Annotated in this window: 98 protein-coding genes, 2 pseudogenes and 1 riboswitch (2 of these 101 only partly in view); of the genes and pseudogenes, 36 read left to right on the top strand and 64 right to left on the bottom strand. The window is 71.4% G+C overall.

Annotated elements, in window-relative coordinates; translation table 11 throughout:
• The 3 genes from ACFY01_RS11140 to ACFY01_RS11130 form a co-directional block, all read right to left on the bottom strand.
• Window positions 1–286: the 5' portion of a DUF6099 family protein gene (locus ACFY01_RS11140; RefSeq protein ID WP_390735409.1), read on the bottom strand. Its footprint begins 185 nt before the window's first position; only the first 286 of its 471 coding nucleotides appear in the window; the start codon lies at window positions 284–286; its stop codon lies off the left edge, out of view.
• A 166-nt stretch (window positions 287–452) separates the two neighbouring features.
• On the bottom strand, window positions 453–797 hold the full coding sequence (locus ACFY01_RS11135; protein ID WP_390735408.1) for a nucleotide pyrophosphohydrolase: 345 nt from the start codon (window positions 795–797) through the stop codon (window positions 453–455).
• Complete coding sequence (locus tag ACFY01_RS11130) at window positions 794–1963, bottom strand: AAA family ATPase (RefSeq protein ID WP_390735407.1); 1170 nt, start codon at window positions 1961–1963, stop codon at window positions 794–796. The genes ACFY01_RS11135 and ACFY01_RS11130 overlap by 4 nt, the downstream gene beginning before the upstream one ends.
• 229 nt (window positions 1964–2192) lie before the next feature.
• Between ACFY01_RS11130 and ACFY01_RS11125 the strand changes: the two genes are divergently transcribed.
• Window positions 2193–2561: a hypothetical protein gene (locus ACFY01_RS11125; RefSeq protein WP_390735406.1), complete on the top strand. Its 369-nt coding sequence runs from the start codon at window positions 2193–2195 to the stop codon at window positions 2559–2561.
• Between the two features lie 66 nt (window positions 2562–2627).
• Here the strand turns inward: ACFY01_RS11125 and ACFY01_RS11120 are convergent, their stop codons facing one another.
• Entirely contained in the window at window positions 2628–3017 is a 390-nt protein-coding gene (locus ACFY01_RS11120; RefSeq protein ID WP_361799995.1) for a cell division protein SepF, read from the bottom strand.
• Between the two features lie 313 nt (window positions 3018–3330).
• Between ACFY01_RS11120 and ACFY01_RS11115 the strand changes: the two genes are divergently transcribed.
• Entirely contained in the window at window positions 3331–5013 is a 1683-nt protein-coding gene (locus tag ACFY01_RS11115; RefSeq protein WP_390735405.1) for a hypothetical protein, read from the top strand.
• Window positions 5014–5015: 2 nt separating this feature from the next.
• Here the strand turns inward: ACFY01_RS11115 and ACFY01_RS11110 are convergent, their stop codons facing one another.
• Window positions 5016–5531: a YceI family protein gene (locus ACFY01_RS11110; protein WP_390735404.1), complete on the bottom strand. Its 516-nt coding sequence runs from the start codon at window positions 5529–5531 to the stop codon at window positions 5016–5018.
• 100 nt (window positions 5532–5631) lie between these two features.
• Here ACFY01_RS11110 and ACFY01_RS11105 point away from each other — a divergent pair, with 100 nt between their 5' ends.
• The 4 genes from ACFY01_RS11105 (at window position 5632) to meaB (ending at window position 11200) form a co-directional block, all read left to right on the top strand.
• The gene (locus tag ACFY01_RS11105; RefSeq protein WP_390735403.1) at window positions 5632–6132 is read left to right on the top strand and encodes a MarR family winged helix-turn-helix transcriptional regulator; all 501 of its coding nucleotides are present in this window, start codon (window positions 5632–5634) and stop codon (window positions 6130–6132) included.
• A gap of 84 nt (window positions 6133–6216) precedes the next feature.
• A complete protein-coding gene (locus tag ACFY01_RS11100) occupies window positions 6217–8025 on the top strand; it encodes a methylmalonyl-CoA mutase family protein (protein WP_390735402.1) in 1809 nt (602 codons plus the stop codon).
• Window positions 8025–10199, top strand: coding sequence for a methylmalonyl-CoA mutase (scpA, locus tag ACFY01_RS11095; protein ID WP_390735401.1), 2175 nt, complete (start codon window positions 8025–8027; stop codon window positions 10197–10199). Before ACFY01_RS11100 ends, scpA begins: the two co-directional genes overlap by 1 nt.
• A 5-nt stretch (window positions 10200–10204) precedes the next feature.
• On the top strand, window positions 10205–11200 hold the full coding sequence (gene meaB, locus ACFY01_RS11090) for a methylmalonyl Co-A mutase-associated GTPase MeaB (RefSeq protein WP_390735400.1): 996 nt from the start codon (window positions 10205–10207) through the stop codon (window positions 11198–11200).
• Between the two features lie 207 nt (window positions 11201–11407).
• Here meaB and ACFY01_RS11085 read toward each other — a convergent pair whose 3' ends face one another.
• Window positions 11408–11848: an Lrp/AsnC family transcriptional regulator gene (locus ACFY01_RS11085; protein ID WP_390735399.1), complete on the bottom strand. Its 441-nt coding sequence runs from the start codon at window positions 11846–11848 to the stop codon at window positions 11408–11410.
• 80 nt (window positions 11849–11928) lie between these two features.
• Between ACFY01_RS11085 and ACFY01_RS11080 the strand changes: the two genes are divergently transcribed.
• From ACFY01_RS11080 to ACFY01_RS11065, 4 genes are all read left to right on the top strand, one after another.
• Window positions 11929–12672, top strand: coding sequence for an AzlC family ABC transporter permease (locus tag ACFY01_RS11080; RefSeq protein WP_390735398.1), 744 nt, complete (start codon window positions 11929–11931; stop codon window positions 12670–12672).
• Complete coding sequence (locus ACFY01_RS11075; protein ID WP_390735397.1) at window positions 12665–12991, top strand: branched-chain amino acid transporter permease; 327 nt, start codon at window positions 12665–12667, stop codon at window positions 12989–12991. The genes ACFY01_RS11080 and ACFY01_RS11075 overlap by 8 nt, the downstream gene beginning before the upstream one ends.
• A gap of 33 nt (window positions 12992–13024) precedes the next feature.
• Window positions 13025–13816, top strand: coding sequence for a thioesterase family protein (locus ACFY01_RS11070; RefSeq protein WP_390735396.1), 792 nt, complete (start codon window positions 13025–13027; stop codon window positions 13814–13816).
• Window positions 13817–13939: 123 nt separating this feature from the next.
• A complete protein-coding gene (locus tag ACFY01_RS11065; RefSeq protein ID WP_390735395.1) occupies window positions 13940–15148 on the top strand; it encodes a phosphatidylserine/phosphatidylglycerophosphate/cardiolipin synthase family protein in 1209 nt (402 codons plus the stop codon).
• A gap of 327 nt (window positions 15149–15475) precedes the next feature.
• Here the strand turns inward: ACFY01_RS11065 and ACFY01_RS11060 are convergent, their stop codons facing one another.
• From ACFY01_RS11060 to ACFY01_RS11050, 3 genes and pseudogenes are all read right to left on the bottom strand, one after another.
• On the bottom strand, window positions 15476–15643 hold the full coding sequence (locus ACFY01_RS11060) for a hypothetical protein (RefSeq protein WP_390735394.1): 168 nt from the start codon (window positions 15641–15643) through the stop codon (window positions 15476–15478).
• A gap of 36 nt (window positions 15644–15679) precedes the next feature.
• Window positions 15680–16189, bottom strand: a pseudogene (locus tag ACFY01_RS11055) (RNase J family beta-CASP ribonuclease); the annotation flags it as partial.
• 384 nt (window positions 16190–16573) lie between these two features.
• Complete coding sequence (locus tag ACFY01_RS11050; RefSeq protein ID WP_030176886.1) at window positions 16574–16918, bottom strand: MerR family transcriptional regulator; 345 nt, start codon at window positions 16916–16918, stop codon at window positions 16574–16576.
• Window positions 16919–18239: 1321 nt separating this feature from the next.
• Here ACFY01_RS11050 and ACFY01_RS11045 point away from each other — a divergent pair.
• Window positions 18240–18599 (top strand): hypothetical protein, encoded by a 360-nt coding sequence (locus tag ACFY01_RS11045; RefSeq protein WP_390735393.1) that lies wholly within the window; start codon window positions 18240–18242, stop codon window positions 18597–18599.
• Window positions 18600–19097: 498 nt separating this feature from the next.
• On the opposite strand, the gene ACFY01_RS11040 is transcribed toward ACFY01_RS11045, so the two are convergent.
• Window positions 19098–20426: a class I SAM-dependent RNA methyltransferase gene (locus tag ACFY01_RS11040; RefSeq protein ID WP_390735392.1), complete on the bottom strand. Its 1329-nt coding sequence runs from the start codon at window positions 20424–20426 to the stop codon at window positions 19098–19100.
• A 102-nt stretch (window positions 20427–20528) separates the two neighbouring features.
• Window positions 20529–22586, bottom strand: a complete 2058-nt coding sequence (locus ACFY01_RS11035) for an APC family permease (protein WP_390735391.1) — start codon at window positions 22584–22586, stop codon at window positions 20529–20531.
• A gap of 523 nt (window positions 22587–23109) precedes the next feature.
• Here ACFY01_RS11035 and ACFY01_RS11030 point away from each other — a divergent pair.
• Complete coding sequence (locus ACFY01_RS11030) at window positions 23110–23781, top strand: potassium channel family protein (RefSeq protein ID WP_390735390.1); 672 nt, start codon at window positions 23110–23112, stop codon at window positions 23779–23781.
• Window positions 23781–24452 carry a TrkA family potassium uptake protein gene (locus ACFY01_RS11025; protein WP_361439548.1) on the top strand — a complete coding sequence of 224 codons (672 nt, stop codon included), beginning with the start codon at window positions 23781–23783 and terminating at the stop codon, window positions 24450–24452. Before ACFY01_RS11030 ends, ACFY01_RS11025 begins: the two co-directional genes overlap by 1 nt.
• A 103-nt stretch (window positions 24453–24555) precedes the next feature.
• On the opposite strand, the gene ACFY01_RS11020 is transcribed toward ACFY01_RS11025, so the two are convergent.
• The 7 genes from ACFY01_RS11020 to ACFY01_RS10990 all read right to left on the bottom strand — a co-directional run bounded on the left by ACFY01_RS11020 (window position 24556) and on the right by ACFY01_RS10990 (window position 31404).
• Window positions 24556–25332: a DUF3159 domain-containing protein gene (locus ACFY01_RS11020; RefSeq protein WP_390735389.1), complete on the bottom strand. Its 777-nt coding sequence runs from the start codon at window positions 25330–25332 to the stop codon at window positions 24556–24558.
• Between the two features lie 3 nt (window positions 25333–25335).
• Window positions 25336–25734, bottom strand: a complete 399-nt coding sequence (locus tag ACFY01_RS11015; protein WP_159536198.1) for an OB-fold nucleic acid binding domain-containing protein — start codon at window positions 25732–25734, stop codon at window positions 25336–25338.
• Window positions 25735–25972: 238 nt separating this feature from the next.
• On the bottom strand, window positions 25973–26659 hold the full coding sequence (locus tag ACFY01_RS11010) for a response regulator (RefSeq protein ID WP_390735388.1): 687 nt from the start codon (window positions 26657–26659) through the stop codon (window positions 25973–25975).
• Window positions 26656–29211, bottom strand: coding sequence for an ATP-binding protein (locus tag ACFY01_RS11005; RefSeq protein ID WP_390735387.1), 2556 nt, complete (start codon window positions 29209–29211; stop codon window positions 26656–26658). Before ACFY01_RS11005 ends, ACFY01_RS11010 begins: the two co-directional genes overlap by 4 nt.
• Before the next feature lie 261 nt (window positions 29212–29472).
• Complete coding sequence (locus ACFY01_RS11000; protein WP_390735386.1) at window positions 29473–30243, bottom strand: DUF3710 domain-containing protein; 771 nt, start codon at window positions 30241–30243, stop codon at window positions 29473–29475.
• Window position 30244: 1 nt separating this feature from the next.
• Window positions 30245–30814 (bottom strand): dUTP diphosphatase, encoded by a 570-nt coding sequence (gene dut / locus ACFY01_RS10995; RefSeq protein ID WP_390735746.1) that lies wholly within the window; start codon window positions 30812–30814, stop codon window positions 30245–30247.
• A 5-nt stretch (window positions 30815–30819) separates the two neighbouring features.
• The gene (locus tag ACFY01_RS10990) at window positions 30820–31404 is read right to left on the bottom strand and encodes a PaaI family thioesterase (RefSeq protein ID WP_390735385.1); all 585 of its coding nucleotides are present in this window, start codon (window positions 31402–31404) and stop codon (window positions 30820–30822) included.
• A gap of 58 nt (window positions 31405–31462) precedes the next feature.
• Here ACFY01_RS10990 and ACFY01_RS10985 point away from each other — a divergent pair, with 58 nt between their 5' ends.
• Entirely contained in the window at window positions 31463–31927 is a 465-nt protein-coding gene (locus tag ACFY01_RS10985; protein ID WP_390735384.1) for a DUF3093 domain-containing protein, read from the top strand.
• 19 nt (window positions 31928–31946) lie between these two features.
• Here the strand turns inward: ACFY01_RS10985 and ACFY01_RS10980 are convergent, their stop codons facing one another.
• From ACFY01_RS10980 to ACFY01_RS10965, 4 genes are all read right to left on the bottom strand, one after another.
• On the bottom strand, window positions 31947–32867 hold the full coding sequence (locus ACFY01_RS10980; RefSeq protein WP_390735383.1) for a hypothetical protein: 921 nt from the start codon (window positions 32865–32867) through the stop codon (window positions 31947–31949).
• Window positions 32868–32880: 13 nt separating this feature from the next.
• On the bottom strand, window positions 32881–33177 hold the full coding sequence (locus ACFY01_RS10975; protein ID WP_003993510.1) for a DUF4193 domain-containing protein: 297 nt from the start codon (window positions 33175–33177) through the stop codon (window positions 32881–32883).
• Between the two features lie 393 nt (window positions 33178–33570).
• The gene (locus ACFY01_RS10970) at window positions 33571–34824 is read right to left on the bottom strand and encodes a sensor histidine kinase (protein ID WP_390735382.1); all 1254 of its coding nucleotides are present in this window, start codon (window positions 34822–34824) and stop codon (window positions 33571–33573) included.
• Window positions 34825–34829: 5 nt separating this feature from the next.
• Window positions 34830–35483, bottom strand: a complete 654-nt coding sequence (locus tag ACFY01_RS10965; protein WP_003993508.1) for a response regulator transcription factor — start codon at window positions 35481–35483, stop codon at window positions 34830–34832.
• Between the two features lie 419 nt (window positions 35484–35902).
• Here ACFY01_RS10965 and ACFY01_RS10960 point away from each other — a divergent pair, with 419 nt between their 5' ends.
• Window positions 35903–36076 carry a hypothetical protein gene (locus ACFY01_RS10960; protein WP_390735381.1) on the top strand — a complete coding sequence of 58 codons (174 nt, stop codon included), beginning with the start codon at window positions 35903–35905 and terminating at the stop codon, window positions 36074–36076.
• Window positions 36077–36181: 105 nt separating this feature from the next.
• Here ACFY01_RS10960 and ACFY01_RS10955 read toward each other — a convergent pair whose 3' ends face one another.
• Complete coding sequence (locus tag ACFY01_RS10955; RefSeq protein ID WP_390735380.1) at window positions 36182–36997, bottom strand: inositol monophosphatase family protein; 816 nt, start codon at window positions 36995–36997, stop codon at window positions 36182–36184.
• 8 nt (window positions 36998–37005) lie between these two features.
• Window positions 37006–38133: a ferrochelatase gene (locus ACFY01_RS10950; protein WP_390735379.1), complete on the bottom strand. Its 1128-nt coding sequence runs from the start codon at window positions 38131–38133 to the stop codon at window positions 37006–37008.
• A gap of 172 nt (window positions 38134–38305) precedes the next feature.
• Between ACFY01_RS10950 and ACFY01_RS10945 the strand changes: the two genes are divergently transcribed.
• The 3 genes from ACFY01_RS10945 (at window position 38306) to sepH (ending at window position 42295) form a co-directional block, all read left to right on the top strand.
• A complete protein-coding gene (locus ACFY01_RS10945) occupies window positions 38306–39544 on the top strand; it encodes an MFS transporter (RefSeq protein ID WP_390735378.1) in 1239 nt (412 codons plus the stop codon).
• On the top strand, window positions 39504–40832 hold the full coding sequence (locus tag ACFY01_RS10940) for a D-arabinono-1,4-lactone oxidase (protein ID WP_390735377.1): 1329 nt from the start codon (window positions 39504–39506) through the stop codon (window positions 40830–40832). Before ACFY01_RS10945 ends, ACFY01_RS10940 begins: the two co-directional genes overlap by 41 nt.
• Window positions 40833–41263: 431 nt before the next feature.
• Entirely contained in the window at window positions 41264–42295 is a 1032-nt protein-coding gene (gene sepH, locus ACFY01_RS10935) for a septation protein SepH (protein WP_390735376.1), read from the top strand.
• An 81-nt stretch (window positions 42296–42376) separates the two neighbouring features.
• On the opposite strand, the gene ACFY01_RS10930 is transcribed toward sepH, so the two are convergent.
• Complete coding sequence (locus tag ACFY01_RS10930) at window positions 42377–43228, bottom strand: sulfurtransferase (RefSeq protein ID WP_390735375.1); 852 nt, start codon at window positions 43226–43228, stop codon at window positions 42377–42379.
• A gap of 254 nt (window positions 43229–43482) precedes the next feature.
• Here ACFY01_RS10930 and ACFY01_RS10925 point away from each other — a divergent pair, with 254 nt between their 5' ends.
• The gene (locus ACFY01_RS10925; RefSeq protein WP_390735374.1) at window positions 43483–44283 is read left to right on the top strand and encodes a VOC family protein; all 801 of its coding nucleotides are present in this window, start codon (window positions 43483–43485) and stop codon (window positions 44281–44283) included.
• A gap of 70 nt (window positions 44284–44353) precedes the next feature.
• Here ACFY01_RS10925 and ACFY01_RS10920 read toward each other — a convergent pair whose 3' ends face one another.
• The 4 genes from ACFY01_RS10920 to ACFY01_RS10905 form a co-directional block, all read right to left on the bottom strand.
• On the bottom strand, window positions 44354–45004 hold the full coding sequence (locus ACFY01_RS10920) for a thymidine kinase (protein ID WP_390735373.1): 651 nt from the start codon (window positions 45002–45004) through the stop codon (window positions 44354–44356).
• 43 nt (window positions 45005–45047) lie between these two features.
• Complete coding sequence (locus ACFY01_RS10915; RefSeq protein ID WP_390735372.1) at window positions 45048–46244, bottom strand: alkaline phosphatase family protein; 1197 nt, start codon at window positions 46242–46244, stop codon at window positions 45048–45050.
• Window positions 46244–46840 (bottom strand): DUF5998 family protein, encoded by a 597-nt coding sequence (locus tag ACFY01_RS10910; protein WP_390735371.1) that lies wholly within the window; start codon window positions 46838–46840, stop codon window positions 46244–46246. The genes ACFY01_RS10915 and ACFY01_RS10910 overlap by 1 nt, the downstream gene beginning before the upstream one ends.
• A gap of 95 nt (window positions 46841–46935) precedes the next feature.
• Window positions 46936–49773, bottom strand: a complete 2838-nt coding sequence (locus ACFY01_RS10905; RefSeq protein ID WP_390735370.1) for a GNAT family N-acetyltransferase — start codon at window positions 49771–49773, stop codon at window positions 46936–46938.
• A gap of 175 nt (window positions 49774–49948) precedes the next feature.
• On the opposite strand from ACFY01_RS10905, the gene ACFY01_RS10900 reads away from it, so the two are divergent.
• Window positions 49949–50230, top strand: a complete 282-nt coding sequence (locus ACFY01_RS10900) for an HPr family phosphocarrier protein (RefSeq protein ID WP_030235221.1) — start codon at window positions 49949–49951, stop codon at window positions 50228–50230.
• Between the two features lie 148 nt (window positions 50231–50378).
• Here ACFY01_RS10900 and ACFY01_RS10895 read toward each other — a convergent pair whose 3' ends face one another.
• From ACFY01_RS10895 to ACFY01_RS10880, 4 genes are all read right to left on the bottom strand, one after another.
• On the bottom strand, window positions 50379–51074 hold the full coding sequence (locus tag ACFY01_RS10895) for a GntR family transcriptional regulator (protein WP_390735369.1): 696 nt from the start codon (window positions 51072–51074) through the stop codon (window positions 50379–50381).
• 244 nt (window positions 51075–51318) lie between these two features.
• A complete protein-coding gene (locus tag ACFY01_RS10890) occupies window positions 51319–52089 on the bottom strand; it encodes a M23 family metallopeptidase (protein WP_390735368.1) in 771 nt (256 codons plus the stop codon).
• Window positions 52090–52102: 13 nt separating this feature from the next.
• A riboswitch (cyclic di-AMP (ydaO/yuaA leader) is annotated at window positions 52103–52264 on the bottom strand.
• A 236-nt stretch (window positions 52265–52500) separates the two neighbouring features.
• Window positions 52501–53889 (bottom strand): M16 family metallopeptidase, encoded by a 1389-nt coding sequence (locus tag ACFY01_RS10885; RefSeq protein WP_390735367.1) that lies wholly within the window; start codon window positions 53887–53889, stop codon window positions 52501–52503.
• Window positions 53886–55298: a M16 family metallopeptidase gene (locus ACFY01_RS10880; protein WP_390735366.1), complete on the bottom strand. Its 1413-nt coding sequence runs from the start codon at window positions 55296–55298 to the stop codon at window positions 53886–53888. Before ACFY01_RS10880 ends, ACFY01_RS10885 begins: the two co-directional genes overlap by 4 nt.
• A 336-nt stretch (window positions 55299–55634) precedes the next feature.
• On the opposite strand from ACFY01_RS10880, the gene ACFY01_RS10875 reads away from it, so the two are divergent.
• Window positions 55635–58094 carry a DNA topoisomerase (ATP-hydrolyzing) subunit A gene (locus ACFY01_RS10875; protein ID WP_390735365.1) on the top strand — a complete coding sequence of 820 codons (2460 nt, stop codon included), beginning with the start codon at window positions 55635–55637 and terminating at the stop codon, window positions 58092–58094.
• 29 nt (window positions 58095–58123) lie between these two features.
• On the opposite strand, the gene ACFY01_RS10870 is transcribed toward ACFY01_RS10875, so the two are convergent.
• Window positions 58124–59221, bottom strand: a complete 1098-nt coding sequence (locus tag ACFY01_RS10870; protein ID WP_390735364.1) for a CobW family GTP-binding protein — start codon at window positions 59219–59221, stop codon at window positions 58124–58126.
• A gap of 336 nt (window positions 59222–59557) precedes the next feature.
• Between ACFY01_RS10870 and ACFY01_RS10865 the strand changes: the two genes are divergently transcribed.
• The 3 genes from ACFY01_RS10865 to ACFY01_RS10855 all read left to right on the top strand — a co-directional run bounded on the left by ACFY01_RS10865 (window position 59558) and on the right by ACFY01_RS10855 (window position 60977).
• Complete coding sequence (locus ACFY01_RS10865) at window positions 59558–60142, top strand: DUF6082 family protein (RefSeq protein ID WP_390735363.1); 585 nt, start codon at window positions 59558–59560, stop codon at window positions 60140–60142.
• Window positions 60143–60365: 223 nt separating this feature from the next.
• Entirely contained in the window at window positions 60366–60602 is a 237-nt protein-coding gene (locus tag ACFY01_RS10860) for a hypothetical protein (RefSeq protein ID WP_390735362.1), read from the top strand.
• A gap of 147 nt (window positions 60603–60749) precedes the next feature.
• A complete protein-coding gene (locus ACFY01_RS10855) occupies window positions 60750–60977 on the top strand; it encodes a hypothetical protein (RefSeq protein ID WP_390735361.1) in 228 nt (75 codons plus the stop codon).
• A 58-nt stretch (window positions 60978–61035) separates the two neighbouring features.
• On the opposite strand, the gene ACFY01_RS10850 is transcribed toward ACFY01_RS10855, so the two are convergent.
• A complete protein-coding gene (locus tag ACFY01_RS10850; RefSeq protein ID WP_390735360.1) occupies window positions 61036–62202 on the bottom strand; it encodes a citrate synthase in 1167 nt (388 codons plus the stop codon).
• 110 nt (window positions 62203–62312) lie between these two features.
• On the opposite strand from ACFY01_RS10850, the gene ACFY01_RS10845 reads away from it, so the two are divergent.
• The 4 genes from ACFY01_RS10845 to ACFY01_RS10830 all read left to right on the top strand — a co-directional run bounded on the left by ACFY01_RS10845 (window position 62313) and on the right by ACFY01_RS10830 (window position 66998).
• A complete protein-coding gene (locus tag ACFY01_RS10845; protein WP_390735359.1) occupies window positions 62313–63569 on the top strand; it encodes a citrate synthase in 1257 nt (418 codons plus the stop codon).
• A gap of 54 nt (window positions 63570–63623) precedes the next feature.
• Entirely contained in the window at window positions 63624–64565 is a 942-nt protein-coding gene (locus ACFY01_RS10840) for a sucrase ferredoxin (protein ID WP_390735358.1), read from the top strand.
• An 88-nt stretch (window positions 64566–64653) separates the two neighbouring features.
• A complete protein-coding gene (locus ACFY01_RS10835; RefSeq protein ID WP_390735357.1) occupies window positions 64654–66321 on the top strand; it encodes an ATP-binding protein in 1668 nt (555 codons plus the stop codon).
• Window positions 66318–66998, top strand: a complete 681-nt coding sequence (locus ACFY01_RS10830) for a response regulator (protein ID WP_390735356.1) — start codon at window positions 66318–66320, stop codon at window positions 66996–66998. Before ACFY01_RS10835 ends, ACFY01_RS10830 begins: the two co-directional genes overlap by 4 nt.
• A 44-nt stretch (window positions 66999–67042) precedes the next feature.
• Here the strand turns inward: ACFY01_RS10830 and ACFY01_RS10825 are convergent, their stop codons facing one another.
• The 3 genes from ACFY01_RS10825 to ACFY01_RS10815 all read right to left on the bottom strand — a co-directional run bounded on the left by ACFY01_RS10825 (window position 67043) and on the right by ACFY01_RS10815 (window position 69862).
• Entirely contained in the window at window positions 67043–68104 is a 1062-nt protein-coding gene (locus ACFY01_RS10825) for an ABC transporter substrate-binding protein (RefSeq protein WP_390735355.1), read from the bottom strand.
• A gap of 89 nt (window positions 68105–68193) precedes the next feature.
• On the bottom strand, window positions 68194–69057 hold the full coding sequence (locus ACFY01_RS10820; RefSeq protein WP_390735354.1) for an ABC transporter permease: 864 nt from the start codon (window positions 69055–69057) through the stop codon (window positions 68194–68196).
• A complete protein-coding gene (locus tag ACFY01_RS10815) occupies window positions 69047–69862 on the bottom strand; it encodes an ABC transporter ATP-binding protein (RefSeq protein ID WP_132850636.1) in 816 nt (271 codons plus the stop codon). Before ACFY01_RS10815 ends, ACFY01_RS10820 begins: the two co-directional genes overlap by 11 nt.
• A 159-nt stretch (window positions 69863–70021) precedes the next feature.
• Between ACFY01_RS10815 and ACFY01_RS10810 the strand changes: the two genes are divergently transcribed.
• Window positions 70022–70717, top strand: coding sequence for a response regulator (locus ACFY01_RS10810; RefSeq protein ID WP_390735353.1), 696 nt, complete (start codon window positions 70022–70024; stop codon window positions 70715–70717).
• A gap of 59 nt (window positions 70718–70776) precedes the next feature.
• On the opposite strand, the gene ACFY01_RS10805 is transcribed toward ACFY01_RS10810, so the two are convergent.
• The 6 genes from ACFY01_RS10805 to ACFY01_RS10780 form a co-directional block, all read right to left on the bottom strand.
• Entirely contained in the window at window positions 70777–72369 is a 1593-nt protein-coding gene (locus ACFY01_RS10805) for a cation acetate symporter (RefSeq protein ID WP_390735352.1), read from the bottom strand.
• Window positions 72366–72917, bottom strand: a complete 552-nt coding sequence (locus tag ACFY01_RS10800; protein WP_390735351.1) for a DUF485 domain-containing protein — start codon at window positions 72915–72917, stop codon at window positions 72366–72368. Before ACFY01_RS10800 ends, ACFY01_RS10805 begins: the two co-directional genes overlap by 4 nt.
• 69 nt (window positions 72918–72986) lie before the next feature.
• Window positions 72987–73667, bottom strand: a complete 681-nt coding sequence (locus tag ACFY01_RS10795) for a response regulator (RefSeq protein WP_390735350.1) — start codon at window positions 73665–73667, stop codon at window positions 72987–72989.
• Window positions 73664–74815, bottom strand: a complete 1152-nt coding sequence (locus ACFY01_RS10790; RefSeq protein ID WP_390735349.1) for a sensor histidine kinase — start codon at window positions 74813–74815, stop codon at window positions 73664–73666. Before ACFY01_RS10790 ends, ACFY01_RS10795 begins: the two co-directional genes overlap by 4 nt.
• On the bottom strand, window positions 74812–75336 hold the full coding sequence (locus tag ACFY01_RS10785; protein ID WP_390735348.1) for a DUF1453 domain-containing protein: 525 nt from the start codon (window positions 75334–75336) through the stop codon (window positions 74812–74814). Before ACFY01_RS10785 ends, ACFY01_RS10790 begins: the two co-directional genes overlap by 4 nt.
• A 495-nt stretch (window positions 75337–75831) precedes the next feature.
• Window positions 75832–77955: a type IIA DNA topoisomerase subunit B gene (locus tag ACFY01_RS10780; protein ID WP_390735347.1), complete on the bottom strand. Its 2124-nt coding sequence runs from the start codon at window positions 77953–77955 to the stop codon at window positions 75832–75834.
• Between the two features lie 450 nt (window positions 77956–78405).
• On the opposite strand from ACFY01_RS10780, the gene ACFY01_RS10775 reads away from it, so the two are divergent.
• Entirely contained in the window at window positions 78406–78636 is a 231-nt protein-coding gene (locus ACFY01_RS10775) for a hypothetical protein (RefSeq protein WP_141357618.1), read from the top strand.
• Between the two features lie 153 nt (window positions 78637–78789).
• Here the strand turns inward: ACFY01_RS10775 and ACFY01_RS10770 are convergent, their stop codons facing one another.
• The 7 genes from ACFY01_RS10770 to ACFY01_RS10740 all read right to left on the bottom strand — a co-directional run bounded on the left by ACFY01_RS10770 (window position 78790) and on the right by ACFY01_RS10740 (window position 90066).
• Window positions 78790–79656: a S1 family peptidase gene (locus tag ACFY01_RS10770; RefSeq protein ID WP_390735346.1), complete on the bottom strand. Its 867-nt coding sequence runs from the start codon at window positions 79654–79656 to the stop codon at window positions 78790–78792.
• 120 nt (window positions 79657–79776) lie between these two features.
• Entirely contained in the window at window positions 79777–81321 is a 1545-nt protein-coding gene (locus ACFY01_RS10765; RefSeq protein ID WP_390735345.1) for an RNA polymerase sigma factor, read from the bottom strand.
• Window positions 81322–81706: 385 nt separating this feature from the next.
• Window positions 81707–82594, bottom strand: a complete 888-nt coding sequence (locus ACFY01_RS10760; RefSeq protein ID WP_390735344.1) for a FadR/GntR family transcriptional regulator — start codon at window positions 82592–82594, stop codon at window positions 81707–81709.
• Between the two features lie 162 nt (window positions 82595–82756).
• Complete coding sequence (locus ACFY01_RS10755; protein ID WP_390735343.1) at window positions 82757–85066, bottom strand: ATP-binding cassette domain-containing protein; 2310 nt, start codon at window positions 85064–85066, stop codon at window positions 82757–82759.
• A 71-nt stretch (window positions 85067–85137) separates the two neighbouring features.
• On the bottom strand, window positions 85138–85896 hold the full coding sequence (locus tag ACFY01_RS10750; protein ID WP_390735342.1) for an NUDIX domain-containing protein: 759 nt from the start codon (window positions 85894–85896) through the stop codon (window positions 85138–85140).
• Between the two features lie 130 nt (window positions 85897–86026).
• Complete coding sequence (locus ACFY01_RS10745) at window positions 86027–88168, bottom strand: glycogen debranching N-terminal domain-containing protein (protein WP_390735341.1); 2142 nt, start codon at window positions 88166–88168, stop codon at window positions 86027–86029.
• Window positions 88169–88572: 404 nt separating this feature from the next.
• Entirely contained in the window at window positions 88573–90066 is a 1494-nt protein-coding gene (locus tag ACFY01_RS10740; RefSeq protein WP_390735340.1) for a DUF4192 domain-containing protein, read from the bottom strand.
• A 140-nt stretch (window positions 90067–90206) separates the two neighbouring features.
• Here ACFY01_RS10740 and ACFY01_RS10735 point away from each other — a divergent pair, with 140 nt between their 5' ends.
• Together ACFY01_RS10735 and ACFY01_RS10730 are read left to right on the top strand one after the other, a co-directional pair.
• Entirely contained in the window at window positions 90207–92372 is a 2166-nt protein-coding gene (locus ACFY01_RS10735; RefSeq protein ID WP_390735339.1) for a RecQ family ATP-dependent DNA helicase, read from the top strand.
• A gap of 232 nt (window positions 92373–92604) precedes the next feature.
• The gene (locus ACFY01_RS10730; RefSeq protein ID WP_390735338.1) at window positions 92605–93225 is read left to right on the top strand and encodes a hypothetical protein; all 621 of its coding nucleotides are present in this window, start codon (window positions 92605–92607) and stop codon (window positions 93223–93225) included.
• A 325-nt stretch (window positions 93226–93550) separates the two neighbouring features.
• Here ACFY01_RS10730 and ACFY01_RS10725 read toward each other — a convergent pair whose 3' ends face one another.
• From ACFY01_RS10725 to ACFY01_RS10715, 3 genes are all read right to left on the bottom strand, one after another.
• Window positions 93551–94189 (bottom strand): hypothetical protein, encoded by a 639-nt coding sequence (locus ACFY01_RS10725; RefSeq protein WP_390735337.1) that lies wholly within the window; start codon window positions 94187–94189, stop codon window positions 93551–93553.
• A 68-nt stretch (window positions 94190–94257) separates the two neighbouring features.
• Window positions 94258–94959, bottom strand: a complete 702-nt coding sequence (locus tag ACFY01_RS10720; RefSeq protein ID WP_390735336.1) for a ribonuclease HII — start codon at window positions 94957–94959, stop codon at window positions 94258–94260.
• 81 nt (window positions 94960–95040) lie between these two features.
• A complete protein-coding gene (locus ACFY01_RS10715) occupies window positions 95041–95664 on the bottom strand; it encodes a TetR/AcrR family transcriptional regulator (RefSeq protein WP_390735335.1) in 624 nt (207 codons plus the stop codon).
• Between the two features lie 184 nt (window positions 95665–95848).
• Between ACFY01_RS10715 and ACFY01_RS10710 the strand changes: the two genes are divergently transcribed.
• A complete protein-coding gene (locus ACFY01_RS10710; protein ID WP_390735334.1) occupies window positions 95849–97396 on the top strand; it encodes an MFS transporter in 1548 nt (515 codons plus the stop codon).
• 327 nt (window positions 97397–97723) lie between these two features.
• Here ACFY01_RS10710 and ACFY01_RS10705 read toward each other — a convergent pair whose 3' ends face one another.
• From ACFY01_RS10705 to ACFY01_RS10695, 3 genes are all read right to left on the bottom strand, one after another.
• Window positions 97724–98629 (bottom strand): ADP-ribosylglycohydrolase family protein, encoded by a 906-nt coding sequence (locus tag ACFY01_RS10705; RefSeq protein ID WP_390735333.1) that lies wholly within the window; start codon window positions 98627–98629, stop codon window positions 97724–97726.
• A gap of 12 nt (window positions 98630–98641) precedes the next feature.
• The gene (locus tag ACFY01_RS10700) at window positions 98642–99301 is read right to left on the bottom strand and encodes a histidine phosphatase family protein (RefSeq protein WP_390735332.1); all 660 of its coding nucleotides are present in this window, start codon (window positions 99299–99301) and stop codon (window positions 98642–98644) included.
• A gap of 119 nt (window positions 99302–99420) precedes the next feature.
• Window positions 99421–100026 (bottom strand): YdbC family protein, encoded by a 606-nt coding sequence (locus tag ACFY01_RS10695; protein ID WP_390735331.1) that lies wholly within the window; start codon window positions 100024–100026, stop codon window positions 99421–99423.
• Between the two features lie 135 nt (window positions 100027–100161).
• On the opposite strand from ACFY01_RS10695, the pseudogene ACFY01_RS10690 reads away from it, so the two are divergent.
• A pseudogene (locus ACFY01_RS10690) lies at window positions 100162–100710 on the top strand (TerD family protein); the annotation flags it as partial.
• 49 nt (window positions 100711–100759) lie between these two features.
• On the opposite strand, the gene ACFY01_RS10685 reads toward ACFY01_RS10690, so the two are convergent.
• Both ACFY01_RS10685 and nrdR read right to left on the bottom strand, forming a co-directional pair.
• Window positions 100760–103654, bottom strand: coding sequence for a vitamin B12-dependent ribonucleotide reductase (locus ACFY01_RS10685; RefSeq protein ID WP_390735330.1), 2895 nt, complete (start codon window positions 103652–103654; stop codon window positions 100760–100762).
• 164 nt (window positions 103655–103818) lie between these two features.
• Window positions 103819–104370 carry a transcriptional regulator NrdR gene (nrdR, locus tag ACFY01_RS10680; RefSeq protein WP_390735329.1) on the bottom strand — a complete coding sequence of 184 codons (552 nt, stop codon included), beginning with the start codon at window positions 104368–104370 and terminating at the stop codon, window positions 103819–103821.
• Window positions 104371–104875: 505 nt separating this feature from the next.
• On the opposite strand from nrdR, the gene lexA reads away from it, so the two are divergent.
• Window positions 104876–105655 (top strand): transcriptional repressor LexA, encoded by a 780-nt coding sequence (gene lexA, locus ACFY01_RS10675; RefSeq protein WP_235460597.1) that lies wholly within the window; start codon window positions 104876–104878, stop codon window positions 105653–105655.
• A gap of 165 nt (window positions 105656–105820) precedes the next feature.
• Here lexA and ACFY01_RS10670 read toward each other — a convergent pair whose 3' ends face one another.
• The 4 genes from ACFY01_RS10670 to ACFY01_RS10655 form a co-directional block, all read right to left on the bottom strand.
• On the bottom strand, window positions 105821–107797 hold the full coding sequence (locus tag ACFY01_RS10670; RefSeq protein ID WP_390735328.1) for an ATP-dependent DNA helicase: 1977 nt from the start codon (window positions 107795–107797) through the stop codon (window positions 105821–105823).
• Window positions 107798–107967: 170 nt separating this feature from the next.
• Complete coding sequence (locus ACFY01_RS10665; RefSeq protein WP_390735327.1) at window positions 107968–108777, bottom strand: GNAT family N-acetyltransferase; 810 nt, start codon at window positions 108775–108777, stop codon at window positions 107968–107970.
• Window positions 108778–108861: 84 nt separating this feature from the next.
• The gene (locus ACFY01_RS10660) at window positions 108862–110850 is read right to left on the bottom strand and encodes an IucA/IucC family protein (RefSeq protein WP_390735326.1); all 1989 of its coding nucleotides are present in this window, start codon (window positions 110848–110850) and stop codon (window positions 108862–108864) included.
• 64 nt (window positions 110851–110914) lie between these two features.
• Window positions 110915–112414, bottom strand: coding sequence for a diaminobutyrate--2-oxoglutarate transaminase family protein (locus ACFY01_RS10655; protein ID WP_390735325.1), 1500 nt, complete (start codon window positions 112412–112414; stop codon window positions 110915–110917).
• A 289-nt stretch (window positions 112415–112703) separates the two neighbouring features.
• Between ACFY01_RS10655 and ACFY01_RS10650 the strand changes: the two genes are divergently transcribed.
• Window positions 112704–113921, top strand: coding sequence for a trypsin-like serine peptidase (locus tag ACFY01_RS10650; protein WP_390735324.1), 1218 nt, complete (start codon window positions 112704–112706; stop codon window positions 113919–113921).
• A 112-nt stretch (window positions 113922–114033) separates the two neighbouring features.
• Here the strand turns inward: ACFY01_RS10650 and hflX are convergent, their stop codons facing one another.
• Window positions 114034–114649 carry the 3' end of a GTPase HflX gene (hflX, locus tag ACFY01_RS10645; RefSeq protein ID WP_390735323.1) on the bottom strand. It continues 875 nt past the right edge of the window, so only the last 616 of its 1491 coding nucleotides appear in the window; its start codon lies beyond the right edge, outside the window; its stop codon occupies window positions 114034–114036.

The raw sequence follows: 114649 nt of genomic DNA, 5'->3' as shown, positions 1-114649 counted from the left end.
CGAGGCAGAGCAGGGCCTGGCGGGCGTCGTCCAGCTCGGTCAGCTGGGCGGCGCGCAGGTCGCCGGGGTCCAGGGCCGGCGTGTCCAGGACGCCGCAGCCCCGACCCGCCAGCTCGGTCAAACCCAGGGCCTCGCCCCGCAGTTCGGGTGGGCCGGAGACCGCGAGACGGCTGCCGATCGCCTGGGCGAGGGCCTGCGCCTGCCACACCTCGGTCAGGGCCTGCGCCACCTCACTGCTGGCCGCCAGGGCACGCCTGCTTGTCACGATGAGTCGCACCGCGTCCATACGCTGCCCCCGTCCGTCCGCCGGAACTCATCTTGTTCACTACCCAGAGTGAGGGCGTGTGAGACGTAAAGCCAGAGGAAGACGGAAATTCCTGGACAACAATTCGGATTCGACGAGCTTTTTGACTCCGTAGAGTAATAGTGGAGAACGATCTTCCGCAGGGGCGTTACGGGTTGCCGTCCTCCTCCCGCACCGGGAACCTCCGCTCGTTCCGGTCGATCTTGGCGTCCAGCGCGGCCAGCGGGTCGATGCCGAGCACCTCGCACAGCTGGAGCAGATAGGCGAGCACGTCGGCGACCTCGTCCGTGACGCGGTGCGCGGTGCCGGGGTCGTCCATGACGCGGGCCGACTCCTCGGGCGTCAGCCACTGGAAGATCTCGACCAGTTCGGAGGCCTCCACGCTGAGGGCGGCCACGAGGTTCTTGGGGGTGTGGTAGGGCTGCCAGTTCCGGGCGGCCGCGAACTCGGCCAGTCGGCGCTGCAGTTTCGCCACGTCCAGGTGTTCCGTCACGGCGTCAGGTGTACCACCGTCACGCCCTCCGCCCCGGCGGCCCACGAGGCGTCCCCGACCGTCCCGAGGAGCCGGATGTGTCCGGCTCCGCAGGTCCACTCCGCCAGCCGCAGCAGCTCCGCCCGTTGCCGGGGGTCCAGCGCCCGGTCCAGGCCGTCGGCGAGGACGGTGAGCGAGCGCAGCGCCGCGGGGACCTCGCCGGGCGGGTCGACGTCCAGGACGCTCGGGCCGGTGAGCAGGACCAACGCCAGCGCCACGTACCTGAGCTCGCCGTCGCCGAGCCGGCCGAGCGCCGTGCGGATGCCGTCGCCCCGGTCGAGCACCGCGCGTACGGTCCCATCGCCCAGCGGTTCGGCCAGCAGGTCGGCGACGGGGCCCGCGCAGCCGGCGCGTACCGAAGCGACGAGCTGCGCGTGCCGCCGGCCGCACTCCGCGCGGGTGCGCCACAGGACGTCGGCGAGGTTGTCGCAGCCGGACAGGAGCCGTCCGGAGCCCAGGGGGACGGCGGCGCGCATCCCGTCGGGCCGGGGATCGCAGGCGAAGACCGAGCGCAGGGCGACGACCATCTGCTCGGCGGCGGCGAGCACCTGGCGCTGCCCGTCCGTCTTGCCGGCCACCCGCAGCGGGAGGAGCGGGGTGCCGAGCCGGTCGTCGGGGAGCGGGGCGCGGGTCACCGGTGCCGAGCCCGCCGTGTGCCAGGCGGCCTGCACCGTCCTGCGGCCCGGGTCGCGCAGGGCCGTCTCGAGCAGCACCAGCCCGCCCGCGGTCAACCGCTCCCCCACGATGCGCAACTCCGGCTCCGCCTGCACCGCGACGTCGAGCCGGACCGGGCCCTCGGCGCCGTCGGCCGTACAGCCGATACGGAAGCCGCGGCGCCGCTGGGCATCGGGCCGGGCCCGCTCCGGCACGCAGGCGACCGGGTCCGGGAACGCCTCCGCGAGCTCGGCGCCGCCCCCGAGCCGGGCCAGCGCCTCGTACGCCTGGAGCGCCGTCGACTTCCCGCTGCCGCTCGGCCCGGCGAACAGGGTCAGCGGCCCGAGCGGAAACCCGGCCCGCCGGTGCCCGGCGAACGCGGAGAGCCGCAACTCGGTGATCCGCGGCCGCTCCCACGCCCCCGCCCTGGCGGCCGGAACAGCCCCCGGCACCGGTACCGGCCGCCCGCTCACGACGCCCGCGAGGGGCTCCGGCGACGATTCACCCCCACCGGCCTCGGCGACGGAACCCGACGGAACGCCCCCGGCACCGGCCCCGACGACAGAACCCGACGGAACGACCCCCGCACCGGCCCCGACGACAGGACCCGACGGAACGGCCCCGGCACCGGCCCTGACAACAGGACCCGACGGAACGGCCCCGGCCCGGTCAACGACCGACGCTCCCCGCGACCGGACCCCGGTGGCCAGGAGACCCTCGGCCCGTGGTTCAGGAGCGGCGCTCCCGGACGGCGGGACCGAGGCGGGCGGCACGGAGGCCGACGACGCGGGCGACGACCCCGCCCCGGCGGCGCCCACCGACCCCGTCGGTGACTCGCGACGGCCGGGCTCGGCGGGCCAGGCCGCCCCGGCCCGAGGTGTGGGAGCGGCGCTCCCGGACGGCGGGGCCGAGGCGGGCGGCACGGAGGCCGACGACGCGGGCGACGACCCCGCACCGGTGGGCCGGGGCGTCCCGGTCCGGGGTTCGGGGGCGGCGGTCCCGGTGTGCGGGACGGAGGGGGGTGGCGGTGATGCGGACGGCGGCTGCGAGAGGGGCATGTCCGGACCGTAGGGCTCCGCGGGTACGGCGAACCGTTCCCTCCCGCGGACCTTCCTACGATCGGGGGACCGGCCGGGCTCACGTGCCCGACACGCCCGCGCCCTCCATGAGCCCGCTGACCTCGGTGCCGGGCGGGGTGAGCAGGAAGACGTTCCGGTCGACGCGGTGCATCCCGCTGCCCAGACCGAAGACGACCCCGGTGCTGAAGTCCAGGACGCGCTTGGCGACCTCGGTCTCGGCGCCCGACAGGTCGAGCAGCACGGGCGCGCCCGCCATGATCGTCTCGGCCACGTCGCGGGCGTCGGCGAACACGTTGACCCGGAGCACCACAAACCGGCGGCGGGTCTCGGTCTCCGCGTCCGGCAGCGAGCGGTGGTTCACCGCGGACGGCCAGGCGTCCCGGCCCCGCAGCGGCACGACCTGGGCGAGCCCTTCCCACTGTTCATCGGTGACGTCGTATCGGTTCACCGGCTCCCCCCGACCTGACTCGCACTCATTGCCTGCACCGGTCAATTCTTACGCCAAGTCACCCGTTCGGCCCAACAACGACACGAAGCGCGACCGCCCCGTCTGTTTCTGCGTGCTCGAAAACAAGATATGTACGACATCACCGGTCAGCGCCGAACTCCACCGATTCCTGCCGGATCAGGGCTTCTTACCGCCCTCACACCGGACTCTTCACCTCCACCCGCGCCCCGCTCACCGCCCCGGATTAGCGTCCGGTCTCGTGCACTTGGCAGAAACCCAACGAGTGACACCCAGCCGGCGGACACTGTCGGCGGTGTCCGCCGCCCTGGACCCACCCGCGCAATGGCACCGCGTACTCACCGTCCTGGCCAATGTGAGCCTCTTCATCGGCACCCGGACGGTGTGGACGCAGGCGGCCACGCACCGCCTGGTCCTCGCGGCCGTCATCTCCGTCTGCTACGCGTCGATCCTGGCGACCGGCGTGCTCGCGCTGACGGTCCGCCGGGCCCGCTCACTGGCCCGCCTGGACCTGCTGGTGCTGGTGACGGCGGTGACGCTCACCCTGTGCACCTGGGCGCTGAACCACAGCGGCGGCGACGAGGCGGCCCTGACCACGCAGGCCGCGAAGGAACTGGTCCACGGCCACCAGGTCTACGACCACCCCTGGCCCTGGCTCTTCGACCACGGCGTCGCCCGGACCCCGACCATAGACGGCGGCTACGACTACACGTACGGCTATCCGCCGCTGGCCCCGCTGCTGGCCGCGCCGCTGCTGTGGCTGGGGCACGCCGGTTCCGCCGCGACGGCCGCGAGCACCGGCGCACTGATCGCCGGCGCGGTCGTGCTGTGGCGCATGCTGCCGGTGCCGTGGCGGTCGGCGGCGACGATGGCCTGCCTGGGCTTCGGCTTCCTGCCGACGTACGCCCGGCTCGGCTATCCCGCGATCATGGGCCTGGCCCTGCTCATCCCGGTCGCGGTGCGCTGGCCCCGGATCGGGCGGGGCGGGCGGCTCGGCCCGGCGGGGATCGCGCGGGCCGCGTGCCTGGGGGCGGCCTGCGCGGCGCAGCAGTTGCCCTGGTTCGTCGCGCCGTTCCTGCTGGCCGGGATCTACGCGGTGCGCCGCGGCGAACTGGGCGGCCGGGCGGCGACGCTGGTGCTGCTGCGCATCGCCGGGATCGCGGCCACGGCCTGGCTGCTGATCAACACGTACTTCATCGTGAGCGAGCCGGGCCCGTGGCTGGCCGGGATCGCGCTGCCGCTGACCCAGGGCGCGGTGCTGCACGGGCAGGGCCTGGTGGACGTCTCGCTGTACTTCACCGACGGCAGCGACCGGCTGGACTGGTACGGCTACGCGAGCATGCTGCTGGCGGCGGCCTTGCTCACGCTGTTCGTGCTGTTCATCAGGCGGCTCGGCCCGGCGGCGACGGTCCTGCCCTGGTGCGCGTTCTACCTGGCGACCCGTTCGCAGGACGGCTACTACCTGATGATGACCCCGCTGTGGCTGGCGGCGGCGGTCACCGTGCCCCTCTCGGACTTCGGCCGTGCCTGGCAGCCCTGGCCCGGGGCGCTGTCCGGGCTGCGGCGGCGCCCCGCCCGGATCGCCGCGGCCGCGCTGCTGCTCACCCCGGCGCTGGCGAGCGCGGCCATGGCGGTGACCGGCGCGCCGCCGCTGCGGATGGAGCTCGCCTCGGTGCAGCGGGGCTCGGGGCGCGCGGTGTCGGGGGTGACCGTGCGGGTGACCAACACGGCGGACGCCGCCCTCACCCCGCACTTCATGTTCACCACGGGCCAGGGGATGAGCAAGTACTGGTCGCAGGTGGGAGGCCCGGCCACGATCCCCGCGCACTCCACGGCGACGGTGAAACTCCGGGCACCCGACGGGCGGTTCCCTCTGCCCCGCCCGAACGTCCGGATCCGGCTGCGCGCGTTCACAGCCGTACCGCAGACCCTGACCAGCCAGGACGTGCGGCTGACCGGGGTCCGCCGCACGGGCTGAGGTCAGGCCCCGGCGCGGGTGAACCGGAGCGTGGCGGTCACCGTGGTCAGACCGCGCATCATGCCCAGCTGGTTCCAGCCCATGCCGAACTGGTCGCGGTCCACGGTGAACTCCGCCTCCAGCGTGAGCGCGTCGGCGGCCACGCCCGTCAGGCGGGCGGTGAGGGTCTGCGGCCGGCTGATGCCGCGGACGGTCAGCTGACCGGTGACGTGCGCGGTGTCGTCGGCGCGGAGTTCGGCGCCGCGCACGGCGAAGGTGACCTCCGGGTGGTGGTCGGCGTCGAAGAAGTCGGAGCCGCGCAGGTGGGTGTCGCGCTTGGCGTTCCCGGTGTCGAGGGAGGCGGCGTCCAGGGTGACGGTCCCGGTGGCGGAGCCGTCGGCCGCGACCTCACCCCGGCCGGCGACGGCGGCGAAGGTGCCCTTGACGGTGACCAGGCCCCAGAAGGTCTTGTGCCGTACGGCCACGGCGGAGGCGGTCGGGTCGAGCTGCCAGAGGCCTGTTTCCACGGCGACGGTCATGGTCGTACTCCCAATGAGTGATCAGGGCGAGGTGGTTCAAATTTGGATGACACCACGCTAGCCCCTCATCCAAATTTGAACAACAGGTAGACTCAAAACCATGGCAGCCTCCGCCGAGCACCCCGCCGACCAGCCCGAATGCCCGTCCATGAACGGCACCGGTCTCCTCCCGCCGGAGCTGCGCGCCTGGATGGTCCTGCTGGCCGCGACCGGCGCGGTGGAACAGCGCCTGCGGACCGTCGTGAAGGACACCCTCGACGTCTCCCACGACGAGTTCCTGATCCTGTGCCTGCTGGCCGAACAGCCCGGCGGCCTGCGCATGACCCGGATGGCCGACCTCCTGGGCCGCCCGAAGACCCGGCTCACCTACCAGATCGCCTGCCTCCAGCACGCCGGCCTGGTCACCCGCAAGTCCGTCTGCGGCGACAAACGCGGCATCGAGGTCGCCCTCACCGAGAAGGCCCGCGAACGGCTGAGGGAGACCTCCGTCCTGCTGGCCGGGACCGTGAAACAGGCCCTCGCCGACTCCATGGGCGCCGACCAGCGGGCGGCCATGTGCGCGCTGGTCCCGGACCTCGAGGACGACCCTTCCGGGGGCTGAGAGGCGCAGGTCACAGCCAGCGCGAGGGAAACGTCACAGCCCCCGCTCTGCTACCACTTGAGCGCCCTGCCCTAGCATCCGAGCATGACGGTCCTGCCTGACGACGGGCTCCCACTGGCCGCCGAGTTCCCTGACGCGACACACGAGCAGTGGCAACGCCTGGTCGAGGGTGTGCTGCGCAAGTCGGGCAAGGAAGTCTCGGGCGCGGCAGCTGAGGACGCTCTGTCCACGACGCTGGAGGACGGGCTGCGCACCCGGCCCCTGTACACGGCGCGCGATGCCGCGCCCGATCCCGGCCTGCCCGGTTTCGCCCCGTTCGTACGCGGCGGCCGCCCCGAAGGCAACACGGGGGGCGGCTGGGACGTGCGCCAGCGGCACTCGGTGGCCGAGGACGGCGCGGTCCTGACCGACCTGGAGAACGGCGTGACCTCGCTCTGGCTCGTGCTGGGCGAGGGCGGTATCCCGGTGGCCTCGCTCGGCCGCGTGCTCGACGGCGTCTACCTCGACCTGGCGCCGGTCGTGCTCGACGCGGGCCGGGACGTCCAGGCCACGGCCGAGGCACTGCTGCGACTGTACGAGGAGCGGGGCGTGGACCCCAAGGCGGTGCGCGGCAGCCTCGGCGCCGACCCGCTCGGGTACCGGGCCCGCACCGGCTCGTCCCTGGACTTCGCGCCGGTCGCCGCGCTCGCCGCGCGCTGCGCCGAGTCGTACCCGGGACTGCGCGCGCTGACCGTGGACGCGCTGCCGTACCACGAGGCGGGCGGTTCGGCCGCGCAGGAGTTGGGCCTGTCGCTGGCCACCGGCGTGGCCTACCTGCGGGAGCTGACCGAGGCCGGCCTCACCGTGGAACAGGCCGCGGGACAGCTGGAGTTCCGGTACGCGGCCACCGCCGACCAGTTCCTGACGATCGCCAAGCTGCGGGCGGCGCGCCGGCTGTGGGCGCGGGTGGCCGAGGTGTGCGGGGCACCGGGCGCGGGCGCACAGGTGCAGCACGCCGTGACCTCGCCGGTGATGATGACCCGCCGCGACCCGTGGGTGAACATGCTGCGCACGACGGTGGCCACGCTGGCCGCCGGGGTCGGCGGCGCGGACGCCGTCACCGTGCTGCCGTTCGACCACGACCTCGGCCTGCCCGACGCGTTCGCCCGCCGTATCGCGCGCAACACCTCCACGATCCTGGTCGAGGAGTCGCACCTGGCCCGGGTGATCGACCCGGCGGGCGGCTCCTGGTACGTGGAACGGCTGACCGACGAACTCGCCGAGGCGAGCTGGAAGTACTTCCGTTCGATCGAGGGCGACGGCGGCCCGGCGGCCGCCCTGCGCTCCGGCCGGATCCGCACGGACCTGGCGACGACCTGGGCGGAGCGCTCGAAGAGGCTCGCCAAGCGGCGTGAACCCATCACGGGTGTCAGCGAGTTCCCGCTCCTCGCGGAGAAGCCGGTGGAGCGCGAGCCCGCCCCCGAGCCGCCGTCCGGCGGGCTGCCTCGGGTGCGCCGCGACGAGGCGTACGAAACCCTGCGCGCCCGCTCGGACGCCCACCTCGCGGCGACCGGCGCCCGCCCCCGGGTCTTCCTCGCCACGATCGGACCGGCCGCCGCGTACACGGCGCGCTCGACCTTCGCCGCCAACCTCTTCCAGGCGGGCGGCATCGAGCCGGTCACCGAGGGCCGTTTCGAGGACAGCGGCGCCACCGAGGCCGTGCTGTGCTCCAGTGACGCGCTGTACGGGGAGCAGGCCGAACAGACCGCCGAGTTCCTCAAGGCCTCCGGTGCCCGCCACGTGTTCCTCGCGGGCCGCCCCGCCGAGTACGCGGGCGTCGACAGTTACGTCTTCGCGGGCTGCGACGCCGTCGACGTCCTGTCCGCGACCCTGGACCGCATGGGAGTGTCCTGATGGGAATCCCCGACTTCTCCGGCATCGAGCTGGGGACACCCGTCGCCGACGGCAGTGCCGAGGAGTGGCGCACGGCCGTCAAGCGGGCGACCGGGAGCGAAGAGCCGCTGTGGGAGACCCCGGAGGGCATCGGCGTCAAGCCGCTGTACACCGGGCGTGACCTGGAGGGCCTGGACTTCCTGGGGACGTACCCGGGCGTCGCCCCTTACCTGCGCGGCCCGTACCCGACGATGTACGTCAACCAGCCCTGGACGATCCGCCAGTACGCGGGCTTCTCCACCGCCGAGGAGTCCAACGCGTTCTACCGGCGCAACCTGGCGGCCGGTCAGAAGGGCCTGTCGGTCGCCTTCGACCTGCCCACGCACCGGGGTTACGACAGCGACCACCCGCGGGTGACCGGCGACGTCGGCATGGCGGGCGTGGCGATCGACTCGATCTACGACATGCGGCAGCTGTTCGACGGCATCCCGCTGGACAAGATGACCGTGTCGATGACGATGAACGGCGCCGTGCTGCCGATCCTGGCGCTGTACATCGTGGCCGCGGAGGAACAGGGCGTACCGCCCGAGAAGCTGGCCGGGACCATCCAGAACGACATCCTCAAGGAGTTCATGGTCCGCAACACCTACATCTATCCGCCGAAGCCGTCGATGCGGATCATCTCCGACATCTTCGCGTACACCTCGCAGCGGATGCCCCGCTACAACTCGATCTCCATCTCCGGCTACCACATCCAGGAGGCGGGCGCGACGGCCGACCTGGAGCTGGCGTACACCCTCGCCGACGGCGTGGAGTACATCCGGGCCGGGCGGGAGGCGGGCCTGGACGTGGACGCGTTCGCGCCGCGGCTGTCGTTCTTCTGGGCGATCGGCATGAACTTCTTCATGGAGATCGCGAAGCTCAGGGCGGCCCGGCTGCTGTGGGCCAAGCTGGTCTCGCAGTTCGAGCCGAAGAACTCCAAGTCCCTCTCCCTGCGCACCCATTCGCAGACCTCCGGCTGGTCGCTGACCGCGCAGGACGTGTTCAACAACGTCACGCGCACCTGCGTGGAGGCGATGGCGGCGACCCAGGGCCACACCCAGTCGCTGCACACCAACGCCCTGGACGAGGCCCTCGCGCTGCCCACCGACTTCTCGGCGCGCATCGCCCGCAACACCCAGCTGCTGATCCAGCAGGAGTCCGGCACCACCCGGGTCATCGACCCGTGGGGCGGCAGCGCGTACGTGGAGAAGCTCACGTACGACCTCGCCCGCAAGGCCTGGCAGCACATCCAGGAGGTCGAGCAGGCGGGCGGCATGGCGCAGGCCATCGACGCCGGCATCCCGAAGCTGCGCGTGGAGGAGGCCGCGGCCCGCACCCAGGCCCGGATCGACTCGGGGCGCCAGCCGGTGATCGGCGTGAACAAGTACCGCGTCGAGAGTGACGAGGCGATCGAGGTCCTCAAGGTCGACAACTCCTCCGTGCGCGCCCAGCAGATCGAGAAGCTGCGGCGGCTGCGCGCGGAGCGGGACGAGACCGCCTGCCGGGACGCGCTGGACGCGCTCACCCGGGCCGCCGACGGCAAGGACAACCTGCTGGAGCTGGCCGTGCACGCGGCCCGCGCCAAGGCGACCGTGGGCGAGATCTCCGACGCCCTGGAGAAGGTGTACGGCCGGCACGCGAGCCAGATCCGTACGATCTCCGGGGTGTACCGCAACGAAGCAGGGGAGTCCCCGAACGTGGACCGCACCCGTGCCCTGGTGGACGCCTTCGAGGAGGCCGAGGGACGCCGGCCACGCATCCTGGTCGCCAAGATGGGCCAGGACGGCCACGACCGCGGCCAGAAGGTGATCGCGACCGGCTTCGCCGACCTGGGCTTCGACGTCGACGTCGGCCCGCTGTTCCAGACGCCGGAGGAGGTCGCCCGCCAGGCGGTCGAGGCGGACGTGCACGTGGTCGGCGTGTCCTCGCTGGCCGCCGGTCACCTCACCCTCGTACCGGCGCTGCGCGAGAAGCTCGCCGAGGAGGGCCGTGAGGACATCACGATCGTCGTCGGCGGGGTGATCCCGCCGCAGGACGTGCCGGTGCTGCTGGAGATGGGCGCGGCGGCCGTGTTCCTGCCCGGGACGGTGATCCCGGACGCGGCGTACGACCTGGTGAAGCGGCTGGCGGCCGACCTCGGCCACGACCTGTAGCCCCCATGGCAGCGATCGATCTCGACACGTATGTGAAGGGTGTGCTCGACGGGAAGCGGGCGATCGTGGCCCGCGCGATCACGCTCGTCGAGTCCACCCGTCCGCAGCACCGGGCGCTGGCGCAGGAGCTGCTCACCGAGCTGCTCCCGCACAGCGGCCGGGCGCGGCGGATCGGCATCAGCGGAGTGCCGGGCGTGGGCAAGTCGACGTTCATCGACGCGTTCGGCACGATGCTGACCTCGCTGGGGCACCGGGTGGCGGTGCTGGCCGTGGACCCGTCCTCGACCCGCACCGGGGGCTCGATCCTGGGCGACAAGACCCGGATGGACCGGCTGGCGGTGGACCCGGCGGCGTTCGTGCGGCCCTCCCCCAGCGCGGGCACGCTGGGCGGGGTGGCGAAGGCGACCCGTGAGTCCATGGTCGTGATGGAGGCGGCGGGCTACGACGTGATCCTGGTGGAGACCGTCGGCGTGGGCCAGTCGGAGACCGCGGTGGCCGACATGGTCGACTCCTTCCTCCTGCTGACCCTGGCCCGTACCGGCGACCAGTTGCAGGGCATCAAGAAGGGCGTCCTGGAGCTGGCCGACGTGATCGCCGTCAACAAGGCGGACGGCCCGCACGAGCGCGACGCCCGCGCCGCCGCCCGTGAACTGGCGGGCGCGCTCAGGCTGATGCACGGCAAGGACGCCTTCTGGACGCCGCCCGTGCTCAGTTGCAGCGCGCGTGAGTCGGCCGGCCTGGACACCGTCTGGGAGCGGCTCGAACAGCACCGCACGCTGCTGGACTCCACCGGACGGCTCACCGCCAAACGCCGTGACCAGCAGGTCGACTGGGCCTGGGCGATGGTCCGCGACGAACTCCTCGGCCGGCTGCACGCGGATCCGGCGGTGCGCGAGATCGCGCCCGGTCTGGAACAGGCGGTCAGGGACGGCTCCTTGACGGCGACGCTGGCGGCCGAACGGATCCTGGGGGCGTTCGAGGGGACGGCCGGCGAGTCCTGACGACGACGGGATCCCGGTGGTGCCACGCCCGCACGACGGCCGCGTGCCGGTCAGCCCCGCTCGGCCCGTACCGGCGTGCCGGCCGGGGCGCGGTGGCCGGTGAGCTGCTTGAGGGCGGCCGCGGAGGCGGAGCCGGGTTCGGCGGTGTACAGGCAGATGATCTGGTCGGGGTGTACCCACCCTGATGGCGCGGGTGGCGCCGGCCCGCTACGGGCGCGGCTTCACGGTCTTCATCGTGAAGTGCGAGGTGACGTTCTTGATCCGGGGGATCGTCATGACCCGTCGGCTGAGGAACGTCTCGTACGCGGGCAGATCGGCGACGGCCACACGGACGAAGTAGTCGGGGCTGCCGAACAGCCGCCGCAGCTCCAGCACCTCCTCGGCCCGCGCCAGGGTCTCCTCGAAGCGCTCGACCGTCTCCGCGTCCTGCGCCTCGAGACTGAGGTCGATCAGGACCTCGAAGGAACGGCCCACGGAAGCGGGGTCGATCACGGCCCGGTAGCCCTGGATGACACCGTCCGCCTCCAGCCGCTGCACCCGGCGCAGACACGGCCCGGTGGTCAGCCCGACCCGCTGGGCCAGCTCCACGTTGGTCAGCCGCCCGTCCCGCTCCAGCTCGGCAATGATTGCTTTGTCGATCGCGTCCACAGAGAAAATATTGCACGCCAGTCGCGCGGCGGGGCAATATTCGCAACCACATGTCACGGCTTCTGCGGGACGATGGACCTGTGCAACAAGACGTGCTCCCCCGCTCGACGGCACCGGAGGCCACGGCCACCCGCCGGACACGGATATCCGAGGGCGTCCGCGACTCCTTCTCGGCGGGCCTCGGCATCTTCCCCCTGGGCATCGCCCTCGGCCTGCTGATCATCCAGGCCGGACTGCCCTGGTGGCTCGCCCCCGCCCTGTCCCTGGCCGCGTTCGCCGGCTCTCTGGAGCTGCTGCTGGTGGGCATGATGGCCACCGTCACGCCGCTCGCCGCGGTCGCGCTGACCGTGCTCGTGGTCAACTTCCGGCACGTCTTCTACGCCTTCTCCTTCCCGCTCCACCTGGTCAGGCATCCGGTGGCCAAGGCGTACGCCGTCTACGGGATGATCGACGAGGCGTACGCCGTCAGCACCGCCCTGCCCGAGTCGGAACGCTCCGCACCCCGCCTGCTGGCCATGCAGATCGCCTGCGAGGCCTACTGGGTCGGCGGCGGGCTGGTCGGCGTCGCCCTGGGCTCGGCCCTGCCGACGCCCGTCAAGGGCCTGGAGTTCGCGCTGTGCGCCCTGTTCACCGTGCTCACCCTGGACGCGTTCCGCTCCCGCGCGGAGCTTCCCTCGCTGCTGCTCGCGGGCGCGAGCGTCACCGTCGCGCTCGTCCTCACCCCGGGCACGGCCATGTTCACCGCGCTGTTGCTGTTCGCCGGCCTGCTCCTGGCCCGCCACTTCACCACGCACACCGCGGACCGGAACGTCGCCGATGCCTAGCACCTCGTACCTGATCTCCGTCCTGGCGATCGTGTTCACCATCACCCTCGCCCTGCGCGCGGTGCCCTTCGCCCTGCTCGGCAGGCTGCGCGACTCGGCGATCGTGCGACGGCTGGCCGTGTGGATGCCGGTGGGCATCCTCGCGATCCTCGCGGTGACCGCGCTGCACGGCACGATCACGACCGACCGGCACGGCACCTGGTACGCGCTGCTCGCCATCGCCGTCACGATCGCCGTCCACCTGTCCTTCGGCCGGCGCACCATCCTCAGCGTCGGGGCCGGCACGGCCCTGTACGTCGTACTGCTCAACGCCCTCTGACCCGCACGCTCTGAACCACCAGGAGAAGCGCCGTTGCACCCCGGAAGCTACTTCGAGCCCATCGACGAGCACCGCTACAAGCCGACGCCGCACGCGGGCGGTGCCTGGGACCCGGACGAGCAGCACTTCAGCCCGCTGGGCGGACTCGTCGTCCACGCCATCGACCGCCACCGCGCCGCCGGTCCGGACGACGGCCTGCTCCTCTCCCGGATCAGCTACGACATCCTCGGCCGGCTCGCCCTCGACGAGTGCGAGATCGAGGTGGACACCATCCGCCCCGGACGGACCATCGAGCTCCTCGAAGCGGTCGTCCGGATCGCCGGCCGGCCGGTCGTCCGGGCCCGCGCCTGGTTCCTGGCCGGCCTGGACACCGCCGCCGTCGCGGGCGGCCCGGACAACCGACTCCCCGCGCCGGAGTCGCTCGCCTCCTGGCCGATGTCCGAGGTCTGGCCCGGCGGCTACATCGCCTCCCTGGACGTCCGCCCGGTCCAACCGCCCAGGCCGGGCCGTACGACCGCCTGGGTCTCCACGCCCCTCGACCTGGTCACCGGCGTCCCGGCCGGCCCGCTCGCGTCGTACCTCGCCCTCGTCGACACCGCCAACGGCATAGCCGTCCGCCAGCCACCCACCGCGTGGATGTTCCCCAACGTCGACCTGACGGTCCACCTCCACCGCCGACCACGGGGCCCCTGGACGGGCCTGGACACCACGGTCACCTTCGGCCCCACCGGCCAGGGCCTCACCAGCACGGTCCTGCACGACGTCGACGGCCCGGTCGGGCAGGCGCAGCAGATCCCCACGGTCCGGCCCGCGCCGGGGTCCTGACGAGCCCGGCGGGCCGCCACAGCGGAGGACTGGAGTAAGACGGTGCCCGCCGGGCATCTGCTTGTTCGGGCTCGTCCGGCAGCCCGAGGCGTTCTGCTCCTGGTCGCAGTGGGGGGATTCGGCTTGATACTCGACGGTGTACCGGCACCCCCTGCTGACGGCGCCACCCCTGACACGGCAGCACGCAAGCAGCGCCTGCGCCGCCGCCTGGAGCGACTGATAGGCGTGGCCGCCACCGAAGGCAATGACCTGGTGCCGTTGCGCAACGGTGACGAGATCTTTCCCGCGATGCTCGGGGCGATCGGTTCGGCCCGGCACACCATCGACTTGATGACGTTCGTGTACTGGCGGGGCCAGATCGCCCACGACTTCGCCGTCGCCCTGGCCGACCGCGCCCGCGCGGGGGTGCGCGTGCGACTGCTGCTCGACGGCTTCGGCGCCAAGGAGATAGAGCGGCGGTTGCTCGATCTCATGAGCGCCGCGGGCGTACACGTGGCCTGGTTCCGCAAACCCGTGTGGCTGTCACCGTTCAAACAGAACCACCGCTGCCACCGAAAGGCCCTCATCGTCGATGAGGAGACCGCTTTCACCGGGGGCGTCGGCATCGCGGAGGAATGGTGCGGCGACGCCCGCAACCCCGCCGAGTGGCGCGACACCCACGTCCAGGTGCGCGGTCCGGCCGTGGACGGCATCGCAGCGGCGTTCGCCCAGAACTGGGCCGAGTGCCACGACGAACTCTTCGACGACCGTGACCGCTTCACGGAACACCCGCAGGCAGGCTCGTCGGTGGTGCAGGTCGTCCGCGGCTCCGCGAGCCTCGGCTGGCAGGACATGCAGACGCTCATCCGCGTCATGCTCACTTCCGCCGAGGAACGCTTCCGGCTGGCCACCGCGTACTTCGCTCCCGACACCTATTTCATCGACCTGCTGTGCGAGACCGCTCGGCGCGGCGTGCGGGTCGAGATCCTCCTGCCCGGCCCCCACACCGACCAGCGCGCCTGCCAACTGGCCGGTCAGCACCACTACACGCGTCTGCTGCGGGCGGGTGTGCACATCCGTCAGTACCAGCCGACCATGATGCACGCCAAGATCATCACCGTGGACTCGGTCGCGTCCCTCATCGGATCCACCAACTTCAACCGCCGGTCCATGGACCACGACGAGGAGGTCATGCTCGCCGTCCTGGACGAGACGTTCACCGCCACACTCGACCGCGACTACGAAGCGGACCTGAAGCACAGCGTGGACATCGACCTCACTCGGTGGAGACGACGGGCACTCCTGCAACGCGCCGGAGAAACGGCAGTCGCACCGCTCCGCCGCTTCCTGTGAGCCGATTGGCGCGCCCGGCGCGAAGGAGTCGGGTGCCGCGGTCGGGACCCGCCGACGCTCTTGCCGAATCGCGGGTCAAGCCCCCTTTACGGCCGGCTCCGGAATCGCCACGCACTCCACATGATGCGTCATCGGAAACACGTCACAAGGTGTGTGGACGGGAGAATCTGCGGGTCACATGGGCCTGCCTTGGGCGCGGGCTGTGAGGCGGCCGGAGCGTCAAATGAGCGTCATCTCTGACGAACTTTTTCTCCTCCTTTGGCGGGTACACCGGGCTGTCCGCGTTTCTGATGCCCGTGGCCGTCATGTTGCTGCTCGGGCGGCAGGTCAGCTGCTGGAGGCGCTGCGGGATGCCCGGCGCAGCGCTCGCCACCGGGCCGCCCGGGCCGACCCGGTGGGCCGGTGGGCCGGTGGGCCGGTGGGCCGGTGGGCCGGTGGGCCGGTGATGGGGCTGGACATCAGGACCGACTCGTAGACGAGTTTCACCTCGTGCACATCGGCGTCCGCCCCGGACGCCTGCCCGGGTGTGGCTCAGGCGTCGATGATGACCGGGATGATGAGGGGCTTGCGGCGGTGGGTGCGGAACGCCCAGTTCGCCACGGCCCGGGCGAGGAGCTGTTCGAGTTGGCGCGCGTCCCCGACGCCTTCCTCGGCCGCGGTGGCCAGGGTCTTCTCGATGACGGGGACGACCGGCTCGAAGGTGGCGTCGTCGTGGACGAAGCCCCGGGCCAGGAAGTCGGGGGCCTCGGCGAGCGCGCCGGTGTCCGCGTCGACGATCGCCACCACCGTCACCACGCCTTCGGAGGCGAGGGTGAGGCGGTCCTTGAGGGAGGCTTCGGTGGCGCCGCCGACCTCCATGCCGTCTACGTAGACGTTGCCGGCGGGGACCTTGCCGGTGATGGACGCGCGTCCGTCGACCAGGTCGACGACGACGCCGTCCTCGGCGATGACGACCCGGTCGGGGCCGACACCGGTGCGGATGGCGAGGTCGGCGTTGGCCCGCAGGTGGCGCCATTCGCCGTGCACGGGCATGACGTGGCGACGAAGACGGCGTCCTGCTCCTTGGCCTGCCGGTACGCCACTTTGAAGGCCGCCATGCCCGTCGCGTCGGGAATGAGGCCGACGGGGTAGGGAGCCGGCAGCGGCTGCATGAGAACCATCGTGCCAAGCGCGGGACGGCACGGACGTCGACACGGCAGGCGTGTGCCTCACTGGGCCTGGCGGGCCGCCGATGGGCAACCGGCGCGCTGGCAGGGCTCCGGCCCGGGACTGGTGGAACCGTTTCGGACAGAGAAGGACCCCAGCGTGGTGATCGCCGGGGTCCTTGCCCTGTGGGAGTCAGGGGCGCTCGTTTCAGGGACCGATGGTGGGGTCCAGTCGGTGGCGGGCCGGGAGCGTCGTCCGTGTCTTTGTGCCGGCTTCCGGTCAGGCTGAGGTTTTCGACTGCGGCTCGGGGCCTTGTGTGCGCATTTGCTCGTTGATGCGCTGCGCTTCTTCGAGTTGGTCTTCGAGGACGATGATGCGGCAGGCAGCTTCGATGGGGGTGCCCTGGTCGACGAGTTCGCGGGCACGGGCAGCGATGCGCAGCTGGTAGCGGGAGTAGCGGCGGTGGCCGCCTTCGGAGCGCAGAGGTGTGATCAGGCGGTGTTCGCCGAGGGCGCGCAGGAAGGCGGGGGTGGTGCCGAGCATGTCGGCGGCCCGGCCCATGGTGTAGGCGGGGTAGTCGTCGTCATCGAGAGGGGTGACGGCGCGGGAACTGCCAGGGGGCATAGACCTCTTCTTCCGGGGGACACGTCGGGGGGCCCGGGCGCCGTACTGGCACCCGGGCCCCGAGCTTTCAACACCATCTACCGGCGAACTGCGCCGGCCTTGTATGTCCGCAGGGTCCGCCTGGGAGGGCTGGACTGCGGGGATCGCGGATGCGTGACCGGGGACCACCTTCCAATCCGGGGCCTGCGGTACCCGGGCGGACTGCTTCCTCGCCCGGGCGATCCTGATGGCGTCTCGCTCCTTACCTTCGGTTACTCGGTGATACTGCTGGATACCGCGGGTACTGCTCACGACCCTCTTGGGCCGTGTCCTGCTTGACCTGCCGGCATGGCAGTTCGTGTCTGCCGTGCCCACTTCGACTTCCTGGGGTACGACAAAGACAATACCCCCGCGACGGGCCAACGTCTACTGTCGTCACGACAGGTTTTCTCCATGGTCAGTGCCTGGACTTCTTGCGTAGTCACACTCGGAAGAGTGCTGTCCCGGGTTGCCTCCCGGTTCGGCGATCACATGCTGAGCCTGGAGGCACAAAACCGGTCCAGGGTGGGGTGACAGCGCATGACCGCCATGGAGACCGGCCTTTACATCGGTACAGCCGTTGGCGCTGAGATTGCTCATGGCCCTGAGTTGAGGGCTGCCGCCGCCCCTGGCCGCCGAGGTACGCGTCAAACGGGCCATGGGATGTTCTTGTCCCGTGAATGATCCGCGGGGTTCCGGTGTGCGCGGAGGCTGGCTGGCCCGCTTCCATGAACGACGGCGGGAGCTCGTCGCAGCATGGGGCCGCGGCGGCGGTCGTTGGAGGAGGCTGCTCAGCGGGCGGCCGACTACCTGGAGGGAAGGTAGACACCTGCGCCAGGTTCCGGCGCCCAGGGACGGTCACAGCAGGCGGCCGGCCGGATCTCCGCCGGGGTCGTCGGCCAGCACGATGGCGGCCCTGACTCGCTTGCCCACCGGCTCCCCAGCCCCCTCCGGCGAGCACGGTGGCTCGGGCGGGTTGGCGGGCGGGGCGCAGGGTCGGGTAGGCAAGGGCCGGGCATGAACGATCCGCAGAGGAGGGTGACCCTGATGAACACAATGTTCGCAAACGCCACATCTGCCCAGTCCCACGCGGCCGTTGCCGACGCACGCGACACCGCACAAGCGTTCATCGAAGACCTGCGGCAGTCGACCAATGCCTCGAAGCACGCCCCTGGCTCGCAGCCGCCGCACATGCGCACCCCCGGCCTGCAGTGCGGCACTAGGGGAGCCGTATGCGCCCGTCTCGCCCGGTTGCGCCATCGTCCAAGCCGCCCGTGCGGGCCGGTGCATAGAATCCGATCCCATGTCGAAGCCTGACGAGCTGCTCGTTGCGATAGCCGCCCTTGTGGAGTCCGGGCAGAGCAATCAGATGTCCCTGACCGTGGTCACCAGTGGTGCTGTCATCACCGGTCGGCTGGCTCCGGAAGCCATGTGGAGTCAGAGGGTGTCGGAGGTGCTGACGGACTCCGCCGACCTGGGCGAGTTCTCCGCCGTCTTCGACAACCCCGCGAGGAAGGACGGACCGCCCACGCATCTGCATTTCCACGTCGCCCGGATCCTGCAGGGTACGGTGGGGATCCCGGAGACAGGCGGGATGTACCGCGTCGCGATCGAGGACGTCGGTGCCTGGACCGTGGGCGACTTCAGCTACTCCGACCATTGACTCACCGACCCACGGCACACAGAGGCCCCACCGACACGCTTCCGTTCTAGTGGTCGTCGCAGCACCCCGGTCCAAGGGGTGCTGCGATGGACTTCGAGATCCGGAAGGATCGGCGGCCTCAGGGGCTCAGGAGGTCGGACCCTGAGCGGGAGCTCTGATCGGAGAGCACCGCCTCGGCGATGCCGCACTCGGAGGCCCGGAGTCTCTGATCAGCGTGGCCAGCCATGTCCGGTCGCCGCCCGACTCGACGCACGGACCGCACAGTCCACCCCTCACCCACAACCTGACGCACCATCAGAGCGAGCGTCACATGAGCGTCAGAACTGCCTGGCGCGGACCCTGCGAAGACCGGGAGCACCACGCGCCCACCTCCCCCGTCACTGATCGAAGCCGCGGTCAGGGGCGTACGTCCGGCACGCGACCTGCTCCACGTCATGTACTTCGGAAAACAGGTCGAGCAGCACCGTCCACGCCTGAGAAACCCAAGAAAACCGCAGCTCAGAGCCTCTTCGTGGCCGGTTCCAAAATCGCCACGCACTCCACGTGCGACGTCATCGGGAACAGGTCGAACGCCCGCAGCGTCCGCACCCGGTATCCGCCCTCCCGGAAGTACGCGATGTCCCGGGCCAGCGCGGCCGGATCGCAGGCCACGTACGCGATCCTCCGCGCGCCCAGCGAGGCCAGATGGGCCACCGTTCCGCGGCCCGCGCCCGCGCGTGGGGGGTCGAGGACGATCAGGTCGACCTCCGTGATGCCCGTACGCGGGAGGACCGACTCGACCTTGCCCTGTTCGATGCGGACGCGGGGGAAGTCGGCGAGGTTGTGGCGGGCGTCCTCGACCGCGCGCTTGCCGGACTCGATGCCGAGGACCGCGCCCGTCTCGCCGAGGCGGTCGGCGAGGGCGCCGGCGAAGAGGCCGACGCCGCAGTAGAGGTCGAGGGCCATCTCGCCCTTGCGGGGCAGCAGGCCCTGCATGACCGCCGTGACCAGGGTGTCCGCGGCCTTGGGGTGGACCTGCCAGAAGCCGCCGGCTCCGACGCGGTGGGTACGGCCGTCCGCGCGTTCGCGGACGAAGGGGCGTCCGTGGACGCGGTGGACGCCGCCGGACCTCTCGTCGACCCGGAGGACGGAGACGGGCTTGTCGAGTTCGACCAGTGGGAGGCGGGCGCCGGGGCGCGGGGTGAGGACCACCTGGCGGTCCTGGGAGCCGGTCGCCGCGATCGCCTCGACCACGTCCATGCCGGTCCAGTCGCGCTTCTCGATGCCCAGCTCGCTGACGCCTGCCGCGGCGATCATGCAGTGGTCGATCCGCTCGACCTCGTGCGAGCGGTGGCGGCGCAGACCGGCGTGGCCGTCGGGGGCCACCGCGTACTGCACCCGCGTCCGCCACTGCGGCACCTCGCCGGCGGGCAGCTTGTCGCCCTCGGCGGGTACGACGGTGCCGTCCCAGCCGGCCTCCTGAGGGGTGAGTCCGGCCAGCCGCTGGAGCTGTTCGGCGATCACCTCGCCCTTGAGACGGCGCTGGGCGCCCGGCTTGGCGTGCTGCCAGTCGCAGCCGCCGCAGCGGCCGGGGCCGGCGTAGGGGCAGGGGGCGTCGATGCGGTCCTTGGAGGCCTCGATGACCTCGACGGCATCCGCGCGGAGGAAGCGTGCGCCCTCCTCGCCCTCCGTCACCCGGGCCACGACGCGCTCGCCGGGCAGCGCGTGCCGGACGAACAGGACCTGGCCCTCGGCGGTGCGGGCGATGCAGTGACCGCCGTGGGCGACGGGGCCGATCTCGACCTCGTACTCCTCCCCCACCAGCGACTTCTTCGGTTCTGCCTGCATGGTGGGGTGACTCCAGATCGGGGAGGGGCGGGGCGGCCCGCGGCGGGGGCCTGACAACAGCCCACCAGTCTACGTGCCGCCGCCCGGTCCCCGGCGCCCGCGTCAGTCCCTCGCGCTGGGCTGCTTCTCCGCGTGCGCCCGCTGCTCGGCCGGACCGCGGCGCACCGCACCCGGCGCGTTCCAGTCCTGCCGCCTGCGGGCCCGGAGCTTCGCCGCCTCGGAGGACTGCAACTGGTACGGGACCGAGGTCACCATGATGCCCGGCGTGAACAGCAGGCGGCCCTTGAGGCGCAGCGCGCTCTGGTTGTGCAGCAGGTGCTCGTACCAGTGGCCGACCACGTACTCGGGGATGATCACCGAGACCGCGTCGCGCGGGGACTCCTTCCGCAGCCCCTTGACGTACTCGATGATCGGGCGGGTGATCTCGCGGTAGGGCGAGTCCAGCACCTTCAGCGGTACGTCGATGCCGCGCCGCTCCCACTCCTCGCGCAGCGCCTTCGTCTCCGCCGGGTCGACGTTGACGGTGAGCGCCTCCAGGGAGTCCGAGCGCATCAGCTTGGCGTAGGCGAGGGCACGCAGCGCCGGGCGGTGAATCTTCGAGATCAGCACGACCGAGTGGACACGGGACGGCCTCAGGCTGTCGTCGCTCGGGCCCTCGGGAGCCGCGAGCTCCTCGGACACCCGGTCGTAGTGCTTACGGATCGCCGTCATCGTCACGTAGAAGATGCACATGCCGAGCAGCGCCACCCAGGCGCCGTGCGTGAACTTCGTGACGAGGACGACGACCAGCACCAGGCCGGTGAAGAAGGCGCCGAAGGCGTTGATCGCGCGGGAGCGCATCATGTGGCGGCGCTTGTTCGGGTCCTGCTCGGTGGTCAGGTGGCGGTTCCAGTGCCGGACCATGCCGGTCTGGCTGAGCGTGAAGGACACGAACACGCCGACGATGTAGAGCTGGATCAGGCGGGTGGAGTCGGCGCCGTAGATGACGACGAGCAGGGCCGCCGCGCCGGCGAGCAGGACGATGCCGTTGGAGAAGGCCAGGCGGTCGCCGCGGGTGTGCAGCTGGCGCGGGAGGTAGCGGTCCTGAGCGAGGATCGAGCCGAGGAGCGGGAAGCCGTTGTAGGCCGTGTTCGCGGCCAGGAACAGCACCAGTGCGGTGGCGGCGGCGAGCACGATGAACAGGAAGCTGCCCTTGCCGAACACCGCCTCGGCGACCTGGGAGATCACCGGGTTCTGGACGTAGCCGGAGCCGAGGGCGACGCCGTTGTGGATCAGGTCGGTGGCCGGGTTCTCGGCCATGCGGACGTTGGTCGCCATGGCCAGGGCGATGATGCCGCAGAACATGGTGACCGCGAGCAGGCCCATCATGGCCAGCGTGGTCGCCGCGTTCTTCGACTTGGGCTTGCGGAAGGCCGGTACGCCGTTGGAGATCGCCTCGACGCCGGTGAGCGCGGCACAGCCGGAGGAGAAGGCGCGCAGCAGCAGGAAGACGAGGGCGAAGCCCGCCAGCCCCTGGTGCTCGGCCTTGATGTGGTAGTCGGCGGTGGGGGCGCGCATGGTGTCGCCGAGGACCAGGCCGCGGAAGGCGCCCCACGCGATCATGATGAAGACGCCGCCGACGAAGACGTACGTCGGGATCGCGAAGAGCTTCCCGGACTCCTTCACGCCGCGCAGGTTCATCAGGGTCAGCAGCACGATCACCGCGGTCGCGCAGAACACCTTGTGCTCGACGACGAAGGGGACCGCGGAGCCGAGGTTCTCGATGCCGGAGGCGATGGAGACGGCGACGGTGAGGACGTAGTCGACGAGGAGCGCGCTGGCGACGGTGAGGCCGGCCTTGGGACCGAGGTTGGTGGTGGCCACCTCGTAGTCGCCGCCGCCGCTGGGGTAGGCGTGCACGTTCTGCCGGTAGGAGGCGACCACGGTGAACATCAGCACGACGACCGCGACCGCGATCCAGGGGCTGAAGTGGTACGCCGACACGCCCGCGATGGAGAGGACCAGCAGCACCTCGCCGGGGGCGTACGCCACGGAGGACAGCGGGTCGGAGGCGAAGACGGGGAGTGCGATGCGCTTCGGCAGGAGTGTTTCGCCCAGCCGGTCACTGCGCAGTGCGCGCCCGATCAGGATCCGTTTGGGCACGTCGGTCAGTTTGGACACGAGAGAGGATCGTAAGCCTTCGAACTGGCTGTCGCCCACCCGCCGTCTCGGTTATTCCCGACGAGTGAACTCACAGACGGTTGGAACTGCGGATTCCGTGGTCCGGTTGCCCACCGTGTCCGGATGGCAAACCCCCGCCTGCTCGCCGACCCTCGGAGGTTCAATGCCCGCGACCGCAGAGCTGATCGGTGCCGTGACCGCCCTCGCCGGCCTCGGAATCCTGACGCTGTGGAGCGTGCGCAGCATCACGCGACGGTGAGCGACACCTTGGCCGTTCCTTGGGTCAATTCTTGGGACGCCTTTGCCGAACGGCCTACTGTCGGCGCCTGCGGCTACGGTGGATGCGGGCACTGGAGAGTCGCGATCGGTACCCACGGGGGATCACCGGCGGGAATCCCCGGCATGATGTTGCCCGGCGGACCCGGCACGGGTCCCCCACCCGTTGCCCGGCGAGCCCGAGAGAAGGATATGAGCACGACGTTCACGCAAGTCAGCGGCCTAGCGAGGAGTGCGGAGTAGAACCGTGCACATCGTCATCATGGGCTGCGGGAGAGTGGGCTCCGCTCTTGCCCAGACCCTGGAGCAACAGGGCCATACGGTCGCCGTGATCGACCAGGACCCCACCGCCTTCCGCCGGCTCGGCCCGGGATTCGGCGGGCGCCGGGTCACCGGGGTCGGATTCGACCAGGACACGCTGCGCGAGGCGGGCATCGAGGAGGCCGGCGCCTTCGCCGCCGTCTCCAGCGGTGACAACTCGAACATCATCTCCGCGCGGGTGGCCCGCGAGATGTTCGGCGTGGAGAACGTGGCGGCCCGCATCTACGACCCCCGCCGCGCGGAGGTCTACCAGCGCCTGGGCATCCCCACCGTGGCCACGGTCCGCTGGACCGCCGACCAGATGCTGCGCCGCCTGCTGCCCTCGGGCGCGGAGCCGCTGTGGCGCGACCCCACCGGCGGGGTGCAGCTCGCCGAGGTGCACGCCTCGCCGAAGTGGGTCGGGCACAAGATCAGCAAGATGCAGGAGGAGACGGGCGTCCGCGTGGCGTTCCTGACCCGCCTGGGCGAGGCCATCCTGCCCACCTCGCAGACGGTGCTCCAGGAGGGCGACCTGGTGCACGTGATGATGCGGTCGGACGACGTCGAGAAGGTCGAGGCGGCGTTCGCCGAGGGCCCGGAAGAGGAGGGCGGTCACTGATGAGGGTCGCCATTGCCGGTGCCGGCGCGGTCGGCCGCTCGATCGCGGGCGAGCTGCTGGAGAACGGCCACGAGGTCCTGCTGATCGACAAGGCCCCGACCGCCATCTCGGTGGAGCGGGTGCCACAGGCGGAGTGGCTGCTCGCCGACGCCTGTGAGATCACGTCCCTGGACGAGGCGGCGCTCCAGCGCTGCAACGTCGTCATCGCCGCGACCGGCGACGACAAGGTCAACCTGGTCGTGTCGCTGCTCGCGAAGACGGAGTACGGCGTTCCGCGCGTCGTGGCCCGGGTGAACAACCCCAAGAACGAGTGGCTGTTCAACGAGTCCTGGGGCGTCGACGTCGCCGTCTCCACCCCGCGCCTGATGTCCGCCCTGGTCGAGGAGGCGGTGAGCGTCGGCGACCTGGTCCGGCTGCTCCGCTTCAGCCACGGTGACGCCAACCTCGTCGAGCTCACCCTGCCCGAGGAGTCGGCCCTGGCCGGCACCCAGGTCGGCGATGTCGAGTGGCCGCAGGACACCTCCCTGGTCACCATCATCCGCGGCAACCGTGTCCTCACCCCGTCCAAGGAGGACTCCCTGGAGCCGGGCGACGAGCTGCTGTTCGTGGCCGCGCAGGCCCGGGAGGAGCAGCTGGAGGACCTGCTGTCGGTGCGGCGGGAGGACGGCTGACGGTCTCGGGGAGAACCTCGAGCGACACGACGGTGGGGGCGCCCGGAGATTCCGGGCGCCCCCACCGTCGTGTCGCAGCCGTCCAGGGCCCGGCGTACCGCCGTCAGGCCTCGCGCCGGTGCCGGCCTCCGCTCGCCGCCTCGCCGCGCTCCGCGGCCGCCGCGGCCTGCCGCTCCTTCTCGGCCTGCTCCTCGGCCTCCATCTCCGCGAACACGTCGATCGGCGCGGGCGCCTTCGCGAGGAAGACCCAGGTGAGCCAGACGGCCAGCAGGAAGGGCGGGATCTTCAGGGCGATCAGCACCCAGCCGAGCTGCGCCGTGTTGGCCCACCAGTACAGCGGGAAGAGGATCGCGCACTTGGCCAGCAGGATCAGGCCCCAGGCCCAGCTGGCCTTGGCGTAGGCCCTCTTGCGGCCGGGATTGCGGGTACGCCAGGAGAGGTTCTCCTTGAAGACCGGGCCGAGGATCAGGCCGATCAGGGGCACTCCGGCGAGGGTCGTGACGATGTACGCCAGGGCCAGGCCCAGGGTGTACAGCATGCCGGGGAGGTAGAAGTCCTTGGCGTTGCCCGTGAACATCGCGAAGACGACACCGAAGGCGACGCCGAAGACACCGCTGAAGGCGTGCTTCACGGTGTCCTTCATGGCCAGCCGGACCACGACCAGGACCAGGGACACGGCCAGCGCGGCGATCGCGGACCAGTGCAGGTCCTTGTTGATCGTGAAGATGGTGACGAAGAGGAGACCGGGCAGGACGGTCTCGACCATGCCCCGGACACCGCCGAACGCCTCGAACAGCGCGGCCTCGGTCACCGCCCGCGCGTCGTCCGTCCGAGCCTCGTCCGCCTGTGTGTCTTCGGTCGGCTTGTCGAGTGACGTCACCGGCTACTCCCGTCCGAGGGGTCGCAGTTCGTACTTCGGGTTGAACAGCACGCGGCGGCCCCGGCTCATCGAGATCCGGCCCGACGCGATGAGCCTGCGCCCCGGTTCTATGCCCACGATGGAGCGCCTGCCCAGCCACACCACGTCCAGCGCGGCGGAGCCGTCGAACAGTTCGGCCTCCAGGGCCGGGACTCCGGCGCGCGGCCGCAGGGTGACCGTGCGCAACGTACCAGTTACGGTGACGATCTGCCGGTCCTGGCAGTCACCGATCCGGGTGCAGCCCGCGGTCTCGGCGTCCTCCCTGAGCTCCTCGGACTCCAGGTCCTCCTGGGACGAGGAAAGCCGGTCGAGCATGCGCCGGAACCGGCCGGCCGGCTTTTCGGAACGAGGAACAGCACTCATGCCAGAAAGCGTACCGGGGCCCACTGACGCCCACGTAATCCCGGCGGCGCCGCACCTCCCGCCGCACTTCTCGAAGCGGTGGCCCATCCCGGCCCGGTGATACCGCCTCCCCTGGGGGCGACCCCCGGGCCCCCGGCAGCGCGCGCCGCGACCGCGCCGCACCTCGCGAAGCGGCAGCCCGTCCCAGCCCCCTCACACCCCCCGGGCACCCCCAGCCCAGCAGCACCGCTGCCGCGCCTCACTTCTCGAAGCGGTAGCCCATCCCCGGCTCCGTTATGAAGTGCTTCGGGTGGGAGGGGTCCGCCTCGAGTTTCCGGCGGAGTTGGGCCATGTAGACGCGCAGGTAGTTCGTCTCCGTCCCGTAGGACGGGCCCCAGACCTCCTGGAGCAGCTGCTTCTGGCCGACCAGCCGGCCGGTGTTGCGGACCAGCACCTCCAGCAGGTGCCACTCGGTGGGCGTGAGACGGACGTCCTTGCCGCCGCGGTTGACCTTCTTCGCGGCCAGGTCGACGGTGAACTGCCCGGTCTCCACGGTGGTCACGTCGTCCTCGCCGGAGCCGACCGGCTCGGCCCGGCGGACGGCGGCCCGCAGCCGGGCGAGCAGCTCGTCCATCCCGAACGGCTTGGTGACGTAGTCGTCGGCACCCGCGTCCAGCGCCTCGACCTTCTCGTCGGAGGAGTGCCGGGCGGACAGCACCAGGATCGGCACCCGGGTCCAGCCCCGCAGGCCCCTGATGACCTCGACGCCGTCCATGTCGGGCAGGCCAAGATCCAGGACGACCACGTCGGGGTGGCGGGAGGCGGCGAGGTCGAGCGCGGTCCGGCCGTCGGGGGCGGCGTCGACCTCGTACTTGCGCGCCTTGAGGTTGATCACGAGCGCGCGTGTGATCTGCGGCTCGTCGTCGACCACCAGGACACGGGTCATGAAATCCGCCTTTCGCGGTGTGTGGTGCCTTCCCCCGCGGGGAGGAGCTCGGGACGCGGTCCTGCCGCGCGGAGGGTGAGGACCATGGTGAGGCCGCCGCCGGGTGTGTCCTCGGCGTTCAGGACGCCGCCCATCGCCTCGGCGAAGCCGCGCGCGACCGCGAGGCCGAGGCCGACGCCGGCGCCGCGCGGAGCGTCTCCGTACCGCTGGAAGGGTTCGAAGATGCGGTCCTTGGCCTCGTCGGGGACCCCGGGCCCGCGGTCCACCACCCGTACCTCCACCCGGTCGGCGATGGCACTGGCGGCGACCAGGACGGGCCGCTCCGGGGGGCTGTACTTGACGGCGTTCTCCACCAGGTTCGCCACCGCCCGCTCCAGCAGCCCGGGGTCGACGGCGACCATGGGCAGGGTCTCGGGGACGTCCAGCTCGGCGCTGCCCTCCGGGACGCCGCCCAGCGCCACCGGGACCACCTCGTCGAGGTCGATCTCGCGGATGAGCGGGGTGACCGTGCCGGTCTGGAGGCGGGACATGTCGAGCAGGTTGCCCACCAGATGGTCGAGCCGGTCGGCGCCCTCCTCGATGCCCGCGAGCAGCTCCGCCCGGTCCTCCTCGGACCACGCCACGTCGTCCGACCGCAGCGAGGAGACCGCCGCCTTGATGCCGGCCAGCGGGGTGCGCAGGTCGTGGCTGACGGCGGCCAGCAGCGCGGTGCGGATGCGGTTGCCCTCCGCCAGTTCCTTGGCCTGGTCGGCCTCCTCCTTCAGGCGCCTGCGGTCCAGCACGACGGCGGCCTGCGCGGCGAAGGCGGCCAGCACCCGGCGGTCCTCGGCGGGCAGCACCCGGCCGGTCAGCGCGAGCGCCATGTGGTCCCCGACCGGCATGTCCACGTCCGCCTCGTCCGGCCGCGCCACGGGCCGCCCGGCGCCCACCCGGCCCGCGCACGTCCACGGGTCGACGTCGCCGGCCCGTTCCAGCAGGGCCGCAGACTCCATCCCGAAGGTCTCCCGGACCCGCTCCAGCAGCTCCTCCAGGCCCGTCTCGCCGCGCAGCACGTTGCCCGCGAGGAAGGAGAGGATCTCCGACTCGGCGCGCAGCCGCGCCGCCTGGTGGGTGCGCCGGGCCGCGAGGTCCACGACGGAGGCCACGGAGACGCCGACGGACACGAAGATCACGATGGCGACGATGTTCTTCGGGTCGGCGATCGTCCAGCGGTGCAGCGGCGGCGTGTAGAAGTAGTTCAGCAGCAGGGAGCCCACCGCCGCCGAGGCCAGGGCGGGGAAGAGGCCGCCGAGCAGGGCCGCGGCCACCGTCACCGTCAGGAACAGCAGCATGTCGTTGGCGAGGCCCAGGTGGACGGTGTTGAGCAGTACCGCGAGGACCGCCGGGCCGACCACGCCGACCAGCCAGCCCCACACCAGCCGGGAGCGGCCGAGGCGGGCACCGCGGGCCACGGGCAGCCCGCGTCCCCTGGCGACCTCCTCGTGGGTGACGATGTGCACGTCGAGGTCGGGGCCGGAGTCCCGGGCGACCGTGGTGCCGACACCGGGTCCGAAGACGTACTGCCAGGTCTTGCGCCGGGAGGAGCCGAGCACGATCTGGGTGGCGTTGACCCCGCGCGCGAAGTCCAGCAGGGCGGCGGGGATGTCGTCGCCGACGACGTGGTGGAAGGTGCCGCCGAGGTCCTCGACGAGGGTGCGCTGGACGGCAAGTTCCTTGGGGGAGGCGGAGGTGAGCCCGTCGCTGCGGGAGATGTAGACGGCGAGCACCTCGCCGCCGGCGCCCTTCTCGGCCAGCCGTGCGGCGCGCCGGATCAGGGTCCGGCCCTCGGGGCCGCCGGTCAGGCCGACCACGATCCGCTCCCGCGAGCCCCATATCGCCGAGACCCGGTGCTCGCTGCGGTACTGCTTCAGGTACTCGTCGACCCGGTCGGCCACCCACAGCAGCGCCAGTTCGCGCAGGGCGGTCAGGTTGCCCGGCCGGAAGTAGTTGGAGAGTGCGGCGTCCACCTTGTCGGACTTGTAGATGTTGCCGTGCGCCATGCGGCGGCGCAGCGCCTCCGGGGACATGTCGACCAGCTCGATCTGGGCCGCCCGCCGTACCACCTCGTCCGGTACGGTCTCCTGCTGCCGTACGCCCGTTATGGACTCCACGACGTCGCCGAGCGACTCCAGGTGCTGGATGTTGACCGTCGAGACCACGTCGATCCCGGCGGCGAGCAGTTCCTCCACGTCCTGCCAGCGTTTGGCGTTGCGGGAGCCGGGGACGTTCGTGTGGGCCAGCTCGTCGACCAGGGCGACGGCGGGGGCCCGTCGCAGGACGGCGTCCACGTCCATCTCGGTGAAGCGGCCGCCCCGGTACTCCAGCTCCTGGCGCGGCACCCGTTCGAGCCCGTGCAGCATCACCTCGGTGCGCGGCCGCTCGTGGTGCTCGACGAAGCCCACCACGCAGTCGGTGCCCCGCTCGATCCGGCGGTGCGCCTCGGACAGCATGGCGTACGTCTTGCCCACGCCCGGCGCCGCGCCGAGATAGATCCGAAGCTTGCCGCGTGCCATGGCCCCATTGTCTTCCGGTGACTACCGCCTACGCAGCGTCGACCCTACGGCCATCGGTCCGGCGAACGGCGGGAGAACCGGTACGGGTGAGCATCCTTGACGCAACCCTGATGGGTGAACCGGCGCGTTCACCGTGCCCGGCGCACCGGTACGTGCGAGGGGCCGCACCCCGACCGGGATGCGGCCCCTCGCATGTCCGTACAGGGGCACCGCGGACGCGGGGCAAGGCCTGCCCTCTTCGCGCTGTCCCGCCGGAAGGCCCTAGCGGACCTCGGTGATCTCCGGCCCGCGCTGCAACTGCCCCATGCCGCCGGAGAAGCGGGAGCCGCCCTCGTCCTGCTGGAGGCCCTCGGGCACCATCTGGGCGTCGTTCGGCAGCTTCAGGACGATCGGGTCGCGAGGCGCCATCGGGCCCTCGCCACGCACCACGACGGTGTCCCGGAAGATCTGCTCGAGCAGCCCGGCCGCCTGCGGCTGCACCGCGCCCTGGCCCGAGATCACGCCGCGCAGGAACCAGCGGGGGCCGTCCACGCCGACGAAGCGGACGACCTGGAAACCGCCCGTGCCGTCCGGCAGCTGCACCGGCACCTGGGCGCGCAGCTCCCAGCCGAGCGGCCCCTCGACCTCGTCGATGATGCCACCCTGCTGGGTGATACCGGTCCCGATCTCCTCGCGTACCTCGCCCCAGATGCCCTCGCGCTTGGGCGCGGCGAAGGCCTGGAGCTGGATGGCGCTGTCGCGCAGTACGACGGTCGCCGCGACGATCGCGTCGCCCGCGACCTCGACCCTGAGCTCCATGCCGTCGACGCCCGGTACGAACAGGCCGCCCAGGTCCACCCGGCCCTCGGCCGGGTCGCGCACCTCGGAGCTGTCCCAGGGCCCGTCGGGCCGCGGCTCCGGCTCGAGCCGGACGCGCTCGCGCTCGGCCTCTTCGACTTCCTCGTCCGCCTCGGTGTCGACGTTGTCGACGACCTGCTCGGTCTCGCCGGCCGCGTCCTCGGCGGCACCCTTCTTCTTGCGACGTCCGAACACGTCACTGTCCTTCCCGGTCGGATACGACCGAAGCGTATCGATTCCCACCCGTCCGGCCGCCCTCGGCGGCCCGACCGTTTGTGCCGCTCACGTCGCCCACCGCGGCATGACCGCCGGTGGACCCGAAGCCCCCCTCGGCCCGCGCCGAGTCGGGAAGCTCCGCCACTTCCTGGAAGCGGACCCTCTCGACCTGCTGGACGACCAGTTGGGCGATCCGGTCGAAGCGCTCGAACCGTACGCTCTCGCGCGGGTCGAGATTCACCACGATCACCTTGATCTCCCCACGGTACCCGGCATCAACCGTCCCCGGGGCATTCACGAGGGCGACACCGCAGCGGGCGGCGAGACCGGATCGCGGGTGCACGAAGGCCGCGTACCCCTCCGGGAGGGCGATGGACACTCCCGTGGGCAGGACGGCGCGTTCACCGGGAGCCAGTTCGCACGCCTCGGTGGTGCGCAGATCGGCTCCCGCATCCCCGGGGTGCGCGTACGTCGGGAGCGGTACGTCGGGGTCGACGCGGCGGATCAACACGTGGACGGGGTCGCGGCCGGCGGGGGGCTCGGGGCTCACGGGGGTCACGGGTTCACCTCGAAGGCGCGGGCGCGCCGGATCCGGTCGGGGTCGTCCATGGCGGCCCGGATCTCCTCGGGCCGGCCGTTGTCGACGAAGTGCTGGACCTCGACCTCGATGAAGAGCGCGTCGGCGCGGACGGCGACGGGGCCGTCGGGGCCGTCGATCCGGCCGGTGGCGGTGGAGTAGATCTTCCGCCCGGCGACGGCGGTCACCTCGGCCTCCAGGTGGAGCGTGGTCCCCACGGGCACGGGCCGTACGAAGTCCGTCTCCAGCCGTCCGGTCACGGCGATGGTGCGCAGCAGCCAGTTCAGCGAGCCGAGGGTCTCGTCGAGGGCGGTGGCGAGTACCCCGCCGTGCGCGAGGCCCGGGGCGCCCTGGTGGGCCGGCTGCACGGTGAACTCGGCGGTCAGGGACACGCCCTCGCCCGCGCGGGCCGCCAGGCGCAGCCCGTGCGGCTGCTCGCCGCCGCAGCCGAAGCACTGGCCGTAGTGGGCACCGAGGAGCTCGCCGGGTGCGGGAGCCTCGGGGTGCCGGACGGGTTTCACGGCGTCGGCCGGGGGCTGAAGGACTGCGGAACCACCACTCACAGCCGCAGACCTTACCCGCGCGTCGGGGGTGTCCGTTCACCGTGCCAAGCTTGGCTCCATGCAGCTCTCCGCCGCCCCGTACGACGAACGTCTCACCGCTCCCCGCTCCTGGTGGCTGATCAGCTTCCTGGTGGGCGTCTCCTTCGCCCTGATCCTGCTGCCCTTCGGGCCCCTGCCGCTGCTCGGCGGCCTGGTCGGCGGCACGGCCGCGGCGGCCGTCGTCGCGAGCTCCTACGGCTCGGTCCGGATCCGTGTCGTGGGTGACTCGCTGATCGCGGGCGAGGCGAAGATCCCGGTGACGGCGCTGGGCGACGCGGAGGTCCTGGACCCGGAGGAGGCCCGGGCCTGGCGCACCTACAAGGCCGACACCCGCGCCTTCCTGCTGCTGCGCGCCTACATCCCCCGGGCCCTGCGCGTCGAGGTCACCGACCCGGCGGACCCGACGCCTTACCTGTACCTGTCGACCCGGGACCCGGAAGGGCTCGCGGCCGCGATCGCGGCCGCGCGGGAGGCCGTGGCGTAGGTCGCCCGGTCAGGCCCGGTCAGTCTTCGAGTTCCTTGGCGATGTCCCCGATCGCCAGCGGTTCCGCGGGCGGCTCGAGCGGGGGCAGCGCGGTCAGCTCGTCCCACGGCACCTGGATCTTGCGCAGGTCGGTCCGGATCCGTGCCGCCAGTCTCCTGGTGTCGCGGCGGTTCATGACCGCCCCGACGGCGGCGCCGACCATGAAGGGCATCAGGTTGGGCAGGTCGCGCACCGTCCGCTTCATGACCTGCTGGCGCAGGCGGCGTTTCATCGGGCCCCCGAGGGCCGTGTTGATCGTCGACGGCTTCATCACGTCGATGCCGCGCTCGTCCGACCAGGAGGCCAGATACGCGGTGCTGCGGGTCTTGAGACCGCCCGCCGGTCGTACGCCGTAGACGTCGTGGAGTTCGGCGATGAGCTTGAGCTCGATCGCCGCGACCCCGGTGATCTCCGCGGCCAGTTCGGTGGGCATCGCGGGCGGCACCGGCAGCATCGCCGCCGCACCGATCCCGGCCCCGACCGTGGAGGTCGCGTTCGCGGCGCCCGCCACGAGCTTGTCGGCGAGCTGCTCGGGCCCGAGGCCCGGGAATTGCCGGCGCAGCGTCGCGAGGTCCCGCACGGGGATCCGCGGGGCGATCTCGATGATCCGGTCGGTGACGTAGGCAAGCCCCGCTCTGGCGCGGCTGCCGCCCTTGCGGGTGCCTTCCCGGGCCCTTTCCCGGGCCTTCTCCCGGATCGCCGCGGCCCGTCGCAGAGCGACGGCCGCGGTTCGCCGTGCGGACGCCGGGAGGTCACTCCGGTCGGCCACCGGTTCGAGCGAGGCTCCCGTTCCGGGCGAGCCCCGCTCGTCGTCACGCGCGTCGTGCGGGCCGTCGGACGGCCCCTGGTCCGCTCCCGGCAGGCGGAAACGGCGCTTCCGAGGTGGGGTCGAGCCAGTCACGGCCGACCCCGCCTCAGTCGCAGTCGCGGCAGATCGGCTGACCGTTCTTCTCGCGGGCCAGCTGGCTGCGGTGATGCACCAGGAAGCAGCTCATGCACGTGAACTCGTCCTGCTGCTTGGGCAGGACCCGGACGGCCAGCTCCTCGTTGGAGAGGTCTGCGCCGGGCAGCTCCAGGCCTTCCGCGGCCTCGAACTCGTCGACGTCCACGGCCGACGCGCTCTTGTCGTTGCGCCGGGCCTTCAGTTCTTCGAGGCTGTCCGAATCGACGTCGTCGTCGGTCTTGCGTGGGGTGTCGTAGTCGGTTGCCATGTCGCTCTCCCCCTCTGGGTGTCTGCGGTGTCTCCAGCGCACGTAACGCGTGAGAGGCCGGACTTGTGCCCGACCCGAGGCGGAGATTTTGCCTCACATCAAGGTCTGTTACTCAATCGACACCCAACCGGACCCCTCAAGAGTGATCGGCTGGGATGGCGATGGGGACCGTACACGGTCCGGGTGCCGCACCTCAAAGGCATCTCACCGTGTACTTCCCGTGATCAGGACCCCCGAAAACCCGGATTTTCCCGGCTTTCCGCCAAGGTTCTTGATCACGGAGAGTAGATGGCCGGAATGTGGCCCATGTGATCGATCACACACGGTGATGTGCGCGGGGCTGTCGGAAAATTCAGCGCAAAGCGAACATCACCGGGTGTGTCACGAGCCCGGTCAGATCGGCAGCGTGACCCGCATCACGAGACCACCGCCCTCCCTCGGTGTCGCCGCGATGTGGCCGCCGTGCGCGCGGGCCACGGACCGGGCGATCGACAGGCCGAGGCCCACGCCCTTGTCGCTGCCCGTGCGCTCCGTACGCAGCCGTCTGAAGGGCTCGAAGAGGTTGTCGATCTCGTACGCGGGCACGACCGGCCCGGTGTTCGAGACGGTCAGCACCGCCTGCCCGTGCTGCACCTCGGTGACGACCTCGACCCAGCCGTCCTCGGGGATGTTGTACCGCACGGCGTTCTGCACCAGGTTCAGCGCGATCCGTTCCAGCAGGACGCCGTTGCCCTGGACGACGGCCGGTTTGCACCCGCCCCGGATCCCGACGCCCTTGGCCTCGGCCTCGGCGTGCACCTGGTCGATGGCCTGCGAGGCGACCTCGGCCAGGTCCACGGGCTTGCGCTCGATGATCTGGTTGTCGCTGCGGGCGAGCAGCAGCAGGCCCTCCACGAGCTGCTCGCTGCGCTCGTTGGTGGCCAACAGTGTCTTGCCCAGCTGTTGCAGCTCCACGGGCGCGCCCGGGTCCGAGAGGTGCACCTCCAGGAGCGTGCGGTTGATCGCCAGGGGCGTGCGCAGCTCGTGCGAGGCGTTGCCGACGAAGCGCTGCTGCGCCGTGAAGGCCCGCTGGAGCCGCTCCAGCATGTCGTCGAAGGTGTCCGCGAGCTCCTTGAGCTCGTCGTCCGGGCCGTCCAGCTCGATCCGGCGGGACAGGTCGGAGCCGGCCACCGCGCGCGCGGTACGGGTGATCCGGCCGAGCGGCGACAGCACGCGGCCGGCCATGGCGTAGCCGAACGCGAAGGCGATCACTGCGAGGCCCAGCAGGGCCAGCAGCGAGCGGCTGAGCAGGTTGTCCAGGGCGGCCTGGCGCGAGTGGTCGATGCAGTCGCTGACCGCCGAGTTGAACTGGGTGAGCGTCAGGCCGGAGGCGTTGTTGACCGCGGGGCAGTCGGGGCTGGTGACCTTGATCTCGTTGCTGGCGCTGACGATCTTGAAGGGCGGCTGGTTGCCCGTGCTGATGGCCTGCGCGGCCAGCAGGTAGATGATCGACAGTAGCAGGATGCCGGCGATCAGGAACATGCCGCCGTACAGCAGCGTCAGCCGTATCCGGATGGTCGGGCGCAGCCAGGGGAACGGGGGCTCCGGCCGCCTGGGGTCCCAGGTGGGCTTCGGGGGCGCCTGTGTGGTCGCGGGCGTGGTGGCCACGGCCATCAGATCCGGTAGCCGGAGCCGGGGACGGTGACGATGACGGGCGGCTCGCCCAGCTTGCGCCGCAGCGTCATCACGGTCACACGCACCACGTTGGTGAACGGGTCGGTGTTCTCGTCCCAGGCCTTCTCCAGCAGCTGCTCGGCGGAGACGACGGCACCCTCGCTGCGCATCAGCACCTCCAGGACGGCGAACTCCTTCGGCGCGAGCTGGACCTCCTTGCCGTCGCGGAAGACCTCGCGGCGGTTGGGGTCCAGCTTGATGCCGGCGCGCTCCAGGACCGGCGGCAGCGGCACGCTGGTGCGCCGGCCGAGGGCGCGCACGCGCGCGATGAGCTCGCTGAACGCGAACGGCTTGGGCAGGTAGTCGTCGGCGCCGATCTCCAGGCCCTCGACGCGGTCGCTGACGTCACCGGAGGCGGTGAGCATCAGCACACGGGTGGGCATGCCGAGCTCGACGATCTTCCGGCAGACGTCGTCGCCGTGCACCAGCGGAAGGTCGCGGTCGAGGACGACCACGTCGTAGTCGTTGACGCCGATGCGTTCCAGGGCCGCCGCACCGTCGTACACGACGTCGACGGCCATGGCCTCCCGGCGCAGTCCGGTGGCCACCGCATCGGCGAGCAGCTGCTCGTCCTCGACGACGAGTACGCGCACGTCGCTTGTCCTTCCTGTGTCCACCCGCGTAGCGCGCCTGAGCGCGCGCGGGCAGGGGTCTTGACGGGATTGTGTGACCTCCATCCTGCCCTTTTCCGCCATAAGTCGGCTGTAAGACAGCGGTGGTCCCGGTGGACCACGGGCTCCGGACGGGAATGCGAGATTTTCTCCTCCGGTTGAGGTTTCCACGGAAGGGAGTGGGGGGAGGACGGCTTTACACCCCGCGATCACGCTCTGCATGTGCCGCAGCACCATGTGGTACGCCGCTGTCCGCTCATCAGCAGAGTGGGCGTGGGTGTCCGGCACCGTCGCCGCCCAGCCCGGGCAGCGCTGGGCACCCGCAGGAGACGTGATCGCCCCTTCCTCAACGGCACACCCCCGTGCCACCGACCCACGACCCAGGACGAGGGGGCCGCAGCATGGACGCTTTCACCGCAGGACTTCTGCAGCGCATAAAGACGACCGAGTCCGACCTGACGCGGGCTCGCGACGAGGGCGACGACTTCCTCGTCGAGGTGGAGCTGGCAGAGCTCGACGACCTGCGCCGCCTCGCCGCCGAACACGGTGTGGAGGTCGGCGCGCCCAGCGTCTGATCGGCCTGTGACACCCGTACGGCCACACTGACCCGTACGACAGCGGGGCCCCGGCGAATCCAGCGCCGGGGCCCTGCCGCGTCTGCCGGTCGGTCCGGCGGGCGGTCAGTCGTGCCACGCCCCGAAGTCCTCCAGCAGCCGCTGGAGGGGCTCGAAGACCCCCGGGGTGCCGGCGACGGTCAGGTCGCGTGACGGGCGCTCTCCGGGCCGTCCACCGGTCAGCGCGCCCGCCTCCCGGGCGACCAGGTCACCCGCGGCGACGTCCCAGGCGTTGAGCCCGCGCTCGTAGTACCCGTCCAGCCGGCCGCAGGCCACGTCGCACAGGTCCACCGCCGCCGAGCCGCCGCGCCGGATGTCGCGGAGCCGCGGGATCAGCCTCGCGGCCACCTCGGCCTGGTGGGCGCGGACCTCGGCGACGTAGTTGAAGCCGGTGGAGACGAGCGCCTGGTCCAGGGGCGGCGCGGGCCGGCAGGCCAGCCGGCGCTCACCGTCCCAGGCGCCGGTGGCCCAGGCCCCGCCGCCGCGTACCGCGTGGTACGTCTCGCCGCGCATCGGGGCGGCCACGACGCCGGCCACGGTCTCGCCGTCCTGTTCGGCCGCGATGGACACCGACCAGGTGGGCAGCCCGTAGAGGTAGTTGACCGTGCCGTCGAGCGGGTCGATCACCCAGCGGATGCCACTCGTGCCCTCGGTGGCGGCGCCCTCCTCGCCGAGGAAGCCGTCGTCGGGGCGGTGGGCCGAGATCAGGTCGGTGATCAGCTTCTCCGCCGCGATGTCCATCTCGGTGACGACGTCGATCGGGCTCGACTTGGTCGCGGCGACCGCGAGGTCCGCGGGACGGCCGTCCCGCAGCAGCTCCCCCGCCCGGCGAGCGGCATCCTGGGCGAGTGCCAGCAGGTCCGTGTGCAGGCTGTCGGTCACGGGGCTCCTCATGCGTAGGGGCTGTCGGCGCCCGCGGCTGCCGGGCGGGCGGCGCGGGCCGGGCAGCAGCCGACCGGGCAGACGTCGTGGCTCGCCCCGAGGGCGCCCAGGGCGCAGGGCGCGGTCTCCTGGCCGCGCTCGGCGGCGGCGCGCTCCACGATCAGGTCGCGGACCGCGGCGGCGAACCGCGGGTCGGCGCCGACGGTGGCCGAGCGGCGCACCGGCAGGCCCAGCTCCTCGGCCTTGGCCCTGGCCTCCGTGTCGAGGTCGTAGAGGACCTCCATGTGGTCGGAGACGAAGCCGATGGGCGCCATGACGACGGCCGGGACCCCCGACCCGTGCAGCTCCTCGAGGTGGTCGCAGATGTCCGGCTCCAGCCAGGGGATGTGGGGGGCACCGGAGCGGGACTGGTAGACGAGCCGCCAGGGGTGGTCGACGCCGGTGCGCTCGCGGACCGCGTCCGCGATCAGCTGGGCCACGTCCAGATGCTGCTCGACGTACGCGCCGCCCTCGCCGTGGGCCTCGACGGGGCCCGAGGTGTCGGCGGCCGCGGTCGGGATGGAGTGGGTGGTGAAGGCGAGGTGGGCGCCGGCCCGGACGTCCTCGGGGAGGTCGGCGAGGGATTCGAGCACCCCGTCGATCATGGGCTGGAGGAAGCCCGGGTGGTTGAAGTAGTGGCGCAGCTTGTCGATCTTCGGCAGCTCCAGGCCCTCGGCCTCCAGCGCGGCCAGGGAGTCGGCGAGGTTCTCGCGGTACTGGCGGCAGCCCGAGTACGAGGCGTAGGCGCTGGTGGCGAGCACCAGGATGCGGCGGCGGCCGTCGGCGACCATCTCGCGCAGGGTGTCCGTCAGGTACGGGGCCCAGTTGCGGTTGCCCCAGTAGACCGGCAGGTCCAGGCCGTGCTCGGCGAAGTCCTTGCGCAGGGCGTCCAGCAGGGCGCGGTTCTGGCCGTTGATGGGGCTGACCCCGCCGAACAGGAAGTAGTGCTGCCCGACTTCCTTGAGGCGTTCCTTGGGGATGCCGCGCCCGCGGGTCACGTTCTCCAGGAAGGGGACCACGTCGTCCGGGCCCTCGGGGCCTCCGAACGAGAGCAGGAGCAGGGCGTCGTAGGGGGTGGCATCGAGCACGTCTGGCATGGCTCGATCCTGCCACCCGGCACCGACAGCCCGGAAACAGCGGAGTGAAGAGTCGGGTTCCGGCCGGTTTTCGGCTGGTTTCACCTCGCGAATTCCCGGGTGCGTTAGGGTCACCTAACTCGTAAGCTGTATCAGCCGCATTGGCGCCTTACGTCCGAGACCGGAGACCCGCGTGCCCAGCCCCTACCGCGCCCTGTTCGCCGTCCCCGGCACCAAGGGCTTCTCCGCCGCGGGCTTCCTCGGCCGGATGCCGCTGTCGATGATGGGCATCGGCGTGGTCACGATGATCTCGCAGCTCACCGGGCGGTACGGGCTCGCGGGCGCCCTGTCGGCCGCCATCGCGCTGTCCGCCGCCGCGATAGGGCCGCAGATATCCCGGCTGGTGGACCAGTACGGCCAGCGCAGGGTGTTGCGCCCGGCGACGCTGGGAGCGCTCGCCTCGACCGCCGGGCTGCTGCTGGCGGCGCACCTGGGGTGGCCGGACCCGGTGCTGTTCGTCTGCGCGGCCGGCATCGGCTGTGTGCCGAGCCTGGGCGCGATGATCCGGGCCCGCTGGGCCGCTCTGTACCGGGGCACTCCCCAGCTGCACACGGCGTACTCGTTCGAGTCCGTGGTGGACGAGGTCTGCTTCATCTTCGGGCCGATCGTCTCCATCGGCCTGTCCTCGGCATGGTTCCCGGAGGCGGGCCCGCTGCTGGCCGGCTGTTTCCTGGCGGCCGGGGTCTTCTGGCTGACCGCCCAGCGCGCCACCGAGCCCGAGCCGCACCCGCGTGCGCACCAGGGCGGCGGCAGCGCCCTGCGCTCGCCGGGCCTGCGGGTGCTGGTGGCCACCTTCGTCGCCACGGGAGCGATCTTCGGGGCGGTCGACGTGGTCACCGTCGCCTTCGCCGACGAGCGCGGTCACAAGGCCGCGGCCAGCGTGGTCCTGGCGCTGTACGCGGCGGGTTCCTGCGCGGCCGGAGTGGTGTTCGGGCTGCTGCGCTTCGCGGGGGCGCCGGAACGCAGGTGGCTGCTGGGCATATGCGCGATGGCCGTGAGTATGATCCCCCTCCTACTGGTCGGAAACTTGTCGCTTCTGGCCGTGGCGCTGTTCGTTGCGGGCCTGTCCATCGCGCCGACGATGATCACGACGATGTCCCTCATCGAAGAGCACGTACCTCGCGCGCAGCTCACCGAGGGGATGACCTGGGTGAGCACCGGCCTGGCGGTCGGGGTCGCGCTCGGCTCGTCCGCGGCCGGCTGGGTGATCGACGCAGCCGGCGCGCACGCCGGGTACGGGGTTCCGGCGGTGTCCGGGGCCGTCGCGGTCGCGGTCGGTTTCCTCGGGTACCGCCGGCTCAGCAGGCCGGCTCCGGGTCGGGGAGGCACCCTTGAGCACCACAGCGAGCGGGAAGAACGGCACGTGGCGTAACTGGGGAGGCAACGTCGTCGCCCGTCCCGCGCGGGAGGTGACTCCCGCCTCCGTTGAGGAGCTGGCCGCGGCGGTGCGCCGGGCCGCCGAGGACGGTCTGAAGGTGAAGGCCGTCGGTACCGGGCACTCCTTCACCGCCATCGCGGCCACCGACGGGGTGTTGATCCGCCCTCAACTGTTGACCGGCATCCGCGACATCGACCGCGAGGCCATGACGGTCACCGTCGAGGCGGGCACCCCGCTCAAGAGACTCAACGTCGCCCTGGCCCGTGAGGGCCTGTCGCTGACCAACATGGGCGACATCATGGAGCAGACGGTCTCGGGCGCCACCAGCACCGGGACGCACGGCACCGGCCGGGAGTCGGCCTCCATAGCCGCCCAGATCAAGGGACTCGAACTGGTCACGGCGGACGGGTCGGTGCTCACCTGTTCCGAGAAGGGGACCGAGGAAGAACGCGCGGTGTTCGCGGCCGCCCGCATCGGTCTGGGCGCCCTGGGCATCGTCACCGCGATCACCTTCGCCGTGGAGCCGATCTTCCTGCTCACGGCCCGCGAGGAACCGATGTCCTTCGACCGGGTGTTGGCCGAGTTCGACCAACACTGGGCGGAGAACGAACACTTCGAGTTCTACTGGTTCCCGCACACCGGGAACACCAACACCAAGCGCAACAACCGCAGCGCCGGACCGGAGAAGCCGATCGGGCAGCTGTCGGGCTGGTTCGAGGACGAGTTCCTCTCCAACGGCGTCTTCCAGGCGGCCAACTGGGTGGGCCGCGCGGTGCCCGCGACCGTCCCGGCCATCGCCCGGATATCCAGCCGGGCGCTGTCGGCGCGGACGTACACCGACATCCCCTACAAGGTCTACACCTCGCCCCGCCGGGTGCGGTTCGTGGAGATGGAGTACGCCGTCCCGCGCGCGGCCCTGGTCGACACGCTGCGCGAACTCAAGGCGATGGTCGACCGTTCGAACCTCAGGATCAGCTTCCCGGTCGAGGTGCGCACCGCCCCGGCCGACGACATCACCCTGTCCACCGCCTCCGGACGGGACAGCGCCTACGTCGCCGTCCACATGTTCAAGGGCACCCCCTATCAGGCGTACTTCACCGCCGCCGAGCGCATCTTCACCGCGCACGAGGGGCGGCCGCACTGGGGCAAGGTGCACACGCGGGACGCCGCGTACTTCGCCGAGGTCTACCCCCGCTTCGGCGAGTTCACCACCCTGCGGGACCGGCTGGACCCGGATCGGCGGTTCCAGAACGACTACCTGCGGCGGGTGCTGGGGGCGTAGGCGTACGCCGGCAGGGGCGCACGTCGGAATCACCGGTTCCACTTCCGGGGATCATGTGAAACATGCCACTCTCATGATCGCGAAAACCGCTTGCGGACGGCGGACTCCTGCCCCTTGCCTGAAGTTGGGCGGCGCGCCCATCCACGCACATGGTCCAAATGGAGTACTGTTGCGAGCCCTGGGACCGGTCTCCCGCCAGGGTGTCCGGGGCCTTGCAGGACCGCCGGGAGGGGGGCTAGTTGCACAGGGTGACGGAGTTGGTCACTTAGCGTTGCGAACAGGTAACCGTGCCATAACGGCGTTCGCGGGCCCGTGCCCGACACGCCGGGCAACTCGGCAAGGTTGTGGCAGGCTGCACCCGGGCAGGCCACACTCGACTAGCGGAAGCAGCGACGCACGTGACGTCGGCAGGCACCACCCGGGAGGTCCCCATGCCCGAACTGCGTGTCGTGGCCGTCTCGAATGACGGCACACGGCTGGTGCTGAAGGCTGCCGACTCTACGGAGTACACGCTTCCGATCGACGAACGCCTGCGCGCCGCCGTGCGCGGCGACCGGCCCCGCCTCGGCCAGATCGAGATCGAGGTGGAGAGCCATCTCCGCCCCCGTGACATCCAGGCGCGGATACGTGCGGGCGCGACCGCGGAAGAGGTCGCGCAGCTCGCCGGCATCCCCGTCGACCGGGTGCGGCGCTTCGAGGGTCCGGTACTGGCCGAACGCGCCTTCATGGCCGAGCGGGCCCGCAAGACCCCGGTCCGCCGGCCCGGCGAGAACTCCGGTCCGCTGCTCGGCGAGGCCGTCCAGGAGCGCCTGTTGCTGCGCGGTGCCGAGAAGGACACCGTGCAGTGGGACTCCTGGCGCCGCGACGACGGCACCTGGGAGGTCCTGCTGGTCTACCGGGTCGCGGGCGAGCCGCACTCGGCGAGCTGGACGTACGACCCGCCCCGGCGGCTCGTCCAGGCCTTCGACGACGAGGCGCGCTCCCTGATCGGGGAGTCCGACGACCTCGGCTCGCCCGAGCCGAGCTTCCCCTTCGTGCCGCGCATCGCCCGGCTGCCGCGTGACCGCCCGCTGGACCGCGCCCTGGAGCGGGGACCCAGCCTGCCGTCGCAGGCGCCCGAGCCGGCCGAGGAGAGCACGGGCGAGCGCGACTCGCTGACCAGCCTCCTGGAGGCGGTGCCCAGCTTCCGGGGCGACCTGGTGGTCCCGGAGCGGCCCGCGGAGTCCACCGAGGAGCCGCCGGAGACCGAACCGGAGGCGGAGGAACCGCCCGCCCCGGCGGCCTCGGCCGGTTCCGCCTACGCGGACGTCCTCATGCCCCGCTCGGTCGCCAGCCACCGCGACCGCCTGGTCGGCGCCACCGACCGCCAGGCCGAGGCCGACGGGGTCCGCCCCGGACGCCGGGCCGCCGTTCCCAGCTGGGACGAGATCGTGTTCGGGACCCGGCGCAAGAAGCAGGAGTAGCGGACCGTACGGCCGTACAGGAGGGGGCTTCCGCACCGGAAGCCCCCTCCGTCCGCCGGCCGCTCCGCCCGCGGCCTCCCGTTACTGCGGGTCGGGCCCCGTCGCCACCGGCCGGGACGGGTCCGAGGACCACTCCGACCAGGAACCCACGTACAGCGCCGCCGGGATGCCCGCGACCGCGAGGGCCAGTGCCTCATGGGCCGCGGAGACACCGGAGCCGCAGTAGACACCGACCTCGGCATCCTGCGTCGCGCCGAGGTTCTTGAAACGGGCCCGCAGCTCCTCGGCGGGCAGGAACCGGCCGTCCGCCGTCACGTTCTCGGTCGTCGGCGCGGACACGGCACCCGGGATGTGCCCGCCGACCCGGTCGATGGGCTCCACGTCCCCCCGGTACCGCTCCGCCGCCCGGGCGTCGAGCAGCACGCCGGAGCGGGCCAGCGCGGCGGCGGCGTCCGCGTCGAGGAGCCCCCCGGGACCCGGCACCGGCTCGAAGTCACCCTGGGCCGGGGCGGGTACGTCCGTCGAAAGCGTGCCCTCCCAGGCCGGCAACCCGCCGTCGAGGACCCGCACGTCCGGGTGACCCGTCCAGCGCAGCAGCCACCACGCACGCGCGGCCGCCCAGCCCTGTCCCCCGTCGTACACGACCACCGGCCGGCCCGGCGACACGCCCGCCCGGCGCATCGCGGCGCCGAACTCCTTCAGATCCGGCAGGGGATGACGGCCGCGCTCCCCCGGCGCAGAGGCGAGTTCCGCGTCCAGGTCGACGAACACGGCACCGGGCAGGTGCCCGGCCGCGTACTCGGCCCGCCCGTCGAAGGCCGGCGCCCCGGCCGCCTTGGCCATGCTGAGCTGCCAGCGGACGTCCAGCAGCACGGGCGGATTGGCCCCGGTCAAGTCGTGCGCGAGTTCCGTTGCGGTGATGATGGCTTTCATGGCGTCCATCCATACGTCAGGGGTGGCCGCGTCGTCCAGGTCCGACTACTCTGCTCCGCCGGACAGGCTCGATCACCAGGCGTACGGGATCGGGCACATGCTGTACATCCGATGAACACCTGGCGGCGCCGCCGTGGCTCCGGGGGGCCACGCACGGGGCGGGCATCGGCACGGGGCGTGCGCGCGGTCTGTGCACGTGGATGCGGGAAGCGGAAGCGACACGGCCACCGCGAGGGGCCGGGGAGAGAGTGACGATGACCGAGGCACGGGGGTCGGCCGGCCCGAACGGCGGCACGCACGGTCGGCGCGCGCCCGGCACACCCTGCTGGGTGAGTCTCATGGTGCACGGGCTGACGACGACCGAGGAGTTCTACGGGGAGCTCTTCGGCTGGGAGTTCGAGCCCGGTCCCGAGCAGCTCGGCCCGTGTGTGCGGGCCCTGCTCGACGGGCGTTGGGTGGCAGGCATCGGCGAGCTGGCGCCGGGCCTCGCGCTGCCCATCGCCTGGACGCCGTACTTCGCCTCGGACGACGTGGGCCTGACGGCCGAAACGGTACGGCTGTGCGGCGGCACCGTGGGCGTGGGCCCCCTGGACGCGGCCGACGAAGGACGGCTTCTCCTCGCCTCCGACACCTCGGGCGCCGTGTTCGGCGTCTGGCAGGGAATGCCGGGTCACCCCGTCACCGGCGTCCACGGCACACCGGCCTGGAACAAACTGCTGACCTTCGAGACCGAGAGCGTCTCCAAGTTCTACAAGACGGTGTTCGGCTACGAGGAGGAGCCGGTGGTCACCGCCGACTTCGACGACTATGTGACCCTGTGCCTGGCGGACGGTCCGGTCGCCGGCATCCACGGTGTCGGCCAATCCCTGCCCCGGGGCCGGGGCTCGCACTGGCTGACGTACTTCCAGGTCGACGACGCCGACGGCGCGCTGCGGCGGGTGGCCGAGCTGGGCGGCCGGGTCCTCGAACCGGCCCACGACACCGCGCACGGCCGGGTCGCGACGGTGACGGATCCGGAGGGGGCGCCGTTCTCGGTGGTCCAGGATCCTCGCTAGCGCGGGCCGTCCAGCGGTCCGGTCGGGTGTCCGGGCAGATGTCGGGGCAGCGGTCCGGTCAGTGGTGTGTTCAGGGGGAGGAGACGGGCAGGACGTCCGGGGACAGGGCCGCCGCGCGGGACGTCGCCGCGGTCATGCGACGGCGGTGGTGGCGGCGGCAGAGCACCTCGTAGCCGATCTCGTCCGCGGAGCCGGTGACATCGCCGATGACGACCTGGGCGCCCTCGACGACCATGACGCCGCCCACCGTGCGGGCGTTGTGCGTGGCGCGGGCGCCGCACCAGCACAGGGCCTCGACCTGGAGGACCTCGACGCGGTCGGCGAGCTCCACCAGCCGCTGGGAGCCGGGGAACAGCTTGGAGCGGAAGTCGGTGGTGATGCCGAAGGCGTACACGTCCAGGCCCAGGTCGTCGACGACACGGGCGAGCTGGTCTATCTGCTCGGGCGCCAGGAACTGCGCCTCGTCCGCGATGACGTAGTCGGCGCGGCGGCCCTGGGAGAGGTGGTCGACGAGGTACGCGTACAGGTCCTGTCCGTCCTCCACCTCGACGGCGTCGGTGACCAGGCCGAGGCGGCTGGACAGCTTGCCCTCGCCCGCGCGGTCGTCGCGGGTGAAGATCATGCCGACGAGGCCGCGCGCGGAGCGGTTGTGCTCGATCTGCAGAGCCAGCGTCGACTTCCCGCAGTCCATGGTTCCGGAGAAGAACACCAGCTCGGGCATGGCGAGTTGAACACCTTTCGGTGAAGGGGTAAGGGGCGGGACGTCAGGAGCGTACTTCGAGCAGGGGAACGAGCTGCTCGGCAGGGGTCATGGAACCGTGGTTGCCGACCATCGACGACTCCTTCGGCTCCCGCTCGGAGGCGATGAGCAGCACGTCGTCGTGCGCGGCCGCGACCACGTCACCGATGCGCGGGTACACGCGGTCGTCGATCCGCGGACCGAACCAGCCCGCCGCGACCGCCTCGTCCCGCGAGGCCACCCAGAACTGCTCGCCGAGCACCTCGCGCCAGACGGTCAGGACGTCGTTCTCGGCGCCCGGCACCGCGTACACGTGGCGGGCCCGTCCCTCGCCGCCCAGCAGGGCGACCCCGGCGCGCAGTTCCCAGTCCTCGTCGAAGTCGATGCGGTGCTGCTCGTCGAACGGGATGTCGACCATGCCGTGGTCGGCGGTGATGTAAAGCGCGCTCCGCGGGGGCAGTTGCTCGGCCAGGCGCTGGGCCAGCCGGTCGACGCACATCAGCTGGCCGCGCCAGGTGTCGGACGCGATGCCGTAGCGGTGCCCGGCGCCGTCCAGTTCGGCGTAGTACGTGTAGACCAGGGAGCGGTCGCCGGCCGCCAGTTGCTCGGCCGCGAGGTCCATGCGCTCCTCGCCGGTCAGCCGCCCGAGGAACGTCCCGCCGCTGAGCGCGACCTTGGTCAGCGGGGTGTTCTCGAAGGTCGGGGAGGACACCTGGGCGGCGTGCACACCCGCCTTCTGGGCCAGCTGGAAGACGGTGGGGTACGGCTGCCACGGGCCGGGCGGTGTCCAAGGGTTCCAGCGGAGCTGGTTCATCAGCTCGCCGGTCGCCGGATTGCGGACCGTGTAGCCGGGCAGACCGTGCGCGCCCGGCGGCAGGCCGGTGCCGACGGAGGCCAGGGAGGTCGCGGTGGTCGCCGGGTATCCGGCGGTGAGCGGGCGGCCCGTGCCCCCGCGCGAGCTGCCGAGCAGCGAGGTCAGGAAGGGGGCCTCGTCGGGATGGGCCTTGATCTGCTCCCAGCCGAGACCGTCGATCAGGAAGACGCAGTTGCGGTCCGCCGGGGTCAGCTCCGTGATCGCGGCGGTCATGTCGGGTACGGCCATCCCGGCGGCCAGGGTGGGCAGCAGGTCGGCGAGCGACCCCGTGCCGTACTCGGGCAGCGGTGCCGAGTCGAGGGAGAGCGGTTCCGGGTGGTCCCAGGCTGCGGCTGTGGACTGGGACATCAGCGGGTGACGTCCGCGGTCGCCTCGGAGATGGCCTGCGCGAAGGCGAGCGCCTGGCGCACCGTCTCCGGGCCGTCCCCGGCCTCGCTCACCCGCAGGCTGAGGTCGTCGGCCGTCGAGCTGCCGGTGTAGCCGTGGTCGGCCTCGCAGTTGGGGTCGCCGCAGGCGGCGGGCTCCAGGTCGAGGCGGGAGACGGCGCCCCAGCCGATGGTCAGCACGACCTCGCGGGGCAGGGTGCCCGGGGTGTACTGCTCCGGGTTGGCGACCACGCGGCTGACGACCACCGACGAGATCCGGCCGAGCTTCACCGACTCGGTGGACGTCGTGGCGTACGGCGTCGGAGAGGTGCTGTCGGCGGCCTGCTCGTCGGTGTGGCTGACGATGAACCGGTTGTCGGTGAGGACCAGCACGGTCACGTGCCGCCGCACTTCGTTCTGGTCGAACGTGGTCTCCTGGTGGACCAGGTACGACCGGATGGGCTCGCCGCCCACAGCGGCCTCCACCGCCTCGGCCACGAGGGCCGGGTAGTAGCCGCTGCGCTCGATCGCCGCGCGCAGCCCCTGGGACGTCGTACTGGTCTTGGCCATGGCGTCCATCCTAATCCGTGGGCGGGGGCGGTCCGGGCCAGTCAGGGGCACGCGGGCGGGGCCCCCGCGGCCGTACGCGGGTGTGCGGAACGCCCCTCCCCGGCTCAGTAGACCGGCAGGGTGCGCGGGCCGAGGTCGTCGCGGGCCGGCGGGGGTGCGAGGCGCACGGAGGCGCCGAGGACGCTCAGGCCCTGCGGGGCGACCACGACGGGCTCCATGGTGACCGCGACGACCTCGGGGTGGTCGTCGACCAGCCGGGACACCCGCAGCAGCAGCTCCTCCAGGGCCGCGGTGTCCACGGGGGTCGAGCCGCGCCAGCCGAACAGCAGCGGCGCCGTCCGGATCGACCGCACCAGGGAGGTCGCCTCCCGGTCGGTCACCGGAACCAGCCGGTGACCGATGTCGCCGAGCAGTTGCGAGGCCGCTCCGGCGAGTCCGAAGGAGAGCACCGCCCCGGCCGCCGGGTCGATCACGGCCCGTACGACGGTGTCGACGCCGCGCGGTGCCATCCCCTGCACCACCGGCCGCAGCTCCTCGGGCCGGCCGAACAGCTCGGTCAACTCCGCGTATGTCCGGCGCAGTTGCTCCTCGTCCGCGAGGTCGAGGCGTACGCCGCCCAGGTCGGCGCGGTGCCGCAGGTGCGGGGCGGTCGCCTTGAGGGCCACGGGGTAACCGAGGGAGCGGGCGGCTTCGGCGGCGGCGTCCGGGGTGGGGGCGGGCAGCGCGCGGTGCACCCGGATGCCGTACTTCCCGAGCAGCTCGCAGGTCTCCTGCGTCCCGAGCGTCAGGCCCTGCCCGCGCGCGAGCATCCCGTCGATCAGCCGGGCGGCTCCCTTCTCGTCGATGTCCTCGTACTCGGGCACCTTCCCCGGGTCGGCGGCCTCCCTGCGCCACTGCGCGTACTTCACGGCCTCCCCGAGAGCCCGTACGGCCCGCTCGGCGGCGGGGTAGGCGGGGATGAGCCGCGAGCCGGTCCGGGAGGTGTCGGGAGGCGCGGTCTCCCGCGCCTGTGGCGCGGTGGGCAGTCGTTCCGCCGGGCGATGGGCATCCCCCCGCTCGACGGACGCCGGCGCCGTACTGGCCGCGGCCGACAACGCCTCCGCGAGCCCCCCGAGCTCCACGTGCACGACGAGCACCGGCTTCCCCGGCACCCCGGCGGCAGCCGACCGCAGCGCCTCCGCCAGCTCCGCGTCCCCCGGCGACGACTCGCCGATCGCCGGTATGGCGGTCACCACCACCGCGTCACACGTGTCGTCGGCCAGCGCCCGGGACAGCGCCGCGTGGAAGTCCTCCGCCGAAGCCCCCGTCGTGAGGTCCAGGGGACGCATCGGCCGCAGTCCCTCCGCGAGGCACTGGTCGTACGTCAGCAGCCCCAGCGACTCCGAGTTCCCGAGGATCGCCACCCGCGGCCCGGCGGGCAGCGGCTGCCGGGCGAGCAGCAGTCCCGCGTCGACCAGTTCGGTGATCGTGTCCACCCGGATCACCCCGGCCTGCCTGAGCAGCGCGGACACGGTGGCATGGGGCAACCGCGTGGCCCGTACCGCGTGCCCTTGTGGCGCGGACCCGGCCCCCTGCACCACCACCAGCGGTTTCGCCGCGGCGGTCCGCCGGGCGAGCCGGGTGAACTTGCGGGGGTTGCCGATGGATTCCAGGTACATGAGGACGACGTCGGTGTCCGGATCGTCGTACCAGTACTGGAGGACGTCGTTGCCGGAGACGTCCGCCCTGTTGCCGGACGACACGAAGGTGGAGACACCCGTGACGCCGGTGACCCCTCCCCCGCGCCGGTGCAGCCGGGACAGCAGCGCGATGCCGATGGCGCCGGACTGGGCGAACAGCCCGATGCGGCCGGGGCGGGGCATCTCGGGTGCCAGGGAGGCGTTGAGCCGCACCTCCTCGGAGGTGTTGATGACCCCGAAGGCGTTCGGCCCGATGATCCGCATGCCGTAGGTGCGCGCCTGCCGGACGAGTGCGCGCTGCCGCTCGCGCCCGTCGGGCCCGGCCTCCGCGTAGCCGGCGGCGAGCACGACGAGCCCCTGTACGCCGTGCTCGCCGCACTCGGCGACCACTTCGGGCACGTGCTCGGCGGGCACGGCCACGACGGCCAGGTCCACGGGGCCGTCGATCTCCCGCACCGAACGGTGCGCGGGCACCCCGCCGGCCTCCTTCAGGTCCTCGGGGTAGGCCTTGTTGACGGCGTACAGGCTTCCGGTGAAGCCGGCGTCCCTGAGGTTGCCGAGGACGCCGCGCCCCACGCCCCCGGGCGTGCGGCCGACGCCGACCACGGCGACCGACCGCGGCACCAGCAGGCGCTGCACCGACCGCGCCTCGGCGCGCTGTTCCCGCGCGCGCTGGACGGCGAGCGAGCGGTCGGTGGGTTCGAGGTCGAACTCCAGGCGTACGACGCCGTCCTCGAAGCTGCGCTTCTGGGTGTACCCGGCGTCCGTGAACACCTTGATCATCTTGGTGTTGGCGGGGAGGACCTCGGCGGCGAAGCGGCGGATGCCCCGCTCGCGCGCGACGGCGGCGACGTGTTCGAGGAGGGCGGAGGCCACTCCGCGGCCCTGGTGGGCGTCCTGCACCAGGAAGGCGACCTCGGCTTCGTCGGAGGGCGCGGAGGCGGGCATGCCGTCGGCGCCGATGCGGTCATAGCGTACGGTGGCGATGAACTCGCCGCCGACCGTGGCCGCGAGTCCCACCCGGTCCACAAAGTCGTGGTGCGTGAAGCGGTGGACGTCCTTGGCGGACAGGCGCGGGTAGGGCGCGAAGAAGCGGTAGTACTTCGACTCGTCCGACACCTGTTCGTAGAAGCTGACCAGCCGGTCGGCGTCATCAACGGTGATGGGCCGGATGCGCGCGGTACCGCCGTCGCGCAGCACCACGTCCGCCTCCCAGTGGGCGGGGTACTCGTGCCGGTCCTGCCGGTCCGCCGGGGTCTGCATGGGCCCCAGAGTACGGCTCGCGTCCGACAACGGCGCGAGGCAGTCTGTGGAGGACGACATCGGATCGAGGCCGCGATCCGACCACACATCCGGACGGGACGAAGGACCGTCCGGGCATGCTTCACGATATGGGAAACTGGTCTAGACAACCCTGAGAACCGAAGGGCAGCAACACATGGCTGAGCGCCGCGTCAACGTCGGCTGGGCCGAGGGCCTCCACGCCCGCCCCGCTTCCATCTTCGTCCGAGCCGCCACGGCCGCAGGCGTGCCGGTGACGATCGCCAAGGCCGGCGGCACTCCGGTCAACGCGGCCTCCATGCTGGCCGTCCTCGGCCTCGGCGCCCAGGGCGGCGAGGAGATCGTCCTCGCCTCCGACGCCGAGGGTGCGGACGCCGCCCTGGACCGGCTGGCGAAGCTGGTCTCCGAGGGGCTCGAGGAGCTGCCCGAGACCGTCTGAGCACACACCGCGCAGAACGCCGGAGCCGCGTCGCCCCTTTCGGGCGGCGCGGCTCCGCCGTTTTACCGGGAATTCCGGTGGCACCAAGAATTCAGGCAGGGGAAAACAGCCCTCGCCGAATTGCTCTTCTTTGTATACGGTGCCCGTGTTAATGCCGCAGGCTCGGAATGTTTACGGCTTGTTGCGAGGTCCTCACACGTTCCGAACGGTCGGTGCCGCCGGTGAAACGCAGCCGGTGCGCGGCCGTCGCGCGCTCGGTGTGCAGCGCCGTGATCGCCCTGGCGCGCTCGCCGTCGCCGCGCGCCACCGCGTCCACGATGGCGCCGTGCTCGGTCCAGGACCCCACGGGGTCGGCGGGCGCCTCCACCGTGTACATCCAGGTGATCTTGTGCCGCAGCTGGGTCAGTACGGAGGTCAGGGCGTGGCTGCCGGAGGCCTGGGCGAGCGTCTCGTGGAACCAGCCGCCCAGGGAGCGCAGGTCGTCGCTGTTGCCCCGGCGGGCCCGCTCCTGGCCCAGCCGCACCAGGCCGCGCAGCACCTTGAGATGGGCCTCGGTGCGCCGCTGGGCGGCCCGGGCGGCGCCGAGCGGCTCCATCAGCATGCGCATCTCCAGCAGGTCGGCGGCCTCCTGCTCGGTCGGTTCGGCGACGCACGCGCCCGCGTGCCGCCGGGTCACCACGAAGCCCTCGGCCTCCAGGGTGCGCAGGGCCTCGCGGACGGGGACGCGCGAGACGCCGTAGCGGCGGGCGAGGAGTTCCTCCGTGAGGCGGCTGCCGCGCTCGTGGACGCCGGCGATGATGTCGTCCCGGATCGCCGTGCATACCGAGTGCGCCGGAATACGCATGACCGACCTCCGTATTCATCTCCGTGAAACGTCACCGATGGACGCGCGTTCCGTGACTCTATTGCAATGCGCGGGAATTTCCGACGGCGGGTCGGAATCCATGGATATTTTTTGGACAGCGGAAGTCGGCGGAGCAGGCCGACGGAGCGTACGGAAACCACGAAAGCCCCGGCTCGTGGGCCGGGGCTTCGGGTGGGGGGTGGGTCTTGTGGCCGGGTGGCCTTCGGACCGGGGTGGGCCTTCGTCAGACGTTCACGCCGTGCTTGCGGAGGTAGGCGACGGGGTCGACGTCGGAGCCGTAGTCGGGGCCGGTGCGGGCTTCGAAGTGGAGGTGCGGCCCGGTGGTGTTGCCGGTCGAGCCGGACAGACCGATCTGCTGGCCCGGGGTGACCTTCTGGCCCACCGAGACGCCGATGGACGACAGGTGGCCGTACTGGGTGTACATGCCGTCGGCCATCTTGATCACGATCTGGTTGCCGTACGCCCCGCCCCAGCCGGTGGACACCACGGTGCCGGAGCCGACCGCGTGGACCGCGGTGCCGCTCGCGGCGTGGAAGTCGATGCCGGTGTGCGAACCGGAGGACCACAGGGAGCTGCTCGCCTGGTAGCCGGTGGAGACGTAGGACCCGGTGATCGGCGCCACGAACGCGTTGAGCCGCTTGCGCTCGGCCTCGCGGGCCGCCCGCGCCTTGGCCTCGCGTGCCTTCTCCGCCTGCGCACGGGCCTGCTCGGCGGCCTTCTTCCGCGCCGCCTCCTCGGCCGCCTTCAGGTCGGCGGCCTCCTGCTGGGCGGCCGCCTGGGCGTCGATGTGCTCGGGGACCGACTCGCTGATGGTGATGACCGGGGTGAGGGCGGTCTGCTCCGGCGCGGGCGCGGGCTCGGCGGCGAGCGCCGGGGCGGCGAGGCTGCCGACGGCGCCGGTGGTGGCGAGGGCCGCGACACCCGCCGCGCGGGCGGTGGTGCGGTGCATCCGGCTGGGACGGCGGTGCTTCCCGGTGGCGCGGGTGAACGCCATGAAGTGGCTGGTCCTTTCCTTCCTTCTCGCCTACCGGGTTAGCTGACGGGTTCGGAGCAGGAAGGTCTCCTACGGACCCCCTCGCGGTGTGCGCGGGCGTCCGATTCACCCCAAGGGACGGTGGGTCCCCGGCTCCCCTGGCTCGCGCCGTACGGGGACTCGGCGATCGCTGTCCGGTGCCGCGGGTGCGGCGCACTGCCTGACGAACAGCCTCGACGACGCTAAGGGCCGCGACTTTCAATCCTCAAACGCAACAGGGTTTTTGTAGTGCACGCCACAGGTCAGACAGGAAACCTCCGCCCCAATTCGGACATCTGGCGAGGCACATGGGAGACGGACCGGGGGAACACCGTGGGGCCCCGGTGTTCCATCGTCACCGGGGCCCCACGCGCGCGTACCGCTGTCGCTCGGCTACTCGGCCGGCACGACGGACACCTCGCCGATGCCGAGGGCCTCGACCGGCTCCTTGATCTGTGCCGCGTCCCCGACCAGGACCGTCACCAGACGGTCCACCGGGAAGGCGTTGACGACCGCCGCGGTGGCCTCCACCGTGCCGGTCGCGGCGAGCTGCCGGTACAGCGTCGCCTGGAAGTCGTCGGGCAGGTGCTGCTCCACCTGGTCGGCCAGCGTGCTCGCCACGGCCGCCGCCGTCTCGTACTTCAGCGGCGCCACCCCGACGAGGTTCTGCACGGCCACGTCGCGCTCGGCGTCGGTGAGACCCTCCGCGGCGAGCGTGCGCAGCACCGTCCACAGGTCCTGGAGAGCCGGGCCGGTGTTCGGGGTGTCCACGGAGCCGCTGATGGCCAGCATCGAGGCGCCGTTGCCCTCGGGGCCGGACCTGAGGACCTGCCCGAACGCGCGGACGCCGTAGGTGTAGCCCTTCTCCTCGCGCAGGACGCGGTCCAGGCGGGAGGTCAGGGTGCCGCCGAGGCAGTAGGTGCCGAGCACCTGGGCGGGCCACACCCGGTCGTGCCGGTCGGCGCCGACGCGGCCGATGAGCAGCTGGGTCTGGACGGCGCCGGGGCGGTCGACGATGACGACGCGTCCGGTGTCGTCGGCGGTCACCGGCGGCACCGGGCGCGGCTCGGCCGCGGAGCCGCCCCACGCGCCCAGGGTCTCGCCGAGCAGCTCGTCGAGGTCGATGCCCGTGAGGTCGCCGACCACGACGGCGGTGGCGGTGGCGGGCCGCACGTGCCGCTCGTAGAACGCGCGGACGGCCGGCGAGTCGATCTTGGCGACGGTCTCCTCGGTGCCCTGGCGGGGCCGGGACATCCGGGAGGCCGACGGGAAGAGCTGCCGGGACAGCTCCTTGGCGGCGCGGCGGGAGGGGTTGGCCAGCTCGTGCGGGATCTCGTCGAGGCGGTTGCGCACCAGCCGCTCGACCTCGCTGTCGGCGAACGCGGGCGCTCTGAGGGCGTCGGCCAGCAGCCCGAGCCCCTTGGCCAGGCGGGAGGCCGGGACCTCCAGGCTGAGGCGGACGCCGGGGTGGTCGGCGTGCATGTCGAGCGTGGCGCCCGCACGCTCCAGCTCGGCGGCGAACTCCTCGGCCGAGTGCTTGTCGGTGCCCTCGGAGAAGGCCCGCGCCATGATCGTGGCGACGCCGTCCAGGCCGGCCGGCTCGGCGTCCAGCGGCGCGTCAAGCAGCACCTCTACGGCGACGACCTGCTGGCCGGGGCGGTGGCAGCGCAGGACGGTCAGGCCGTTGTCGAGCGCGCCGCGCTCGGGGGCCGGGAACGCCCACGGCCTGGCCTCGCCCGCCTGGGGCTGCGGGTGGAACTCCATCGCGGCGAGCTCGCTCACTTGGCTGCCTCCTCGTTCTCGCTGTGGTCGGCGCGCGTCTCCACGGTGGCCTCGGCCTCCGGGTCCTCGGGAACGTCCACGTCCTCGGTCTGCTCGGCGGCCTCCGCGGAGACCGGCTCGTAGACGAGCACCGCGCGGTTGTCGGGGCGCAGCCGGGCCTTGGCGACCTCCTGGACCTCCTCGGGGGTCACCTCCAGTACGCGCTGGACGGCGGTGAGGGCGAGCTGCGGGTCGCCGAACAGCACCGCGAACCGGCACAGTTCGTCGGCGCGGCCCGCGACCGTGCCGAGCCGGTCCAGCCACTCGCGCTCCAACTGGGCCTGGGCGCGCTCCATCTCCTCGGGCGTGGGCCCCTCCTCGGCGAACCGGGCGAGCTCCTCGTCGATCGCGCTCTCGATGACCGGCACCTCGACGTCACCGGAGGTCTTCACGTCCAGCCAGCCCAGGGAGGGCGCCCCGGCCAGCCGCAGCAGCCCGAACCCGGCCGTGACCGCCGTACGGTCCCGTCGTACCAGCCGGTTGTAGAGGCGGGAGGACTCGCCGCCGCCGAGGACGGTGAGCGCCAGGTCAGCCGCGTCCGCCGCGCGCGTGCCGTCGTGCGGGAGCCGGTAGGCGGCCATCAGGGCGCGCGCCGGAACCTCCTCCACGACGACCTCGCGCAGCTGCTCGCCGATGGTCTCGGGCAGCGTGCCGTCGCGCGGCTCGGGCTTGCCGTCGTGGCCGGGGATCGAACCGAAGTACTTCTCGATCCAGGCGAGGGTCTGCTGGGGGTCGATGTCGCCGACGACGGAGAGGACGGCGTTGTTCGGCGCGTAGTAGGTGCGGAAGAACGCGCGCGCGTCCTCCAGCGTCGCCGCGTCCAGGTCCGCCATGGAGCCGATCGGCGTGTGGTGGTAGGGGTGGCCGTCCGGGTAGGCCAGGGCGGTCAGCTTCTCGAAGGCGGTGCCGTAGGGGACGTTGTCGTAGCGCTGCCGGCGCTCGTTCTTGACGACGTCCCGCTGGTTCTCCATGGACTCGTCGTCGAGGGCGGTCAGCAGCGAGCCCATGCGGTCGGCCTCCAGCCAGAGGGCGAGCTCCAGCTGGTGGGCGGGCATGGTCTCGAAGTAGTTGGTGCGCTCGAAGCTGGTGGTGCCGTTGAGCGAGCCGCCGGCGCCCTGCACCAGTTCGAAGTGACCGTTGCCCTTCACCTGACCGGAGCCCTGGAACATCAGGTGCTCGAAGAGGTGAGCCAGACCGGTACGTCCCTTGACTTCGTGGCGGGAGCCTACGTCGTACCAGAGGCAGACCGCCGCGACCGGGGTCAGGTGGTCCTCGGAGAGCACCACGCGCAGACCGTTGGCCAGCCGGTGCTCGGTCGCTGTCAGGCCCCCGGAGCCTGCCTCGGCCGTGGTCGTGTGACCCATGGGCATGTACGTCCCTTCGATCGCGGAGGCGGTCGTGAAACCGCGGTCTTCCTGCCGGTCCTGCCACTGTATGCAAGCCTGCGCATCCCGGGCGAAGTTCCCGCACGACGTACGCCCACAGCGGATCGCGTAGCCTGCGGGCAGCCCTGCCGCGGGCGGGGCCTGTCCGACACGTCCGTGTCGTCCGCGAGGAGTCCCGTGGGCGCCCGTGCCGGGGCCTGGCCCGCGCTGTCAGTGCCGCGGTCCACAATGGTCCGCGTCAGATCCGTCAATCGCTTCAGCACGAGCGAGCCGACGTGGGCGACCCGTAGGCGAGCGACCAGAAAAGAGGAGCCGGCAGCGATGGCCCGCCGCAGCACGAAGACCCCGCCGCCCGACGACTCGTACGAGGAGAGGATCCTCGACATCGACGTCGTGGACGAGATGCGTGGCTCCTACCTCGAGTACGCGTACTCGGTCATCTACTCGCGCGCCCTGCCGGACGCCCGCGACGGCCTCAAGCCCGTGCACCGCCGCATCGTCTACCAGATGAACGAGATGGGCCTGCGCCCGGAGCGGGGCTACGTGAAGTGCGCCCGCGTCGTCGGCGACGTCATGGGCAAGCTGCACCCGCACGGCGACGCGTCGATCTACGACGCGTTGGTGCGCATGGCGCAGCCCTTCTCGATGCGCGTGCCCCTGGTGGACGGCCACGGCAACTTCGGCTCGCTGGGCAACGACGACCCGCCGGCGGCCATGCGGTACACCGAGTGCCGGATGGCCGAGGCGACGAGCCTGATGACCGAGTCGATCGACGAGGACACGGTCGACTTCGTCCCCAACTACGACGGCCAGGAGCGGGAGCCGCTCGCCCTGCCCGCCGCCTTCCCGAACCTGCTGGTCAACGGCGCTTCCGGGATCGCGGTCGGCATGGCCACCAACATGCCGCCGCACAACCTGCGCGAGGTCGTCGCGGCCGCCCGCCACCTGATCAGGCACCCGAACGCCGACCTCGACGCCCTGATGCGGCACGTCCCGGGCCCCGACCTGCCCACCGGCGGCCGGATCGTCGGCCTCTCCGGCATCCGGGACGCCTACGAGTCGGGCCGCGGCACCTTCAAGATCCGCGCCACGGTCACGGTGGAGACCGTCACCGCGCGCCGCAAGGGCCTGGTCGTCACGGAGCTGCCCTTCACCGTCGGCCCGGAGAAGGTGATCGCCAAGATCAAGGACCTGGTCGGCTCGAAGAAGCTCCAGGGCATCGCCGACGTCAAGGACCTCACCGACCGCGAGCACGGGCTGCGCCTGGTCATCGAGATCAAGAACGGCTTCGTCCCGGAGGCCGTCCTGGAGCAGCTGTACAAGCTGACGCCGATGGAGGAGTCCTTCGGCATCAACAACGTCTGCCTGGTCGACGGCCAGCCGCTCACCCTGGGCCTGAAGGAACTGCTCGAGGTCTACCTCGACCACCGCTTCGACGTCGTCCGGCGCCGCAGCGAGTTCCGCCGCGGAAAGCGCCGCGACCGCCTGCACCTGGTCGAGGGCCTGCTCACGGCCCTGGTGGACATCGACGAGGTCATCCGGCTGATCCGGTCCAGCGAGAACTCCGCGGAGGCCAAGCAGCGCCTGATGGAGCGCTTCTCGCTGAGCGAGATCCAGACGCAGTACATCCTCGACACGCCGCTGCGGCGCCTGACCAGGTTCGACCGCATCGAGCTGGAGGCGGAGAAGGACCGGCTGAACGCGGAGATCGAGGAGCTGACCCGGATCCTGGACTCGGACACCGAGCTGCGCAAGCTGGTCTCGGCCGAACTGGCCGCGGTGGCCAAGAAGTTCGGCAGCGACCGGCGCACGGTGCTGCTGGAGTCGGGGGGCGCCCCGGTGGCGGCGGTCCCGCTCCAGGTGGCGGACGATCCGTGCCGGGTGCTGCTGTCGTCGACGGGGCTGCTGGCCCGTACTGCGAACAACGAGCCGTTCACGGAGGACGCCGACGCCCGGCGCGTCAAGCACGACGTGATCGTCTCGGCGGTGCCGGCGACGGCGCGTGGCGAGGTGGGTGCGGTGACATCGGCCGGCCGGCTGCTGCGGATCAACGTGGTCGACCTGCCGCAGCTGCCCGACACGGCGACGGCGCCGAACCTGGCCGGTGGCGCGCCGCTGGCGGAGTTCGTCTCCCTCGAGGACGACGAGACGGTGGTCTGCCTGACCACGCTGGACGAGTCGTCCCCGGGTCTGGCCCTGGGCACGGAGCAGGGCGTGGTCAAGCGCGTGGTCCCCGACTACCCGTCCAACAAGGACGAGCTGGAGGTCATCACGCTCAAGGAGGGCGACCGGATCGTCGGCGCAGTGGAGCTGCGTACCGGCGACGAGGACCTGGTGTTCATCACCGACGACGCCCAGTTGCTGCGCTTCCAGGCGTCCATCGTCCGCCCGCAGGGACGTCCGGCGGGCGGCATGGCGGGCATCAAGCCGGCCGAGGGCGCGAAGGTGATCTCCTTCACCGCCGTCGACCCGGCGGTGGACGCGGTGGTCTTCACGGTGGCGGGCTCGCGCGGGACGCTGGACGACTCCGTGCAGACGACGGCCAAGCTGACCCCGTTCGACCCGTACCCGCGCAAGGGCCGGGCCACCGGCGGCGTGCGCTGCCAGCGGTTCCTGAAGGGCGAGGACTGCCTGTCCTTCGCGTGGGCGGGTCCGGCACCCGCGCGTGCGGCGCAGAAGGACGGCACCCCGGTCGAGCTTCCCGAGCCGGACCCGCGCCGGGACGGTTCGGGCACCTCGCTGTCGAAGACGGTGTGGGTGGTGGCGGGGCCGGTGCTCTAGACCTGCTCTAGACCTGCTCTAGACCTGCTCTAGACCGGCGGGTCCTCGGGGTCGTACTCCTGGGGAACCCCGGGGTCGCGTACGTAGCGCAGGACGCCCCACATGCCGTGCTCGTCGGCGTGTGGGGCGTCGTCCTCGCACTCCTCGAGTTCCTTGCCGAGGGTGGGCGCGTCGATGCCGGTGCCGATGAGGACGAGCTGGGTCAGGCGGGGGTCGGCGGGGCCCCAGGGCTCCGGGTAGAAGCGCAGGAAACGGCCGACGGCGTGCACGGCGTACCGGTTCCGGGGGTCGTACGGGCCGAAGTCGACGTACCCCTTGATCCGGTACAGCCCCTCGGCCCGGCCGTCGAGGAAGGCCATCAGGCGGCGCGGCTCCAGGGGGACCTCGGAGACGAAGGACAGGCTGTCGTACGCGGTGTGCAGATGCCCGGCGTGGCCGGTGCCGGCCTCGTGCTGGTCGTGCTCGTGCTGGTCGTGCTCGTGCAGGTCGTCGAAGGACAGCTGGCCGATCCGCTCCTCGCTCGGCCGGCAGTCGAAGAGGAACTCGGGGTCGATGCGGCCGTAGGTGGCGGGGGCCACCGCGGCACGGTCGGTGAGCGACCGGACCAGGCCCAGCACGCGTTCGCCGTCCGCGGCCCGGTCGAGCTTGTTGACCACCACCAGGTCGGCGAGGGCGAGGTGCCGGTCGATCTCGGGGTGCTTCGCGCGCGTGTCGTCGAACTCGGCGGCGTCGACGACCTCGACCAGCCCGCCGTAGACGATCCCGGGATGCTCGCTGGCCAGCACCATGCGGACGAGTTCCTGGGGTTCGGCGAGGCCGCTGGCCTCGATGACGATGACGTCGATGCCGGTGGCCGGGTCGGCGAGCCGTTCCAGGTAGAGGTCGAGTTCGCTCGCGTCGACCGCGCAGCACAGGCATCCGTTGCCGAGCGAGACGGTGGAGTCGCCGAGCGCCCCGGCGACCGCCATGGCGTCGATCTCGATGGCCCCGAAGTCGTTGACGATCGCCCCGATGCGGCTGCCTCCGCTGCGGTGCAGCAGGTGGTTGAGAAGCGTGGTCTTCCCGGAGCCGAGGAAACCGGCGAGTACGACGACCGGGATCTGCTGCGGACTGCGGCTGTGCCCCAACGTGCGACCTCTCTCACGCGGAAGCGCGCACCGGCTCACGGCCCGGCGCACGGACGAGGATGGAATGCCGCCCCAGGATACGAGCGGGGCGAAACCCCGCGAAGTGAACGCTTGTCAGCAGGCCTCGCGGGGCAGACGTTGGGCATGGCGCCTGGCGTGCGACCCTTGCTTCCCTCCGTGCGCCGCCTCTCCGCCTCCCCGCCGATCAGAGCCGCTCGGCACTCTGGGAGACGGCAAGCGCCGCCCACCGCTCGCCGGTCCCTCCAGTCGACCCACGTCCCACAGTCGACCCGCGTCCCGACGACCGGCGAACGGCCGCCTGATTCGGGGGTTGACATGGCCACACGGAAAACTGGGATACGGGGGCTGGGCTCCGTCGCCGCGGCGGCCCTCACGCTTTCGGTGGCCGGGACCATGGCTTCCTTACTGGCGCACCGCCGTGCGGTCGAGGCGCTGACCCGCATGCACACCGAGGTGCTGCGGCGCCTGGACGCGCTCGAGGAACAGCACCGGCATGCCGCCCGGCGCGCGGACCTCATCGAGTACCAGCGCGATCACCGGCAACTCCTGCTCGCGGCGATGGAGGACCAGGACCTGCTGCCCGTGCTGGACACCTACGAGGGCGATGTGCCGCCGCAGCTCCAGAAGCAGTACCTGTTCGCCAACGTCCTGTATGTGCACGCCTTGAACGGATACCGGATCGGGCTGCTCAGCCGCGGTGAGCTGCGCGGTCACATCCGCATGCTCTTCCAGAGCCCCACGGCGCGCGCCTACTGGGAGGCTACCCGGCCGCACCGGGCCAGCCTGCGGGACGACACCGACGAGGCGGAGATCGGCCGGATGACCGACGAGCTGCTGCTCGAACTGGACGAGGCGGACACGGACGAATGGTGGGTCGTGGGCGACGGCACCGACGACTGACCCGCACCGTGGCACGGCACGCAAGGACTTTCCTTATCGTCACTCGCTCAGACGAAACAACTCTGGCCCCACGAGCGATCACTGCGGGTAGGTTATGCCCGCCTGCCCTGGAGCACACCAGCCGTCGCAGCAGGCCCAACCCCTGTCGGCCCAGGAGCCACCCACTTCCTGGCGGCCGGCACGAGGACAGCCACTGACCAACCAAGCAAGGACCGGGATCCACTTGAAGATCGTGCGCCGTATTGGTGCCTCACCTCGCCAGAGGGGGAGCGTGACCGGGCAGTCCTGCCCGGACATCTTTGAACTGCAGGACGGGAACTTCGCTGTGATCGGCACCGACAGCACGGAAGCGCTGGACGCGGAACTGCCGGCCGACGCGGCTCGCGCCGACTACGAACGAATCGTGGTGATCAGCCGCGAGACACTCGTCCGCGCGAAAGCAGACATCCCAGACGCGTAGCGCCGGCTGAAGCGTCAACCCCGGCAGACGGCACCGGGGAGCCCTTCCCCCAGCGACACCCCGTGACTTTGGCGAGCAACGGGTGCCGTGGGCAGACTCCCCGGCGGTCGGGCCGCATCCAAGAACTCCAGGCTGAGGAGAGCCGACATGTCCAACCCGACGTCGCACGACGGTACACGACTGACCGAACAGCCTCCCACCAGGCGCGTCTTCCACGTGTTGCCCAGTGTGGTGGCCCTGCTGACGGCAGTCGCGATGGTGCTGCTGATCGTCACGCGGCAGACGGAACACCTCACGACGGTGGCGAGTTTCGGCGGCAGCGTCTTCCTCGGGGACGCCGCAGCCAACGTCACGGTCAACGTCATGCGCCGCTAGACCGCGTCGCTCCGGCGTCCGGCCCGCTCGCCGAGAGGCGCCGGGCCGGTCTTCCGACTCAGGCCACCGCCGGCGCCGCCACCCGCGGTTCCGGGCCCACGTACCGGGCCACCGGGCGGATGATCTTCGGGTCCTCCGCCTGCTCCAGGATGTTGGCGCTCCAGCCCACCACACGCCCCGCCGCGAAGGTGGGCGTGAACATCTCGCGCGGCAGTCCGCACAGTTCCATGACCACGCCCGCGTAGAACTCGACGTTGGTGTGGAGTTCACGCCCGGGCTTCAGCTCGGCGAGGATCGCCTCGACCCGGCGCTCGACCTCGACGGCGAAGTCGACACGCGGCCCGCCGAAGCCGCGGGCGATGTCGCGGAGCATCCGCGAACGAGGGTCCTCCGTACGGTAGACCGCGTGTCCGAAGCCCATGACGCGGTCGCCCGCGAGAACGCGTTCCCGGATCCAGGAGTCGATCCGCTCCGGCGTTCCGATCGCGTCCAGGGTGTCGAGGGCACGACTCGGCGCACCCCCGTGCAGCGGCCCGGACAGCGCACCGACGGCACCCACCAGGCAGGCCGCCACGTCCGCGCCGGTCGACGCGATGACCCTGGCCGTGAACGTTGACGCGTTGAAGCCGTGATCAATGGTTGAGATCAAGTACTGCTCGATCGCCCGGGCCCGCCGCACGTCCGGCTCCGAACCCGTGAGCATGTACAGATAGTTGGCCGCGTACGACAGGTCCTCGCGCGGCTCCACCGGCTCCAGCCCCTGCCCGAGGCGGTGGAGGGCCGCGAGCAGGGTGGGTACGGCCGCACAGGCGGCGACGGTGTCCGCGCGGCGCCGGTCGGCGTCGATGTCGTACACCGGCCGGAACCCCCTCGCCGCGCCCAGCAGCGACAGCGCCGAGCGCATCCCGGCCAGCGGACCGGAGGCACGGCTCGCCGCCGCGAGGACGGGCAGGGCGGCCCGCACCTCCTCGGGCAGCCGTCGCAGCGCCGCGGTCTCGGCGGTGAACGCGGCGCTGCGCCGGGCATCCGGCAGTTCGCCGTGGACCAGCAGATGCCAGACGTCCTCGAAACCGCGGGTCCGGGCGAGGTCGACGGCGGAGTACTGGCGGTAGTGGTAGAAGCCCTCGAGTCCGCGCACGTCACCGATCCGGGTGTCGGTGACGACGACGCCCGCGAGTCCTCGCGGCACGTCGACGAGGCCGGCCGCGGTCCTGTTGATGGACATGTTTTTCCTCCCTGAACTTGATTCGACCATCCATTATTGACTTTATGGATGTCAATATTGATTAAATCAACATGCTGTCAATGCACCGGGAGGCCGATACCGTGGCCCCCATGCGCGATCAAGACCCCGCTTCCGGCCGTCCGGGACGCAGGCTGAGCACCAAGGAGACCGCCGAGCTGCTCGGGGTGAAACCCGAGACCGTGTACGCGTATGTCAGCCGCGGTCAGCTCAGCAGCAGGCGGGAGCCGGGCGGCCGGGGCAGCACCTTCGACGCCGAGGAGGTGGCGGCCCTCGCCCGGCGCAACAGGCGCGAGGGCGGCGCGAGTCCGGGCGCCGGTGGGGAGCTGTCCGTCCGGACGCGCATCACGCTCATCGACAAGGACCGGTACTTCTTCCGGGGTGTCGACGCCACCGAACTCGCCGCCCGCCACTCCTACGAGGAGGTCGCCGAGTGGCTGTGGACGGGCCGGATGCGACCGGGCATCACGTTCACCGCGCCCGAGCCGACCGTCGCCGTCGCCCGCCGCGCGGTGGGGGCCCTGCCCGAGCACACCTCCCCCACCGACCGCCTCCGGGTCGCGGCCATCGCCGCCGCCGCGGAGGACCCGCTGCGCTTCGACCTGTCGGAGGAGGCCGTGCTCAGCACCGCGCGCGTCCTCATCCCGACACTCGTCGCCGCGCTGCCACCACAGCCGTTCGCCCATCTCACCGACGGCCCGCTCGCCCACCGGCTGTGGGGCAGGCTGACCGGGCGCGAGGCCGACGAGGACACACTGCGTGTCCTGGACACGGCGCTCGCCCTGCTCGCCGACCACGACCTGGCCGCCTCGACGCTCGCCGTGCGCGTGGCCGCCTCGGCCCGCGCGCACGCCTACGCGGCCGTCTCGGCCGGACTCGGGGTGATCGAGGGCCCGTTGCACGGCGCGGCCAGCGGCCTCGCCCACCGGCTGCTGCTCGACGTACTGGACCAGGGCACCGCCGCGCCCGTGATCGCGGACGAACTCCGCGCCGGCCGCCGCATTCCCGGCCTCGGCCACCGGCTCTACACCGGCGAGGACCCTCGCGCGCGCGTCCTGTTCGACCTCCTGGAGCAGGTCCCGCGCGCCGAACCCGCCCTCCTCGCGGCCCGGGACATCGTCGCCACGACCGCCCGGCACGCCCCGCTGCACGCCAACGTGGACCTGGCCCTCGCCGTGTTCACCGTGGCCACCGGCATGCCCGCCACCGCGGGCGAGACGGTCTTCGCCGTCGCCCGCACCGCGGGCTGGATCGCCCACGCCCTGGAGGAGTACGGGGAGCGCCCGCTGCGCATGCGCCCCAGCGGGCACTACGTCGGTCCGCGGCCCCCTCAGCCCATGCCGGAGTAGGACACGAGGACGGCTGGAAGTCGCTTCGAGAAAAGGCAGGTTAGGCTTACCTGTGTGAGTAGGTGCGCGACCGTCTCCCGGAGCCTCGACGAGCCCGTTTCCGGTACCGCGGCCACGGCGACGACGTGGCTGCTGCTGGAGCAGCCCGGGCCGTGGGGCGCCAAGGCGCTCACTTCGAGCCATCTGGACCGCACGCTGGGCCGCGCCCTGGAGATCGCCGCCGAGGGCACGGGCGTGCGGATCGCGCTCATCCGCCGCCCCGGCCGGCACGCCGACCCCGGGACACCCGCCGTGCGCCAGGTGTACGTGGCGCACACCGTCCCGGGGAGAAGCTGGCTGCATCACGCCACCACCCGCGATCCGCGACAGCTGCTCGGCCTCGACTTCACCGCTCTGGGCGCCGGTGATCACCGCAGCTTCGGTTCGGCGCTCAAGGGGCGGCCGCACGAGGGCGGCCCGCTCGCCCTCATCTGCACCAACGGCAAGCGCGACCGCTGCTGCGCCCTCCTCGGCCGTCCCCTCGCGGCCGAACTCGCGGCCTCCGGCGTGCGGGGCGTGTGGGAGGTCACTCATCTGGGTGGACATCGCTTCTCACCGACGGTGCTCGTGCTGCCGTACGGATACGCGTACGGCCGGGCCGAGGCCCACGCCGTCAAGGAGGTCCTGCACGGCGTCCAGGAGGGTCGTGTCGTCGTCGAGGGGTGCCGCGGGCGGTCCGCCTGGGCACGGCCCGGGCAGGCGGCCGAGCTGGCCGTGCGTTCCTCGGCGGGCGAGTACGCGGCGGAGACGCTGAGCGTCGTACGGACGGACGGCGCGGCGCCGCACTGGGAGGTGACCGTCGCCCACGCCGACGGCCGTCACTGGCGGGTGACCGTGGCCCAGACTGCCTCGCTGCCGCCCCGCCCGGAGAGCTGCGGCGCCGCCGTACTCGGTTCGCCGGCCCGGATGGACGTGGTGGCGGTACGGGAACTGACCGGGGCGGGACTGGCGGGCTGAGCCCGCACACCGTTCTCCCAAGAATTGGTCAAGAGATCCACGCCACACCCCTTCGGCAGCGCCCGGCGTCCCACGTACCGTCTTGGGTATGAGCCCCACCTCCCCCGCACGCCGTCGGCGCCTGGGCCTGCCACGACGGATGTTCTCGCAGGTCCTGCTGATGCAGCTGGCGATCGCCGCGGGAGTCGCGGTGCTCGCGACCGGGCTGTTCCTGGCACCGCTGAGCAAGCAGCTCGACCAGGAGGCGATGCGCCGCGCGCTCGCGATCGCGCAGACCACCGCGCAGAACCCGAAGATCGCCGAGGATGTCCTGACCACCCCGCCCAGCGTCGACGGTCCGGTGCAGAAGGAGGCGGAGCGGATCCGCCTCAGCACGCACGCCGAGTACGTCGTGGTGATGGACCGGCGGGGGTTCCGCTGGTCGCACACCGACCCGAAGCAGATTGGCGAACACGTCTCGACCAGCGCCAAAGAGGCGCTGGAGGGCAAGGAGGTCATGGAGATCGACACCGGCACCCTCGGCCGCTCCGCCCGGGGCAAGGTGCCGCTGTACGACGCTCACCACCGGATCATCGGCGCGGTCTCGGTCGGCATCGAGTACAGCAGCGTGCGTGCCGGCCTGATCGGCGCGATCCCTGAGCTGTTGGCCTACGCGGGCGGCGCCCTCGCGGTCGGCGCGCTGGCCGCCTGGCTGATCTCCCGCAGGGTGCAGCGGCAGACCCGGGACCTGGCCTTCTCCGACATATCGGCGCTGCTCGCCGAGCGTGAGGCGATGCTGCACGGGATCCGGGAAGGCGTCGTCGCCCTCGACCGCGCGGGCCGTGTCCGCCTGCTCAACGACGAGGCCCGGCGGCTGCTGGGCATCGGCGACGAGGCCGTCGGCCAGTCGCCGGACGAGGCGCTCGGCGCGGGCCGTACGACCGACGTCCTGGCCGGCCGGGTCACCGGCACCGACCTGCTCACCGTGCGCGGCCAGCGGGTCCTGGTCACCAACCGCATGCCCACCGACGACGGCGGCGCGGTGGCCACCCTGCGCGACCGTACCGAGCTGGAGCAGCTCGGCCGCGAACTCGACTCCACGCGGGGTCTCATAGACGCCCTGCGCGCCCAGGACCACGAGCACGCCAACCGCATGCACACGCTGCTGGGACTGCTCGAACTGGAGATGTACGACGACGCCGTGGAGTTCGTCGGAGAGGTGGTCGGCGACCACCGGGCCACCGCGGAGCAGGTCACCGAGAAGGTCCAGGACCCGCTGCTGGCCGCCCTGCTGGTCGGCAAGGCGACCGTCGCGGCCGAGCGCGGGGTGGCCCTGTGGGTCTCCGACGGGTCCCGGCTGCCGGACCGGCTGATCGATCCCAGGGGGCTGGTGACGGTCGTGGGCAACCTGGTCGACAACGCGCTCGACGCCGTCGCGGGCACCCCGCACGCGCGCGTGGAGGTCGAACTGCGCGCCGAGGCGCGTACGGTCGTCCTCAGCGTGCGTGACACGGGGCCCGGGATCCCGGTGGAGCAACGGGAGTTGATCTTCACGGACGGCTGGTCCACGAAGAAGCCGCCCGCGCACGGCAAGCGCGGCCTCGGGCTCTCCCTGGTGCGCCGGTTCGCCGAGCGGCAGGGCGGGAGCGCGACGGTGGCCGAAGCGGAGGGCGGGGGCGCCCGGTTCACGGTCGTACTGCCGGAGGCGCTGACCGAGCCGGGCCTCGAGCCGGCCCTCACCGCGTCCGCCCCGGCCGACGGGGAGGAGGCCCGATGATCGAGGTCCTGGTCGTGGACGACGACGTCCGGGTGGCCCGGGTCAACGCCGCCTACGTGGAGAAGGTACCGGGCTTCCACGTGGCCGCGGAGGCGCACAGCGCGGCGGAGGCGCTGCACCGGCTGGAGACGCTGTCACGCCTCGACCTGATCCTGATGGACCATTACCTGCCCGACGAGACGGGCCTGGCGGTCGTGCAGGAGATGCGCCGCCGGGGCCTCCAGACCGACGTGATCATGGTGACGGCGGCCCGGGACGTCTCGACGGTCCAGGCCGCCATGCGGCAGGGCGCCCTCCAGTACCTGGTCAAGCCGTTCGCCTTCGCCGGTCTGCGGGCGAAGCTCGAGGCGTACGCGCAGTTGCGCCGCACCCTCGACGGCGGCGGCGAGGCCGAACAGGCGGAGGTGGACCGCATCTTCGGCGCGCTGTCCGCGCCGTCGGAGCCCGGGCTGCCGAAGGGGCACTCCCCCACCACCGCCGAGTTGGTGCGCCAGTCCCTGATGAACGCCGAAGGCCCGCTGTCGGCGCAGGAGATCGCCGAGCGGACCGGGGTGAGCCGGCAGACCGCCCAGCGCTATCTGAAGCTGCTGGAGCGCACCGGCCGGGCGAGGCTGACCCTCAAGTACGGCGATGCGGGCCGCCCGGAACACCGTTACGTGTGGGCGACCCGCATCTGACCGCTGCCGACGGGGACGTAAGGCCGACGGGGGCTCCACCCCGCCTACTTCGCGGCCTTGTCGACGAACTCGGTCGTGTAGGTCTTGCTCAGGTCCACCTTGGCGTTCTTGATGTTGGGGTTGAACGCCTTGAGGACCTTCTCGACGGTCTCGGGGCCGTTCGCGGGCATCACTCCGTCGTCGGTGAACATCGGCAGGGTGCTCTTGATGGCCTCGGCGTACAGCGTCTTGTTGCCCTGGGAGTAGTCGGCGGGCATCTTGGCCGCGATCTCGGAGGCGCTGTGGTTCGACATCCACTTGAGCGTCTTGACGAACGCGTTGGCCAGCTTCTGGACGGTGTCCTTGTGGCTGTTCACCCAGTCCGTCTGCATGTACAGACTGGACGACGGGTACGGGCCGCCGAGCGCCTCCTTGGAGCCCTCGGGCGTCCGCATGTCGAGGAGGACCTTGCCCGCCTTCTTGTCCAGGATCGTGGCGACGGTCGGGTCGGTCGTCATACCGGCGTCGATCGAGCCCTGCTGAAGCGCCGAGATGAACGTCGGTCCCGCCCCCACGGCGACCGGGCTGAAGTCGCTGACCTTCACCCCGTTCTTGACGGCGAGGTACTTGGTGAGGAAGTCGGTGGAGGAACCGAGACCGGTGATGCCGAGCTTCTTGCCCTTGAAGTCCTTCGGCGAGGTGATGTCGCCCGCCTTCTTGGTGGAGACGACCTCCACCTCGCCGGGGGCGTGCGAGAACTGCACGACGGACTCCACGGACTTGCCCTTCGTCTGAAGGTCGAGGGTGTGGTCGTAGAAGCCGACGGCGCCCTGGACCTGGCCGGAGACGAGCGCTGTCTCGGCCTGGACACCTGCGGGCTCACTGAGGAGTTCCACGTCGAGGCCCTCGGAGTCGAAGTAGCCGAGCCGCTGGGTCAGCATCGCCGGCAGGTAGATGACCTTGTCCAGACCACCGACCATGATCTTGACCTTCGTGCCCTTGCCGTCGCCCTTGCTGCCGGCGTCGGCGGAGGTGCTGCTCGCCGCGTCGTTGGCGCAGGCGGTGAGCGAGGAGAGGGCGAGCAGGCCGGAGGCGGCGAGCGAGGCGTATCTGGCGGTCTTGCGCATGGCGGTTCACGTCCTTGTGAGAGGGCGGTGCGGGAGAAGGGGGGTGTCTTGGAGCGCCCGGCTCCGGGGCGGCGCCGGGCGGGCCGGGCTCAGTGGCCGGAGTTCGCCGGCTTCCACCGGAAGATGCGGTGCTCGGCGAAGGTCAGCAGGCCCTCGGCGACGAGTGCGACGGCCGCGAGGATGACCATCGCGGCGTAGACGCCGGCGGCGTTGAAAGTGCCCTGGGACTGGGCGACGAGCAGACCGATGCCCTTGGTGGCACCGATGTACTCGCCCACGATGGCGCCGATGAGGGCGAAGCCGAAGCTGACGTGCAGGCTGGTGAAGATCCAGGAGGTCGCCGACGGGATGACCACCTGAAGCGTCACCCGGCGGTCGCTCGCGCCGAGGATCCGGGCGTTGGACACCAGGTTGCGGTCGACCTCACGGGCACCCTGGAAGGCGTTGAAGAACACCGGGAAGAAGACCAGCACCACGGCCGACGCGACCTTGGAGGCGGGGCCCAGCCCGAACCAGATCACGAAGATCGGGGCCAGGACGATCCTGGGGATGGAGTTGAGCACCTTGATGTAAGGACCAAGGACATCGGCGAGGAAGGCGATCCGCCCCAGAGCGATACCGAAGACCACACCGGCGACGACACCGATGATCCAGCCGAGCAGCGCCTCCTGGAGCGTGGCCCAGATCTGCTCACCCAGTGAGCCCTGTGCCGTTCCGTGCATCACCCAGGTGCTGATCTGGTCCCAGATCTGCGAGGGCATCGAGAAGTTGAACGGATCGATGACCTTGGCCCGGGACAGCCCTTCCCACAGGCCGAGCACGGCCACCAGGAGGAGCGCCCGTGCGGCGGCGACGAGCATCTTGCGTCTGCGGGCGGCCGCGGCGCGCGTCTGGGCGCGGCCCGGAGTCTTCACCGTGTCGACGACCGGCGTGCTGATGACCTCAGGCGACATTGGCGGCACCCCTCTCACGGGTGATGCGGACCTCTTCGCCGAGGGACTCCCAGATCTCGCGGTAGATCTCGATGAACCGCGGCTCCAGACGTACCTGCTCGACCTTGCGCGGCCGCGGCAGGTCGATGTCGAAGACCTGCTTGACGGTCGCGGGCCCGGCGGTCATCACGACGACCTTGTCGGCCAGCGCGATGGACTCCTCCAGGTCGTGGGTGACGAAGACGACGGAGGCGCCGGTGCCCTCCCACAGCTCCAGCAGCTCGTCCGACATCAGCGCCCGGGTCTGCACGTCGAGCGCCGAGAAGGGCTCGTCCATCAGCAGGATCTCGGGGTCGTTGACGAAGGTGGCGGCGAGGGCGACACGCTTGCGCTGACCACCGGAGAGCTGGTGCGGGTAGCGGTCCTCGAAAGCGGCGAGCCCCACCCGGGCCAGCCACTCACGGGCCTTCTGCTTGGCCTCCGGCTTCGGTACGCCACGGAAACGGGGGCCCGCCATGACGTTGGACAGGACCGTCCGCCAGGGAAAGGTGGCGTCCTGCTGGAAGACGAAGCCGACCTTGTCGCCGACCCCGTTCACCGGCTCCCCGGCAACCAGCACATCGCCCTCGGTGGGCTCCTCCAGGCCGCTGACCAGGGTCAGCGTGGTGGACTTGCCGCAGCCGGTGGGACCGACGACGGCCACGAACTCGCCACGCCCGACGGTCAGGTCCAGGTCCCGGACAGCCGTGTGCAAACCCCCCGACGGGGTCCTGAAGGTCTTGCTCGCGCCCCGTAGCTCGATGGCGGGGCTGGTGTCTGCGCTCATGGCCCGGGACGGTAGGTGTGGCCCGGGCCACAGCATCAGTCTTCTGAGCGCAAGCCATTCTTTTGCTCGCAAGAGCCTGTTGTGCTCATTTTGCTCGCGTTACAACTGCGGAGCACGAAACACGGGCTTAACGCTCGCCGGCCTTGAAGGAGAGGCCCGATGATTGACGTCCTGGTCGTGGACGACGACTTCCGTGTCGCCGAGATCAACGCCAAGTACGTGGGAAAGGTTCCCGGCTTCCGGGTGGCCGCCCGCGCGCACTCCGCCGCCCAGGCGCTGTCCGCCGTGGAACGCGGAGCCATCGACCTGGTGCTGCTCGACCACTACCTGCCGGACCAGACCGGCCTCGAACTGGTGCACCGCATGCGGGAACACGGGCACGGCACCGACGTCATCATGATCACGGCGGCCAGCGATGTGACGACGGTGCAGAAGGCCATGCGTCTGGGCGCCCTGCACTATCTGGTCAAGCCGTTCACCTTCGCGGCGCTGCGCACCCGCCTGGACTCGTACGCGGCGCTCCGCCGCACCGTCGACCGGGTCGGAGGCAGGGGCCTGGCGGGCCAGGAGCAGGTCGACCGGATCTTCGGCGCCCTGCGAACCGCGCCCGCGCCCTCCTCCTCCCCCGGTCTGCCCAGCGGCCAGTCGGAGCCCACCACGGATCTCATCTGCGGGGTCCTGCACCGCGCCGACCACCCGCTCTCCGCCCACGAGGTCGCCACCGAAACCGGCCTCAGCCGCTCCACCGCCCAGCGCTACCTGCGGCACCTGGAACAGGCCGGCCGGCTCCGCCTCTCCCTGAAGTACGGCGACACCGGCCGGCCGGAGCACCGGTACGCGTGGGTGGCGCCGTGACAGCTCACCGTCCGGGGGCGTGCTCCACCCCGTCCGCGCCCCCGCGATAAGGTCCCCCGCTACACGGCCCCCGCTCCGGTCAGCGACCGCACCTCGGTCTCCGCGTACCCGGCCTCGTCCGGGGCGTCGTCCGAGGTGACCGTGCCCAGCCAGCCCGCCAGGAAGCCCATCGGGATCGAGACGATGCCCGGGTTCTCCAGCGGGAAGTACTGGAAGTCGACGTCCGGGAACAGCGCGCCCGGGCTGCCCGACACCACCGGGGACAGCACCACGAGCCCCAGGGCCGGGAGCAGCCCGCCGTACACGGCCCAGACCGCGCCGCGCGTCGTGAAGCCGCGCCAGAACAGCGAGTAGAGCAGCACGGGCAGGTTGGCGGACGCGGCCACGGCGAAGGCGAGTCCCACCAGGAAGGCGACGTTGAGGTTCCGGGCCAGCAGACCGAGCGCGATGGCGACCACGCCGATGCCCACCGCCGCGACCCGTGCCACGGCCACCTCGCTGCGCGGCGCCCCACGCCCGCGCCGCAGGGACGTGTACAGGTCGTGGGCCACGGACGCCGAGGAGGCGAGTGTGATCCCGGCGACCACCGCGAGGATGGTCGCGAAGGCCACGGCTGCCACGACCGCGAACAGAACCGTTCCGCCGGTGGAGTCCGGCCCGCCACCCAGATCGAGCGCGAGCAGCGGAACCGCCGTGTTCCCGGCCGCGTTCGACCTGCGTACCTCCTCCGGCCCGACGATGGCGGCCGCGCCGAACCCGAGGACGATCGTCATCAGGTAGAACCCGCCGATCAGCCCGATCGACCAGACCACCGAACGACGCGCGGCCGGTGCGGTCGGCACCGTGTAGAAGCGCGACAGGATGTGCGGCAGCCCCGCCGTACCGAGCACCAGCGCGAGGCCCAGGCTGATGAAGTCCAGGCGCGCCGTCCAGTCCCCGCCGTATTTCAGGCCCGGCGCCAGGAAGGCCCGCCCGTGGCCGCTGCGCTCGGCGGCCGTGAGCAGCAACCGGTCGACGTCGCCGTGGAACCTCAACAGGACGAGAACGGTCAGCACGACGGTACCGCTGAGCATCAGGACCGCCTTCACGATCTGAATCCATGTGGTGGCCCGCATCCCTCCCAACGACACATAGATCACCATGAGCGCGCCGACACCGATGACGGCCCAGACCTGCGCCGCCTCGCCGGTCCGCCCGAGCAGCAGCGCGACCAGGCTGCCCGCGCCCACCATTTGCGCCACCAGATACAGAACGGACACGGTGACCGAGGAAGTGCCCGCGGCGAGCCGGACCGGCCGCTCGCTCATCCGCGCGGCGATCACGTCGGCGAGAGTGAAGCGCCCGCAGTTGCGCACCAGTTCGGCGACCAGGTACAGCACCACGAGCCAGGCGACGAGGAAGCCCACCCCGTACAGCAGTCCGTCGTAGCCGAACAGCGCGATCAGCCCGGTCACACCCAGGAACGAGGCTGCCGACAGGTAGTCACCCGCGAGGGCGAAACCGTTCTCCATCGGGGAGAAGAGCCGCCCGCCCGCGTAGAACTCCTCCGCCGAGCCACGCCGGTGGCGACCCGCCCAGGTCGTGATCGCCAGGGTGACGGCCACGAACGCGCTGAACAGCCCGAACGCCAGTGTCTGATGCTGACCCGTCACAGCGCACCGCCCCTGCCGCCGCGCGCCAGTTCCTGCGTGTCCCAGCGCAGGTCCAGGGCCGCCCGGTCCCTGCGCAGACGCGCGTGCCGGGCATAGGCCCAGGTGAACAGGAAGGTGGTGAGGAACTGTCCGAGCCCCGCGAGCATCGCCACGTTCACCGCGCCCGCAACCGGCCTCGCCATCAGCCTGGGTGCGACCGTCGCAGTCACCACATACCCCACGTACCAGCTGAGGAAGAGGACGACCCCGGGCACCACGAACCTCCGGTACCGGCTGCGCACCTCCTGGAAGGCCGCACTCCGCTGCACCTCGACGTACACGTCGCGGGCGTGAACCTCCGGCCCCCGCCGGCCGGCCCGCGCGACCGGCACGGCGGCGGGAGCGGGGGCACCCGTGCCGTCCAGTTCGCCCCATCCCGAGGGAACCGCGTCGTGCCAGGGGTCCTCGTGCCTCACGTGGTGGGGAGCCGGGCCGCGGCTGTCCTGGTTCTCGGCCGTACTGTCCGGACCGCCCCCGTCTGGGCGGTAACCACCGTTGTTTGACTGCATGCCCAAGGATGGACAGACCGGGGAGATCCCCGGCTCTCCTTCGCCGGGCTCTTCACCCCATCAGGTGACTCAACCCGCTGGTGGCCGCGCCAGTCCCTTCGCGTACGCGTAACGCACGGCCTGGGCGCGGTCCTTGAGACCTGTCTTGGCGAAGAGGTTGTTGATGTGTGTCTTCACGGTCGCCGTGGAGACACACAGCTTGCGGGCGATCTCCTGGTTGGTGAACCCCTCGGCGATCAGCACCAGTACCTCGGTCTCCCGGGCGGTCAGTCCGTCCGGGGCCTCCTCGGGCGCCGGGGGCGGCTCGGGCTGCGACAGCCGTTCCAGCAGCCGGCGTTGCACGCTCGGCGACAGCCCCGCGTGCCCCGACAGCACGCTCTGCACGGCCCGGACGATCTCCTCACCGCCTGCGTCCTTGGTGAGGTAACCGCGCGCTCCCGCTCTCAGCGCGGGGAACAGCGAATCGTCGTCCGCGAAGGTGGTGAGCACCACGACCTGGGTCCCGGGGTGGTCGGCCCGGATCCGCCGGGTCGCCTCCACACCGTCGCAGCGGGGCATCCGCAGGTCCATCAGAACGACGTCGGGTGCGAGCTCGGCGACGAGCCGCACCGCCTCCTCCCCGTCGCCCGCGGCCCCGACGACCTCGATGCCCGGCAGCAGCCCGAGCAGCATCACGATGCCCTCCCGGACCACGGTCTGGTCGTCCACGACGATCACCCGCGCGGGCTTCTTCCCTGCCTCCTCCGTCATACGGGCACCTTCAGCGTCACCACGAACCCCTCCTCCTCAGGCCCCGCCTCGAGCGAACCACCCAGCAGTTCGGCACGCTCCCGCATGCCCAGCAGACCGTATCCCGCGCCCGCACCGGTCAGTTCCCCCGGCGTTCCGCCAGAGTCCCGCACGTTGAGCGTCACATCGTGCTCGCCGTACTCGAGCCGTATCCGGACCTTGGCGCCGTGGGCGTGCTTGCGCACGTTCGTCAGCGCTTCCTGCGCGACCCTGCGCACGGCCTGGGACGCCTCGGCGGACAGCGGTCTGCGATCACCCGTGACGGTGACCTCGGCTCCTACCGCCTCGCTGACGAGCTCGGCCAGGAACTCCTCCAGCGGGGTCAGCTCGCCCCGCAGCGCGGAGAGGGCCTGCCGGGTCTCGGCGAGACCGTCGCGAGCCATTCCGCGTGCCGCCACCACCCGCTCCAGGATCTGCTCCCGGTCCGCCCCCCGCTCTATCAGCAGCCGGGCGGCTTCCAGGTGCACGAGCTGGGCGGAGAGACTGTGGGCCAGGACGTCGTGGATCTCCCGCGCGATCCTGGCCCGCTCCGCCAGCGCCACGGACTCGGCCTCGGCGGACCGGGCGGCCCGCTCCTGGGCGAGCAGTCGCTGGGCGCTGCCCCGGGCTTCGGCGTCGAGCCGGAGGACGTAGCCGGCGAGGGCCATGCCCGTGACCGTGGCGGCGGTGGTCAGCCATACGTCGTTGTTGACCGCGGAGAAGGCGGCGAGGGCGACAGCGGCGACGGGGAGGGCCGCGCCGAGCGGCATCCGCTCCAGCGCGGAGATCGCGCAGCCGCACCACAGGACGATGGCCGGCCCGCGGAACCCCGTCGACTGGGCCACCGTCGCCAGGCACAGCAGCAGCGTGACGACCGCCAGCGATGCCGGCAGACGGTGCTGGTAGGTGGTCCGGTAGAAGGCCCAGGCGAGAGCCCCGGCCAGGATGATGCCGCCCACCGCCACGACCGTCCCCCAGCCGTGCACGTGCCGGTCTTCGAAGGCGCTCCACAGCAGCAGGGTGAGTACGACCAGGCGCACGACCCAGGCGATCGCGCGTCTCGGCCGGGAGACGCCCTCCCGGCCGAGCGCCTCCCGGGAGGGCCAGCGTGTCCAGGCGTTGTCCGTCACACACGTTCCTTCCACGCGGGCCGCGGCATGGCGTCACCGTACGCCGCGGCCGGAGCGCCCGCGGTGGGGAGGGACTGGGCGCGCCAGAGCAGGATTCCGGAGCGGACGAGCAGGGTGCCGGCGAGCGCGAGGAGCAGGGCGGAGCTGTCCTGGTGGACGCCGAACAGCACGCCGAGGCCGAAGAGGCCCGCGCGCAGGGCGATACCGAGGACCCAGACGGCCACGCTCGCCTTGGTGCTCCTGCTCCACACGGTCCCGTCGGACTCCCGCCACATGCGGCTCGTCCATGCCCAGCCGGCACCAGTGGCCAGGCCTATGAGCAGCTCGGCGGCGAGCAGCAGGACGGACGAGGTGCGGTGGTGGGCGTCGATCATCCCGGGCTCGCGCAGCGCCAGGACCGCGAGGACGACGGGCACGAGCCACCACCGCCGGTCGGTGCTGATGGTTTGGGCGCGGAACTGGCGCACGATCACCAGCACGACGACGGCCACGATCAGCAAGGCGTTGACTAGCCCGGACATCGGAGCCTCCGTGAGCGGAAGAGAGCACCGGCAGCGAGCGCTGCCGACGTCTTCGACGCTACGGAAATTCGCAGGTCAGCAGATCGGAGCGGGGGTGGATCGTGGGTGGATCCGCAGCTCGTGCACCCTCCACCCACGGGTGGAGAAGCACCGGAGCGGTCACCGACGCGGCGAGGCACGGCCGACCGGTGGGGTGCCCGGCGTCGTAAGCCACGGACAACGACGGGGACGGCCACGGCCACGGCGACGGCGACGGACGAGGCCACGGGCGCCGCCGAGGCCTCGCAGCCTCGGTCGTCGAGCGTCGGAGCCGCGGTCGGACCGCCGCACAGCCCGGCAGCGTGCCGCTCCGCACCGGCTCAGCGGGCACCGCGCCGGCCGTGCCCGCCGCGCAGCCCGGCAGCGTGCCGCTCCGCACCGGCTCAGCGGGCACCGCGCCGGCCGTGCCCGCCGCGCAGCGGGCTGCGACACCCACCCGGAGGCCGAGCGCAGTGCCTACGTGTCGATCCGGGAGCGGTCCAGCGTCGCCGCCGAGCTGGAGATGAACTCCTTGCGGGGCGCCACCTCGTTACCCATCAGCAGATCGAAGACCTGCTCGGCGGCTTCGAGGTCGGAGAGATTGATCCGGCGCAGGGTGCGGTGGCGCGGGTCCATCGTCGTCTCGGCCAGCTGGTCGGCGTCCATCTCGCCCAGACCCTTGTAGCGCTGGATGGAGTCCTTGTACCGGATGCCCTTGCTCTGGAACTCCATGAGCTTGTCGCGCAGCTCGCGGTCCGAGTACGTGTAGACGTACTTGTCCTGGCCCTTCTTCGGCTGGACGAGCTCGATGCGGTGCAGCGGCGGCACCGCGGCGAACACCCGGCCGGCCTCGACCATGGGCCGCATGTAGCGCTGGAAGAGCGTCAGCAGCAGACAGCGGATGTGGGAGCCGTCCACGTCGGCGTCGGTCATCATGATGATCTTGCCGTAGCGGGCCGCGTCGAGATCGAACGTCCGGCCCGAGCCCGCTCCTATGACCTGGATGATCGCGCCGCACTCGGCGTTCTTCAGCATGTCGGTCACGGATGACTTCTGGACGTTGAGGATCTTGCCGCGGATCGGCAGCAGCGCCTGGAACTCGGAGTTCCGGGCGAGCTTCGCCGTGCCGAGCGCGGAGTCTCCCTCGACGATGAACAGCTCGCTGCGGTCCACGTCGTCGCTGCGGCAGTCGGCGAGCTTGGCGGGCAGCGAGGAGGACTCCAGGGCCGTCTTCCGGCGCTGTGCGTCCTTGTGCTGGCGGGCCGCGATGCGCGTGCGGGCGGCGGCGACCGCCTTCTCCAGGACCACCCGGGCCTGTGCGGCGGCGTCGCGCTTGGTGGAGGTCAGGAACGCCTTGAGTTCCTTGGTGACCACGTTGTTCACGATGCGACGGGCCGCCGAGGTGCCGAGGACCTCCTTGGTCTGGCCCTCGAACTGCGGCTCGGCCAGCCGCACGGTGACGACCGCGGTGAGTCCCTCCAGGGCGTCGTCCTTGACGATGTCGTCCTCGGCGACGCGCAGCAGTTTCTTGGCGCGCAGCACCTCGTTCATCGTCTTGGTGACGGCCTGCTCGAAGCCGGCGACATGGGTGCCGCCCTTGGGGGTGGCGATGATGTTGACGAACGACCTGAGCGTCGTGTCGTAGCCGGTGCCCCAGCGCAGCGCGACGTCGACACCGAGCTCCCGGGTGACCTCGGTGGGGGTCATCTGGCCGTGGTCGTCCAGGACCGGGACCGTCTCCTTGAAGATGCCCTGACCGGTGAGGCGGAGGACGTCACAGACCGGCTTGTCGGTGGCCAGGTACTCGCAGAACTCGCTGATGCCCCCGTCGAAGCGGAACGACTCCTCGCCCTTGCTGCCCCCCTCGCCCAGTCCGTACTCGTCACGGACGACGATGGTCAGGCCGGGCACCAGGAACGCGGTCTGGCGCGCGCGCTGGTGCAGCGTCTCCAGCGCGAGCTTGGCGTCCTTGAGGAAGATCTGCCGGTCGGCCCAGTACCGAACCCGGGTGCCGGTGCGGGTCTTGGCGATCTTCTTGGCCTTGCGCAGGCCGCTCTTGGCCTCGAACTTCGCGTCCGCGCCGTTGCCCGCGAAGGCACCCGGGACGCCGCGCCGGAAGCTGATCGCGTGGGTGTGACCGGCGCGGTCGACCTCGACGTCCAGGCGGGCGGAGAGCGCGTTCACCACGGAGGCTCCGACACCGTGCAGACCGCCGGAGGCCGCGTACGAGCCCCCGCCGAACTTGCCGCCGGCGTGCAGCTTGGTCATGACGACCTCGACGCCCGAGAGACCCGTCTTGGGCTCGACGTCCACGGGGATGCCACGGCCGTCGTCCCGGACCTCCACGGAGCCGTCGTCGTGGAGGATCACCTCGATGTGGTCGCAGTACCCACCGAGGGCCTCGTCCACGGAGTTGTCGATGATCTCCCACAGGCAGTGCATCAGGCCACGACTGTCGGTCGAGCCGATGTACATGCCAGGGCGCTTGCGCACGGCTTCGAGGCCCTCGAGGACGAGCAGGTGCCGCGCGGTGTAGTTGGAACCGTCCCGGTCTGCTCCTGCCAGCAGCGCTGTGGACGGCACGGACGTCTCGGCGGTCACGCGGTTCGCTCCTCGCTGAATTTCAGGTGGACCCCACTTGGGTAAGGGCCCGGCTTCGGTCGCCGCTCAGAGGGTACCGAGGCCTGGTAGAGCCGTTGTACCGCCACCCTCGTCATGAACTCACACTATTCCAGACTCGCATACGCGTTCGATCCCTCGTTGGAGTGAAGCACACATCACGTTCCCTTCGAGGCATGAACCATTTAGGCTCCGGGCACGTCCTCATGAACAACCGGCAAGCCAGCCGGGAGGACGGACACCTACCGAACACTGACAGCGCGAACCCGTAAAGCACACAAGACACGCACTACGGCACATTCGCCGCCAACCGGCAGCAGACAGCCGCCCCGGGAAAGATTTTTTCGAGGAAAAGCCACGAGCGGGAACGTTTTCGGGCTGGTTGGATGTTGACCCTGGTACGACAGCTCGTCGAGCTAGAGAAGAGGCGACGTGACTACTGTTCTGACCCCCGCGAGCCCCCTGACGGCCGCCGATCGCTGCGACCGCTGCGGCGCCCAGGCATACCTGCGCGTCGTGCTGCTCAGCGGCGGAGAACTGCTCTTCTGCGCCCACCACGGCCGCAAGTTCGAGCCGGAACTCAAGAAGATCGCCGCTGAGATACAGGACGAGACGGAGCGGCTGACGTCCGTTCCCGCAAACGCGTCCGAAGAAGAGCGCTGACATCTCGCACATACGACGAGCCAGCCCCGGCACAGGCCGGTGAACGGGCGGCCGCTCCCCACCGACGGGAGCGGTCGCCCGACTGGTTCACCCATCGGCCGGGCCCCGCCGTCGAAGCGGGCCGGCCCGACAACCACAGGGCCCACGGAGCCCTCAGACGCCCCCCTGCGGCTCCCGGACGCCGCTCCCCCGGTTTACCCACCCCAGTGCCCGCACGATGTCGGACACCCGCGTATAGACGCCGGGGCTGCCCGGCCTCCCGCAGCCGTTCCCCCAGGACACCAGTCCGATCAGTCGCCCCTGGGCGACCAGAGGGCCTCCGCTGTCCCCCTGACAGGCATCAGGGCCGCCCGCGGCATCCCCGGCGCACACCATGGAGTCCGCCCGGTACTCGCCGTCGGGCCCACCGGGATAGGCCCGGCCACACAGGGCATCGGCCAGCACGCGCACGCGTGCGGCGCGCAAGCGCCGGGGGTAGTCACCGGCCCCGGTCGTGTCACCCCACCCGTAGACCAAGGCGTCGGTCTCCGGCGCGTACGCCGGGTCACTGTCGGCCGCCATGGGCACGACGGAACTCTGCGGCAAGGGCTCGGCAAGGGTGAGTACGGCGAAGTCCCCCGCGTTGCTGACCTTGTCGTAACCGGGATTGACCCACGTGTCACGCACGGCGATCTCCTCCCCCGCGCTCGACAGCAGGTCCGTGCGACCGGCGATGACCTTGAGGTCGCGCGCCTCGTCGGGCGGTGCCCCCAGAACCTCCTCGGCCAGGCAATGGGCCGCGGTCAGCACCGTGGTCCGCCCGACCACCGCCCCTCCGCAGAACTGGCCCGCCCGCGTACCCCCGAACCGGTCACGGCTGGACAGTGCCACCGTCCAGGGGCTCTCGGACACATCCACGGGAAAGCCGCCCACGACAACGCTGTCGGCCGCCACGGGCGCCGCGTCGGCCAACGGTATGGCGGCGGTGACGGCCGCCAGGAACAGCGGCCGGATCAGGACTCGGACACGAGGTCGGCGCATAGGGGCTCCTCACTCTGGGTGGGATCAGGACACCCAGAGTCATCCAGAGCGCCACAGCGCGCAGCACGAAGGCCCGGTCTCCCCGCGCGGGGAGACCGGGCCTTCGACGGAGCGTGTGACCTAGTCGAGGTAGTCGCGCAGCACCTGCGAACGCGACGGGTGACGCAGCTTCGACATGGTCTTGGACTCGATCTGGCGGATGCGCTCGCGCGTCACGCCGTACACCTTGCCGATCTCGTCGAGGGTCTTCGGCTGACCGTCGGTGAGACCGAAGCGCATCGAGACGACGCCGGCCTCGCGCTCGGACAGGGTGTCGAGCACCGAGTGCAGCTGCTCCTGGAGGAGCGTGAAGCTGACCGCGTCGGCCGGGACGACGGCCTCGGAGTCCTCGATGAGGTCACCGAACTCGCTGTCGCCGTCCTCGCCCAGCGGGGTGTGCAGCGAGATGGGCTCACGGCCGTACTTCTGGACCTCGATGACCTTCTCAGGGGTCATGTCGAGCTCCTTGGCCAGCTCCTCCGGGGTGGGCTCACGGCCCAGGTCCTGGAGCATCTGGCGCTGGACGCGCGCGAGCTTGTTGATGACCTCGACCATGTGCACCGGGATACGGATGGTGCGGGCCTGGTCGGCCATCGCGCGGGTGATCGCCTGACGGATCCACCAGGTGGCGTACGTGGAGAACTTGTAGCCCTTGGTGTAGTCGAACTTCTCGACGGCACGGATCAGACCGAGGTTGCCCTCCTGGATGAGGTCCAGGAAGAGCATGCCGCGACCGGTGTAACGCTTGGCCAGGGAGACCACCAGACGGAGGTTGGCCTCCAGGAGGTGGTTCTTGGCGCGGCGGCCGTCCTCGGCGATGATCTCCAGCTCGCGCTTGAGCTTCGGCGCCAGCTTGTCGGCGTTGGCGAGCTTGTCCTCGGCGAAGAGGCCGGCCTCGATGCGCTTGGCCAGCTCGACCTCCTGCTCGGCGTTGAGCAGGGGGACCTTGCCGATCTGCTTGAGGTAGTCCTTGACCGGGTCGGCGGTGGCGCCGGCCGCGGCGACCTGCTGGGCGGGCGCGTCGTCCTCGTCCTCGTCGGAGAGGACGAAGCCCGCGCTCTCGGCGCCCTCGGGCTCGTCGGCGACCTTGGTGTCCTCGAGAACCTCTTCTTCGAGGATCTCGGCGTCGTCCTTCTTCGCGGTCGTCTTCTTGGCCACCGTCTTCTTGGCGGCGACGGTCTTCTTCGCGGCCGCCTTCTTGGCGGTCGTCTTCTTGGCTGCGGCCTTCTTGGCGGGTGCGGCTTCCTCGGCGGGATCGACGGCGGACGGGTCGGCGGGCGCGGCCGGAGCGGCCGTGGCGGCGGTGGCCTTCCGCGTGGTCACCGTCTTCGCCGCGACCGTCTTGGTGGCGGTGCGCTTGGCCGGACTCTTCGCTGCGACGCTCTTCCGGGTCCGCTTGGGTTCCGCGGCACTGACCATCAGCGTCACACCCTCTTCCTCGAGGATCTGGTTGAGGCTGCGCAGTACGTTCTTCCACTGAGTGGCCGGGATCTGGTCAGCTTCGAAGGCCCGACGCACATCGTCGCCGGCGATCTGCCCCTCAGCCTTTCCCCGCTCAATGAGCGCCATGACAGAGACGGACTCGGCGATCTCCGGCGGGAGCGTACGGGATGTGCTGGCCGACACGAACAACCTCTCGGAACGTTGGAAAACGGCTTCCGGCCCCGTCCAAGACGGACAGGAGCCGACCGCCGGCTTGGGGATGGGCCGACGGCGCGGGCGGGGGCCGGGAAGATGCACAGCGCCTTGCATGGCGTCCGTATTCCCTCCGCGGCTGTCACCTCTTAGGTCATCGCGTTGTTCCCACAAGCGTTACGCCCAATCTACGTGGCCCGAGTCACACCCCGTAAACACGCAAAAACGGCCAGACACGGACAGACAAGGTCGCAGATGTTCACGCCGCCGGACCCGCGGGTTCCCAAAGGATCCGACGCGGTCCGGCGGCTGACGGTTCCCGGGCCCGGCCACACCACGAGAACGCGGTACTCCGACCCCACCGCCGACGGTGCGGTCAGTGCTCGCGCGGGGCGGGCACCACGCGCTCGACCTCGGGATGGACGGTGAGCAGCTGACGCATGGCCGCCTCGGCCGCCACGCCGTCCCCGGTACCGAGTGCGTCGACGATGCGCGCGTGCTGGGCCACCGAGGCCTCGTTCGGCCGCTCGCAGCCGGTGACCGGGCCGCCGGAAACCTGCAAGGCGGCCGACACGATGCCGTAGAGGTGCTCCAGCATGCGGTTGCCCGCGAGCTGGATGAGCAGCGTGTGGAACTCGGCATCGGCGCGGGAGAAGGTGAGCGTGTCGCCCTGCGTCATGGCGTGGCTCATGATCTCGACCATGTCGGAGAGGCGCTGCTGGACGTCCTCGCGCCCGTGTCCGGCGGCCAGGCGCGCCGCGAGCGGCTCGATCGTCCAGCGCAGCTCGCTCAGCTCCCGGCGCTGGTCGTCCCGCTGCGGCCCGAAGGCGCGCCACTCGATGACGTCGGGGTCGAGGAGGTTCCAGTCGCTGACGGGGCGCACGCGCGTGCCGACGTTCGGGCGGGCGCTGACCAGCCCCTTGGCCTCCAGGACGCGGAGGGACTCACGGACGACGGTGCGGGAGACCTCGAAGCGCTGGCCGATCTCCTCGGGCACCAGTGGGCGGTCCGCGCCCAGATCGCCCGAGACGATCATCTGACCCAGCTGCTGCACGAGCTGGCCGTGCAGTCCGCGGCCGCGGCTGCCCGCGGCACGTCGGCCCACACGTCCCAGTTCGGGGTCCGCGCCCTCCCAGACGGGCGCTCCCACGCGGTCGACGGCGGAGGCCTCGGCGTAGGGGTAGCGGTCGAGTTCGCCCGGCCCGGACAGACCTGAGTCGGCGGAGCGGGCGGCGGTCATCATGGTGTGCGCAAGGGTACTCACGGATCCTTTGTCGGCGTCGTGTCCAACTCCCTTGAGGGCTTTGGTGAAAAGCACACGAAAGGGTGATCGCTTACCCCGTCGCACTTGACGCCTTATCGGAAAGAAATGGGCTTTCTGCGGGGAGTTGTGCGCATGTCGAGGTCAGGCGAGCACGCACAGTAGTCAGCGCAGTCTGCTCCTCAGGGTTGTGACCAGATACGCGCAGAGCAGGGCGGTCAGCGACAACGCCATTGCGCCGCCGACGGGTTGGGCGATGACCCGGGCCGCGGCGACCAGGTAGCGCTCACCTCCGAAGGGCCACTGCAGCAGGAGGACCTGATGCATGCGCAGCGGGAAATCCGCCGCCATCCGCACGGCCGGCCCCTCCAGCGCCTTCTCCACCACGGGGACGACGACCACCGGTACGGCGACCACCGTGGCGAGCCCTCCCGTGGTGGACCGGAAGACTCCCGCGGCCAGCACTCCCGCCCAGGCGCACCCGACCACGAGCCCGAACCAACTGGCGCCGAGGGAGAGCCAGTCGGCGGGAACCTTCGCGAGCTCCTGTCCGTAGACGACGTAGAGCACCTCGGCGTCGCAGCCCACGGCGAGGAAGGCCAGCATCCCCGCCGTGGCACCGGAGACGAGGAGTTTCGCGGTGAGCAGCCCCAGCCTGCGGGGCACGGTGCCGCGATCGGCCGCCAGGGCGGGATGGCGGAACTCGTCACCGAAGGCCAGCGCGCCGAGCAGTGCCGCGCCGAGCGCCGCCGGCGGCAGGGGCAGCTCCAGCGGCCATGCGGCGAACAGGCGCGCCTGCGGGGTGTGGCCGAGGCGTGCGAGCAGCACGGCGGTGAGCGCGGACACCACGAGCACGGCGCCGCACGTGACGAATCCCGTGCCGATACCGCAGGCGCGGCGGAGTTCGTAGCGCAGCGGGCGGAGAGGACTGGGGGCCGAGCGTACGGAGATGGGGGGTGGGAGCGGGGACAGGACGTCGGGGACGGGGGCGGGGAGGGCGTGCGCGGCGGTGCGCCCGGAGCCGCTCGGGACGGCCCGGTCGCCGGCCGGGGCATGCTCGTCGTGCGGCGCGTACGTTTCGGCGAGGGACGAACGACCGGCCGCCGCGTCGGTGGAGGCGTCCGTCGGCGCCTGGACGGTCTGGGCCGTGGCGGAGTCCTGGGCGGAGTGCGTGGCGGAGGCGGTCACGACCGCCATCACGGCAGAGGGGGCGGGGATCGACGGTGCCGCGTCCGCGGCGGGCGAGTCACCGTCGGGCCGCGGCTGCCCTCGCGTCCACAGCGCACCACCGGCCGGGGCTCGGTCCGCCGCCGGCCGTTCCTGGGCGGCCTGCGCTCGATCCACGGCCGGGAACTCATGGGTGTCCTCCGCTCGCTCCACGACCGGCAACTCGTGAGCGTCCTCCACTCGCTCCACGACCGGCAGCTCCTGGGTGTCCCCCGCTCGCTCCACCGCGGACACCTCGTCCGCGCCGGAGCGTTCGCCTTTACGCGGCTGCCCGACGACGGGGTACCCGTCCGCGGTTTTCCACCGGCCGGCCGGCGCCGCTTCGTCCGCGTCGCGGGGTCCGTTGCCTGCCGACGCCGATGCTCCCGCGCCGGGTCCCATGTCCCCTACCTCGTCCGCGAGTTGGTGGACGAGGATGCCGTGGCGGAACGCGGTTTCGCCGACCTCGGCGGTCGTACTGCCGTACACGGACAGATGGTTGCCACCCTCCGGTACGACCTCGACGGAGCGTCGGTGCGTGCGGGCCTCCTTGGCGAGGAGGGCGGCGAGGCGTGGGGCGTGCGGGCTGCGGACGGCGACGCGGGGGCGCAGGCGGGTGCGACCGAACTCCGAGGCGTCCTGGTCGGCGAGCAGCCTGCCCCGCTCCAGGGTGACGACGCGGTCGGCGGTGCGAGCGGCCTCCTTGGGGTCGGCCGTGGTGAGCAGAACCGTGCCGCCCTGCTCCGCATGCGCGCGCAGCATGCCGTGCAGCCAGCGGGCCTCCCGGACGGACAACCCGTCGGCGGGGTCGTCCAGCACGAGCGTGTGTGGGTCGGACAGCAGGGCGCAGGCCAGGCCGAGCCGACGGTCCACGGCGCGCGAGAGCGTGCCCAGGCGTTCCTCGCGCAGGCTGACGAGTCCGACCGTCTCGAGCACCTCGTCGGCGCGCCGGACGGGCACTCCCGCCGCGGCGCAGAGCATGCGCAGGTGGCCGCGGACCGAGCGTGCCGGGTGTCCGGGTACGTCCCCCAGGAGCACGCCGACCTCACGCGACGGGTGAGCGACGCGGTGCAGGGGCAGCCCCCTGAAGTAGGTGATCCCGCGCCCCGGTTCGAGTTCCAGCATCAGTCTGAGCGCCGTCGTCTTGCCCGCGCCCGGTGTCCCCAGGAGCGCGGTGACACAGCCCGGCCGCGCCTCGAAGGAGACGTCGTCGACGGCAGGCGGGCATCCCTTGCGGGCGTTGCTGGTCAGTCCGATGGCCTGGATCACCCGCAGCAAGATAGCGCGATATGTCCGGATTTTCGGGTACCACTTCGCTGTCGTCGCTCGGCGCCGGAGCGTCAGACCTCGGGGCGCAGCATCGGCGGGTTGAGCAGCGTGGCGCCGCCGGCCCGGAAAAGCTGGGCCGGGCGGCCTCCTTGGCGGGTGGTCGTGCCGCCGGTTGGCACGAGGAACCCCGGGGTGCCGGTGACCTTGCGGTGGAAGTTGCGGGGGTCGAGTGCGACGGCCCACACCGCCTCGTAGACCCGGCGCAGCTCTCCGACGGTGAACTCGGGCGGGCAGAACGCGGTGGCCAGTGACGAGTACTCGATCTTGGACCGCGCCCGTTCCACCCCGTCGGAAAGAATCTGGGCGTGGTCGAAGGCCAGGGGTGCCACCGGCTCGCCGTCGCGGCCGTACCCGCCCTGTTGCAGCAGTTCCTCGACGGGCGCCCAGCGCGCGTTGCTGGCGTCGCCGCCCGCGCGGGGTGCGGGCAGGTCCGGGGCGAGCGCGAGGTGCGCAACGCTGACCACACGCATCCGCGGGTCGCGCTTGGGGTCGCCGTAGGTCGCCAGCTGCTCCAGATGCGCACCGTTGTCCTGGGTCGGCGCGTCCGGGTCGTGGGCGCGCAGCCCCGTCTCCTCGGCGAGTTCGCGCGCCGCGGCCTGGGCCAGGTCCTCGTCCTCCCGCACGAAGCCGCCGGGCAGCGCCCAGCGCCCCTGGAACGGCGGCTCGCCCCTGCGCACCGCCAGCGCACACAGGGCGTGGCGGCGCACGGTCAGCACGACCAGGTCCACGGTGACGGCGAAGGGCGGGAACGCTGACGGGTCGTAGGGCATGCCGCGATCATAGTCGTCTGCCTGACGATAAACACGCCCTTCGCCGGTCGCATCGGCCTCTGATCCACTTCGGCCCGTGATGCGGCCCGTGATCGGCCCCAGCTGGTGTCATCCTTCGCATCGCCCGAGGTCACATTCCCAGTTGCAGGGCGTCCGCCGCCTCCTCGACCATGGCCAGGCCGAGTCTGCTGACCCGTACGGAGAAGGGCGCCCCCGCGACCCGCAGTCCGGTCAGGCCGATCTCGCCCAGGGGCGCGCTGTGCATGGGGCGCAGGGTGACCGTGCGGGCGGGCGCGTCGGGGCGGATGCCCACGAGTGCGGCGAGGACCAGCACCCCGGCGGCCGCCGCCGTGGCCGCCGGGCGGCAGGCCGCCGGATGCGGTACGGGCGCGCTGCCATCGGCGCGCAGTTCCCCGGCGTACATCTCGGGCAGCCGGTGCCCGAAGTGCTCGGCCGCGGCGAGCAGCCCCTTCAGCAGCCCGCCGGCCTCCTTCTCGTAGCCCGCCGCGGCCAGCCCGGCGACGGCGAGGGCGGTCTCCTGGACGCGGACGGCTCCGGTCCGGTGGCCGAACGGATTGTGGCCGGCCTCCTTGGTGCCCAGCCCGCGCAGGCCCCAGCCGGAGTCCATGGCCGGGCCGCCGAGCAGCCGGGCGAGCTGTTCGGTCCGCACATCATCGAGCAGACCGGGCGCGAGCTCTCCGGCGCCCAGCAGGCCCGTGTCCAAAAGATGGACGGCGGCGGAGCCGAGGTGCGCGACGAGGCGGCCGTCCGGACCGCGGGCCGCGACCGGACGGCCGCCGCCCGGATCCTCCACCCAGAAGTCCCGGCGGAACGCCTTCCGCAGCTCCTGCGCCCACTGCCGCAGCCCGTCGCCGCCCGGTCTGCCGTGCGCGTCGAGCAGATCGGCGCCGAGCAGCGCGGCGCGATGCGCGTGGGCCTGCGTCTCGGAGCGTATGGGCCCGCCCGGCTGTGGGTCGGGGAGGTAGGGGCCCTCGCCCGCGGTGGTCCGCAGCCACGTCAGGCAGCGCTCCGCCGCGGGCAGCAGTTCCTCCGTCTCCTGCTCCGCCAGCCCCCAGCGGCGGGCCTCCGCCAGCAGGGCCGGGAACAGCAGTGTGGCCTCGGTGCCTGTGCAGCCCGGTGGCAGGTGGGCGCCCGTGTCACGGCGCGGTCCCGGGATCATGCCTGTCCGTGGCCCTGGGCCGGTGAGCTGGGTGCGCGCGAGGGCGCGCAGGGTGCCCGCGGCGAGGCGGGTGCCGAGCGGCAGCGTCATCCGCGCGGCGGCGAGCGCCTCGGCCGGGGCCGGGCCACAACGCCAGGGCGCCCCTGCCGCGAGGCAGGTGTCGGAGGGCCGCGCGGGGTCGCGCAGCAGCAGTGCCTGTAGGTCCTCGATGCTCGTGCGCAGGAGCGCCGGGACCCGCGGGTCGTCGCCCGCCGCCCGGGCGGACGCCAGGGGGCTCGTGGCGGCTCGGCCCACGGCCCTGACCGGTCCGGCACCCTCGGCTCGTACGCGTAGCTCCACGGTGGCCGTCCCGCCGGGCGGCAGTTCGAACTCCCAGCGCAGGAGCCCCGCGGAGGCCAGCGCGTCGGCGGGCGGTGGATGGGCCGTGACCGTGGAGTTCCCGGTGGCGCGGGTCCAGCGCAGGCCGGAGTCGTGGACGGTGGCGGGTAGTTCGGGACCCGCGTTGCCTGCGGCGATGGCGCTCAGGTCCGCGAGGTCCGTGGCGAGGGCCACCTCGACCGGCAGGCGCAGTGGGCGTGGGGCGGCGCTGTGGAGCGTGATGCGCTCGGTGCCGTCGGCGTGGCGGATCCGCTCGACGACCACGTCGGGGTCCGGGCCCACGGCCGGGTAGGCGCGCAGTGTCCCCACGAAGCGGGCCCGGTCGGCTCCGGTCATCCTGGCCTGCACGGGCAGCGGCTCGCTGCCGGCCACCGTGAGCCGGCAGCGTGAGAGAAGGCGGCGGCCCGCCCGGTAGAAGCCCTCCAGGCCCCGGCCGGTCAGCTGTCCCTGTTCCGTGGAGATGGCCAGGCCAGGGAGCGCGACACAGATCAGGGCGGTGTGGGTGGGGGGCAGGTCGGCCGGACGGCGTACGGTCGGCAGCGGTGCGCGTGCGGGGTCCGCGCGGGGCGCAGTGGCGGCCCGCGTCGGTGGTCGGGGCGGAACACCCGTGCTGTCCGGGGAGGGCGGGCCGAGGCCGGCGCCCTGCGGCGACGGCGCGGCTCGGCGGGGGGCGAGGCGGCCGTCGGCCGCGACGTGCGGAGTCGGCTGGTGCATGGCGGGCTTCTTCTGCGCTCTCTGCGCCGGGGACGTGTCCGGCGCCGGGTGGGCGAGGGTTCTGGAGGGACAGGGGGCGTGCGGCGGCACGGTCCGTCCAGGCGTTCCGCCACTCAGGTGAACGGAACGGGGCTCCTCCGGGTCACGCCTCCCCTCGGGTGAGCCGAGCGGAGGGCGGCGCGTCCGGAGGGCCGGCATGGGGTTCGGGCCGCCGCGCCGGCGCCGGCCGAAGAGTGCCGGACCGCCGGAGCCGGCCCCGCGCTCCCGGGCCGTGCGATCCTCGCGTCGGCTGGACGGCAGCGGGCGTTCGGAGCCGTCACGGGCCGGCCCCACCGAGCGACGCCTGATCCGGATCCGGGCGAAGGAGAGGAGACGGGCCGCCGGCAGTCGGATCCAGTCGTTGTTCACATGTCCCCCTCCGTGGCATTGCCCGCGGATCGCGTGGCCTCCGGCGCGGTGGCGTCGCGTCGGCCGCGGCTCTTCCCTGCCGCACGCGTTTGCGTGCCGCCCGGCTTCGGGGTACCCGGGCGGGCGCGGTCCGGGGCCGTGGGACGGGCTCGCCTGCCCTCCGCCGCTCGTGCCGGGCGCGGGGGTGCGTCGAGGCGCTCGGCGGAGCGGGCCCGGTGGCGTCGTCGGCCGCCGGTCTCCGGCACGTCCTGGCCGGTCGCGGCGGCGTCCGCCTGCGTGATGTCCTCGGCCGTGTCGTCCGGCCGGGCACGCCCCGCGCGTTCCGCGCGCAGGCAGCGGCGGATCGACTCCGGGTCCAGGCCCTCGTTGCATGCCTGGTGCAGGAGGCGGGCGAAGAGGTAGTCGGGGTCCGCGCCCAGCGCCATGGCCAGGGCTTCACGGGCCTCGAGGTCGTCGCCGGTGGACCATGCGACCCAGCCGGCCAGGGTGAGGGGTGCGGCGGCGTGTTCCCCGTAGGGTCCGACGCAGCGGCGGGCCAGGGCGCGCCACAGACGCAGGGCCGGTCCGGCCTCCTCACCCTCCATCCACGCGGCGGCGCGGTCGCGGGTCGTGCGGTCCTGGAGGCCGAGGATGAGCGTCGCGGCCTCGTCGTGACCGAGCAGTTCGTCGTCGCGGCGGTCCGCCTGGAGTGCGCCGGACACGGAAGGCGCCGCCGCGAACCGGCCGATGACGCGCTCGGCCAGGCCGAGGGTTTCCATCGCCACGTCGGCACGGCTCGCGTCGTCGAGGATCCTGGGCACCAGATCCATGCCGGCGGCGTCCAGGACGATCTCCTGTTCCAGGGCGGCGGCGGTCTCCCAGGGCAGCAGCCTGGCATGCAGCTCGCGGAGTGTGCCGCGTACCTGGAGGCCGGCATAGGTGGCCGCGGCCGCCAGCACGGAGGTGCCGGGCAGGCCCATCGGCGTTCCCTCGGCCGGGCAGCATCCCTCGTGCGGGCAGCAGTACGACCAGAAGCGCCCGCCGGAGATGCACAGCGCCTCGATCACCGGTACGTCGAGGCGGCCGCATTCGGTGCGCAGCAGTTGGGCGAGCGGACGCAGACGCCGCATGACGTCGCCGCCCGACTCGCCCCTCGGGGGCTCCTGGCAGACGTAGGCCACCATCTGCTCCGGGCGGGCGCCCCTGCGTTCGCTGCCGGTCACCAGGCCGTGGGCCAACTGCCGGGCGGCCGCGGGCCAGTCGTCCGGGTTCGCCGGGATGCCGAGCCGGGCCCGCCCGCCGAACCGGCCGCGGCCGTCGCGGTCGTGGAGGGCGACCAGGACGATGCTGTCCTCGGGACGGTACCCGAGCAGGTAGGGCAGGGCGTCGGCCAGCTCGGCCGGGGTGCGCAGGGTGACCTGGCCGTCGTGTCCGATGGGTTCGTTCAGCGCGCCGCGTGCGGTGATGTCACCGTTTTCGGCGGGTCCAGTCGTTTCGCTGTGGTTCGTCATGCGCCGACGATCTCGCGGATCCCAACATTCCGCTTGAGCCTGTGGATAACTCCGAGCATGGACGCGTCAAGCCTCGGCGCTTTCCGCTCCGGGCGCCGTGGCGTGCCCGACTGTCAGTGCCGTCCTGTTGTATGGAACACATGGAGCACACGAGCAACGCGGATCTCCGGACGCAGGCCGACGCCGTCCTCGCCCGCCTCGTCGGGGACACCACCGGCACCGCCAGACTCCGCGAGGACCAGTGGCGGGCGATCGAGGCACTGGTCGCCGACCGGCGCCGGGCCCTGGTCGTCCAGCGCACCGGGTGGGGCAAGTCCGCGGTGTACTTCGTGGCGACCTCGCTGCTGCGGGCCCACGGCAGCGGGCCCACCGTGATCGTTTCGCCGTTGCTGGCGCTGATGCGGAACCAGGTCGACGCGGCGGCCCGCGCCGGCATCCACGCCCGGACGATCAATTCCTCCAACACCGAGGACTGGGACGCCATCCAGGCCGAGATCGCCGCGGGCGAGGTCGACGTCCTGCTGGTCAGCCCGGAGCGGCTCAACAATCCGGACTTCCGCGACCAGGTCCTTCCCAAGCTCGCCGCGGCGACCGGCCTCCTCGTCGTGGACGAGGCCCACTGCATCTCCGACTGGGGCCATGATTTCCGCCCGGACTACCGCCGGCTGCGCACCATGCTCACCGACCTCCCGCCGGGCGTCCCCGTGCTGGCCACCACCGCCACGGCCAACGCCCGAGTCACCGCGGACGTCGCGGAGCAGCTCGGCACCGGCGGCACCTCGGACGCGCTGGTGCTGCGCGGCCCGCTGGACCGGGAGAGCCTCACCCTGAACGTCCTCGGGCTGCCGGACGCCGCGCACCGCATGGCGTGGCTCGCCGACCACCTCGACGACCTGCCTGGCTCCGGGATCGTCTACACGCTGACCGTGGCCGCCGCCGAGGAGGTCACCGCCTTCCTCCGGCAGCGTGGGCACGCCGTCACCTCGTACACCGGCAGGACCGAGAACGCCGACCGGCAGCAGGCCGAGGAGGACCTGCTCGCCAACCGGGTCAAGGCGCTCGTGGCGACCTCGGCGCTCGGTATGGGCTTCGACAAGCCCGACCTCGGGTTCGTCGTCCATCTCGGCTCGCCCTCCTCCCCCATCGCCTACTACCAGCAGGTCGGCCGCGCGGGCCGTGGGGTCGAGCACGCCGAGGTGCTCCTTCTGCCCGGCAGGGAGGACGAGGCGATCTGGGAGTACTTCGCGTCGCTCGCCTTCCCGTCGGAGGATCTGGTGCGCCGCACCCTCGACGTGCTCGCCCGCGCCGACGGCCCGCTGTCGCTGCCCGCCCTGGAGCCCTTGGTGGAACTGCGCCGCTCCAGGCTGGAGACGATGCTGAAGGTCCTCGACGTGGACGGCGCGGTCAAGCGCGTCAAGGGCGGCTGGATCGCCACCGGCCGGCCCTGGACGTACGACTCCGAGCGGTACGACTGGGTGGCACGCCAGCGGAAGGCCGAGCAGCAGGCGATGCGTGAGTACGCCGCCACCACGGGCTGCCGGATGGAGTTCCTGCAACGACAACTGGACGACGAGGGCGCGAAGCCCTGCGGCCGCTGCGACAACTGCGCGGGCGCGCGTTTCACCGCGGACACCTCGACGGCCGCGCTGGACGCCGCCCGTGTCGATCTGGGCCGGGCCGGTGTGGAGGTGGAACCCCGCCGTATGTGGCCGACGGGGCTGCCGGCGATCGGCATCGAGCTCAAGGGCCGCATCCCCGCCGCCGAACAGGCTGCCGCGGGGCGGGCCCTGGGGCGTCTGTCGGACATCGGCTGGGGCAACCGACTGCGGCCGATGTTCGCACCCGGGGCCGCCGACGCGCCCGTGCCCGACGACGTCGCACGGGCCGTGGTGGGCGTGCTGGCCGACTGGGCGAAGGGGCCCGGCGGCTGGGCCCCCGGTGCGTCCGGCGCGCAGGACCGCCCGGCGGGTGTCGTCACGGTCGCCTCACGGACCAGGCCGCGGCTGATCCATTCGCTGGGCGCCCGCATCGCGGAGATCGGCCGACTGCCCCTGCTGGGCTCCGTCGAGTACGCAGGTGACGTGCCGCGCGCCTCCCGCAGCAACAGCGCGCAGCGCCTCAAGGCCCTGGACGGTGCGCTGACCGTGCCGCCGGAACTCGCATCGGCCCTCGCCGGGGCACGGGGCCCCGTCCTGCTCGTGGACGACTTCACCGAGACGGGCTGGACACTGGCTGTCGCGGCCCGGTTGCTCAGGAGGTCCGGCGCGCAGGGGGTGTTGCCGCTGGTCCTCGCCGTCCAGGGGTGATCGTCCGCCTCTTGCGTCACCGGACGACCCAATGGGTAGGGATATAAGCCACGCACCACCAGATAACAGTCGGTGGCCCCAATTGCTCGTTGCCGCATCCAAGTTCGACAGGAAGAATTGAAGTCCGCTCCCCGCACGGCTCGTCCGTGATCCGGCTGGGTTCTGCTGCGGTGCGCGCTCCCCTGAAATCCGACCTCGCCCGCAGTGTGGGCGCGTAGCCGAAGGGAGGAACGTGACCTTCGGATTCGCTCCGTCCTCGGCGGCATCGCTGTCGACGTCCGCGTCCGCCGCGTCCGCCAGTCGCCTGCTCGAGCCGGCGGAATGGGCCGCCGCCGGAATCCCGCTGCTGCGCAACCCCCGCGAGGTGGTCAGCGGGCTGCACGCCCGGCACCGTCCCAAGCCGGCCACCGCGATCGTGGCCGTCCTGGACCCGGAGGACCGGTTGTGCGCCAGTGCCTCGTTCACCCGCCGCGCGGCCCCGGCCGACGGCTGGATGTTCCGTAACGCGCTGCTGGCACAGCTCCGCCGGGTCATTCCGCACGACCTGCGGCGCCGCACCCCGGTGCGCACCGCCGTGCTGCTCTACTGCCGCGAAGGGGACGCGCGTTGGACGGAGGAGGACGGCGCGTGGATGTGGGGCCTGCGTGACGCCTGCACCCTGCACGGGCTGCGCTGCGGGGCGTACATCACGTTGACCCGGGACGGCTGGCAGGTCCTCGGCGAAGGCCGCGGTGGACGCCGCCCGAGCGCGGACTCGGCACCGGAGTCCCTCGCCGCCTCGGACGCTTCGCCCCCGCTGCCGCGTACCGGCGGCGCAGTCTCGGAGGTCCTTCGCCGCGCGGCGGCCCGCTGAGCTGGGCCCACACGGGTACAGGAGCCGTTACGGCACCCCCGCGACGCGCGGCGATCGCCTGTCGACCAGGCACCGCGCCGTACGGCGCCAGGGGGTGACGCGACGGCGGCATCGCCCTCCGGTGACGGTCGCTCCGCAGTGGCGCAGGACGGCCCCGGCATCGTCGTACAAAGCACGGAAACCCCGCGCGCGATATCCCCGCGCCATAGCGCGCGGGGAGCGCTGTCCCGCCCGTCACGCGGGCATGCCGAAGGCCGCACCGTGCATGTGCCGCCGCAGCGGCACCAGCGTCACCTACGGTGCCCCAGGACGGGCCGGACGCGGATCAGACGCCCGCGCCCAGCACCGAGTTGATCTGCTGCGGGTCGCCGCAGACGATCAGCAGGGCGCCTGCCCGCGCGTGCGCCAGCGGAAGCGCGGTGGCGGCAGCGGTGTCGGGACCGCCGTTGACGGCGACGACGACCACGGGTCGGGACACGGCGCGGGAGGCCACGGCGGCATCGGTGTAGAAGACGTCGTCGCCCGCGTCGTGCTGCGCCCAGTAGGAGGCTTCGCCGAAGGTCAGCTCGTGGGCGGCCCACGGGTGCGGTTCGCCGGTGGTGATCACCAGCACCTCACCGGGGGCACGACCCGATTCCAGGAGCAGGTCCACCGCTTCCTCGGCCGCGTCGAGGGCACCCTCGGCGGAGGCGGGGATCAGCTGGATCTGCGGCGGGGTGGCCGTCGCGGTGGCGGCGGCAGCGGCCGGACCCGACGGGCCCGGCTTGGCAGTGGCCGTGTCACGCGGCGTGCGTTGCACCGGCGGCGCGGGCCGGAGAGGGCCCGGACGACCGGGACGCGGCGGAGCCGCGGGGCGGGGGCCGGGTACGGGGCGGGGGGTCGGCGCGGTACGGCCACTGGCCGGGGTGGCGCGGGGACCCTGGGCACTCTCGTGAATCTGAGGCTCCTCGGGAATGAGAGGCATGAGCTGATTTTTATCAAACGTTGGTGCGGCTCGCGTGACCGGGTGGTACATCAGTGCGAGCGGAACGGTCAGAAATCGAAGCCGAGCTGACCCTCGATTTCCGGAACGCTTCCATCCGCCCAGCTGCGGGCCTTCTTGAGGTGCCGCCACTGGGGCAGCGCATCAAGATACGCCCACGACAACCGGTGGTACGGGGTGGGGCCCCGCTCCTCCAGTGCGGCCTTGTGCACGGGTGACGGATACCCGGCGTTGTCCGCAAAACCGAAGTCTGCATGGTCGATACCCAGTTCGGCCATCATTTTGTCGCGCTGGACCTTGGCGATCACCGACGCCGCCGCGACAGCCACGCACGACCGGTCGCCCTTGATCACTGTGCGCACCCTCCAGGGCGCGCCGAGATAGTCGTGCTTCCCGTCGAGGATGACCGCTTCGGGCCGGACGGGCAGGGCTTCCAGGGCACGGACCGCAGCCAGCCGCAGCGCGGCCGTCATCCCGAGATCGTCGATCTCCTCCGGGGAGGCATGTCCCAGGGAGTAGGCCGTCACCCACTGACGCAGCACCACGGCGAGCTCCGAGCGTCGCTTGACGGTCAGCAGCTTGGAGTCGGTGAGGCCCAGCGGCGGGCGGCGAAGTCCTGTGATCGCCGCGCAGACGGTCACGGGCCCGGCCCACGCGCCGCGCCCCACCTCGTCGACACCGGCAATGACCTTGGCTCCGGTCGTGGCTCGAAGTGAGCGCTCGACGGTGTGAGTAGGTGGTTCGTACGGCATGGCGCCCTAAGCCTACGCCGCCGAGATCGCCGCGCGACACCCCGGTTGCCCAACCGCGGCCGAGACCGGTGCGGCCGGGGATCAGGGACCGTTCGGTCGCAGCAGCGGAAGCATCAGCTGGTCGATCATCTCCTCCAGATCCCGGTCGCTCCATTCGCTTCCGGCAACCTTTGAGCGATACATCATCATCGCCGGAATGGCGTCGAAGACGAAGCTGTTCGCCGCGTCAGGTCGCACCTCACCCCGCTCTATTCCTCGGGTGATGACGTCACGCAGCAGCCTGATCGTCGGCTCTACGACACCGTTGAAGATCACACCATGAAAGCGTTCCGCCTGAACGGGATCGCATTCGTGAATCACAGCGCGTAGTGCGAACCCCGGGCGGGAGAACATGGCGCGGCGGGCCTGGAGGCAGAGCGCGAGCAGATCCTCGCGAACCGTTCCCAGATCAGGCGCCTCCTCGAGGCGCGGCAGTCCGGCCTGGAGCGCGTCCACGACGAGGTCCTCCTTGGACGGCCAGCGGCGGTACACCGCCGCCTTGCCGGTCTGCGCGCCGGCGGCGACACCCTCCATCGTGAGGCCGTTCCAGCCGACCGTACTGAGTTGCTCCAGCGCGGCGTCCAGGATGGCGCGTTCGAGTACGGCGCCGCGCCGGCGGGGGGCGGCCGGCCGGGCAGGAGCGGCCGTCCAGCGCGAGGTAACCATCCGAGTCTCTCCAGGGAGCGGGGTAGCGGGGATTCAGGGCAACAGGGCAGGCGCCGCGCGGCAGCAAGGGGGACGTGACGCGGCGACAAGTTAAGTGAACGCTTGCGTTCTCTATCGGGGACTCACTACCGTTGACCCGACAGTGAACGCGAGCGTTCACTAACGGCTTTGTGGGGGAACCAAGGTGACAACCTCTCAACTGATTCAGGACGACAAGCCCAAAGCGGCCCGCCGGGAGGGGCATCCCGGCATCGCGCTCACCGTCATCGCAGCCTGCCAGCTCATGGTGGTACTCGACGCGACGATTGTGAACATCGCGCTTCCGCACATTCAAGACGCGCTCAAGTTCAGCACCACGGACCTCACCTGGGTGGTCAGCGCCTACACGCTCACCTTCGGCGGTCTGCTGCTGCTCGGCGCTCGCGCCGGTGACATCCTCGGCCGCCGCCGGGTTTTCATGACCGGAATCCTGCTGTTCACCTTCGCGTCGCTGCTCGGGGGTCTCGCGCAGGAACCTTGGCAGCTGCTCGCGGCGCGAGCCCTTCAGGGCATGGGCGGCGCGATCGCGTCGCCCACCTCGCTGGCGCTCATCACCACCACGTTCCCCGAAGGCCCGGAGCGGAACCGGGCGTTCGGTGTGTTCGCCGCGGTCTCCGCGGGTGGTGGCGCCATCGGCCTGCTGGCGGGCGGCATGCTCACCGAATGGCTCGACTGGCGCTGGGTGCTCTTCGTCAACGTGCCGATCGGCGTACTGATCGCCTTCCTGACACCGCTCTACATCAGCGAGTCCGAACGGCACCCCGGGCGCTTCGACATCGCGGGCGCGCTGACCTCCACGGCAGGCATGGCGACGCTCGTCTACGGCTTCATCCGGGCGTCCGAGGAAGGCTGGCGCGACAGCCTGACGCTCGGGTCCTTCGGCGCCGCGGTGGTCCTGCTGCTGGCCTTCGCCTTCACCGAGAGGCGGGCCAAGGAGCCGATCACCCCGCTGAAGATGTTCGCCGACCGCAACCGGTCGGGCACGTATGTGATCATGTTGAGCCTGGCCGCGGCGATGTTCGGCATGTTCTTCTACATCGTCCTGTTCGTCCAGAACGTACTGGGCTACAGCCCGATCAAGGCCGGTGTGGCCTTCCTGCCCGTGACGGTCGCCATCGCCGTCGGCGCGGGGCTGTCGCAGCGTTTCCTTCCCGCCCTCGGCCCCAAGCCGTTCATGACGGTGGGCTCGACGCTCGTGGTGATCGGGCTCGTCTGGCAGACCTTCATCAGCCCCGACAGCTCCTACCTCGGCGGAGTACTCGGACCGATGCTGGTGTTCGGCTTCGGCATGGGCCTGAACTTCGTGACGGTGACGGTCACGGCGGTCTCCGGCGTCGCCCAGCACGAGGCCGGCGCGGCGTCCGGGCTGCTCAACGCCACGCAGCAGGTGGGCGGTTCGCTGGGGTTGTCCATCCTGACCACGGTGTTCGGGTCCGCCAGCAAGGACGAGGCGAAGAAGCAGCTGCCGAAGTTCCTCGCCGACGGCACGTCCCAGCAGCAGGCCGAGTTCGCCAAGACGCATCAGCTGCCCGCCCCTTGGGGACACGAGGTGCTGGCCCACGGCATCTCGACCGCGTTCGTCCCCGCTGCCGCGATGGCCGTACTGGCCCTGGCCACCGCCGGTCTGGTGATCAGGGTGCGCAAGAGCGACCTCGAGGCCCTCGCGGGCAGCGCGGGCCCGGGCATCGGCTGAACCGACCGGGTCCGCGCAAGGCCGCGGATGGCCGACCCGAGCCCGGGCGACAGACGGCAGGGGCGTAGGGCCGGCCATCCGCCTTCCGGCCCGCGACGCCGGCAAGCAGGCGCGGAGACGGGAGATGCGAAGAAGCACGAAAGGGGCCATTACACGTGCGTATGCCACGCCCCCCACCTCCTGCTGCCCAGCGGCCCGGTGGCCGCGCGCCCTCCGCCGTCGCACGGCGCCTGTCCGGACAACGCACTCCGGTCACGCACAGTTCCCATCGAGCACGCAGAGTTTCGGCGTGGCGTCGGGCGAGCCGTGTTCAGGCGCCGTCAGGCGTCACACGGTCGTGGGGGCCCAGTCCGGCAGCGGCTCCGTCCGCTGCGCCCACTCGGCAGGCGGCGTCCCCGCCTTGCCGGCCGCCAGCACACCTCCGACGATGGCGCAGGTGGTGTCCACGTCACCGCCGACCTGGGCGGTGGTCCAGAACGCCGCTTCGTAGTCACCGAGGGACCGGGCGGCCGACCAGAGGGCGAAGGGCACGGTGTCATGGGCGCTGGTTCGCCGGCCACAGCCCAGTACGGCGGCGACGGTGCCGGCGTCGCCGTAGTCGAGCATGTCGCGGGCGCGGCGCAGACCCGCACCGACGGCGCTCTTCGGGACGAGGTCGACGACCGAGTCGAGGAGTGCTTCGGGGCTCGGCGGACCGTCGGGGGCCGCGACCAGGGCGGCGGCCGCGGCGACGGCCATGGCGCCGACCACGGCCTCGCGGTGCTGGTGCGTGGGATACGCGGAGATCTCCGCCTGATGGGTGGCCTGCTCGGGGTCGTCCGCGTACCAGGCACCGAGAGGCGCGATCCGCATCGCCGCGCCGTTGCCCCAGGAGCCCTGTCCTTTGAAGAGCGCGGCGGCCAGCTCTCGCCAGTCCTCGCCTTCCCGGACGAGACGCAGCAATCGGTTGACCGCGGGGCCGTAGCCCCGGTCGAAGTCGTGGTGGTGAGCGAAGGAGTGGGCCAGAGCGTCCTGGTCGATGCGGTGGTGGGCGGCCAGCACGGCCACCACCGAGCAGGCCATTTCCGTGTCGTCGGTCCACTGCCACGGCCCGGCGGGCAGCTCGCGGCGCTTGAGCAGGGGGTAGTGCGCCGGAACGAAGAACTGTGAGCCCAGCGCGTCCCCCACGGCGAGCCCGCGCAGGCTGGCCAGGGCGCGCGCCAGGCGGTCGAGGGGAGAGGAGTCAGCGGTCATCGCCCTGTCACTCTAGCCGTTGATCCAGTACGGCATCGGTTCCCGCCAGCGTTCGAAGGGCCGGTCGAGGGTGTACCTGCCGTCGTCCCCGAGAACGAGCATGCGCATCTCGGCGTTCCCGGGGTTGGACAGCGCCTCGAACTCCGCGACCGGCCAGTGGAACCAGCGCATGCAGAAGAGGCGCATGGCCAGGCCATGGGTCACCAGGAGGACGTTCGGCGGATGGTCGGGGGCCTCGAAGCTGCGGAAGAGGCTCTCCAGGAAGCCGCCGACCCGGTCGTAGACGTCGGCACCGGACTCTCCCTGCGGAAAGCGGAAGAAGAAGTGCCCATAGGCGTCCCGGTAGGCCTTCTGGAGGCGTACGTCGTCGCGGTCCTGCCAGTTTCCCCAGTCCTGCTCACGCAGCCGGGGCTCCTCGCGCACGCGTATGAGGTCCGGGTCGAGATGGAAGGCTCGCAGGGTCTCGTGGGTTCGCCGATAGGGGGACACGTACACGCTCACGCGTTCGCGTCCGAACACCTCGCGGAGTGCCTTTCCGGTCTCTTCCGCCTGCCGCCAGCCCCGCTCGGTGAGCGCGAGAGCGTGGTCGGGCTCCCGCTCGTACACGGAGTCATCAACATTGCCCGTTGACTCCCCGTGTCGGACAAGAACGATGCGCCGTGGTCGTGCCATGCCAAAACCCTAGATCGAATGAGAGCCGGTCGAGCACTCGTACGGGCTCCATACGGCATAGGTCACATGTTTCCCGCACCACGGACCACACAAGCACAGTCGGCTCGGGGTTGCGGGTGTCAAACGGTCCAGCTCGGCTCCAGTTCCACGATGTCACCGGTGAGGGCGGCGATGTCCGCCTCGGTCTGTGCGCGCAGGGCGAGGCGTTCCACACGCTCGGTGCGGTACTTGCCGTGTTCGGCCGCCGATCGCCACATGGACAACACCAGGAACTCCTGCCCCGAAGCCTCACCGAACATGCCGCGGATCATTCCGGGAGAGCCGGCCATCGCCGGGTTCCAGACCTTCTCCTGCATGAGCGTGAAGTGCTCGACGCGTTCCTCGTGGACACGGCACAGGGCCACCCGGATCAGGTCGGTGTCCGTGAACCGTGGTTCGAAGCCGGTCTTCACGTCGAAGCGGTACTCGAACAGTTTGACCTGGATGTCCTTGAAGGTGCCTGACTGCGACGCCGCCAGCCGGTCGTGGGAACGGGCCATGAAGGAGTCGTAGAAGGCACGGCTCTCCCAGAAGGCGAAGATGTGCGCCACGCCGGGCCGCTGTCGACTCCACCCTCCCCCCTGCCCCCGAAATCCCGGCTCCCCCAGAAGCCCCGCCCACTTTCGCTGCCCCCGCTCGAAGCCGCGGCGGTCCACCACGGTGCAGCGAATCCACTTGACCAGCACCGCGCCATGGTAAGGCCACGGGGCGTGGCGTCGGTCACGCTCCGGCGGAGATCGCCCGCGCACGCGCCCCCGCGCCCATGGCACGATGGACAAAGACCTGTCACTGCTCAGGAGTTGAGGCAGTGAAGCCTCCAGGGGGGAAGGGGACGCCCGGTGACCGGCTTCAGCAAGGGGATCCGCAAAGTCGAGGTGGCACTCAAGTGGGACCCGAGTCCGGTGGGGCAGCCGCCCACCGATCTGGACATCGTTGCCGCGCCGTTCCTCGCAGGTGACCCGCACGGCGCTCCGGCGTACGTGGTGCACTTCGACAGCAGGTCCCCCGACGGCACCATCTTCCTCAACCGGGACAGCACCGACGGCAGGGGCTTCGGCTGGGACGAGGTCATGACCCTCGAGCTCGACCGGCTCGACACCCGGTACACGCGCGTGGTGGTCGGTGTGGTCATCCAGCAGCGCCTCGTGGACCGGACCTTCGTCGGGGTCCTGAACCCCGCGGTGCGCATCCGTGAGGGTTACAACGTGCTCGCCGAGGACGACTTCGGCTCGGTACTCGGGGCGACGGCGGCGACGGTGGCGGAGTTCGTGCGCGACGAGTCCGGCGACTGGAACTTCCACCCGGGCGTGCACGGCTTCGAAGACGACCCGGCGACCTTCACCAGATCCATGGGCCGGATGCAACGGTAAGGGGCGCCGGCCCTGGGCCGGCGCCCCTTACCTCAGGCCATGCCTGTCATCAGCTGCAACCGCTGGTCGAGCCGCAGCCCTCGCAGATGTAGCAGGAGCCGGCCCGCTGCATCTTGGTGCCGCAGGAGAAGCACAGCGGGGCGTCCGCCTGGATACCCAGCTGCATCTCCACCAGCTCGGCACTGGTGTGGGCCTGCTTCGGGGCGGGCTTTTCCGCTTCGGAGTCGGCCTTCGGGGTGGCGACGGCCTTCAGCTCCTGGGCGCGCGGCGCCGACTGGGCCAGGCCCTCGACGTCGACCTCGTCCTCGGTGGGCTCGTAGGAGCCCGTCTCGAGGTGACGCTGGCGCTCCTCGGCGGAGTGGATGCCGAGCGCGGAGCGCGTCTCGAAGGGCAGGAAGTCCAGCGCCAGGCGGCGGAAGATGTAGTCGACGATCGACTGGGCCATCCGCACGTCCGGGTCGTCCGTCATGCCGGCCGGCTCGAAGCGCATGTTGGTGAACTTCGAGACGTACGTCTCCAGCGGCACGCCGTACTGGAGGCCGACCGAGACGGCGATGGAGAAGGCGTCCATCATGCCCGCGAGGGTCGATCCCTGCTTGGACATCTTCAGGAAGACCTCGCCGAGACCGTCGTCCGGGTAGGAGTTGGCGGTCATGTAGCCCTCGGCGCCGCCGACGGTGAAGGAGGTGGTGATGCCGGGACGTCCCTTGGGGAGGCGCTTGCGGACCGGGCGGTACTCGACGACCTTCTCGACCGCCTCGCGGATGGTGGCCTCGGCCTTCTCCGTGACCTCGGCCTTCTCCTTCTCCTTGGTCTTGGCGGAGAGCGGCTGGCCGACCTTGCAGTTGTCGCGGTAGATGGCGAGGGCCTTGATACCCATCTTCCAGGCCTCGAAGTAGATCTCCTCGACCTCCTCGACGGTCGCCGACTCCGGCATGTTGACCGTCTTGGACAGGGCGCCGGAGATCCACGGCTGGATCGCGGCCATCATGCGGACGTGGCCCATGGGGGAGATGGCGCGCTCGCCCATGGCGCAGTCGAACACCTCGTAGTGCTCGGGCTTGAGGCCGGGCGCGTCGATCACATTGCCGTGCTCGGCGATGTGGGCGACGATCGCCTCGATCTGCTCCTCCTGGTACCCCAGGCGGCGCAGTGCCTGCGGGACGGTGCCGTTGACGATCTGCATCGAGCCGCCGCCGACCAGCTTCTTGAACTTGACCAGGGCGAGGTCGGGCTCGAGGCCGGTGGTGTCGCAGGACATCGCGAGACCGATGGTGCCGGTCGGGGCGATGACGGACGCCTGGGAGTTACGGAAACCGTTCTGCTCGCCGATGCGCAGGACGTCCTGCCAGGCCTCCGTGGCCGCGGCCCAGACCGGGGTGTCCAGGTCGTCCATGCGGACGGCCACGGCGTTGGCGTCGGCGTGCTGCTTCATGACGCGCTTGTGGGCGTCGGCGTTGCGGGCATAGCCGTCGTACGGACCGACGACCGCGGCGAGTTCGGCGGAGCGCTTGTAGGCGGTGGCGTTCATGAGGGAGGTGACCGCACCGGCCAGCGCGCGGCCGCCGTCGGAGTCGTAGGCGTGGCCCGTGGCCATCAGCAGGGCGCCGAGGTTGGCGTAGCCGATGCCGAGCTGGCGGAACGCGCGCGTGTTCTCGCCGATCTTCTGGGTCGGGAAGTCGGCGAAGCAGATGGAGATGTCCATCGCCGTGATGACGAGCTCGACGACCTTGGCGAAGCGCTCGACCTCGAAGGACTGGTTGCCCAGGCCGTCGTCCTTGAGGAACTTCATGAGGTTCAGCGAGGCGAGGTTGCAGGACGTGTTGTCCAGGTGCATGTACTCGCTGCACGGGTTCGAGCCGTTGATACGGCCGGACTCCGGGCAGGTGTGCCAGTGGTTGATGGTGTCGTCGTACTGGATGCCCGGGTCGGCGCAGGCCCAGGCGGCCTCGGCCATCTTGCGGAAGAGGGACTTGGCGTCGACCTCCTCGATGACCTCACCGGTCATCCGGGCGCGCAGGCCGAAGGTGCTGCCCTGCTCGACCGCCTTCATGAACTCGTCGTTGACCCGGACGGAGTTGTTGGCGTTCTGGTACTGGACGGAGGTGATGTCCTCGCCACCGAGGTCCATGTCGAAGCCCGCGTCGCGGAGGGCGCGGATCTTCTCCTCCTCCTTGACCTTGGTCTCGATGAAGTCCTCGATGTCGGGGTGGTCGACGTCCAGGATGACCATCTTGGCGGCGCGGCGGGTGGCGCCACCGGACTTGATCGTTCCTGCGGAGGCGTCGGCACCACGCATGAAGGAGACGGGACCGGAGGCGTTGCCGCCGGAGGACAGCAGTTCCTTGGAGGAGCGGATCCGGGAGAGGTTCAGGCCGGCCCCGGAGCCGCCCTTGAAGATCATGCCCTCTTCCTTGTACCAGTCGAGGATCGACTCCATGGAGTCGTCGACGGACAGGATGAAGCAGGCGGACACCTGCTGGGGCTGCGGGGTGCCGACGTTGAACCAGACGGGGCTGTTGAAGCTGAAGATCTGGTGCAGGAGGGCGTACGCCAGCTCGTGCTCGAAGATCTCGGCGTCGGCGGGCGAGGCGAAGTACTTGTGGTCCTCGCCGGCCTTCCGGTACGTCTTCACGATGCGGTCGATCAGCTGCTTGAGGCTGACCTCGCGCTGCGGGGTGCCCACGGCACCGCGGAAGTACTTGCTGGTGACGATGTTGACCGCGTTCACGGACCAGAAGTCCGGGAACTCGACGCCACGCTGCTCGAAATTGACCGAGCCGTCGCGCCAGTTGGTCATGACGACGTCACGGCGCTCCCAGCTCACCTCGTCGTACGGGTGCACTCCGGGGGTGGTGTGGATGCGCTCGATACGCAGCCCCTTGGTGGCCTTGGCGCCCTTGGATCGGGAACCTCGTGCCGGACCGCTCGCCGTCTCTGTCATGCCGCCTCCCTGTACGGGCGAAAACGCCCTGAAATGCCACGATGTTCCCGTGGCACGGTGTTCTGTCTTGTGTTGCGGACACCCTCACGCTGTCGCCCGCAACAGGTCTGTGGTCGCCGCCGTCCTGCCGGAACCGGTGTCTCCGCCCTGTTCCGGCCCGCCGGTCAGTCGGCAACGTGGGCGGGCACGGGGACATGGGCAGTCCCTGCGCGCCCGCGGTCGTCTTCCTTGCTCCCCGCTCCCGCGTCTTCGTCGTCCGCGGCGGGGCCTCGCGTCGCCTCCCTGAGTTCCGCGATGGCGGCCTCGAAGTCCTCGAGCGAGTCGAATGCCCGGTAGACGGAGGCGAATCGCAGATAAGCGACGAGGTCGAGCTCCTGCAACGGGCCGAGTATGGCCAGCCCCACGTCATGGGTGGTCAGCTCGGCGCTTCCGGTGGCCCGCACCGCCTCCTCGACCCGCTGGCCGAGCTGGGCGAGTGCGTCCTCGGTGACAGGCCGTCCCTGACATGCCTTGCGCACGCCGTTGATGACCTTGGTACGGCTGAAAGGCTCGGTGACTCCGGACCGCTTGACCACCATGAGCGAGCACGTCTCCACGGTCGTGAAACGACGGGAGCAGTCAGGGCACTGGCGGCGCCTGCGGATCGACGTGCCGTCGTCGGTCGTACGACTGTCGACCACGCGGCTGTCGGGGTGCCTGCAGAAGGGGCAGTGCATGATCTCCAACCCTCCTCACAGCAGACTGAACAGCCCCAGAAGACCTCATGGGCCTCTCGGAGCAGCCACAAGCATAGGGGATCACAGAAGCACCACCGACCCCGGGGACCACAACTTGTGGGTAGCTGTAGCAATCCAACCACTACATGTAGGGCTTGGCTCATACACCAACACGCGCGCGTGTCGCAGACGCACCGCGGGTGCGGATACGGAGATACCGTGGGCGCGGCACGGAGGACACGTAGGACTCCGGCACAGAAGGGGTCCGGTACCGGGTTGACGGGCTTCCGGATGGCAGACTGGGGACGCAACCCACGAGGTCGTCACCCCGGCGGTGAAGAGTACAACAATGAGCCCTTTTGTCCGCCAGGTGCCGCGTTGGCTATACACCTACACACACGATCGCGTCAGGTGAATCACGTTTTTTCACTCGAACGTGTGTTTGGCGCAACCTTTCGAAAGCAACTACCGTTGTGCAGCAGGGAGACCATCGAGAGGGGCCGACGTGACCACCACCGCAGACAGTGCCACCATCACCGCCCAGGACCGCTCCCAGGGCCGACTCGAGCCGGTGCACGCGATGAACGAAGCCACGAATCCCGAGGGACACAAGCGCTCCCTACCGGGCCGACCTCCAGGCATCCGGGCGGACAGCTCCGGACTCACCGACCGGCAACGCCGGGTGATCGAGGTCATCAGGGACTCCGTACAGCGGCGGGGCTACCCGCCGTCGATGCGGGAGATCGGCCAGGCCGTCGGCCTCTCCAGCACATCCTCGGTCGCGCACCAGTTGATGGCGCTGGAACGCAAGGGCTTCCTGCGCCGTGACCCGCACCGCCCGCGCGCGTACGAGGTACGCGGCTCCGACCAGGCGGTGACGGTCCAGCCCACCGACACCGCGGGCAAGCCGGCCGCGTCGTACGTCCCACTGGTCGGCCGTATCGCCGCCGGTGGCCCGATCCTCGCCGAGGAGTCGGTCGAGGACGTCTTCCCGCTGCCCCGGCAGCTGGTCGGCGACGGCGAGCTCTTCGTCCTCAAGGTGGTCGGCGACTCCATGATCGAGGCCGCGATCTGCGACGGCGACTGGGTCACCGTCCGCCGCCAGCCGGTCGCCGAGAACGGCGACATCGTGGCGGCCATGCTCGACGGCGAGGCCACCGTCAAGCGCTTCAAGCGCGAGGACGGCCACGTCTGGCTCCTGCCCCACAACTCGGCCTACGAGCCGATCCCCGGTGACGACGCCACCATCCTGGGCAAGGTCGTCGCGGTGCTGCGGCGCGTGTGACGGCCGCGGCGGACGGCCGAAGACGGCTCGTCCACTGACCGGGCCCCGGAACCCCTGCGCCGGTTCCGGGGCCCTGTGCTGTGCGGACTGAGGGCGCGGTGCCGGGCGGATCGCGGTGCCTGCGGCAGGGTGGCCCGTCCCGGCAGGGGGACGCGCCACCCGCGATCAGCTCGCCTCCGCCTGCTTCGCCGCCGCGTCGATGGCGGCCAGCGACTTCCGGACCTGATTGCGGTCCGTGGTGTACCAGAAGTCGGGCAGGGACGTCTTGAGATAACCGCCGTACCGCGCGGTGGCCAGCCGCTGGTCCAGTACGGCCACCACGCCCCGGTCCCCCGACGCCCGTACGAGACGGCCGGCACCCTGAGCCATGAGGAGCGCGGCGTGCGTGGCGGCGACCGCCATGAAACCGTTGCCGCCGGCGTCCTCCACCGCCTTCTGGCGGGCGCTCATCAACGGGTCGTCGGGGCGCGGGAACGGGATCTTGTCCATCACGACCAGCTGACAGCTGGGGCCGGGGACGTCGACGCCCTGCCACAGCGACAGCGTGCCGAAGAGACACGTCTTCGGATCCGCCGCGAAGTTCTTGATCAGTTCGCCGAGGGTCTCCTCTCCCTGGAGCAGGATCGGGAACTGCGGGATGCGGGAACGGAGCTCATCCGCGGCGAGCTGTGCGGCGCGCATCGAGGAGAACAAGCCGAGTGTGCGGCCACCGGCGGCCTCGATGAGCTCGGTCAGCTCGTCGAGCATGTCGACACGGTCGCCGTCCCGCGCGGGACGGGCCAGGTGCTTGGCGACGTACAGGATGCCCTGCTTGCGGTAGTCGAAGGGCGAGCCGACGTCGACGCCTTTCCACTGGGGGATGTCCTCGCCCTCCGTGCCCTCGGGGGCAAGCCCCACCGAGGCTCCGACGCCGTTGAAGTCACCGCCGAGCTTGAGCGTCGCGGAGGTGAGGACGACGGAGCGGTCCGCGAAGAGCTTCTCCCTGAGGAGGCCGGAGACGGACATGGGGGCGACACGCAGGGAGGCACCGAAACGGTCGTGGCGCTCGTACCAGACGACGTCCCACTCGGAGCCGTTGACGACGCGCTCGGCCACGTCGTGCACGGTCTCCACGGAGGCGAGGGCCTGCTTGCGGACCGCGTCCTCGTCCTGGACCGACTTGTCGCGGGTCGCGCCGATCGCCGAGATGACCGTGCGCGCAGCGTCCCGCAGGGCCATCAGGGCGTAGCCGAGGTCCTCCGGGATCTCCTCCAGGCGGCCCGGCAGAGCGAGTTCCATCAGCCGCTCGAAGCCCTCGGCCGCGGTCTGCAGTTGGTCGGCGGCCTTCTCGTTGACCAGCTTGGCGGCGCGGCGCACCGCGCGGTTGACCTGGCCGGGCGTGAGCTCGCCCGTCGCGACACCGGTGACGCGCGAGACCAGCTCGTGCGCCTCGTCCACGATCAGCACCTCGTGCTGCGGAAGCACGGGCGCGCCCTCGATCGCGTCGATGGCGAGCAGAGCGTGGTTGGTGACGACGACCTCGGCGAGCTTGGCCCGTTCGCGGGCCATCTCGGCGAAGCACTCGGCGCCGTACGCGCACTTCGACGCGCCCAGGCACTCCCGGGAGGACACCGACACCTGGGACCATGCGCGGTCCGAGACGCCTGGAGTGAGGTCGTCCCGGTCGCCCGTCTCGGTCTCGTCCGACCAGTCACGCAGCCGCAGCAGGTCCTGGCCCAGTTTGCTGGTCGGAGCGGCGGCCTCGAACTGGTCGAACAGGCCCTCCTCCTCGTCCTGTGGCATGCCCTCGTGCAGACGGTGCAGGCACAGGTAGTTCGACCGGCCCTTGAGCATGGCGAAGTCCGGGCGGCGGCGCAGCAGCGGGTGCAGCGCATCCACCGTGCGTGGCAGGTCGCGCTCCACGAGCTGGCGTTGCAGGGCCAGGGTGGCGGTCGCCACGACGACGCGCTCCCCGTGCGCGAGCGCCGGCACGAGGTAGCCCAGCGACTTTCCGGTGCCGGTGCCGGCCTGGACCAGCAGGTGGGATCCGTCGTCGATCGCTTCGGCGACCGCTTCGGCCATGGTGACCTGGCCGGGGCGCTCCGTGCCGCCGACGGCTGCGACAGCCGCGTGCAGGAGTTCGGGGAGAGAGGACTTCGTCATAGCGCGTCAACCCTACGGCCCAGCGCTGACAATCGGGCGATCAAGTCCGGAACCGGGGGTGGGAACGCGGGGACGCGGGGCGGGATCAAGAAATTTCCAATTCGTCCGGCCGGCTGGGAACCGGGTCGGCTCGGGCTTCGTTCCACCTGTGACGGCGTCATCACGCAGTGCTACATCAGATGGCGCAGGGTCCGGTCCCGGAGCATGAGGGCGGCCCGCTTGGCGGGCAGGTCGACCTCGGCGCCGAACCGGAAACCGGCGCTCAGGAAAGCGGCAACGGAGGGGGTGTTGCGAAGGTCGGGTTCCGCGACGACGCGAGCGCAGGCCGGACGGTGGTCCAGGACCAGGTCGGCGACCGATCTGAGCAGGGCCGAGCCGAGGCCCTGCCCGCGGTCGGCGACCGCGCCGATGAGGAGATGGATCCCGGTGTCGTGCGGGCGGGCCGGGTAGTGGCGGGCCAGCGGGTCCAGGTCGGCCCGGTACACCTCCCAGTAGCTCATCGGGGTGCCGTCCAGCATCCCGACGCAGGGGACGCTGCGTCCGTCGCCGTCCAGTTGGGCGCGCACGTGTTCCTCGGTCCGCGTGGGGGAACCGGCCAGCCCCCAGAACGCGGAGACGGCGGGATCGTTCATCCAGCGGCTGATGAGCGGCAGGTCACGCTCGACTCGGACCCGGGCCAGCTCGAACGTGCCTACGGGTGTGGCGACGGGGCCCCAGCCTCCGGCTCCGTCGAGCAGGTCGTCGGTGGACGCGGACTGCGCGCCGGTCTGCATTGTGCCGCCGAGTGCGTGCCCTCCGGCAGGCGCACAGCCACCGCAGGGTGCGGTGCCGGCCGTCTCCGCGGTGAAGAGAGTGACGAATTCGTCGGGCAGCCGCAGCTCCAGTGTGTCCTCGCCGTCGCCGCCCGGATCCGCGCAGTCCGGGTGGTGGACGGGTGCGGGAACGGGTCCGGCGTCGGTGCTCGCGTCGATGGGAGGCACGGCGCGCTCCTCTCAGGAGACGGGGTGGGTCATGTTCCTCGGTTGTGGATGAAGTCGGTGCTGTCCTGCTGTCGTGCTGTGGGTTCAGGGGTGGAGGGGGTTGGCGATGGTGACGTAGACGGACTGGGTGTCGACCGGGCCGACCAGCTCGTCGAGGCCGTGCAGCCGGGTCAGCAGGTTGGCCTTGCAGCGCAGGACGGGCGAGTCGAGCAGAAGGGCCGGCAGGGCGGTTCGCAGTGGGGCGGGGCCGGAGGCCACGTCGGCAAGGAACCGGCGGAAGGCGGCGAGCAGCAGGTGTTCGTCCGAGAGGTGCTGTGATCCGAAGGCGCCGATGAGGCCGAGTACGTTGTTGATGGCGAGGTAGTACGCGAAGCGTTCGTCGGTGACCTCGTCGGAGACGAAGGTGTCGCTGTGCACGCCGATTCCGGGCAGGCGCGCGTCGAGTTCGGCGCGCCGGGACTCGCGGAAGTAGTAGCCCTGGTTGTCGCGGTAGCGGCCGCCCGCCGGCCAGCCGTCGCCGTCCAGGAGGAGCAAGGTGTTCTGCTGGTGGGCCTCGAGGGCGATGCCCGCCTCGCTGTCCAGCCACAGGACGGGCCGCACGACCTGCTCCAGGTAGCGCAGGAACCACTCGGCGGCGACGGCGCTACGGGGGCGGCCCGTGCGCTCGGCGAGCCGTGTGACGACAACGGCCAGCCGGGAGCGGAGGGGCCGCGTCCCGGCGCTCGAGGGGTCGTCGCCGGTGGCCGGGTGGGCGTCGGGCCGGGGTGAGACGAGTCCGGCGACGCAGGAGACGTCGTCGGACGGGGTGAACGGGTTGTGCCGGATCACCACGTCGAGCCCGGGCACGGGCCGGCCGTGCGGGTCGTCGACGGCCAGCCATGCCGGGTCGCGGACGATGTCGAAGCCCGGGTGAGCGGCCTGCCATTGCCGGGACAGGCCGCCGCGCAGCAGGCGGTGCACCTCGACGCCGCGGTGGAGTTCCTTGCGGAGGTTCTCGCGGCGGGAGTTGGTGATCCGCAGGCCGAGGGACAGCTTGAGCATGGCGGCGGCGCCGGACTGGTGGACGGTCCGTACGGAGGAGGTGGGGTGCCAGGGGGATCCGTGGGTGCCGAGCGGTCTGAGCAGGCCGGCGTCGAGGAGGGCCGCGGTCGAGTCGCGGTGTCGGACCTCGCGCCACTGCCAGGGGTGCACGGGCAGGGCGGCGTATCCGTCGGGCAGGGGCAGCCCCTGGCCGACGAGCCGGGACGTGAGCCGGTGGGCCGGCACCGGTCGGCCGCTTTCGGTCCAGGCCGAGTCGGTTGCGAGCAGCGAGGGGTCGACGGCGATCCAGTACAGGGGGAAGGAGCCGCGTAGTTCGGGTGAGTAGAGGAGTGCTTCGGAGTCGGTCAGGCCCTCACGGCTCTTCGGGGTCGGGTGGAAAGGGTGGCCGAGCAGCAGCGCCTGTTCGGCGGCCAGGAAGCGGTCGGGGCCGTCGGCGGGGCGTGCCTGCCGGTCGCTGATGAAGGTGACGGTGCGGCGGAGGGAGTCTGCCACGCGTGCGACGAGGTCACCGCCGTCGGCGGCCAGGGCGTCCGGGCCCGCGTCGGTGCCGTCGGTTCGCCCGTGTGTCTCCCGGCTGATCAGGGCCGCGAGCGTCACCGCGTCGAGCGGTGGGGCGCTCTCGGGGGCGTCGGCGAACCGGGGCGGTCCGAAGCGGTGCCAGCCGGTCGGGGACCAGTGGTGGACCTGGGTGATCACAGCGGTGCCGCTGGCGGGGAACGGGATGCGCAGAGCGCCGGTGTCCGGTGCCAAGTGGTCCGTCTCGCGTACCCAGCAGCGGAGCAGGTTTTCCACGGCGGCGGCCTGCGCGGCGGTGTGCGGGTCGGGGTGGTCCAGAAGATCGGGGTGATCGGGGTGGTCCGGAGGATCGGCGGTGACGACGCGCGCCGGTTCGGTTTCCGGTGATCGCGATGTCAGAGGGGGCACCGATTCGGCGGCCGGTTCGGCTGGGGGTGGTACGGGTGGAGAAGGGAGGCGGTGGGCATGGGGGTGGGGGACGTGGGCACGGCCGTTCGGTGCCGGGGTGGCGTTCAAGTCTGGTCCTCCGGGGTTAGTGCGAGGGGGGCGCTCGGCGGCGCGGTGGGCGGAGGGGTGTGCCTCAGGTCCGGGTCCTGGCGGCTCCGGCGGTACGGGAGAGTCCGCGGGACACGGCCGCGACCGCGTCGGCGAGGCGGTCGAGTACGGCGGCGGCCTGCTCGTCGCTGATCGTCAGGGGCGGCAGGAGTCGTACGACGCTGGAGTGACGGCCGCCGAGTTCGACGATCAGGCCGCGGCGCAGGCACTCTCGCTGGACGGCGGCGGCGAGCTCGGGGGCTGCGGGGCGCGGGCTGCCGGGACTCCGTGGTCCGGCGGCAGGCTCTGTCGGACCGCCTGCCGGACCGGGACCCGGGCCCGGCACCGGAGGGACTTCGCCCTGCCCGTACGCGTCCGTCGCTCCGCCCGCCCGCACGCCCGCCTGACCCTCTCCTTCCGGATCCACCACTTCGACGCCGATCATCAGCCCCCGGCCCCGCACATCACCGACGCAGGAGAACTCCTGCTTGAAGTAGCGCAGTTGGGACAGCATGCGCGAGCCGAGCACGGCGGCGCGTTCGGCGAGTCGGTTCTCGCGGACGTGGGCGAGTGTGGCCGTGCCCGCGGCCATGGCGAGCTGGTTGCCGCGGAAGGTGCCCGCGTGGGCGCCCGGTTCCCACACGTCGAGGTCGTCGCGGTAGATGATCACGGCGAGGGGAAGGCTGCCGCCGATGGCCTTGGAGAGGACCATCACGTCGGGCGTGACACCGCTGTGCTCCACCGCCCAGAAGGTGCCCGTCCGTCCGACTCCCGTCTGGACCTCGTCGGCGATCAGCGGGACGGACCGGGTGGCCGTGATCTGCCGCATGCGCCGCATCCAGTCGTCCGGGGCGGGAATCACTCCGCCCTCGCCCTGGACCGGTTCGAGGATCATCCCGGCGGGCAGTGGCACGCCCGACTTGGGGTCGTCGAGGACGGATTCGGTCCAGCGTGCGGCGAGTTCGGCGCCGCGCGGGCCGCCCACGCCGAACGGGCAGCGGTAGTCCTGCGGATAGGGCAGGCGGGCGACCCGTACGTCGCAGGCGCCCCCGGACGCGGCCAAGGCGCCGGCGGTCATGCCGTGGTAGGCGCCGGTGAAGGCCAGCATGCCGGAGCGGCCGGTCGCGGCGCGCACCAGCTTGAACGCGGCCTCCACGGCGTCCGTACCCGCGGGGCCGCAGAACTGCACGCGGGCCCGGTCCGCGAGACCGGGCGGCAGGGTGTGGAACAGCTCGGTGATGAAGGCGTCCTTGACCGGGGTAGCCAGGTCGAGGACGGACAGCGGGGCGCCCGAGTCGAGGACCTTGCGGATCGCTTCCAGGACGACCGGGTGGTTGTGGCCGAGGGCGAGGGTTCCCGCACCGGAGAGGCAGTCCAGGTAGCGGCGGCCGTCGGCGCCCTCGATGGTCAGGCCGCGCGCCCGGACCGGCACGATGGGGAGGGCGCGGGCGTAGGTGCGCGCCGCGGACTCGCGCGCCGACTGACGCCGCAGGATCCCCTCGTGCGCTCCGCACGCTCCCCCGGACACCGATTCCGTCACGGCCACGGCCTTGTCCTCCCGCTGTCCAGAGGCGACTTGCTCCCTCAAGGGGACCGCGCACAGGCAGCAGGCCCCCCACCGCTACCAACCTCCGACCGGCCCCCCGGTTACGGGTTGCTTCAAGATCCTTACCGTGACGGAACCGTTGCCGTTCCGTCGGAAGTCCCCCACAGCGAGCGCATAGTGTGTGATGCCGTTCCCAGACGTCCGTGAGACCGGCGTGAACTCCCCATGAGTTCCGCCGCGTCACGCGGGCACAGCGCCGAGTTCCTTTACAGCAGGGGGAGTCAAGACCATGCGATCCATACGGCCGTCGTCCACCGTCCGACGAGGGAGGGGCGGGCCCCGCAGAACCTCCCCCGTGCTGGCGGCCGTCGCCCTCGCCTCGGCGCTCGCGCTGACCGCCACCGCCTGCAACGGTGACGACAACGCCGACAGCAAGCCGACCGCCGTCGCGACCAGCGGCGACGGAAAGATCAAGATCCCGGACGACATCAAGAACAGGCTCAAAGAGCACGGGATCGACATCGACAAGTGGAAGCACGGCGCCTGGAAGAACTGGAACAAGGACGACTGGCTGCGCGAGGCCAACGACTTCATCAACCCGATCATCAAGGGCCTGTGGGACCCGGACCGCATGCGGGACGCCAACGACCCGGACAAGGGTGTCGACGACAACGACATCTCCGGTGACCAGGGCGTGACGGATCCGACGCCGGCTCCGGTCAAGGCACAGGCGGTGCGGGCGCCGTACCACGCCAACGCGGCCACGGCCGGCAAGGTCTTCTTCGACTCCCCCGAGGGCACGATGGTGTGCTCGGCCACGGTCGTGGAGGACCCGGCGCACCCGGGCAAGTCCAACCTCATCTGGACGGCGGGCCACTGTGTGCACGCCGGCAAGAACGGCGGCTGGTACCGCAACATCGCCTTTGTGCCGTCGTACAACAACACCGGCATGACGGCCAAGCAGTTGGAGAGCGCCGGCAGGGACCAGGTCGCGCCGTACGGGGTGTGGTGGGCCGATGCGGCGCAGACCTCCCAGCAGTGGATCGCGCAGGGCGGTGAGACCGGCGGGAACGGCGCTTCGTACGACTTCGCCGTCATCCACGTCACTCCGGAACAGGGCAACGGCGGCAAGTCGCTGGAGGAGACGGTCGGTTCGGCGCTCCCGGTGAACTTCAACGCGCCGGCGGTGCCGAAGGTGCAGAGCATCACGGCGACCGGCTACCCGGCGGCGGCGCCGTACGACGGCCGGCTCGCGTACCAGTGCCAGGACAAGCCGGGACGGCTGTCGATCCAGAAGTCGGACCCGACGATGTACCGCATCGGGTGCACGATGACGGGTGGTTCGTCCGGCGGCGGCTGGGTGGAGACGGGCTCGGACGGCAAGCCGGCGCTGGTCTCCAACACCTCCATCGGCCCGGTGTCCTCGGGCTGGCTGGCGGGTCCGCGGCTGGGTGACGTGGCCGAGGGCGTGTACAGCAAGGTCAGCAAGCAGTTCGCGGGCCGGTAGGGCTCAGCGGGCCGGCCTGACGCCGGTGCGCGAAAGGCCCGCCCCCGCGGCAAGCGGGGGCGGGCCTTCACTGTTGTGCGTCGAAGCTGTTGTGCGTCGAAGCGGTGGTGCGTCAGAGCGCGGGGGCGGGTGAGTAGGGCGCGAGGTCCGACGCCAGTTCCTCGTGCACCCGCACCTTGAGCAGGGTGCCCTCCGCGGTGTGCTCTTCGGAGATCACCTCGCCCTCGGTGTGGGCACGGGCGACCAGTTTGCCGTGCGTGTACGGCACCAGCGCCTCGATCTCGACGGACGGCCTGGGCAGCTCGTTGTCGATCAACGCCAGCAGCTCGGTCAGGCCCCGGCCGGTGCGGGCCGAGACGGCGATGGAGCGCTTCTCGATCCGCATGAGCCGCTGGAGGGTCAGCGGATCGGCCGCGTCCGCCTTGTTGATCACGACGATCTCGGGCACGTCGGTGGCGCCGACGTCCCGGATCACCTCGCGCACGGCGGCCAGCTGCTCCTCCGGGTTCGGGTGCGAACCGTCCACGACGTGCAGGATCAGGTCGGAGTCGCCGACCTCCTCCATGGTGGAGCGGAACGCCTCGACCAGGTGGTGCGGCAGATGCCGGACAAAGCCGACCGTGTCGGCCAGGGTGTACACGCGCCCGCTCGGGGTCTCGGCCCGGCGCACGGTCGGGTCGAGGGTCGCGAACAGGGCGTTCTCGACCAGCACGCCCGCGCCCGTGAGA

The sequence above is a fragment of the Streptomyces sp. NPDC001480 genome (genome assembly GCF_042894725.1).
Taxonomy (GTDB): Bacteria; Actinomycetota; Actinomycetes; order Streptomycetales; family Streptomycetaceae; genus Streptomyces.
Note: the sequence above shows the minus strand (reverse complement) of the source record. Positions and strands in the feature narration are given on the sequence as shown.

What these genes read in the sequence shown, in the direction of transcription:
- ACFY01_RS11110 (WP_390735404.1), bottom strand. Translation starts at nt 5,531, where the DNA reads ATGACCGTCGCCGTGGAAACAGGCCTCTGGCAGCTCGACCCGACCGCC.
- ACFY01_RS11105 (WP_390735403.1), top strand. Translation starts at nt 5,632, where the DNA reads ATGGCAGCCTCCGCCGAGCACCCCGCCGACCAGCCCGAATGCCCGTCC.
- ACFY01_RS11100 (WP_390735402.1), top strand. Translation starts at nt 6,217, where the DNA reads ATGACGGTCCTGCCTGACGACGGGCTCCCACTGGCCGCCGAGTTCCCT.
- scpA (WP_390735401.1), top strand. Translation starts at nt 8,025, where the DNA reads ATGGGAATCCCCGACTTCTCCGGCATCGAGCTGGGGACACCCGTCGCC.
- meaB (WP_390735400.1), top strand. Translation starts at nt 10,205, where the DNA reads ATGGCAGCGATCGATCTCGACACGTATGTGAAGGGTGTGCTCGACGGG.
- ACFY01_RS11075 (WP_390735397.1), top strand. Translation starts at nt 12,665, where the DNA reads ATGCCTAGCACCTCGTACCTGATCTCCGTCCTGGCGATCGTGTTCACC.
- ACFY01_RS11050 (WP_030176886.1), bottom strand. Translation starts at nt 16,918, where the DNA reads ATGCCCCCTGGCAGTTCCCGCGCCGTCACCCCTCTCGATGACGACGAC.
- ACFY01_RS11045 (WP_390735393.1), top strand. Translation starts at nt 18,240, where the DNA reads ATGTCGAAGCCTGACGAGCTGCTCGTTGCGATAGCCGCCCTTGTGGAG.
- ACFY01_RS11040 (WP_390735392.1), bottom strand. Translation starts at nt 20,426, where the DNA reads ATGCAGGCAGAACCGAAGAAGTCGCTGGTGGGGGAGGAGTACGAGGTC.
- ACFY01_RS11025 (WP_361439548.1), top strand. Translation starts at nt 23,781, where the DNA reads ATGAGGGTCGCCATTGCCGGTGCCGGCGCGGTCGGCCGCTCGATCGCG.
- ACFY01_RS11015 (WP_159536198.1), bottom strand. Translation starts at nt 25,734, where the DNA reads ATGAGTGCTGTTCCTCGTTCCGAAAAGCCGGCCGGCCGGTTCCGGCGC.
- ACFY01_RS11010 (WP_390735388.1), bottom strand. Translation starts at nt 26,659, where the DNA reads ATGACCCGTGTCCTGGTGGTCGACGACGAGCCGCAGATCACACGCGCG.
- ACFY01_RS11005 (WP_390735387.1), bottom strand. Translation starts at nt 29,211, where the DNA reads ATGGCACGCGGCAAGCTTCGGATCTATCTCGGCGCGGCGCCGGGCGTG.
- ACFY01_RS10985 (WP_390735384.1), top strand. Translation starts at nt 31,463, where the DNA reads ATGCAGCTCTCCGCCGCCCCGTACGACGAACGTCTCACCGCTCCCCGC.
- ACFY01_RS10975 (WP_003993510.1), bottom strand. Translation starts at nt 33,177, where the DNA reads ATGGCAACCGACTACGACACCCCACGCAAGACCGACGACGACGTCGAT.
- ACFY01_RS10960 (WP_390735381.1), top strand. Translation starts at nt 35,903, where the DNA reads ATGGACGCTTTCACCGCAGGACTTCTGCAGCGCATAAAGACGACCGAG.
- ACFY01_RS10950 (WP_390735379.1), bottom strand. Translation starts at nt 38,133, where the DNA reads ATGCCAGACGTGCTCGATGCCACCCCCTACGACGCCCTGCTCCTGCTC.
- sepH (WP_390735376.1), top strand. Translation starts at nt 41,264, where the DNA reads ATGCCCGAACTGCGTGTCGTGGCCGTCTCGAATGACGGCACACGGCTG.
- ACFY01_RS10930 (WP_390735375.1), bottom strand. Translation starts at nt 43,228, where the DNA reads ATGAAAGCCATCATCACCGCAACGGAACTCGCGCACGACTTGACCGGG.
- ACFY01_RS10925 (WP_390735374.1), top strand. Translation starts at nt 43,483, where the DNA reads ATGACCGAGGCACGGGGGTCGGCCGGCCCGAACGGCGGCACGCACGGT.
- ACFY01_RS10920 (WP_390735373.1), bottom strand. Translation starts at nt 45,004, where the DNA reads ATGCCCGAGCTGGTGTTCTTCTCCGGAACCATGGACTGCGGGAAGTCG.
- ACFY01_RS10915 (WP_390735372.1), bottom strand. Translation starts at nt 46,244, where the DNA reads ATGTCCCAGTCCACAGCCGCAGCCTGGGACCACCCGGAACCGCTCTCC.
- ACFY01_RS10910 (WP_390735371.1), bottom strand. Translation starts at nt 46,840, where the DNA reads ATGGACGCCATGGCCAAGACCAGTACGACGTCCCAGGGGCTGCGCGCG.
- ACFY01_RS10905 (WP_390735370.1), bottom strand. Translation starts at nt 49,773, where the DNA reads ATGCAGACCCCGGCGGACCGGCAGGACCGGCACGAGTACCCCGCCCAC.
- ACFY01_RS10900 (WP_030235221.1), top strand. Translation starts at nt 49,949, where the DNA reads ATGGCTGAGCGCCGCGTCAACGTCGGCTGGGCCGAGGGCCTCCACGCC.
- ACFY01_RS10895 (WP_390735369.1), bottom strand. Translation starts at nt 51,074, where the DNA reads ATGCGTATTCCGGCGCACTCGGTATGCACGGCGATCCGGGACGACATC.
- ACFY01_RS10890 (WP_390735368.1), bottom strand. Translation starts at nt 52,089, where the DNA reads ATGGCGTTCACCCGCGCCACCGGGAAGCACCGCCGTCCCAGCCGGATG.
- ACFY01_RS10880 (WP_390735366.1), bottom strand. Translation starts at nt 55,298, where the DNA reads ATGCCCATGGGTCACACGACCACGGCCGAGGCAGGCTCCGGGGGCCTG.
- ACFY01_RS10875 (WP_390735365.1), top strand. Translation starts at nt 55,635, where the DNA reads ATGGCCCGCCGCAGCACGAAGACCCCGCCGCCCGACGACTCGTACGAG.
- ACFY01_RS10865 (WP_390735363.1), top strand. Translation starts at nt 59,558, where the DNA reads ATGGCCACACGGAAAACTGGGATACGGGGGCTGGGCTCCGTCGCCGCG.
- ACFY01_RS10855 (WP_390735361.1), top strand. Translation starts at nt 60,750, where the DNA reads ATGTCCAACCCGACGTCGCACGACGGTACACGACTGACCGAACAGCCT.
- ACFY01_RS10850 (WP_390735360.1), bottom strand. Translation starts at nt 62,202, where the DNA reads ATGTCCATCAACAGGACCGCGGCCGGCCTCGTCGACGTGCCGCGAGGA.
- ACFY01_RS10845 (WP_390735359.1), top strand. Translation starts at nt 62,313, where the DNA reads ATGCGCGATCAAGACCCCGCTTCCGGCCGTCCGGGACGCAGGCTGAGC.
- ACFY01_RS10835 (WP_390735357.1), top strand. Translation starts at nt 64,654, where the DNA reads ATGAGCCCCACCTCCCCCGCACGCCGTCGGCGCCTGGGCCTGCCACGA.
- ACFY01_RS10830 (WP_390735356.1), top strand. Translation starts at nt 66,318, where the DNA reads ATGATCGAGGTCCTGGTCGTGGACGACGACGTCCGGGTGGCCCGGGTC.
- ACFY01_RS10825 (WP_390735355.1), bottom strand. Translation starts at nt 68,104, where the DNA reads ATGCGCAAGACCGCCAGATACGCCTCGCTCGCCGCCTCCGGCCTGCTC.
- ACFY01_RS10820 (WP_390735354.1), bottom strand. Translation starts at nt 69,057, where the DNA reads ATGTCGCCTGAGGTCATCAGCACGCCGGTCGTCGACACGGTGAAGACT.
- ACFY01_RS10815 (WP_132850636.1), bottom strand. Translation starts at nt 69,862, where the DNA reads ATGAGCGCAGACACCAGCCCCGCCATCGAGCTACGGGGCGCGAGCAAG.
- ACFY01_RS10810 (WP_390735353.1), top strand. Translation starts at nt 70,022, where the DNA reads ATGATTGACGTCCTGGTCGTGGACGACGACTTCCGTGTCGCCGAGATC.
- ACFY01_RS10800 (WP_390735351.1), bottom strand. Translation starts at nt 72,917, where the DNA reads ATGCAGTCAAACAACGGTGGTTACCGCCCAGACGGGGGCGGTCCGGAC.
- ACFY01_RS10795 (WP_390735350.1), bottom strand. Translation starts at nt 73,667, where the DNA reads ATGACGGAGGAGGCAGGGAAGAAGCCCGCGCGGGTGATCGTCGTGGAC.
- ACFY01_RS10785 (WP_390735348.1), bottom strand. Translation starts at nt 75,336, where the DNA reads ATGTCCGGGCTAGTCAACGCCTTGCTGATCGTGGCCGTCGTCGTGCTG.
- ACFY01_RS10770 (WP_390735346.1), bottom strand. Translation starts at nt 79,656, where the DNA reads ATGCGCCGACCTCGTGTCCGAGTCCTGATCCGGCCGCTGTTCCTGGCG.
- ACFY01_RS10750 (WP_390735342.1), bottom strand. Translation starts at nt 85,896, where the DNA reads ATGCCCTACGACCCGTCAGCGTTCCCGCCCTTCGCCGTCACCGTGGAC.
- ACFY01_RS10745 (WP_390735341.1), bottom strand. Translation starts at nt 88,168, where the DNA reads ATGCACCAGCCGACTCCGCACGTCGCGGCCGACGGCCGCCTCGCCCCC.
- ACFY01_RS10740 (WP_390735340.1), bottom strand. Translation starts at nt 90,066, where the DNA reads ATGACGAACCACAGCGAAACGACTGGACCCGCCGAAAACGGTGACATC.
- ACFY01_RS10735 (WP_390735339.1), top strand. Translation starts at nt 90,207, where the DNA reads ATGGAGCACACGAGCAACGCGGATCTCCGGACGCAGGCCGACGCCGTC.
- ACFY01_RS10725 (WP_390735337.1), bottom strand. Translation starts at nt 94,189, where the DNA reads ATGCCTCTCATTCCCGAGGAGCCTCAGATTCACGAGAGTGCCCAGGGT.
- ACFY01_RS10720 (WP_390735336.1), bottom strand. Translation starts at nt 94,959, where the DNA reads ATGCCGTACGAACCACCTACTCACACCGTCGAGCGCTCACTTCGAGCC.
- ACFY01_RS10715 (WP_390735335.1), bottom strand. Translation starts at nt 95,664, where the DNA reads ATGGTTACCTCGCGCTGGACGGCCGCTCCTGCCCGGCCGGCCGCCCCC.
- ACFY01_RS10705 (WP_390735333.1), bottom strand. Translation starts at nt 98,629, where the DNA reads ATGACCGCTGACTCCTCTCCCCTCGACCGCCTGGCGCGCGCCCTGGCC.
- ACFY01_RS10700 (WP_390735332.1), bottom strand. Translation starts at nt 99,301, where the DNA reads ATGGCACGACCACGGCGCATCGTTCTTGTCCGACACGGGGAGTCAACG.
- ACFY01_RS10685 (WP_390735330.1), bottom strand. Translation starts at nt 103,654, where the DNA reads ATGACAGAGACGGCGAGCGGTCCGGCACGAGGTTCCCGATCCAAGGGC.
- nrdR (WP_390735329.1), bottom strand. Translation starts at nt 104,370, where the DNA reads ATGCACTGCCCCTTCTGCAGGCACCCCGACAGCCGCGTGGTCGACAGT.
- ACFY01_RS10670 (WP_390735328.1), bottom strand. Translation starts at nt 107,797, where the DNA reads ATGACGAAGTCCTCTCTCCCCGAACTCCTGCACGCGGCTGTCGCAGCC.
- ACFY01_RS10650 (WP_390735324.1), top strand. Translation starts at nt 112,704, where the DNA reads ATGCGATCCATACGGCCGTCGTCCACCGTCCGACGAGGGAGGGGCGGG.